The following is a 115,343-nucleotide window of genomic DNA, read 5'->3' on the forward strand; positions in this document are numbered from 1 at the left end:
GCAAAGAAGTTAAGTGGGGACCCTGCTGCCCGTAAAAGCTCGATTGGTGAGGGCTGATAATCAGTGGGGGGATGCCCCCTGATTAAAGTTTCACTTTATTGATTCAGTAGAATACAACTTAGATTGTGATGGGAATAAAGTAAACACACACAAGACGATAGTAATAAATAACATGATCAATGAACCTACAATAACTACAAGTTGTATAGAAATGAACTGAGTCGCAACACCAGATAATATTGTAACAAAGATTGTTACTATCGCAATAACAAGTCCATATATACTCCCGATCCGTCCCATCATATGAACAGGGATATTATTTTGGTAAAATGTATAAAATCCTGTATTTGCATATGCCATTGAAAAAGATAAAATAAAGAATCCAATAACAGCTATTAAAAATACATTTGAAAAAGCATAAATTAAATAACCAATTGCAATAAATAATGATCCTATTCCAATTAGAAGTGAAGGTGCTAATTTCTTTGACAAAATTGTATTTGTTATGGCACCTAAAATAAATCCTGCACCAGCTATACTAACTAGAAAACCATATTCACTATCTGTTAGTAGTAATACCTCTTTCGCAAACGATAGTTCAAGTGAATCAGTAGCGGTTGCTAATACGAACATACTTTGAAATAAGAAGTACACGCATACGACATACACATGTTTTCTACTAAAATTTATAACAGTGTTCCAATCTTTTTTTAATACTGTAAGAGATAATGTATTACTTGTTGTATCCGAAGCTTCTTTCTTATCAAGATTAGGTAAAAGTAATGTAATGAATCCTGATAAGAGAAATGCTATAGCATTTATATATATAGCAATCTCTGGTGTACTCGCAATTAATAAAACCCCTGCTATCGCTGGACCAATTAAAAATGCACCAGATCCTATTAAACTACGTAATGAGTTGAAACGTTGTCTTTGTTCTACTGGAATTAATTTCGTCATATACGTCATAGCAGTTGGCTCATAAATTGCACTGGCCATACTTATAAAGAATACAAATACATAAACAATCCAAATTGACGGAAGTAAAGGTAAAATAGCGATAAATAACGCACGATATATATCGAGGTGAATCATTAACTTCCGTTTATTTAAACGATCAATCATACTCCCAGACCAAGCGTTTGTAAATAAAGTGGCTAATGGTTTTATTACATATAAAGCAGCAACAGCTAAGGCTGATCCACCCATATTATAGACAAGTACATTCAGTGCTATTAAGTAAATCCATGCCCCTAAATTCGCAATACCAACACCGGACAGTAGTAATAAAGGATATTTCCAATCTTTAAGAAAGTTTTTCATTTTTGGCCTCCGCTTTCCAAATTGTTTTAAAACAATAAAAAAATCCCACCCCCAAGACTTTTAATCTTAGGGACGAGATTTATCATCGCGGTGCCACCCTAGTTTGTTAATATGTCACCATATTAACCTTATCAGGTACTGCATTCTAACTCATGCTTATACCATAGCTCTATAACGGGAGCTCCCGTCACACCATCCCCTAATAATAGGTTCCGATGCGCTGCTCAGAGGCTTGGTTCAATAAAGAATTTTTACTCCTTTTCAGCTAAATGGAGCTCTCTGTAAAAAATTCATTTTATTTACTCTTCTCTTCACTGCATTTGATTTTTTCCATATTATCACAATTATTTTTAACTGTAAATAAAAAATAATCAGATATTTAATAACGTGTCTCTATTAATTCATTTATTTATTTATTGTTTTTTCTGAAAATTACGGTGCGTGAAATTACTTACAGCTCTAAAGAAAGAGCCATTTGCATCTAGCTCCTTCCAAATACCTGAATTAATTCGTATTCGCCTCTGTTAACGGTTGTAACGGCGGTTCTAATTCTAGTTCTAGTGTATCTCCTTCATGTAAATCTTGTCCTTTTTCAATACTTTGGCTCGTTACATAACCTGTACCAGAAGTTTTCAAATCTAATTTCAAAAGCTTAGAGAAATACATAACATCACGCATGGACCAACCTTTTACATTTGGCATTTGTACGTTATTCCCTAATAAAAATATACGATCACCTTCACTCATTACCTCGCCAGACTGTGGATATTGTTTTATTATTTTTCCTTCTCCTAAAATTACCGGCTGTAGCTTCTCTTTTTCTACACTTTTCTCTGCTGTACCCATCGACTGATTTACATAATTTTGTACTTTTAATTGAGATTGTTTCGCTGCATCAGCTATTTGTTTTTCGGTATACGGTTTCACCTTTAAATATTCAAGGCTGTTTTTTATAACAGGTTTAAATATTTCAGCAAGAGGCTGAGCTCCATACTCATCTCCTTTTAACTTTGGCTGCTTAATAGCTAAGTATACGATTAACTCCGGATCATCAATTGGAGCCATTCCTAAAAAGGAGAAAATGTAATTCTCTTTCCCTTCCATATATCGGCCGTTTTCAGGATTCGGGATTTGTGCTGTTCCTGTCTTACCTCCAATTGGATAACCATCCACTTTATACATTGTACCAGTTCCTTTTGAAGATGTTATAACACGCTCCATTAAGCTTCTAACCTTGTCCGCTGTTACTTTTTTTATCGGATTCCCAATTTCTTTCGGTTGATTTTCCATAATAACTTCTTTGTTTGTTGGATTTACAACTTTATCAACAATATATGGCTGCATCATTTTCCCGTCATTTGCGATAGCAGTAGCCGCTTGGATTAATTGAATCGGAGTTACTGTAGAACCTTGACCGAAAGAAGTTGTAACCTGTTGAATTTGCGTATTTAATAATAAAGTATTTTTACTTTCTCCAGGTAAATCTATTCCTGTTTTTTGATTGAATCCAAATTTATTCATATATTGCTTAAATTTATTTGGTTTCAGTAACTGATCTTCTAAAATAGAAAAAGCTACGTTTGATGATCTTTCAAAACCTTCATCAAATGTAATTGATCCCCATCCAAATCCACCATTATGATCTTTTATATCAGAGGAACCAACGGAATATTTTCCAGATTGAAAATATTCTTTTCCGTTATATACACCTTCATTAATGGCAGCTGCTAACGTAAAAACTTTCATAGTTGAACCTGGTTCATATGCATTTGCAATCGGATCATTTAAAAAGTATTCGATATCACCTACATTAGGATTGTAACTAGGTTTACTCGCCATCGCTAAAACCTTTCCTGTTTTTGGATCAGCAATAATGCCAATTAACATCGAAGGATCATAATGCTCTTGTGCTTTGTTCATCGCTTCTTCTAAAAAGCTATTAATTTGTTTATCAAGCGTTAAATACACATTATTCCCATTTTTAGCAGGTTCTACTTTACCTATATCATTTGTAAGCGGAATCCCCCTTCGTGTACCCACATATTCTATATTCCCGTTTGTCGAGCGCAAATATTTATCCAAACTCTTTTCAAGCCCAAACTTCCCTTCCGTATTCCCTTTATCATCTGGTCTAGCAAAACCCAGTATATAGGATGCAAAGTCTTCATTCGGATACACTCTTGCTTTTTCCGACATAAAAGATACACCTGGTATTTTTAAATCATTAATTTTTTCCTTCTTTTCCCTAGATAAGTTCCGACCAATTTTCCCAATTTCAACTTGCGTACGCCCTTCATGAAAGTTTTTTAATACTTCTTCTTTATCAATTTCAAGCGCATCGGCTAATTGTTGTGCGGTTTCATCTTTATTTTTCACTTTATCTTTTCCTTTTAAATTAACAACAACTCGATATGTTGTAGAATCTTGTACTAACACCTTTCCGGTTTGGTCATAGATAGTACCACGATTCGCTTCTAAAATACCTTTTTTATTATGTTGTTCATCCGCTAGATCCTTTACATTTACATTATGCACGACTCCTACTGCCTGAATATAGACTATACGCAAAATCATAATAAGAAACAAAACAATAAAAGCAATCATCATATATCGAGCGCCTTTATTCGTTTGAAGTTTTTGCATACTTATCTCCTCTCTTTTGGAATGGATTCGTACGAAGATGCGTTTTATAATTTGTAGTTTTTGTTTACGATACTATATGTTTCGAAGTTTTCTTTTTAATTCCTTTAAAACAATACGAAACTAACTATTGTTATTTTTTGTTTTTGTTTTATTTCATTAAAATACGGTGCGTGAAATTTCTGAATATTAACTTCACCAAAACTTGATTGCATAGCACTCTAAACTCTTTTCTTATTTACTATAAAAAGTTCCCATCTGGATTTCCAAATGGGAACTTTTTATAAGAAAATTATGCGATATGGTTATATTTTGCTAAGAAAGGAATTCGTCTCGCTACTAATGCATACATTTTGAATACAAATTTCGCTATTGGTTCAAACATACGTGTACTTTGCATTACTAAACCGCTCGTAACAAGTGTTAAGAATGCTGCACCAAGTATATCTAAAGGATAATGAACACCTACGTACATACGTGATATACCGACTAACACAGCCCATAATAGCGCGATATATTTCAGTTTTTCTCCTCTAAGAATAAATACGAAAGCAATTGAAAATACAAGTACAGAATGATCACTAACGAATGATGAATCCGCTGCGTGTGGTACTAATTGGTGTACATCATGTGATACAAACGGACGCGGATGGTAATATACTGCGTGTATAAGAACATTTACTAAGAATGCAATAATAACCGAAAGCGTCGTATATAAAACTGTATATTGTTTTCTAATTGCGTTCTCTTTCTTTCCATTATTAAACCATAAGATAAGCATAAATAAAATGGCTACGTATGCAGCGCTATTTGTAATAGCAACCATTATCGTATCTAATAGTTTGGATGAATCAGCAAAATTATTAAACCACTGAAATACTGTGTAATTCATAATACTCTCTCCCTACTTACAAGTGTTCTTGATTTACACAGTATACAATACCATTATGAAAATGGGCTTAAACTTTTCTCATCTAATTCTCATTTTACTATTACTCATGTGACAATTATAAAACAAATTTTATACGCTATTTATGTATAAAGTTCGTAAACCTTTATAATAAGGCGATTCGTTTTTTTTTCATGTTTGGAATACATAACATATTCATTTAAATATACTAATTGCAAAATCATATTTTTTAATTCATTTGAAGTACAATATTTCCAAATTGTTCTCCATGTTCCATACGGCTTAGTGCTCGAATTGCTTCTTCTAACGAGTAAACTTTGTCAATAATTGGTTTAATTTGATATTTTTCTATAAACTTTATCATCTCATTAAATTCCTCACGGCTACCCATGGATGTTCCCATAATATCAATTTGATTGTAAAATAGCGCGCGTAATGGTAATTCAATTTTATCTCCTGAGCTTGCACCAAAATTCACGATTCTTCCGTTTGGTTTTAATACATCAAAATATTTCAAAAAAGTTGCTGGACCTATACTATCTATTATTAAATCTACTTTTTCACCTTGTAAGCCCTCTTCCCAATTTCCAGCACTATGAAAAGAAATATCTGCACCATATTTTGCAGCAAGTTCCCTTTTATTCTCTACCCTTGAAGTAACACTCACTTTTGCGCCAATTGCTTTCGCGAATAACATGGCAAATGTAGCAACACCACCGCCTATTCCCGGAATTAAAACGTGTTCGCCGCACTTCAATCTCCCTTTTGTAAAAAGCGCTCTATATGCAGTTAATGCGGATAAAGATAAAACACCTGATTCTTCCCAAGTAAGATATGACGGCCTTTCTACTACATTTTCAGCTGGTACAATTACATATTCAGCAAACGTTCCATCTTTCGGTCCACCTAGCACTTCCGGTAACTCCGGTACTTCAGTAGCATGTTCCCATCCAATACTAGGATTAATAATAACTTCTGTATGTAATATGTTATCAGAAACACCGTTTCCAATTTCCGTAACAATACCTGCACCATCTGATCCTAAGATTAAAGGTAATTGCATTTCTTTTCTATTATTCATAATAAATAAATCCCGATGATTTAAGCCTGCTGATTTTAATTTCACTTTAACTTCCCCATCATTAAGTGCTCTCTCAGGTGATATTTTATATTCTACACCGTCAAACCCAGTTTTATATTGATGTACGATAGCTTTCATTATTATTCCCCCTTAATAATTTTAATGTACTAGAAATTTCGAAATAAACAAAATGATTTGATCGTAAAAAAAGAAGGAATGCAAGAAGCACCCCTTCTTTGAAGGCTTATTTTATTATACATGGTAATGTAATCGTAACGATTGTTCCTTCATTTTCTTTACTCTCTATTTTAATAGCTCCGTTATATTTTTCTACAAGTCGTTTTGCAATAGACAAACCTAGTCCGTTTCCACCTTGTTTTCGACTTCTCGCTTTGTCAACTCGGTAAAACCGATTAAGAACAAATGGTAAATCGGATTCAGGTATTCCCGCTCCATGATCTATTACACGAATTGTAACTTTCCCTGATTGTAAACTGGATTTTATGCAAATATATTTATTAACCTCTTTTGTATGCTTAACTGCATTATCCATTATGATAATAATAATTTGTTCTAAGTAAGATGATGGCATTGACACATAAGCCTCGTCATCCCCGAATTTCATATCAAATTGAAAATCACTTTGGAGTACTACAAAGTTTTGTGTAACATGTTTTAATACGCTATTTACATGAACTGGCTCAGCTGCTATTGGATGCAATTGTTCAGATTCAGCTCTTGATAGTTCTAGCAATTCTGAAACTAATTTATTTAAACGATCTACTTCCTTTAAACTAGATTGAAGAGATTTATCTAATACTGCTGGATCATTTTTCCCCCATCGGTTTAACATCGCTAAGTGACCATGAATAATTGTTAACGGTGTTCTTAGTTCATGAGATGCGTCTTCGACAAACTGTTTCTGTTGTGTAAAAGAAGTTTCTACTTCATCCATCATCTCGTTAAAGAGAAATGATAATTTTGCAAGCTCATCATTATTTTCTCGTACTGGAACCCGTTCATTTAGTCCATTCTTTTTAATACGTTTCATCGTATCTGTTATATTTTGAACACTTGATAATAGTTTCTTCGTTATAAGAATCCCACCTAAAAAACTAAATATCAATCCAAATATTCCAGCAATAAGCATTACCACTAAAATAACTTTTAATAAATAATCAAATGTCTCTAGGTTTTTCGTAAGTTCAATAGTTCCAGTAAACTCTTTCGTTTTAATTGGTATGCGCTTAACTAATATTCGATCTTCTAAATGCCTTTTTATAAATGACTCATCTTTTATAACCTGTTTCGGCTTTATCCACGTTTCATTAAAATCTCGTGAAACAGTAATAATCGGCTCCCCATCCATGTCAATAATACGAATCATTTGATGCTTATCAATCATATTGTTTAGAAAATCTTTACTGTTTTTAAATGTTTTACTCGAAAGGGTATCATTTTTATCTTGGAAATATGCCGCTATTTCCGTAACTTGCCTATTTATTTGTTTCTGTTCATAATCTATAGTCCACTTATTAATTACAATAAACTGCAAAGCACTATATAAGATGAATAAAATAAATACTAGTGTAGTGGACCAAAGTGTTAGTTTCCACTTTATAGGTAGATTTCGAATTCGAAACATAATATTTTTTATCATTTCATTATATATCCCGCACCACGCACTGTTTGGATATACTCCTCCTTATCTACACTATGTAACTTGTTTCGCAAATAACGAACATATACATCAACAATATTTGTCTCAACAATTGCATCATATCCCCATACTTGATCCAGTAAAACATCACGAGTAAGTACGCGATTAATATTTTTCATAAACATAAGCAATAACTCGAATTCTTTATTTGTAAGTTCAATTTCTTCATTTCCTTTAGTTATAGTTCGAGATTCAATCTGAAGCTGCAAATCTTTGAATGTAAGAAATGAAACCTGCTTGTTTTCAATATGTTCTTCTCTTCTAAATATCACTCTCATACGTGCTAACAGTTCTTCAATTGCAAATGGTTTCGGAAGATAATCATCCGCTCCACTATCTAAACCTGTCACACGGTCCATAATACTATCACGAGCAGTCAGCATAATAATAGGTGTATTTTTAGTCGCTCTTAGTCGACGACATACCTCTAGTCCATTTAATCCAGGCAGCATTAAATCAAGCAAAATGAGATCGTAATTCTTTTCAAGTGCTGCGCTTAACCCTTTTCTTCCATCTAGTTGTATATCTACTTTATACCCTTCATATTTTAGTTCTAATTCTAGAAAATCTGCTAAACTTTCCTCATCCTCAATAATTAAAATGTGTTGCAACGATAGTTCCTCCTAGACAATTAAATGAATAAATAATCCTATTCCAAATATAATTACAATGATTTGATGCACTTTTCTATACATCATAAATTTTTCTTTTTTATTTACTTGCTGTAAAGAAAACCCAAAAACCCCTAGTACAATTAAGGCTAATAGAGAAAATATACCACTGTATATGAGTAAAATATGACGACTCCCTTTTATAAAAAAGTAAACACCATGAGTAATTGCAACAGCTATTATAGCGTATCCAATTAATACATGAAACTTTTTTGCAAATAGATACACTTCTTTAACTTTTTTAAACCCTTGTATATTTTTCTTCTTTAAAAACACCCATATATGGCGTAAAAACCATAATGAAGCAGCGATAATAGCCCCATATTCACCAAAAGAGCCTAATTTTTTATTTAACCATTTTACATTCAGAACATTGCCGTACATAACATTAATAAATAGCATCTCTACACTACAAATAATAATAGTAATACCTATAATTTTAACACACACATGGAAATATTTATTTCTTAATATCTTCTCCATTTTATTTAATCTCCTTACTAATAAAGGCTTTGTAACAAGCAGTCTATCAAATAAAAAAGAAAATAAAATGAGAGAAAGATTAAAATAAAATGAGAATTTCAATATCACTGACAACTATTATTGATTTTTTTCAGCTAACTTTATTATGTTTTGAATAAACGGCGCTTTTGCCTTTGTATATGAAACACGATCAAAAGCATATGTAATAGCAAGCCTCTCTTTTAATTCTCTATATTCTTTACGTGCCCATTTATGGCTTATTAGAAAGTTGCGAAATAAAATATTGTTTCTCCACTCGTCACTATTATAAATATAAACATGCAAATGATGAGTACCTGCTCTCCATTTTCCCTTTCTAAAAAAACGCCAATTGGTTGCATCTTTTGGAACATACTCATATCCAATTTCCGATAGAACTTCAATCCAGTTTTCAGTAATTTGTAAGTCTGTTACGCCAATCATCATATCAATAAGAGGTTTAGCTCCTAATCCTTCTACTGCTGTGCTCCCTATATGTTCAACAGCGATTATTCCTTGTCCTAACAAGGAACAGAATTTCTCTTCTTCTTTTATATACTCTTCAACCCAGTCTTTTTGATACGGTTTAATAACAATTTGTTGGTCCATTGTACTCACCTCTCTATAAGTATTTATCAGTATATTTATAAAATTTTATGTTGTTAGCATAGGACTTCCATAAAATATGTCGAATAGTGGAATGTACAACTTAATTATATTAAATGTGAGGTAATCTATGAAAGATAATTCCGTCGAAGTTCAGTTAAATAGTGTAATATTCCAATTAAAAGAACATTATAATTTTGATTGGCTTATTAAATTAGGTACCGTATTTGCAGTTTTTGACCAGCAAGATTCAGGTAATATAAGTTTTGGTGTAGAAAAAGATGGGCATAAGAAATTTATCAAATACGCAGGAGCACAAACAATTGCATATGAAGGAACAACGGGTGATGCTATTGAAAGGCTAAAAAATTCAGTTACTATTTATGAAGATTTAAAGCATGAATCGCTCATAAAATTAATTGATCATTTTCCAGTTCAATCTGGATATGTATTAATTTTCGATTGGTTTGATGGTGAATGTCTTCATTCGCATTGGCGCTTCCCACCTCCTGAGAAATATAAAAATCCAAACTCTCCATTTTATAAATTTAGACATTTATCTGCTATAGAACGAGTTCATTCCTTACATTCCATTTTTTCTTTCCATACTTATGTAGAAAAGAAAAATTATGTAGCGATAGATTTTTATGACGGTAGTATTTTATATAATTTTAATACAAACGAAACAAAAATTTGTGATATAGATTTCTACAGTAAGAAACCTTACATAAATAAAATGGGCCGGCTATGGGGTTCCTCCCGTTTTATGTCACCAGAGGAATTTGAACTAAACGCAATAATTGATGAAAGAACAAATGTATTTAATATGGGAGCAATGGCTTTCTCACTCTTAGGCGGTGAAAAAGATCGTTCTTTTATAAAATGGGAAGCAAGTAAGGAATTATATGAGGTAGCGTATCGTGCTGTAAATGACAATCGGGCAGAACGGTATGCATCAGTTACAGAATTCTACGAAGCGTGGTTAAAAGCGGCTGATGCAGAAAAGATATAACCCTAAATTATTAAAAGAAATATAGAGTTTATACTATTATCATGTATAGCAAGAATGATTTTATGAGCATTTCATATTATTGTGTTCTAATTTTAAAACGAAATAAAAAGGACACCTATTCCTAAAACAGCTTTAATTGCTACTTTAATGAATTGTTGTCCTCTAGTTTTCTAGCCGGACTATATTCGAATGTTATTTTAAACATCCCAATAGTCACTATTAACATCATTAGTATATTTGCTGATTTCCTTCTCTTTCCCACACTTTTCACATTTATAATAACTAACTATCCCCATCTTACCAGTTCTAAAATCTTCATTGTCATAACTTTTATTAAGTTTATATCTATGTATACATTTAGGTTCTTTTAATTTATCAAACTAATTTCCTAACATAAATTAAATCCCTTTCCTCTCGAAAATATTCTTTTTATTCCCATCCCCTTAACCACACCTTAGAAAAGATTCACAATCAATGAAACGAGGTAGCTTGTTTTTCTATAAACAAAAGGATTATTTTATTAAGTTTTTCACAAGCTATATCTTTGAATTTTCAAACTTAAATGAACCTCTAGACACATACACCATATACTAATATAAATACTCCCTAAGAAAGAAGGTGAAAGCTATGCCATCTATTGTCGGAAATATGGTTGTACAAAATAGTAACGGTTCTTTCAACTTAGGTGATTTTTATAACGTTTCTCCAAAAGAAAATACAAAAGCTTATAATGGTTCGGGTTCATCTAATGTCGCTTTTGTTCTTAATACATTTAACGGTGTTAGTGCAACAAACACATTTGATTCTGATGTTGCCGACCAAAGCCAAGTTGGAACAGCCTAAATTTATTTATTTCCCTCTACACCTGAATAAAACCCAATATACCGTTAATAATGTATATACAGTTTCTGATTTCCCTTCATACCCGAAGGCTTAGCAGCTAGCTTTTGCTAGCTGCTTTTAGTTTTGCACCGAAGATAACTTATCAAAAGCACTAGGCACCTCTTATTCCCTGTCTTTAATTCATTTTATTAACTTATATTTCAATTTTTTGGTTAACAATTAAATATGCCCACGGGAAACATATTGAAACCTTTTCAATTTTTATTGTCTTTTGCAAAAAGATTGCTATAGACCCACTGTATATTGAACTGATAACATAAAAAATAATTAATAAAAGGTAGGGGGGATATGTAACAATGAATTCATCAAAAGTAGCTTTTTCGTCAGTATTAAGTAACACTTTTATCGTCATTTTAAAAGTTGTTATTGGTATTTTTACTGGTTCAGTAGCTATTCTTTCCGAAGCAATTCATTCCTCTTTAGATTTATTAGCTTCAATCATCGCTTTCTTTTCTGTCCGAATTTCAAATAAACCAGCGGATAAATTACATCCCTATGGACATGGAAAAGTAGAAAATATTTCTGGAACAATCGAAACATTATTAATTTTTATAGCTGGTTTTTGGATTATTTATGAATGTACCCTTAAATTGATACACCCCGAACCCATTCATCTCCCATTTTTAGGAATAGTTGTTATGTTGATTGGAGCACTCATCAATTTTGTAGTATCACGAATTGTTAACAGAACTGCTGAAAAAACAAATTCTATTGCAATGAAATCTAATGCACTACATTTACTCACTGATGTATACACTTCTTTAGGTGTTGCAATCAGCTTACTTTTAGTTAGTATAACAGAATGGTATTTCCTAGACCCAATCATTGGAATTATTTTAGCTGTTTATATCATGACTGAAGCCTTCGAATTAATGAAGGAGTCCTTTCCCCCATTAATTGATGCACGTTTATTACCAGTAGAGGAACAAAAAATCATAAAAATTATAGAATCTTATAGAGATGAATATATTGAGTTTCATGATTTTCGTTCAAGACGTTCTGGTCCAACTGAATACATAGATTTTCATCTTGTCGTTTCATCTCACTATAACATTGAAACTGCCCATGAATTATGTGATCGGATAGAGAAAAATATTAAGAAACAATTTAATCGTGCTCACATACTAATCCATTTAGAACCAGAACATGAAATTTTATTAAAATAACTAGAAACGCCATTAAAGGAATTAGGGATATTGTAGGTCGTGAAGGTACTACTCTCACGACCTACAAATATCTCTATAAAAGTAAGACTCATATCACCATCTCGCAGTCTAATAAAATAGCGTTTTTGTTGAATTTTTATTGAGTTTACATTGGCCTTTTGTTGATTTTTTCTTCACATTTAAAAGAAACAAACATATGGATATTGTATGTAGTCTCTCCGCTCATAGAGATCTACCTTTCTTATCAAAGAGCATGCTTATATGTGTGCTCCTTTTCGCTTATTATGAAATATCGTTTGGGTTAAAACTCCAACTCGCATCGTTTCTTTAATGACAGGCTCCATAAATTCACATAAGGAATACAATATTAAAAATTTACTCATGAAAATCTGATTACAACTTTTTGGATTTTTCTGTTTCATGAGACATTCATCTACCTTATTGAGAGCACATATACAAGTGTGCTCTTTTTATTAATAAAACTAATTCAAATAACTATTTTGTTAGGTTCTGCCCCATCCATTTTTTATACGTCTTTCCGCTAATCACATTTTTTTAGAAAATCCTATATTATTGAACAGAGTTATCGACTTTCAACTTGAAAATTTTCACTTTTGATGATGTAACCACCTATAATGGAAATATACTTTTTTTCAAAGGAGGTATCTAATGTATATATCAAATAAAATTGGCTTATTTAGCTGGATTGCAACTTGTCTATACTTTTTAATTGAACCTTTCTTTATTTTCACTTCTACAGCACCTTATAACTATTTGCATCATGCAATGAGTGATCTAGGTGTAACAACCTGCGGAGAATTCACCTACGAAATAGCTCCGTATGAAATATGCTCCCCTAATCATTTTGGGATGAATATACTCTTTATTGTTAATGGAATAACATTTTGTATTGGAGTACTATATATTTCACAACATCTAGAAAAAACAAGAATTAATAGAATAGCAACATTTTTTATACTTATAATAGGAATCTCTACTATAGTTTCAGGATTAATTCCTGCAGATGTAAACCTAATTGGACATTCCATTCTAGTTTGGATAGGCATGCTTACGGTATTTCCAGGACTATTTATTTTTGCTAAGAATCTTAAAAAAACTAGAAAATGGACATATTTCTGTTTACTAAGCTTAATAGTAATAACTATCCTTATCTCACTTGTTTTTCTTTTCCCCTTACCTGCAGGTCTACTACAAAGACTTTTTTACTTGGTTCTTTTCGTTTGGGGAACTGTATCAACCTATAAATTGATAAAATAAAGATTTTATTCAGACTTGCACATACACTGAAAACATACATAAAATTTAATTGCCGATACTTTTTAATATATCTTGGTCAAAGAGCGCTTTCCCATGCGGTCTTTTTTTCTGTTCAAATAAGGATTTTGTTTTAAACTTGCACATACACTCAAAACTTAAATAATATATATCGCTGTCACATTTTCGCTTTTTCGATATGAGTCTTGATCAAGGAACGCTTTCCTGGGCGTTCTTTTTCTATTCTTTTAACTCGCTTTCTATTCAAGTGATTATTTTATTGAGTTTTCAATCAAACTTCATTTCAAAATTCTCCGTTTCAAATGAACCTCTAGACACATACACCATATACTAATTTAAATACTCCCTAAGAAAGTAGGTGAAAGCTATGCCAGCTATTCTTGGAAACCTTGTCTTACAAACCAGTAACGGTTCTTTCAACTTAGGTGATTTTTATAACGTTTCTCCAAAAGCAAATACAAAATCTTATAATGGCTCGGGCGGTTCCAATGCCGCTTTTATCGTTAATAATTTTAATGGTGTTAGTGCAACGAATACATTTGATTCTGATGTTGCAGATCAAGATCAAGTAGTAGCAAATTAGGCTACTACTGAATAAAACACAACATTCCGTTAATAATGTATATACAGTTTCTGATTCCCCTTCATACCCGAAAGCTTAGCAGCTAGCTTTTACTAGCTGCTCTTTTTATGCTTTACACGAATAAATCTCTAAATTTCACCGATACTATATACGACTTTAAAAAGTCAGCTTTAAATTCTTCCCACTCTAGCTCTCTTGGTCGAGAGTCGAGCAGTTAGCTCTTGCTAGCTGCTCTTTTATTGAATAAATTTCTAAAAAGTGTTAACAATATAAGTACACCAAGGTTGAATACGAATGACCATTGTGTTCTTCTTATTCACCAGGGCAGTTAGCTTTTGCTAGCTGCTTTTTTGTTCTTATTTTCCTATTTGTTACATACATTTTTAACGTGTTCATTTTGTTCACTGAGTTATCTCCTATCTGTAGAGCAACCTGAGTGGTTGCTCTTTATAATTTTTTTCTGAATAGACCTTCAAATTATGTCCATACTATAAATACACTTGAGTTCTGAACTTCCTTCTTAATGTTTTTCTGAAGAGCGGTTAGCTTTTGCTAGCTGCTCTTTTGTATTAAATCTAAAATGAAATTTTGTTCTCATTTCCTTTTCACATCATATATTTCTAACCTGAACGTTCCGCTTAAAGAGTTACCTCCTTTCTTAAAGAGCACTTATGCATAGTACTTTTTTATTTTCCTTATTTCTACAAAATGAGGTTTTTATCAAAATAACTTTCGTATAACATTTCAAATCTGGCTTACACTATAACTGTAACTTTAAGTTACACATCCTAACTTGCAGGGCCTAATTTTCTTTTGTGTAACAGGTGGTTAGCTAATAAAGTTGACCACTTTGTTGCGCCAAATATTTTTTATTTCTCAATACTTAGCACCTGAAATGAATTCTCGTTTATTGATACTATATTGGTGACATTGATTTTCCTCATAGGCATTTTTGTAACGGACCTGTTCTCCCACAGCAGGTCCTTTTTTATTTATTTACTACTATAGCGTTTTTGTTGATTTTCCGTTGATATTATAAAAAAACTTCACCTTCTAATTAGACAAGCATATTGTATAGGGCAATCCAGTCCATACGTTCAATCCTGTTAATCTAAATGCACACTTATATGTGTACCCTTTTTTATTTAAATCCACTTTATTATTTTTATTACTATAAAAAATATATAGTTTCATACGAAATCAATAAAAAGAATATTCTATTCTGGATAATCTACATTGGGTAATACGATTGTGTTGGGTAATAAGGTTGTAAAGAATAATATGATTGTGCTGGGGTATAAGGTTGTAAAGAATAATATGATTGTGCTGGGGTATAAGGTTGTAAAGAATAATATGATTGTGCTGGGGTATAACTTTGTTGCGTGTGCTGTGATTGCAGCGCTTGTTGTTGTGCTTGTATAGCCTGATGAACTGCTTGAATAGTACTTTGTGCAGGCCCCGATCCTCCTAAAGGGCGCATTTGCGTTTTATTATAAAAAAAATCAAAAAACATCCTATATTCACCTCATCCTTTAAATATTTTGTCTTCCATCTTTCATACTATGAATATTTAATTACAATGGATAATACATGACGCTTTTCACCTTATAATTCTTGAATCTCTTTCTATTCAAATAACTAACTATTTTGTTTCAAGTTTTAACAACATATTTATGAAAATCATTCATATACTTTTATAGGTGTTGTCATTAGCGACATGGAGTGCTTTGGTCACGCACTCCTGTTTTTTTATGCAAAATAACTATTTTGTTAAGCTTTATCAATTCCTACATTCTCTTAATAAGTCCCGTATAATAATCTTTTCCAAATCATTGTGTTTCTCTCTGCAATACTACTTTTCTAAAGAATCCAACAAAATTTGACAAACATAGTCAACTATATTTGTTATGATGTTCTAGGTATTTCGCTTCTAAGACTTCGTACAGTTTAAATTTTGTTTAACCTATATCAAATATTGATAACTGGCCTTCGATTTCCACTACTTCCATCACAGGTTCCCCCTTTTGATTTGACTGAAATGCTATTCTTTATCCTTATACTCCATCTCCAAAAATTCAGCTAAATTAATCTCTTTCATTATCAATTCTTCTAGAAAGTAAAACGCTTCTTGTTCCCCTTCATTTTCTCTTACATTTTGAAACTGTAATTTTTGTTCTTCATCTAATTCAAATTTCACCTTTGCTTCTACAACCATCATTCATCCTCCTCACCTACTAAAATGAAGTTTTTATTTTCATTAACTTCGCTTAAAGTGAAATATTCATTTTTTCATTCACCGAAGTTCATAACATATTCTTTTCCTCTGGTATAATAATGATTAGGTGCCCCATGCGCATTTTATCTACTGGAAATAATACCTTTTACGCACTTAACTAATAGAAACTTCATTTCTACTACTTCTACAATAACAATTTTGTTCACTTGTTTGATACATTTATGAAACATTCACATGTTATCTTCAATATGTTCTATTCTTTTTGAAAAACCATGTGAGAATACCAAAACAAGAAGCCCTAGAGCCCTAACTCTAGGGCTTCTTGTTTTCAAATAAGGATTTTGTTAAATATTCAATTGAACCTTCTTACACTCTCCGTATTACTAGCCCATAAGATATTCAGAAACCGTATGAAATTGTAATACTAATGTAAGGTTTCTCAATATGAGCCAATGTATTTATGTAGTAAACTATTTATCGGCAATACATATAAAAGGAGAAACATTTATGACTTTTGAAGACGATCGTAAATTAGGCATTCAACAAGGGTGTATAGTAATAACAGATCAATCGCAATATCTTGTCGTTAAAAAGAATGAAAATTATTCTTTATTAAGCATCGCATCTGCGGAATGTATAAACTTTGAAGTTTCACTTGAACATCTTGAAGAAATGGTCCAAGTAGATTTAAAAGAAAAAATTCAAGATATCATTCCACCAGAGAATATTAAAATCGTAGCTCAAAACAGAATATAAAATGTATTGATGGTGCTCTTTTTTCATGAACAGTTTCAAATAACGATTTTATTATGTTTCCAAACTTACAGTAATGTCCTTAAAAAACATTCATATATATTTATCAGATGCACTTTTAAATCCCAGAGTATCAAATGCTTTTAAAAGTTAACTGACCAACAATATTCAACTTCTCTTTAAAAATAACTTAGATACAAAAAAGCTACGTTTTATATAGGATAAAAAATTATCTTACGCAAAGGAGCTTGATTATTTGTGAATTACCAAAATGATAATAACCCTAACATTCACAAACCTTGCACTTGTCCATCCCCCACGGCTAACAGTTTAAATGTTGTTCAAACTACCCCATCAATAGTTTCTGTAAATTCTGCGATTCCACTAGATACCGTGGTAAATTCTAATGGTACGGCAATCTCATTCACACCACCAACAACTGTTTTACTTGAAGGTGGAAGAACCTATTTGGCAATCTATGAAGTGCAAGTTATCATTCAACCAGGAGGTAATTCGGCAGGTATCACTATGTATCTTAATAATAATCCAATCATTGGCTCTGGTACTTCTCTGGGATATACTGCAGGATTCACTTCTGTATCAGCACCCGCTATTTTCACTACACCTTTAGGTATAACAAGTACTCTTACTGTTAATGTAGGACCATATTCTAATACATTAAATACATTGGGCTTAACTCTTGCTGTTGTAGCATTAACATAATAAAATGTAAAACTCTCTAAAATGATTTTATTTATCCCTTAACTGTCTATTGGGCTAGCCTCTAAGAACTCCACATAACTACATATAGAAAAAGAACATTATTTGGTTCCATAGTACTAGGTGACTCGGCTAGCACAATTGCTGAGTCACCTATTTATCTATAATAAAATAAAGCTTTTGTTTAATTTATTACTTGTTCTTTTTTATGCATTATTCTATTACAATCCATTTTCATGTTATAATTACCAACAGTACATATTTTAATAGGCACAACAAATTCCTATTATTTCTAAATGGATTAACAAATAAAAATACGTGTAAAAGAATTCAGTGTTTTACTGAATTCTTTTTATGGATCTTTCAAAATCTTTTACATCTTCCTTCATTCCTTCTTTTTAATAAACTTCAAATTTTATTACAATAACGCTTTTTTAAAATACAATCGCTTGCCTATAAACTTTGTAACCTTCATTTTCTTTCCTATGATTACAACATCCTCCTAACAACCAAGTATTGGTTATATATCCCATATGAACACCTCTATTTTATTGGCATATACTTTGAAGGAAAAAACATTTCACATTAAACATATACCTACAAAGTCAGTTGCTAATAATTTACCAAAAATTACTTAATATTCAATTTTTAAAAGGAGGTATTTATGAGATATAATCGAAAATCAAATTCCAAAAATCCGTGTGATAAATTTCAGCAACCCTGCTTTATTTCTATATCCCCTTGTGATCAAAGTAATTGCTGTACACCTGTTTTTTTCTCGAATTCTCAACAACAAGAATTATTACAAATAATAAATCAATTAAATCAAGCCATCCTTTCTTTTTTCACAACACCAAATCCAACAACTATACAAATACTCCAATCAGCATTACAGGCATTAAATGATTTATTAATAACAGTACAACCAAATACACCAAATAGAAATTTAGTTATAAGAACTATAAATCAATTAATTAATTCCTTACCTACTGCATCCCTCACTCAAATCTCAGCATTATTCCAATTTCTATTCCAAAGCTTGTCTTCACTTATAAGTTGTTCAAATATATCGGACCCCTTATTACAGCAAACATTCAACTTAATTTTACAAGGAATCTTAAATAGTTCGCTATTAAGTAACATCGGAATACCGGGGCCGACTGGAGCCACTGGACCTAGAGGATTTCCTGGACCTAGAGGCGCTCAGGGTTCTCAAGGTGTGCAAGGAATTCAGGGGCCGGAAGGACCAGAAGGACCGGAAGGACCTCAAGGTGTGCAAGGGATTCAGGGACCGGAAGGGCCGGAAGGACCGGAAGGACCTCAAGGCGTGCCAGGGATTCAGGGGCCGGAAGGACCACCGGGACCTCAAGGACTTCAAGGCGTACAAGGGATTCAAGGGCCTCCGGGACCACCGGGACCTACTGGTTCAGGGACCGGAATGGGAATTCCCGGACCACCGGGACCCACTGGACCTCAAGGTGTACAAGGAATTCAAGGACCTGAAGGGCCGGAAGGATCCACTGGACCTCAGGGTGTGCCAGGTATTCAAGGGCCGGAAGGACCACCGGGAACCACTGGACCTCAAGGTGTGTCAGGTATTCAAGGGCCGGAAGGACCACCGGGACCTACTGGACCTCAAGGTGTGCAAGGGATTCAAGGACCTGAAGGACCACCAGGACCTACTGGAGATTGTGATTGTCCACCGGGACCGACTGGACCTACCGGACCTGCATGTAATTTCCTAGTATATGCTACAAATGCAGGACTCATAGATGACCCTACAAATGATACAGTATCTGTAATTAACACCGGAACAAATATAGTAGTTGATACAATTACTGTAGGTAATGCACCACTTGAAGTAACCGTTTCACCAAATGGAGCTCGTGCCTATGTTACTAATATTTTTTCTAATACCGTTTCCGTTATTGATACTGCTACTAATGCCGTTATCGCTACCATTCCTGTTGGAACTAACCCAATAGGTGTAGCTGTTTCTCCAAATAACACAACTGTTTATGTTGGAAATCATGGCAATAATACTGTTTCTGTCATTAATGCGGCAACAAACACAGTTATTAATACCATTCCTGTTGGCATCGCTCCACAAGGAATTACTGTTTCCCCAAATGGTGCCCTTGCATATGTTGCAAACGAATTAAGCAACACAATTTCTGTCATTAATACTGCTACCAACACAGTTATTGCTACCATCCCTGTTGGCATTCGTCCTAGAATAATCGTGTTTACACTAGATGGTACTCGTGCGTATGTCACGAATCAAAACAGCAATACGGTTTCTGTTATTAACACCGCTACCAATGCAGTTATTAATACAATTAACGTAGGTACCGAACCTGTTGGCATAGATATTACACCGGGTGGAAACCTTATTTACGTTGTAAATAAAGTTAGCAATAATGTATCGGTAATAAATGTGGCGACAAATACTGTGATTGATACAATTTCTGTTGGTTTATCCCCTGATCAAGTAACCATCATACCTGATGGCACTCGAGCATATGTTACAAATCAAGCTAGTAATACTGTTTCCGTTATTGATATTGCTACGAATACTGTTATCACTAATGTCCCAGTAGGTGTCGCTCCAACCGGAATAGCTACTGGAACTATTTGTGAATAAAATAAAGAAGTGAAAGCCACAGATAGTTTTTATTAAAATTGATAGTATGTGATATTCTTTCTTTAACTACGTTCAAACAACCAGAATAAACCTCTATATTCTGTTAATATTCTTTTCTGTTTTGTCTTACAGAACCTGCAGATCAGCTAGCTGTTGTTAGCTGATCTCTTTCTATAAAACTCAAATCACATACCAATTAATTTACTAACATTGAATTTTTTAGAATTTAATAATAATATTTACCTATAAAACCATTACCCTTATTCAAAGAGCTATGAGCCTTTCCACTCATGACTCTTTTTTTTTACGATTTTCACTTCACATCTACGCGATTTTGACTAGCTTCTCGACTAAATCCGTCTGGGTATCTTTCTAAAAATAATCATTTTATCTTTTCAGTAAACTTAGTATCTACACGATCAACCTTACCGTTTATCTAAACCGCGACTTGCTCACCAAATCCGCTCATTGGTGGATTGACTACTGTCACATTCCCGTCCTGCACTATTAAAAGTTTGTTGCTACTAACATCAATTTCTACTTTTTTCATATGTCCATCTACCTTTTACTACCACATGTACTCAACAACATCAGTTTTAAAAGCCACCTCCCAAATAAACTCTTACTGGAATTACTACACGACCTAGCTCGTCCACTTTTCTTGAAACACCTGTTTTTTCATACCTTACTTTCCTTTAGTATTTTTATATTTATTTAGAATCTCATGCAAACGTTTCTTATTACCAATCAGTTCTGCTTATCAAGATTTAGATTTAATTAATTGTAATAAATCAGGTGGGGGGTTATGCAGAAATGCTTTCAGGGAAAAGTTTTATAAGGAAATAAAAAATGCAGCAGTGAAAAAAATTAAAATTCGTAATTTAAGACATCCACACGCAACTATACTATTGAAACAAGGAGTTAATCCTAAAATTATCAGTGAGAGATTAGGTCATACAGACATTTCATTAACTCTTAGGATTTATTCTCATGTTTTACCGAACATGCAGGAAGAAGGAGTAAAAAATTTTAGTAAAAGTATCTTTGGATAGCTAACGTTTGAAAAATGTTTGCATTTTATAACAAAAAGCCAAACAAATCTTGTATTAACAAGGTTTATTCACCTTAACATATGTTATTATGTATAATACATATGTTAAGTAAATTCAGAATAACGAGGCAAATATTATGGACTTTGTTTATATTAATCAAAACGTATTAAATAATCTTCTATACATTTTATGTAGTATATTTGTTTTTTATTTCATATATGATAGCGGGCGCTATTTAAAGAAATATAAAATACTACTGATTACCCTTTGTTCTAGTATCCCGCTTATTTTATGTATGCGATACCCTATCTATATGGATGAAAGTTGTATTCATGATTTAAGACAAATTCCGGTCATAATAGGTACGCTTTATGGTGGATTCCCTGTCGGTATCATATTGTTTACAATTTTATTAATTACAAGATTTTTATTTTATGGCTTTAACATGCTGACCGTTGTTGTTTACGGAATAATGTTCATCGTTACAGCACTCGCATCTTCAAAATTTAATACATATAATAGAAAACTTAAAGTAGCTTTTTCCATGTTTTTAACCTTTTTCCTAGCCATATTTACAACTTTAATTGTATTAACTTTATCAGATTTTGAAGTGAATAATTTGTATATTATTTATTTCATGGTATTACCGACTACTTTGATGTTATTTATTGTTTATATAAATGAAGTTATAAAAGATGCTGTATTAATGCGCTCAAAATTAATTAAAATGGAAAAAATGGAGATTGTTAGCCAACTCGCTGCAAGTATATCGCACGAAGTAAGGAATCCCTTAACGGTTGTAAAAGGATTTACACAGCTTTTAAAAACACCAAATTTAACTCCTGAGTCAAGAGACGAATATATTAAACATATACTTGAAGAGTTAAATCGTGCCCAAGAAATTATCGATGATTATTTAACGTTTGCCAAACCTGCTCCAGAAAAATTAGATCAAATTTCAATAAAACAAGAGTTAAATCGGGTTATTAATATGATATTGCCATTGTGTAATATGAATACGATACATATTACACAGGATTTTTCTGAGGCAACCATTGTTGGTAATAAACAGCACTTTCAACAATGTTTTTTAAACTTAATAAAGAACAGTATTGAAGCAATGCCTAATGGTGGTACCTTAAATATTTCCTCATCTATCAATAATAGTAAAGTTGAAATACGAATTGAAGATAGCGGAGTTGGAATGTCACAGGAGCAAATACATCGATTCGGTGAACCGTATTTTAGTACAAAAACAAAAGGAACCGGTTTAGGTACGATGGTTGCTGTTAAGATTATTGAGACGATGCATGGAAGTTTAAAAATTCGAAGTATCGTTAGTAAAGGAACGACTTTAACGATTACGTTCCCGAAATATAATAAGAATACGCATTAAAACAAATAAAAAAGGAGCATAGTCGCTCCTTTTTTATTTGTTTCGATACATAAGTATCTTCAATGTTTTTTTAGTTTACATTTGTGAAGACTAATTAAAAATTAGTATCCTCCGCCCCAGCAGCTGCATCCTACAATTATTAATAGAATGAATAACACAACTAGTAAAGCAAAACCTCCACCAAAACCACAAGAACCACCGTAACTCATATTTTCTCCTCCTTTTGGTTTGAAAACTAATAGGTAGTTGATCATTTTAACTGGTTCGTATTATACATTATGTATATATCCCTTTTTTGAGCATGTCTACATAAAAATAAGTAAAAGCACTCGTTTAAAGAGTGCTTTAAAATGGATACCAAAAGTTTTGAAATACGTTTAATTTTAAATATACCGCAACAATAAATATGAAAATACCGGCAAATAAAGCGATGAAATCTTCACGTTTCGCCTTACTTGTATAAAACCAGGTACGTTTATCCTTCTTTCCAAATCCTCTTAAATCCATTGCATTTGAAACCGTATCTATTCTTTCTAGAGAATGAATGATTAGTGGCCAGAAAATTAAAACACGGTTCTTCATACGAACCCATAAACTTGCTTCTCCTTTTTCAAAAGCCACTCCTCTCGCTTCTTGCGCGTGTTTAATAATTTTATACTCAGACTGGATGTCAGGAATATAACGTAGTGCAATATTTATTGCATAAGTAATCTTATAATGAATACCAAGTTTACTTAAGCTACTTACAAATTCGCTTGGATCTGTCGTGTAAATAAAAAGAAGTGTAAATGGTAATAACGTAAAATACTTTAATGAAAGTGTAGCTGCATAAAATAATGTTTCATATGTAATCGTTGCATATCCAACATGTAAAAACGCGGTATATGATTCAGTTAATTCAGATCCATGAGTTGGTGTAATCAATAAAATCATGACAGAGTTTAATAAACTAAATGTAAATATGACACTAAAAACAATTAAAATTTTACGAAATGGAATTTTAGCAATGCTGAGCCCGATACACCCAATAATAAATAATATTAGCAACACCCGAAAATCAAAAAACAAAAAAGTAAGCGTCATACAAAAAATAAATAAAAACAATTTCACTATCCCATCCATACGATGAAAATATGTACTATGCACCTTCCTCCCTCCTATTACTGTCTAAATAAAGCTCCATAAATTTTTCTGGACATGCAATCCCACTAAATTTAACAAGCTTGTTTAAAGAACTCTCTCTTAAGTTGGCTCTTTGTAACGTTTCTTGATCGCCTAATACATCAAACACTGTATTATCCGCAATAATTTTCCCTTCATGTAGAACTACTGCACGGTCTGTATATTCTAGCGCGAGATTCATATCGTGAGTGATAAAAACAAATGAAATTCCCTTTTTAGCTAGGTTTTTAATAAAAGACATAAATTGTTTATAGTGATAATAATCTTGTCCCGCTGTCGGTTCATCTAATATGATAAGTTTAGGATTTGTTGTTAATACAGATGCGATTGTTAATCTCTTTTTTTGCCCATAGCTTAGTGCTTGAATTGGCCAATTACGAAATGGATATAAACCACAAATTTTTAAAGTTCCTTCTACTCTATTCTTAATTTCTTCCTTAGAAAAATTATGTAATGTTAATGTAAATGAAACTTCTTCAAAAACAGTAGGCTGTGTAATCATATGATTTGGATTTTGCATCACGTAAGATATGATTTCCCCACGTTTACGAATAGACCAAGAACTAATATCTTCACCTTTTAACAAGATTTTCCCATTTTTCATTTTGTTTATGCCTATAAGACTATGAGCTAATGTTGATTTCCCTGCTCCATTATGTCCTAACAGTGCCACAATTTCTCCTTCATATATTGAAAGGTTTACATTTTCTAATACTTTTTGTTTATTAGAGTATGAAAATGATAAATTCTCCACTTTAAGTAATTCCTTGTTTTTAGTATTCCCTTTTAATATGACTTGTTTCTCCATCCACTCTTTTATAACGTTGCTTACCTTTTCTTTTTGAAGGTTTTCCATTGGATATATTACGTCATTATTACTATCAAAATGTAATCTCTTTAATGCTTCGATGTAAATAGGCTCTCTTAAGCCGATACGTGGTAATATATTTGACGCTAAGATTTCTTTTGGTGTTCCTATCGCAATGACTTTACCTTCATCAATTAATATAACTTTGTCTAAATCCAGGTTTAAAATTTCTTCTATTCTATGTTCGATAATAACAATCGTTTTATTATATTGTTCATGTATATCTTTCATAAGTTTTATCGTATGTAAGGCGCTTAGTGGATCTAAATTAGCTAACGGTTCATCGAACAATAATATATCCGCATTTGTTGTTAATAAACCCGCTAGAGAAACTGTTTGCTTTTGACCTCCTGATAATTCATGTGGACTTTGTTTATGAAACGTATGCATCTTCACCTTTCTTAATGAGTCCGAAACAATCTTTTTCATGTCATCTTGCTTTACACATTCATTTTCTAAATAAAAAGCTACATCTTCCTCTACTGTCAGACCAATAAATTGAGCATCTTGATCTTGCAAAATTGTTCCTACCTGTTTACTTTGTTCAAAAATACTTCCTTCCCTCGGATCTTTACCGGCAATTAAAACGTTACCTGTACTATTCCCTTCGTAAGAAAATGGGATTAGCCCATTTATACAATGAGCTAATGTCGACTTTCCTGAGCCACTTCGTCCAGCAATTAGCACTTTTTCCCCAGGGTATATATGAAAGGTAATATCACTTAAAGTAGGCTGCACAGCATGCCCATATTGAAAGGTGAATTGTTCAAACGAAATAATTGGTTGCATGTTAACATCCCTACTTTTCAATTTTTAAATGTGTATGTTTCTTATTGGATTTCGCCAAACCAATTGTAAGTGGCAATCCAAGTACTAAGAAAACGATGACATCGGAAATTGTTGCTCCTAATACTTGTATAACAATTTTGTCAAATGGTTCTCCCATCACAATAATATCGAATGCCCCAGCAAATATAATAGCAATGACAATACCAACTAGCCCAGTAATTGCTAAATAAGAAATATCCCCCTTGTTAAATGACCCGTTTTTCACACTAAAACCAACTCTTTTTTGAATAAGCCCCATTGAAAAACCAATAATACCTGAACTAATAACCCAGCCCCACCAAATACCCCAGCCAGCAATCGTATCTGTTACGGTATGACCGATAAGTCCGATTAACAGTCCTGCCACTGGACCAAATAATGCTCCAAAAACAGTTAATATAGCTAATGCTGGTTTAATAAATGTATTCGGTGCAATAGAAAATCCCCAAAGTCCTAATATCCCGTATAATGCTGCTCCAATACCGATTGCTACTACTAACTTTGTTGATAATTTGTTCATGACAATTCCCCTCTCATATTAGTCAACTTTTATTACTCTATATTTAATTTAAAAATGAATTATGCATCGACACTCCCTTTCTATACAACAAAAAAATGACCTCTTACATAAGAGGTCATTTTCTTTCACATTCAAGAATCCTCTTATCTTTCAAAAAACACATCGTGTCCTCTGCGGAATTAGCACCTTCCTATAAAATTGCATAGGGGTTGCTGAGGTTTCTTAGGGCCGTTCCCTCCACCTCTCTGGATAAGTATTAATTTGTAATTCGTATTATGGCACTAAAGAATGTAAATTTCAACACTTTTCTTACTATTTTTATTTTTTGTTAAATAGATCATTTAAATCATTGTATTCTTATCGGAATTATGAAATAATAAATTCAAAATCGTTTCGGGAGGAATGCATTATGAAAGTTATTGGTTTGATTGGAGGATTAAGTTGGGAATCTACATCATTATACTATAAACATATTAATACACTTACACTCTCTCAATACGATCAAAATGCAAAGTTAGTTTTATATAGTATGGACTTTGGTGAAGTAACTACTTTATTACAAAACCATCAATATGAAGAAGTGAAAAATGAACTAGTTACAGTTGCAAAGAAAGTTGAAAAATCTGGGGCTGAATGTTTATTAATGTGTTCAAATACCGTACATCTATTTGCCGAGGAAGTAGAACAAGCAATATCTATCCCGCTTCTTCACATTGGTGATGTAAGTGCTAAAGAAATGGTAGAACAGAGTATAAAACGTATCGGACTATTAGGAACAAAACAAACGATGGAGCAAGATTTCTATAAATCACGATTAGCGAAATATAACATTGAGACAATTATCCCAAATGAAGAGGAAAGAACCTTTATCCACCATGTCATATTAGATGAATTAAGTAGAGGGATCATTTCAGAAACATCTAAAGAAAAGTTATTACAAATTACAAAATCATTAATTCAAAACGGCGCTGAAGGTATATTATTAGGCTGTACTGAAATACCTTTACTTATCTCCCAAAATGATCTTACTGTTCCCGTTTTTGATACTGCTTTTTTACACGCAAATACTGCTGTGCAATTTGCTGGATAAGAATATACAAGCATAAAGGTGAGAACCTCTATGCTTGTATACAGTTACGACTATTTATCCCGCTATTTATGGGTAGTAAAATCCCTACCGATTAAAGTTTTACTTTATTTAAAAGAGATTCAATAACTGCAATTGCTTCTTTTGAACCACCACATTCTAAAAAGCTATCATTAAGTTTTCTTATACCATGTTTATACTTTTCATTTGAAAGAACATCTGTTACGGCCTCTTTTAAAGTGTGCACATTAACATGTTCTTTCAATAGTCTATGTGCCGCTTCAAGCTCAGTTAATCTTTGCGCTATCATTGGCTGGTCTTTATCATGCGGTATTATTACAAATGGGACATTATAATGAATGGCATCGTGTACGCTATTCATACCGCCATGTGTAATAAAAACATCTGCTTCATTTAATATTTCTGATTGAGGTACGTATGGAGCAATTATAAAATTATCTGGTGCTTTCTTAATTTTAGAAATATCATTTCTATCACCAATTGCCATTACAACTATCCCATCAAAATCTGAAAAAGTATCAATACAAGTATTAAAGAATGGTTCGAGTCCTTCAAGCAGTGTTCCCATTGAAATATAAATAACTTTCTTTTCTTTAAGTGATTCCAGTGGAAACTTTATATTTGTTTTACGCTTTGAAATACTCGGTCCAATAAAAATGTTATTTTCTCCGAACGATTCGTTATTAGGTTGGAAATAGCGACTTGTGTATACGAGACAAACATCACCCTTATTATTCATAAATTGAAGATTATTCTTTGGTTTTACTCCAAATTTATGTTCCATCTGATTTAGTAATTTTTCAGAGATTTCCTCTGGTTGGAATGGCATATCTGCATTTGGATGAAAAGGTAATGTCTTCAAAAATTCTGGCGGAATTAAAAATATAGGTGAGGACACTACACCTGGAACTTGTAAATACTCCTTTACTAACTCTCCTGCGCCAAATATATCATAAATTACGAAATCAAAATTTATACTTTCACATAATTGTTTCGTAATTTCTAATATATATAAAGAAGTTTGAACATGCACATGAAAGAAAGCATTTAACCCAGATGAGGTTTCAGCATCAATAGAAATCTCTTTTAATAGATCCGGATGAATATGTACAGTAGCTCCTAAATCTTCAATTCTATCCTTAAAGTTTGCCGTTGTAATATAATGTACGTTATCCCCTCGTTTAGTAAAAGCTTTTACTAAATTTAATGTAGGGTTTACATGTCCCTCTGCTGGAAAATTAACCACTAAAATATTTAGCACTTATTCCTCACTCCTTACATTTCATTGTTTTAATTAAGCATACTGTTATTTGTACAAGTAATCTTCCCCTAATAGTCCTAATATGCTTGCTACATTATATTGATAAATAATTTTCAGTCATCAACATAAAAAAAGCATCTACCTATGTAGATGCCTAACCGTGATAAGGAGTGTTCTGTGAGGTTAGAACAAGCTTTTCTGCTTGTCCTATGCTATTAATATATGATTGATTTTATAAAACGTGAATAGTTAATAGAATTATTTTATCCATTTTATATGATCAAATGGATAAAATACCATTTCTACTTTACCTATTATATTTGACTCATCAATAAGTCCAAGTGTATTCCTACTATCTTTACTATGATTACGATTATCACCTAACACAAATAATTTATGCGTAGGAACTTTTATTTCTCTAAAATTTGAAAAACGATTGGATACTTGTGACATATCTAAATGTATATACGACTCATCACGCTTTTTACCGTTAATAAATACCTTATCCTTTTTTAGTTGTATTTTATCCCCCGATAATCCAATAATTCGTTTCACATAGTAAGTAGGCTCGTCTTCTTTTTTTATAATGACAACATCTCCATGATGAAAAGACGATAAACAGACATTTACCTTATTAACAAGTATATAATCTTTTTCATTCAAAGTAGGTTGCATCGAAATTCCTTCTACCATACAAAATAAAAAGGACTTATTAATAAAAATAACCCCTATTATAATTAATATGTAGCTACATATGTTCCTCCAATATTTTAGAATAAACAGCTTCATATATACCTCATTTCTAATCTATCCCCAGATAAAAACGCCTCTAGTTTACAGGAATGCTAGAGACGTTTCGTACATTTTAATTCTCTTTAGAGGCATCTGTTTTTGGCGCTTCACCAGTTAACCGCTTATTTTTCAAATCAAAATAAGCATCTAAAACTTCTTTTCCAATATCGGAGTTAATGCCCGATTTATCATTTTCAACCCACGGTACTACAACAGAAAATGCTACTTCTGGATCATCATATGGCGCATATCCAGCTAATGTTAAGTTATAACATTCTCTACGATCGCCTTTCGCATTTCGCCCAATTGCATTTTCTCCACCATATACAGTTTGTGCGGTCCCTGTTTTACCAGCTGGTTTATATGGTGCTTTTTGGAACGCTCTTACTCCTGTTCCATCTCCTTCTTGAAATACTTTTCTAAATCCTTCTTTTACTTGATTAATATATTCTTGTTTCATATCGATTCTATTTAAAACAACGGGTTCTATTGATTGTACTACTTTACCAACCTCATCTTTTTGAACGGTTTGTTCTCTAATCTCTTGAACAATTTGTGGTTTCATTCGATATCCTCCATTTGCGATAGTCGAAATATATTGTGCAAGCTGAAGTGGTGTATACGTATCATATTGCCCAATAGAATAATCTAATAAGAAACCAGGCTGATTATCTTTTTTTCCAATTTGCCCTGCAGTTTCATTTGGTAAATCAATACCAGTTTGTACACCTAGTCCAAATTGCCTGAAATAATACCTCATTTTATCAAAATATTCTTGTTTAATATCTAGTGAACTATTTTTTACATAATCCACGCCAGCAATTTTTAATGCTATATTAAACATATAAACGTTTGAAGAAACTTGTAACGCTCTTAGATCGTCTATATCACCAAAATTTTTCCAAGACTTCTTTTCCTTAGTTCCTTTAAACTTCATAGGTGCATCATAAAAATGTGTTCCAGGAGTTATTGCATTTGTTTCAAACCCTGTTAACACTGTCGCACCTTTAACCGTTGATCCAAGCTCATATGAACTTGTCAGCGTGCCTAAAGCATAATCTTCTACTTCCATTTTCCCGTCTTTTTCTACAAGCCTTTTCCCAGCCATTGATAATACTTGGCCATTTTTAGGATTCATCATCACTACGAAAGCACGGTCTAACATTGATTCTGATCCTTTATATTGTTTTAATATTTTTTCTATGCTCTCCTCTACTTTTTTTTGCAATTCCATATCTATTGTTAAAGTTAAATTTTTACCGCTTTTTCCTTCCGAAACCGTTTCCGTTCTAATAGTATTTCCTTGTTTATCAGCAATGCTTCTTACTTCTTTTTTTGTACCATGAAGTACATCTTCGTATTGCTGTTCGATATAACTTTTGCCGACCCTATCATTTCGGCTATAATCACGCACTAAATAATAATCTAATCGTTCACGTGGCAATCCTTCATCAGCATTTGAAACGTTACCAAGGACAGAACGGAATAATCCATCATTTACATAGATTCTCTCCCAATCAACTGATGCGTCTACTCCTGGAAGGTTCGCTAAATTTTCACTAATCACCGCATATTCCTGTTCACTAACGTCCTTTTTAATAATTTGAGGTGCCATTTGAAAACCTGAGGTCATTTTACTTTTAATAGCTAACACTTCTATATCTTTAGCCGTTAGTTCTTGAAGATTTTTATCTGTAACGCGTTTCCTTTTTAAATCTTCTATTTTTTTGTCTAGCTCTTTTCCGGTAATATCCTTATCTCGGAACTTATCTATTTCTTTTTTTGATACTAAGTCTTGAGCCAGTTCTGGATTCAATTGCATCCAAAAGTCTTTCTTATCAGTCTCAGTTAACTTATCTATATCTTCTTGTGGCATTTCAATAATATCTACAAGTTGTCTTGCTGATTTTAATATTTCTTCTTGTTTTACACCTTTCACCTTTGTATATGTAATCGTACGTAAAGACTTATTATCAACTACTGGATTTCCTTCACGATCAAATATTTTCCCACGTGGTACAGAAAGGCCCACGGTTGCATTTTCTCTCTTCTCTAATTCATTTTTATATGTTTCTCCATCAAAAATTTGCACTTTCCCTAACTGAATAATAATGCCAGAGAATAATAAAAATACACAAAGGAATAAAATATTTAACCGGAGAGGTACTACTCTACCACTTTTCTTCTCTTGCTTTTTCACCTTGTCATAATCTCCTCCTTACAATATTTCAAATAATAATCACATTTCTATATTAAAAGTAATGTACAATTTCTATACATTGCTTTGTACAAATATTAATATAATGTTTAAAACTTAATAGAAATTAAAACAAAGGTAAAGAAAAGGTAAAGTTTACTAAATTAAATATAAAAAATACCCAATAACAAAAAGCTTAGTTTTCACTAATCGCTTTGTTATTGGGTATTAATTGATTTAAGAATTACTACTAGTGCGTATTGCTATACATTTGTCGTCACAATTAGAAAGAGATTGTTTACTTAGTACTTTCGGTAAGTAAATAGTTACTGTTGTCCCGACACCAACCTCGCTCATGATACTAATTGTCCCTTGATGACTTTCAATAATTTTATAACTTAACATTAATCCAATACCAGTCCCTTTTTCTTTCGTACTATAAAAAGGTTCACCTAATCTCTTAATTCTTTCTTCAGGTATTCCTATTCCTTCATCTATTACATGAATGATGACACCATCATCATTTATTTCTTTTATGTGAATTGAAATTTCCCCACCATTTGGCATAGCTTCGATTGAATTTTGCAAAATATTAATAAATACTTGTTTCAATTGATTTTCTGAGCATTCAATAATTATATCTTTGTCATCCGTAAATAGTTCAACTTGAATATTTGTCATAATTGCTTTTGTATTCATTAACGATACGACATTTTTAAAAATTTGATAAATATTTTTCTTTTCTGTATTTATCTCATCTGTTTTAGCAATTGCCAGAAATTCTTGCAGGATCGCTTCTATCCTTTCAATTTCAGAGAGCATAAGATCAAAATATTTTTCTTGATCTTCTTTATTAATTTGAAATAACTGTATAAAACCTTTAATTACAGTTAAAGGATTTCTTACTTCATGAGCCACGCCAGCTGCTAATTGACCAATTGCTGCAAGCGTATCTGATTTATTTAGCAATTCTTCTGTCTTTTTTCGCTCTGTAATGTCGCGTACAATAATCATAATTTTATCATGTAATAATGGTAAGCACCTAGCCTCAAAGAAATCAATACTTCCATTAAGTGTGAGTGGATATTCTACAATTACATTCGTTCCTTTTTCCTTCACTTGATTAATGGCTTCCTGAAACTGCTGTGCTACTGAAGATGGTAATACTTCGTAAAACTTTTTTCCCATAAAAGCTTCTGCGGGTACGTAAAACTTTGTAGGAGATCCTGCCTTGTAATCTATAATTGTGCCATCATCTTCTGTTAAGAAACATAAATCTGGTAAAGCTTTAAAAATTAATTCCAGTTCAGATGTTTGTTGTTTTAACTGCTCTTCTATCGCTTTTAAATGTGTAATATCTACACCAACAGCCCAATAACTATATCCTGTTACAGGAAACTGTTCTGATATATTCGACCACATTATTGTTTTGATTTCACCATTTTTACATGTTAAGTGCATTTCCCAATCTCTGAAATTTTTTCCACAAGTTAAAAATTTCTTTTGTATTTGATGGCGATAATTATAATCAGGATACAATAATTGCAGTGCATTTGGATTTCCAATTATTTCTTCAGCGGTATAACCTGTTACAATTTCACATTCTCGATTCCACAAAACAAAATCTCCATTATAATCAAGCGCATCGACCATAACAGGCATGTTTTGTAAAATCGTATGTAGTTCCTCCTCTTTCCGAGAAAGCAACGTTGTACTTTTACTTTGAAATACTTTTATTGCGCCATCTAAAATTAAACTTGAGAGCATTTCAAAGTATTTTTGACAACTGAAAATTTCACTTTTTTTGGACCATACAACAAAAGATCCTAAATGTTGATTGTATAAGAAAATGGGGATTTCAATCTTTGGAAGTTTACTCTTTTTTATCTCATTCATTCCGAATGAAAAAACACATTCTTTTTCAGCATCAAGAAGTTGATGTGATATATTAGTTAATTTATAAAATTGTTCTGCCATGGTTTCTATTGTACTCACATCAATAAGTTCCATTAGCCGCGAATTCATTCCTTTTTCACCTCAATATGTAAAATTAATACAAATCTAAAATTCATACTTCTCCATTATACGAAGAAAGCTAGTGTAGGTATATAGCTGTAGAATAATTATTCGAACAAATTTTATTTTTCAATTAAAATAAGAAAAGAATATATATACTGAATATACCTTTAATTAGTATATATTTCGTTGATTCCTCACTTATTGTCTAGTAACTTGAATTCCTCCTTACATTCACTGAATTTTCACTTGAGAGTCATACACGTTACTAATAGCGGTATAAACATGCAATAAGTATAAAGTTCATAAAATATTCACAATTTTTATGAAAAATATAAACATTTATTCCAATATATTCTATATAATAAAATGTAATAAGGCTTCTATGAATCTCATAGAATACCTTACCCCTAATAAAAAAGAAAAAAGAATCCATTTGGATTCTTTTTTCTTTTTTAATTACATTACATATTTATATAAAGCATGTGCCACACCATGTTCTTCATTTGATAACGTTTCGTATTTACACATTGCTTTTATTTCTTCTACTGCATTCCCCATTGCAATTGATATGTTCGCTTTTTCCATCATAGAAACATCGTTTAGCCCATCACCTATCGCTACAGTGTTTTCAACCGGAATATTAAGATGTTCTGCTAAAGTATATAATCCATTCCCTTTTTGAGCATCTCGATGATTAATCTCTAAATTGTGCCAATATGAAGATGTAATTGCTAAATCTGTATTATGAAGAAATGTTTCTTTGAGTTTTTTTAATTTCTCAATTTCATAAGAAAATGGTAATAGTTTATGCACATGTATATCTGTTTCTACAATTGGTTTACAACTTTCCGCACTATGAAACGCTGTATGCTCAAGATATAATGCTGCGATTGTTTCTAACTCTTTCAAGTCGAAATTTTCTTTTGAATTCTTCACATGCTCAATTTCATTACGTACACTCTCTACTCCATAATCCGGTACATACACACCTTTATCAGTATAGAGCTGATAATATAAACCATTCTCTTCAAGATATTCTACAATTTCAAGTGCCTGCATATTTTGAATTGGATATCTCTTCATCATTTTTTTATCTTTATATATAAGAGCACCATTTTCCGCAATGATTGGACACTCTAAATCAACTTCTAACAATAATCGCTCAATGTCAACAATTGAACGTCCTGTACAAATTGCTACAACATGGCCAGCTTCTTGACATGTTCGAATTGCTTCTGCATTTTCTTTACTTATCATTTTATTCCCCGAAAGAAGAGTTCCATCTAAATCAATTGCGATTAATTTCATTATTTCTTCACCACTTTCTATAAATACACGAGTTCTAATTAATTATTAGGTATCGTTTTCATACAATCCTCGTGAGGTACTTCTTATTTATAATTTATGAAAAGCGTTTCAGGTCAAGAAATAATTAAAAATAAAATCCAAAGCTTTTCTTTTTAAAAAAGCTTTGGATTTTAAACTATGAATTATAACTAATGTATTTTGTCTCACACATGTACACATTTTTTTCTTCAGTTGGGATATATACTTTAAACTTTTCTAACCGTTTTCCATAGACATGAATCGTAATAACGCTTTCATTTTTGCTAATTTCAAGAATATGACAATCCGCTGGTGGAATTACTTTATCTGTTTCTCCTTCTCCCAAATAAAGATTTCCTGTATGTGTTAAATAAACAAGTGAATTTCCAAGTTGTTTCGTTTGTATAAAGTTCTGCACCATAATCCTTCCTGAAAAAACGCCTTCTACTCCCCATGTGCCGTCATGATCATGTAAAGGTGTAGATTGTCCATCTTTCCATACGAGAGCTAGTACTTCAAAACGTTTGAGCGGATCTTCATACAATAAATGTCGTGCATATTGAGTCAAATTGGCCTTCTGTTTATCTAACGGAAGCCATGTTTTCTTTTCTAAAAGTTCTTCTAGTAACTTTTCAATGCCACACACTATTTCTTCTTCAAATAAACCGTTTTCCATAAGATCTGTAACACCTTTAATAAACTTTTGAAATGATTTACTTCCATTACAAGTCAACATAAGAATCCTCCTCTACGTTTTATACAATTCCATATTAAGGTGATTACCGAAAACTCACAATTGAGAAACAAAAAACAAGATGCAAATGTATGCACCTTGTTAAGATTTTTATTTAGCTTTCAATCGAATAGGTAAGTATTTTAATGTTTGTTCATTTTCTAATATACATTTTTCTAAACAGAAAGATGGAGATAGCTCTATTTTTTCAAAAGCATTTATAAAGGTAGTTAATGCAATCTCAGCCTCTAAACGTGCAAGTGGTGCTCCTAAGCAAAAGTGAGGACCTTTCCCAAAGGTTAAATGCTTTTCATTTCCTGTTCGATGTACATTAAATTGAGAGGCTTGTGAAAATTTTTTCTCGTCTAAATTCGCTGCACTAACCCACGCAACAATCATCTGATCCTTTTTCATTAAAGAACCAAATATATTTGTATCCTCTGTAATCCTCCGGGCTAATGTAACAGGAAAGCGATAGCGTAATACTTCCTCAATCGCTTTTGAAATTAAGTTAGGTTCTTTTCTTAACTCTTCATAAATTCCAGGTGAATCTACTAAAAAGCAATAAAAGCTATTAATAATTAAATTTGTAGTGGTTTCATTCCCAGCTGCTAGTAAACCTAATGAAAAGGTTACAATTTCTTCATCGGTTAATCTTTCGCCTTCATATTCAGCTCGAATTAAATCAGAAATGATATCATCGGTTAAATGATATCTCTTTTCCTGAACAATCGGTAGAAGGTATGCTTTGAATTCATTTAATGCTATCCCTTTCTCAGCATCCAGATCATTAAACTTTTCTTTACTATACGGCATAAATAAAATATCAGACCATTCTTTAATTTTTTTACGATCTGTTGTTGGGACTCCTAATAAATCAGAAATAACGGTAACAGGTAAAGGTGCAGCAAACTGTTCAACGATATTAACTTCACTACATTTTTCGATATGTTGTACAAGTTCATCTGCGATAGCCTGTATTCGAGGTTTCCACTGTTCTAAACTTCTTGGAGTAAATGCCTTAGAAACAATGGAACGTACATTGCGATGTTCTGGTGGATCTGTAGAGTTTATATTTATTCTAGTTTCTAAAGGAGGGATTGAGAATTGTCTGCGCTCCCTTCTACTTGAAAATAAGCGATAATCTGATAAAACACGATTTACATCATCATATAAAAAAACATTCCATACATCCTGCTCTTCATCATAATGAACTGGGTGATTATCCCTCATCAAACGATACCATTCATATGGATTCCATAATTCTTCTTTTGTTTTCAGCTTTGAAATTTCATGAACTAAAATAACATTTTCAGGTGAAGCCATAGTTCTTTCCTCCCTTTTCTTTTACAATAAAAGTGATAGGTCGGCAGTTCAAAGTTGTATAAACTATCATATGTTATTTTAACATATACTAAAGGGGATTTTTCATTAGAGAACTTGAGAAATATATAAGGGGGATTTTTATGTACGTTGATATTTTACTACTAGCAGAATTAACGACCGGACCAAAACATGGATATGAAATCAAAAAAAATGTTCAAAATCGTTTAGGTGAGAATTTTGAATTAAATCACAACATGCTTTACCCTGCCCTTCGGCGCTTTGAAAATATGGGTGCTATAACGAAAAAAATACATAAACAAGTTGGAAAACCAAACCGAAATATGTACGATATAACAGAAACAGGAGAAGAAATTTTTTCTGAAATGTTACGAGAGTTTCCCGAAAAACTTGCGACAAATAATGCAGAATTTCTTGTTCGTATCGCGTTATTTGAAAAACTTGAATATGAAGCTAGAAAAGAGATTTTGACTGTACGTCAAAACGTACTACATAGTCAACTTACCGCTATTCAGTCTCTAGAGGTTACCTCAGCCTTTATTACTGAAGTCATTGAATTTAGTAAATCACGAATTGAACATGAATTGAGTTGGATTACATCACTTATGAAGAAAATATGAAAAAATAACAAAAAAAGCTAAAATTAATGAATGAAAATGATATTTATTATCAATACTATCATTAATAAAAGGGCAACCACGATTTGGCTACCCTTAAAGAATTTACACTTCTGGATCAAATGTTTTGCAATCTGTTTCTTCCGTTGTAGATGCATGTTTACCTTTATGACTTACTACGTAAATTGCCTCTGCACTACATTTATTACCGTTCGCCCAAAATTTACAGTTGTTTACTTCACATAAAACGTCTTGTGCCATAGTATCACACCTCCTTGTTCTATTATCATTAACAAAATTCGGAGGTATGATACTATTTGTCATCCATTTTTCATTCCCTTTTTAGCTTTCTTAATGGTTCAATATCTCCGCGTACAATAGCATCAATATTTCCAGTTATTTTTTCAATATCAAAATGCCACCATTGAATTTGCAATAATTCTTGAATTATTTCATTTGAAAATCTCTCTTTTATTTTATTTGCAGGGTTTCCACCAACAATTGTATATGGTGCGACGTCTCTAGTCACAACAGATTTAGCTGCAATGATTGCACCATCCCCTATTTTTATTCCGGGCATAATTGTTGTATCCATACCAATCCAAACGTCATTTCCTATAACTGTATCACCTTTATAAGGTAAATCAGACAAACTAGGTGTATACTTCTCCCACCCATTTCCAAATATATTAAATGGATATGCCGAAAATCCATCCATCCGATGATTGGCTCCGTTCATAATAAAGTTAACTCCAGATGCAATACAACAAAACTTTCCAATAGTAAGGCGATCTCCAAGAAATTCATAATGATGTAATACTCGATCTTCAAATGTTTCTCCATCTTTCGCATCATAATAAGAATAGTCACCAACAAGTATATTAGGTTTTGTTATTATATTTTTTATAAATTGAACGTTTTGATTGCCTTCAATAGGGTATTTAACATTTGGATTAGGATTCATTTTGTATAGCACTTCCTTTACCACTTATTTCACTTTCTACCGCTATTACTGGCTTTAAATTGTATATAGGTAAAATAAACAATAATCCAATTATAAAAAGTAAAGCCGTCCCTTCATACATCATACTTAATGAAAACATCTCTTTTAATGAGCCAGCTATACTCATCGTTACTACCATTGAACCGGTAAAAAGCGGACTTAAAATACCATTTACACGACCTATAAAATCGGTATCGCTATTTTGAATAATAAGCGTATTAATACCAATTTGGATACAAGGAAGAGCTAAACCACTAAAAAGCTGCGCTGTAAGTGTCACCCATAAATTTGTAGAATATCCTATAATGCCAATACCAATTGCTTGACCAAGCATACCGATAATTAACATCTTTTGCGGAGCAACGTTTTTCGCAAATACCATTGCTAATGCTCCGCCAACAATCATTCCCGCACCATTTACTGTTAGTAGCCACTGTAAACTCTCTTTTGATAATCCTAACTGCTCAGTCACAATAAATATACCTAATGGCTGAATTAATCCTATACCTAGTCCTGCAGCCATAAAACAAAGCCCTAGCAAAGTTAATGCTTTTTTCTTTTTGACATACTTAATACCATCCTTCATCTCCTGCAACAGAGTGATATCCTTCTTTTCTACGTCGTTTTCAAGATCTTTCGGAAGGAATAACAATACAACTGCCGCAAGTAAAAACGAAATACCTGTTATGATGATTGAAATATAAATTCCAAAACTATGAAAGATAAATGTCCCTAGTATTGGTCCTAATACCATAAATATTGCAAATATCGTTTGATATATAGACATTGCTAATTGAATTTGTTCCGTTGATAAATGTTGTTTAAACAACTTCATTCCAGATGGTTGTGAAAACTGTGAAAGGATTGCAGAGATGAGTGTCACAAAAAACACAATTTTCCACGTTCCAAACATAAGCGTAATTAATACAGCGAATACTGAAATGGAACTTAACGTTTCACACCATATCATTGTCTTCCTTGGCTTCCACCTATCAGCAAAAGTACCGCCAATAAATGAAAAAATAAAAATTGGAGCGAATTCAGCAACTGAAATCATCGAAATAGCAAAAGCATCACCTTTTGTCATTTCCATTACATATAGTAATACCGCAAAGTTTCGAACCCATATTCCTATTTGTAAAAATAATGCTGATGCTAAAATCCCTTGAACAAACCGATTTTTTAATACTTGTGATACCCCATTGTTTTGTTTCGTTACTACATTTGTCGACATAAAAAAGCCTCCTATTTCATGTTCTGAACAGGAGGCAGCACAAATCATATAAAAAGACTATATATTCGCAGAGCGAAATACATCCCTTTTCTATAAATGTACAGACTAACCCTATTCAGAAGAATATTTCGTTTTTTAACGAAGATCTCTTACAAATAGAATTAGTTGATCATTGGGATGTTTTCACCCTTCCGTTTCGAATTTAAATAACACATACATACTCTATGTAAATCATTTTCGATGTATGCATGTCTCCTTTTAACTATTCTAGAAAGTTAAAGGCAATTCCTCTAAAGAACGCATTAAATAGTTACCTTGCCATTTAATTTCTTCACGATTCCCTTTTATTTGTAGTTCAGGCATTCGATTAAACAAAGTAGTAATAGCAATCTTTGCTTCTAACCTCGCAAGTGGAGCGCCTAAACAGAAATGGCTACCATGACCAAAGGCAATATGACGATTATTTTCCCGAGTAATATCGAATACTTCTGGGTTTTCAAATACAGTTTCATCACGATTTGCAGAAGCTAAGGCAATGACAACCATATCTCCTTTTTCGATTGTTCGGTCGTGAATTTGAAAAGGTTCCGCTGCCCATCTTGCAGTTGTAACCTCAACTGGAGAATAATAACGCAATCCTTCCTCAATAGCCGAATCAATTAGTTTTGGATTATCTTTTAATAACTGTAATTGATTTGGATTTTCAAGAAGTGCTAATACCGTATTTGTAATTAAATTCACTGTCGTCTCGTGTCCTGCTACAATTAATAGCATTATCATTGAATATAGTTCCCGAGCGCTAAGTTTATGCCCTTCACTCTCTGCAAGTATTAAAGCACTCACTAAGTCTTCTTTTGGCTCTTTTCGTTTAATATCAACTAAATATTGAAGATATGTAATAAACTCAGATAGTTGTTTTTCGGTCTCTTTTATTTCTTCAGGTGTTTCTGGTGATGCAATAACAGCATGAGACCAAATTCTAAATTTCGCTTGATCTTCTTTTGGAATACCGAGCATCTCACTTATTACAATAATCGGTAATGGAAATGAATAATCATCCACAAGATTTAATGTACCTTTTCGCTCTATATCACTTATCAAATCATCTGCTATTTTCTCAATTCTTTTGTCTAATTGTGCAATCATCTTCGGTGTAAAAGCTTTTTGAACTAAAGATCGTAAACGACTGTGGTTAGGTGGATCTGAATTTAGCATATGTGTTGTTAAGTGGTCACTATTATCAACGGAAAGATACATGTTCTTTATATCTTGAGAAAACACATTTGTCCAATCTTTTTTTAAACGATTATCTTTTAAAAGTGGCAGAGCATCTTCATATCTAGTAATGAGCCATTCTTTACCGATTTCAACTTGGTTTACAAATAATATAGGTTGTTTTTTTCGCGATTCTTTATAAATTTCATACGCATCTTCTTTAAACTGAGCTGAAGCTAAATTAATGCCATCCTCTATGCTTAACCCAACTTTGTTTTTCATTGACATTGTATTCCCTCACTCTCATTTGTTTTTGAAAATCAACCCAACATATGCATTATACTCTAATAAAAACGTGAAAATTGTAAATTTTTAATCAAAATCTTACTTCGTATATTGAAAAATAAAAAAGTGAGAGAGTAAAATCGTTTCACTCTCCCACTTCTCTTTATGCGAAGCACATAAAATTACTAATTTGTTGATAGCGATAACTTACTTTACGACGACGACCACCTTGCCACGTGTAACCTGACACTCCATTTCTTCTCACTTCAGTCGGGAAGAACCATAAATCTCTTCCGAAAGGACCAGGACGATGTAAGCGTAAATAGCCCCATCTTCCTAGACAGTTACACATCCATGATTTCATATTACCTGGTTGTGCTGGAGAAGCAAATGTAGACGGTAACGACGGCGCTTGTGACGGAGGTGGTGACGTTGGAGCATCTTCTGCATCATCTGGTCTGTAATCTTCTTGTTCAATATCTCTCACTTCATTTGTAGGTTCATACCCGTAGTCATGTGGATTATAATACATCGCTTGATCATATGGATAATTTTGTTGGTTATACATATTAACAAATCACCTTCTTTTCATTCATTACCTTTACCATTCATATGTGATATGCCCTCTCTGGGAAGCTTATGTATAGCCCAAATTCAACTTAAAAAGCTCGTATTATTAAAAATACGAGCCTTTCAAAAATAGAATGTGTTTATTATTTCCTTAACTTCACACTATAAAAACGCATTTCATCTAACGAACCTTCAAATTCAAATACTTCTTGTTTAATTAATTGTTTCAAGCGATATTCTAAGAAAGTATCTCCAACTAACTGTTCAACAAGACCAAGTGCTTCACCAATTACTCTAGGAGCTTTAAGGAACTCTCGATCAGCACCCACACTTTTCGCGCATTCAATTATAAATTGATCAAAATAATCTTCCTGTACAGAATGCACTTCATTTTCTTTCCAAACTCTTAAACATTCTATGCTTTCCGATAATCTATCCCACTCATTTTCAAACTTCATGCGCTTCTCTTCAGTTAAATAAGGTAGCTTTATAAAACTTTTTTGGAATAGAGCTAAACTTTCAGGTGGTAATTCTCCCGTTCCACGAATATCATACTCTTGTTTTAATATTTCTCTACTTGCTTCAGACGTATTAATAACTCGAATGTTTTTCTTATCCTTTAATTGTGCCATTACAAAACTTAGGCCTACATGTTCATGTGCATTATCAGCCTTCCAAATTGTAATAGGCGTTTCAACAGGAATAGTATGTAGTTCTTCTATAGTTGCTATAAATCTTGATAAATATTCTTCTTCAAAATAACTATCATAAGCAGTTAAGTTATTTATTAACCACTTCTGTCTTACTAGTTGCCCCTCATTCGTATGCAACCTATATATCGGTCCAATTGAAAAGAATTCCGAAAAAGCAACAACACTCTCTTCAAATAATTCTTCTTGACTTAACATATATTTTAAGCAACCAGCCGTTGAATCATCAAAAGCAATATGTACGTGCGTACTTTCTTTTACATTCCCTTTATAAGTAGGATTACTCGTTAATTGTTTCGGAATATCCATCAAATTTTTAATTGTATCTTCACTATAGTTTTCTTCTAATAAGTTTAACTGTATGAGAATACTTTGAAGTAAATCTTTAGCCTCATCTTCGTACATATCCTCTACAGCATTTTTAATTTTATCTATCACACAAATCCCTCTATTCATTTCAAAAATAACGTAGATTATAGTGTATCATTTTAGTATAGTTCTTTAAAGTCAAATCCAGATTGCTACAGCAATCTGGATTTTCAACAAAAGCTCTCCTTATATTTTTGAATTGCTAAATATTTTACTTTGAAAATCTCTGTATCTAAATGTATAATTATATAAAAACAAAGATATAGGAGCTATATTTATGGAGAAAGTACTTACTAATTATAAACATTACTTAAAAAATTGGAGATTTATATTTATTTGCATACTACCTGCTATTGCCTTATTCGTTACTTTCTATGTCATATTCGAACTACTGTTTCATCAAAATTTCTACTTATCTAACTTAATTTCTGCTATCATATTATTTTTAATATTTATTAACGTTAAAGATAAATTTAACATTAAAGGCTAAAGAACACTATTTCAAAATAGCCCTTTATTATTGCATCCTACTATAAAATAAGACTCGTAGTAGATTTTCATAAAAAATAAGAGCACCCTGCAATTGGATGCTCTTATGTGATTAGAGGTTTTTTCTGAGTATTAAGTAGGACACGAAGATCTTGTCCTACTATATAATATATGCTTGTACTTATTATTTCGTGCATGTATTAAGAACCATGTTCAGGTACTTAATATATGCATAGTCATTGCTATAAAATCTACTCAAATATTTACTGTACGATTATCATATTTATAAATTAAAAAACATCCCTAATGGATGTTTTTTATCTAACATTTTAAGCTTCCATAAACTTAGCCGGTACACCAATTTTTTCAACTACAGAAGATATATTAGTAGGATTAATCATTACATTTTCAATACATACTAATTTATTTTCTAATATCCCATTCTCTGTAGTAATAAGTTCTTTAAACCGATCTAAAGTCATTGAGAATTTATGTTCACTTCCACCATTCATACTAACTTTTACATACTTCATAGTGTCACCGCCTTTCATAGTAATTTACATTTCGACAAGAAGGCGCTTACATCCTTTTTATTTACTCTTAGATTTCTCACGTTTACATATATATTGAGAAAAGAAACTACTATTATTTACTCACAAAATTATCGCTAATAGGAAAGATAAAGATAAAAATGCACAAAGTGGAATATATAAACCGGTATCCATTCTTGCAAAGTGCGTATCTTTTTGTCGTTTAAAGATACCAAAATAGTTAAACTCACCAATCACTCTAATAGAAAAGACAATCATACAAATCCAGGAACCGACTTGAATAATAACATTAGGAACTGCAAAATGAACAATATTTGCTTGTTGCAACAAAATTATTGCTGCCATACTTAATAATAATGCAATGAACAATGTCATTCGGGCGCGAGGTGTAAACGCCTTTTCCCCTGATTTAGTTGGAATAACACTATTTGTCCCCCAATTACCTCCGAAAGCCCAATATACATGTAAAAAGCTAACTAAGAATAATATGCAAGCAGATATATATGTAATGATAAGCATTTTATCCTCCCCTTATTTTAGTTCCTATCTATAAAATATGCTATTCCCCTCCGCAATAGCAACCTTCATTTCATTACATAAAAAAACCGTAATGATTTATCAATATTAAGATAAGTCATTACGGGGTTATTAAACTTCATTATGCATTATACCTATTTCTTCGGCGTTCCATCCTTGTTTGACCTTGAACTGCATTTTCTTTGTATGGATCTATTTTCTCTGTCATTTCATACGTTGCAACTGGTTCTTCGTACTTATATTCATGGATTTTTTCTGGCATTTTACTTTTAGATTCTTTCCCACCAAACTTAAATAGTTTCATCTTTAATTTCGGTAATCTTGGAAGACGAATCTTAAATGATAATCTTTTGCGTTTCTTTTTTGGTCCAAGTAGATTTATATTTTCTTTATTATTATCTTTCTCTTTGCGGTGAATGAACATCGCAAGTAATCCTCCTATTACAAGTCCTCCAATTAATAGTAATATATATACATAATGGCTTGTCATTAAACTCGTTATGCGTTCAAGTATGACTAACGACTGTACTTCTTTTATATCCCATAGTAAAGCGGCCCATAATGAGAATAAGCCCAAAGTAAGTCCATATGTACGAAAACGGAATAAACATGGAATTAACGCGACACATGCAGCAATTTTCGCATTTGCTATGATTGAGCTTGTTGAAATATCTTGATGCCAAATAACTAACAGTAATGTTATAAATGGCGCATACGCTATCCAACTGCATATACGTGAATACATCTTTTTAGCAAAATAACTACCGAAACTAGTAAAAAATAAAAGCCCTCCAATATATATAGATTGTTCTAGAGGGATTTGCTTTGTAAGTCCTGCAATTGGAAAGAGGCCGCTCAGTAGCATTAAGAGCACATCTAATTTCTTCACAATTCCCCATTCCTTTCAAATTTTTTCAATTAATAAAAATCGTTTTTCCATATGAAATAGTTTTTGTATTTCTAAAAAACATATTAATCCTGTCTGCACATAAAGTAAATATGTAAACGAAAAGATACTTGACAAAGGATATCCTTATTTACATGAAAAAATGACAAATCCTGATCGATATAACGAGCAGGATTTGTTTACTAGTATTTAAAGTAGAATAATTGAATCTTTCTTTTCTACTTTTACTACATCTACATCCAATTCATCATCAAATTCTTTAAACTCTCTTGCATCTATGTCAGTAATATAACTCTTTATTACCTTTTCCATATGCATGGAATATGTCATGTGTACATTCTTTTTCGAAAGCATACTAGAATTACAGCACATGTAATGTATCATTTTAGCGATATAATCCCTTTCTACAGGTTTTACACCTAATGGTAGAATTTCAAGTATATATCGCTGAAAAATCCCACTACAATTAAGTGAATATTCACCAGTGCTATAATACATCCCTTTTTGATCTGCATATAAGCCAATGCTATCTAGAGCATCATCACATTCTATTACACCGTAACTTGGTACATCAAAACCTGTATTTATTCTAATAATATTTAAATTTGGAACCTTTAACACCTCTGGAACAATATCAGGTAAAATATCTGTATTAATTTCTTTATTTTGTAACTTTTTTATCCAATACCTTCTCAAATTTGCATCTACAATGAAGTAAACTTGTTCATTTTGTTCTGTTGCATATTTTACAATTTCCATTAATGTTTCGGAAACATATTGTTTAAAAAGAGCTCCCATATCATTTCTCTTTGATGGTTGTGGTAAAAATGCATTATGTTTATTTATATTTAATAATACGTAATCAATCGTTTGCCATTCTGTATTCCCATATAATTTATATAAAATTTCTTTTCCTTTTATTTTTGAAAGAATAGGTAAGAAATCAAATTTCGATATTCGTTCAATTGATAAATTAACATATATACAAGGTAAATTTATCTTATTCCAACTACGCTTCAAAAATCCTTTTTGCTCTAATAAACTAAAAACACTATTTACAATTGTTTTACGCGATACACTTTGGCCTATAAATAAATTAATAAATGTTGAAATACGGTTTGCTCGTGCAAATCCCTCTCTAATGATTTGTTTTGGATCAATTTTTTCTCGTCCATCACAATTTTTCAATGCGATTAATGCTAATGTCGCATCACTGCGCTCGCCCGCGGTAGCATAGACAGCTTTCGTAACATCATCTACAAGATTTGTTTTATATTTTTGGCAATATTGCATTTTATATGGATTTTGTAACACCTTTTCAATATTGTATCTCACAACCTTTAATAACACTGGAAAATCTGTATTCAATACATAAGTATTTTCACCAACTTTAGTCAAAATAATTTCACTATCAAGTAATGCTTGTTCTATTTCCAGCACTATATTTTCAGACCAAACCTCTAATGTTAATGTCTCTAATCCTTTTGGTGCAAATAAAGGAAATAATTCATTTTTGTTATTTGTTGCTACCTTTTTACATTCTGGAAGTATTGTGAAATAAGAGAATTTACGCTGAAATTCTTTAAATAAATACTCTCTTTCCTTTACTTTTATACCCGGTTCTATTTTAGTACCTTGAACTTTATAAATTCTCTCATTGTATGGAAATAACACCCTTTTATTTTCCCCTACAATATAATCTTTCGGATATTGGAGAATATGGTCTAAATCCACCTCTCCCCCTATTTGAAAATCATCTTTTAAATTTCTAAATATTTTAATCCATTTCATACCGGTTGTAGCTTGTTGTATTTTTAGTTTTACAAACCGTATTTTTTTATTATTTGACGCAAACTCTGAGGTAGAAATCAATATCATGCCTCGTTTCCGTCTTAAAAGTAAAGGAATATCTGGATGATTATATTCTTGATATTAAGAATGATTTTATGAGCATTTCGTATAAGTATGATGTAACTGATTAAAACTATTTTCAAAGACGACATATTGGCGATAATTTATGTCTATTTCTTATAGGTGTTAGCAAGTTCGTTTGCAAACTTGTTAGCACTTTTTTATATTTCTTCTATGAAATAAATGCCCCTTAATATAATCGTAATTTTATATATTTACATTTTTTCTTTTCATCTCATAATTTTAATTGGGAAGGTGAAGAAAAGAATGGTTCAAATCAAGGTAACACCTGAAATGCTAGAAGAAGTCGCTTTAAAACAGCAATATAAAATGCTTGATAAATTAAAAGTAAATTATGAAGGGATTGATTATTAATGAATATTCTAGAAAATTTATATGAGGCCTTCACATTAGAAGCTCAGGAATCACCAGCGAGTAAGAGGCCATAGAATTAGAAAAGTTCTCATCAATAGATGTACCATTAGATTATTTAGAAGTAATCTAATGGTACAAATGCAGAGATTAATGTACAAAATGAACTTTACATACGTATTTGGAGCCCTGCTGATTGCATAGAGATGAATGCAGCACATGATATTCAAAAATATATACCAAATTCACTGGCAATTGGTGATGATGAAGGCGGAAAAGCATTATTATATGTAGATAGAAAAAAGGATTAGGATTATATACAGTGGATTTTAGAGATTTAGATGTTGAAGAAACAATTAAAATAGCTCCTTCATTAAAAGCTTTGTTAATAGATGGTGTCGGAGTAGAGGAATTGTTGTCTTAGTTAAAGTAATAACAGCCGACTCATTTATATCGAGTCGGCTGTTATTCTCAATTCACATGTACATATACATTGCTAGCTGTTACATAGTATGTTTTACTTTTGTTATTGATATCTTAAGATAATCACCAACTTTCAAAATTCTAAACCGTTTTGAAACTAAAGACTACATAATTATCCTTTTGTTCATAATCAGTAATATATAAGATTTCTACTTTAACATTACGCCCTGTATATTGCTGCTTTTCATCATCCCATTCATTTAAAATAACTTCATCACCTATATGAAAGTCTCGATCATTTTTTCGAATTTCAAAAGTTTTAATTTGTTCTAGAACAGGTGTAAAAAAAACTTTATTTATTTTCAAATTATGTAACATAGTTTCAATCACCTCTAATGATACTGCTTTAACTTCTAACAAAATTTATTAACTCTTGGAAAGGTTCAGTTTCATCGTAAATAAATAACTCAATATGCTTTTCTTCAGAATACTTAATCGCTTGTCGAATTTCAGAATTCTGAAATTCCTCTAAAAGATCAATTGAGTATTCATTATTATCTCGTTTTAGTAATCTTTCTCTAATTACTTGAGGCTTATTCTTTATAAGAATAATTTTAATCATATTAGTGTCTTCAAAAGTCGAGAAAGGTAACATGGTAACATTACTATCAGAATCTAACAAGCAAAAATGTCCATCTAACAACAAGATAAAACCATCCTGTTCTATCTTGTTTAATTCAGTTTTCCACAATTCTTGATTTCGTGAAATTCCATTTGTATTCTTGTCAGATGTATTTATATTATTACCAGCTTTTCTAATCAAATCACTAACAGAAAAAGATTTAATCTCTATTTCTTTTTGCAGCTTTGTTACCAAAGTAGATTTTCCCACTCCATGTATACCTGACAAAAAGATATATTCCATTCCTAGATGCCTCCATTCGTATAGCAAAATGATTGGGGTGCTGCTTTTAAATTGCTATCGAAATCAATTAAATCTAGGGGTTCTTCATATTTTTTAAACTCTTTGATTTGGATAGCAACTCCCTTTTGTCTTCCCGCAAAGTAATGATTAAAATAGCTTTTTGTTATACCCGAGTGATTTTTCGTTTTTTTCCATATATTATCAGGATTATCTATTATTATATCTTCTATTTCAAACTCTCCTACTACTTTTCCGCATGGTTTAGTTGCGTACACAACTACAGAAGAAATACCCTTCCGCTTAAAAATATTTTTTCTATACTCAAATTTCTTGTTTCCTAAAATAATTTCCTCTACGAACTCTGGTTTAATTGATAATAAAACTTTCATTTACCTCACCTAATTCTAAAATCTTCTCAAATTGTAAGTTTGTTAATGGCATAAAGCCTGCATATCCATCATTAATTAAACCTTTTTCAAGCAAATCATGCCTAATAATACGTTTAGGGAATGCTATATTGTAAAGCATTTTAATAATATGAGGATAATTTCCACGTCTCCAAAAACTCTCCAACTCTTCTCTACTAAATATTGTTCCTTTTCCACAGTATTTAATAAAATCTTCTACCGTACTAAAATCTCTAACATGCTTTCTCTCTATCACTGTACAGACTGATGTAACAACCGAACTCCATCTAGCCCATTTCCCACGTTCGGCGGTTCTATAAATAATAAGCATATCTCCTGACTTAATATTTTCAACCCCAAACATCTTTGTTAAATAAACCTTTTCAACTGTGTTTGTGAAAGACAAATCTTCTATTTTATGGTTTATCTCAGTTTCAAGCTTAGATAAAGGAAATAATTTTGTATGATATGTTGGAAGAATGCCAAGCAAAAATTTATTATTATTTTCTATTTTAATGCGTGGAAAATCTAGATGAAAATGATCTTTCACCTCTAGTGATTTTACATATACTAATTCACCGTTATTTTTCGTTCCCCAAAAACGGAATCCAAATTTCTCAAATAGCTTAATCAAGGATTTTTGTTTTTCAAAAACTGTTACATAACATTCTAAATAATTTTCTTCAATCATCCTCTTTAAAATTAAACCAATGAATCGTTCTCCTAAAACCGTCCCATGTGCATCTATTTTAAAAGTACCTATTTTAAGACGTCTCTTCTCTTCAAATTTTGGAGTAATAGTATCATCAGCCTCAATTTCTTCCTTTAGATATAAAAAACCCTGCAATTCGTTTTCTTTTAGAATATATGCATTCTCACCTTGAATAGTTTTCTTTTCAAACCACTTTTCAAATCCACTATAATCCTCTATTAAACTTAAAAAAAAAGGATCTTCTACATCTAATTTTGAAAATTCAACATATTCAATTACATCATTTTTCATCAATTACTTCCTCCTATTTTATCATTCTTAAAACTAAAAAACAAACGAATGTTCGCAAATCACTATTTTCCTTTCCATTCGATTATAACAAAAAAGGAATTTTTTACATATAAATATACATCATAAAACCGATTATGTATTCAGAACCCTATTTTCTCTTAACAGAATCCTTTTAAACAATGTTTACTAAGTTATACTTCTTTTTCGTCTCTCTTCGACTGAGCACATAGCTTTTCTCCTTACACTTACTCCACATACACATAGGCTTAATTTACTGTTAAATAGTAAATTCCCCCCTTTACTATTATTTTTCATTTTGAATGAAGACTAACTTTAAATTTAATGAATTAGTCAATACAAATTAAAAGAAGCCACCCAACAGGATGGCTTTCAATGTTTATTTTTTAATATACTCGTACCACCAGTTTCTTCTATCCATCCAAGCTGTAATCTTATCAAGCTCGCCATTAGGTAGTACTTCAGTTTGTAAGTAAGCTAAACCAGTTAATGGATCAGAGACAACCTTCCCTTTTGTTCCACGCTCATTCATAGCATTTACGACTTCCTGAACCAGTGAAATGCCAAACCCACCAGATTTAACATATTGATAGCCACCATTAGCAACAGATTGTTCTGTTTGTTCCTCTCCTGTAAACCAAAATAATGGTTTACTGCCAGTCAATTGGTTCAAATCACACTTACCGATACCAGGTACATTACCTGTCTCTGTGTATTGCCAAATATCGCATGGATAAGCTGGCTTGTTACCGCCATAACGAGGGATCCAAACAAAGTCAGATTTTACATTTGCCATACCAAACGGAGCATACATATGATGACCAACGTATAAACCAACTTTCTGAGCACCTAATCGGCGTAATTCATCAATAAATGCTTGTGTGCCCGCTCTCATATCATTCATTGTTTTTACTTCAACATCTGCAACCCAGACTGTCGCGCTCTTGTCTCCACGGTTCCAGAAGTCACGAGCTTCTATTCTTGCATCATTTTCAGAAACGAAACGACAAAATGCATAGTTACCAAAAGGAATACCATGTTGCTTCATTTCTTGTACATATCCTTTATACAATGGATCTACATAATTTGAACCATCTTGTACACGAGCGATGATAAAATCTACGTATTGCTTTGCTATAGGCCATTTAATGTCACCATTCCATTTTGAAATATCAATAATATGTCCCATTACTTACCATCTCCTTTTCTATCTTCTTGTTTTTGTTTGCCACCTAAAATCGCAACTGCATTTGTTAAGGCTTGTGGAAGTGGAATACCCATTCGTCCAGCATTTTCTAAAAGTGAAAGTAATTCGTTACCCATGAAGAAGAAAATTGTCGCTTCACGAATAGCACTATTACTTCCTAGCGCTGCATCTAATTGGGCTGCCGCCCCAACTAAAAGAAAAAGCACCACCTTTTTGGCGATGCCTTTAAAACCAACTTTACTTTTTAATTCTCCGTTATATCCTGCTGCAATCATGCCAGTTAAATAATCAATAACTGCCATCATTACTAAGATTTTCAATGTTGCATCCCATCCTCCCAAAAAATACCCACAAAAGCCTCCAAATGTAGCTATAAATGCTTTCATTAATATATCAATACGATCCATCTTTCCATCTCCTTATTTAGAATAAAAAAGAGAGACGCTTGTCCCTCTCTCAATAAGTACTTTTATTTTAGGATATTAAATCATCCCTTTTAGTATTAAACCCAAGACTGACATAGTAATTGCACTAATAATAATTCGTAAAATCCAAGTTGTATTCATGCTAATCTTTTCTAATTGCTTATTAATTGTAGCAATGTCTTTCTCATTAATTGTTGTGCGAGTTTCTAAACTACGAATATCTCGCATAATTTCTTTTTGTTCTGCTTTTAAACTGTCGATTTTTACATATACATCTTCCACTGTATTCACATCCTTTTTAAAATCTTAATAAAGCAATCTTTATATAATATGAGACAACCTTACTTATGGTGAATGCATCGCAGAAATTCCAAAACAAAAGCCGTATTTTGTGCAAAATAAAAAACAGCTTATGGCTGCTCCTGCTCTGTTTGTGTGTTATTTTCATTAGTTGATGTTGGCGGTTCTTGTGGAGGATATTCACCTGTAAGTTTAAAATAATCATTTGCACAAATGCGCCTTTTAGCAACTCCTAAGTTCAATTCATATAATTTGGCTCCACAACCACATAACTCACATTTCGTTAAAACTCTAAAACCAATAGTCCCGTCAGCCATGTCCCTCCATACCTCAACTTTACTTGTATCGTTGGCAATCCCTGCATTATCTAACATGTCAGCAGGTACTTGTATAAAAACTCCTGTTTCTGTTCGTTTTACATCTACTATTCTTCCCATATAAGGAAGCATTTCGCCTTCCTGAAAAGGCATCATATAGTTAATATCCATGTCCAATCCTTCCTCTCTATCCAAGTGCGTTAAATTTCCAACCACTTAGAGTACTCACATAAAAACCTGCTCCAGCATTACCGTCTGTAAAACGAATATGCCCCCATTGTTGGAATCCACCGCCACCTAAGTTAATTCCCTGCATTGCTCGTATATTCCTAAAGATTTTCACTTCTTTTTCAGTACTTATATCAAACGTTTGTCCGTCTGCTGCTGGAGCTATATTATTATTCACACCACCTAGAGCAAGTGCGTTAAACGGCTGAATGCCATCTGCTCTTTCTGCTGCAGCACGATCCCAATTATACATAGATGCATATTTGCCACTGTATAACGTTACACCACTTACACAAATCGCTGTCCCTTGTCTCATGTCAGCATTTCCAGAACAAACTTTAATAATCAATGCGTGTTCTTGTGGAATATAGTTTGTCGGGACTTTGAAAGTAAAAGAATACCTTCTGATTTCTCCGTAAAATGTAGACGGCTCAGGGAAGTCCATCTTTTGTTCACTCAATATGTCGTAACTAACGTTGTCTTGGAATTTAACGCAACACACGTGTATTCTCGGTTTTCCTGTCTTTCGCACGCCATTTATCATGGCAGTTCTAAAGTGTGCGGATGCTGTATATTCGTTACCAGGATATATACCGTTATTCACGATTGCTTCTGGATAGTTATACATGTCTACCCTTGTAGCATTCACCATTTGCTCGTAGTCAAATATATGTGTATTCTTTTCTATTACGACATTTCCCCATGACTTCCAAGTAAGACCATATCCACCTTCAAATCCATAATAATCGTTATGTCCGATATTTTTCTTTGTAACACTAGAAAAATCTGGATCTGCTATTAGGTTTCGTCTTGATACCGCAGTTGTTTTTGTGCCCCATTCGTCTTGGAATAGGAAGTCTAGCATTTTAACAGTTACACCATCTTTATCAATGGTGATCTTATCACCATCAATTCTAATAAGATTTGTATCTATGCCTTTTGCTGTTAACCATTTGACCATTGTGTCAGCATTAATATCCAGCTTTGCAGCATTAATTGTAATTTTGCCAGGGGACATATTGATGGCAGTGACAATGCCGTCCTTTAAAATCTGCGCTATAATTCCTTCGTCTAACACTTCTAACCTTGATTCCGTTTTCTTTACATAGGCATTATAAGTCTCATTTATAAATGTTTCTTGTTTTTCAGAGATGATTGAAACGCCTTTTTCATTAGCATTAATACCTCTTTCTAATTCTGTAACTTTTTTAGTGTAATCTTCAGTTGCTATCTTATCGGCCACTTCTTCCATGATTTTATCTTTATCTACAATATCAACGGGGTTCTCCATAAATGAAGAAGGTTTATCACCGATCTGCAACATAGGTTGCGCTGTCCACAGTCTTCCATTTCTACGCAGCCAGTATTGTACTTGTACTTTTTTCGTTCCTTCTACAAGTAGACCAAACACATGATATCTTACCCACATTCCTTGTGTTAACGTAATCTCTTGTCCGTATTGCTTTAATACATTTCCATTTGCATCTAAGCATTTCAGCTCCATTTTCGCACGATTATCAATGCTAGACTTATTATCTGTATAAAAGTATGCAGATAATACGTAATTCCAACCAGGTCCGGCATTTATAACTTCATGTGAAGCACCCCTGTATACGTCTGCTGTATTTCCAGTGGAGATTGTACGAAGTGTATTACAACCCTTATATAAAATCGTTGTATCTCTTGTTGTGCCTGATTGAAGTATCCAATATTTTGTATCATTCTTCCAAAGAACATTCCGTAATACAGTTTGATTACCGATTCCACCAACATACTCTTCAACATCTTTTATTTCAACTTTTCCTTCCAAAGCTTTTGCAGTAGTTTCCCAACCTGCTTTAGCCTCCTGTAACTGCGTACCTTGTTTAGTTTGTATCTCTTGTAAACTAGTAACTTTTTCTTTAATACCGTCCGCTGTTTTCTCTACAGTAGTCACACGCTCGCTAAAATCGACTTGTGTTTTTTCTACCGTTTTAATATTTTCTTTAATACCATTCACACTTTTTTCAATCTCGGTTGTTTTTTTAGTGAATTCATCATTCGTTACTTGATTTTCTGGAGCTGGTGTCCAATCCTGTGGCTTATTACCTTTATATAAAGCGACCCATTCTACAACGGCTTTTGTAGTGTTACTTGGAAAGTTATACAGACTCAACTTTCTTTCATTTTCACCCGTTGTTACTACAGCTTTAAAAGTTACATACGTTATTCCATTAGCATAAACACTTGTTGCATATCCAACATTATTTGAACCACCATTCTGCCAAATTCCAAATTGTTGGCCTTGTGGGACACTTCCTTTAATTACAAAAGTATATTCCTCACCTGCAACAAAATTTTCAGTTAGAGAATATGGATTGATTAGATAATCTGTTTTTTCGTATTTAGTATTTGAATCTAATAACAGATTACGACCTCCAGCTTTATCGTTATTAACTTTCTTTTCTACGCTCTCCAACTTCTCACTAATCTGGCCAGCTTTTTCTGTAATTTCAGTTGTGGTTTTCTTTAGATTATTAGTTGTTTGCTGCACCTCAGAGATTGTCTTTTTCGTACCTTCAGCAGTCTCTACCACTGTATTTAATTTTTCAGTGATTTCACCGTCTTTTTTTGTTAAAGTTTCAATAGATTTGGTAAAACCTTCGTTGGTCTGTTTCATTTCAGAGACAGTTTTGTCAATTTTACCTTGAGAGTTTTCTACATTTTTAATAGTTAGAGAAACTTCCTGAAGATTTTCTGTTACTTCCTTGAATTGTCCATTTGTCTCTTTTTGGGCTTCTTCTACTTTTTTATCTAATTCTTCTTTTGTGGACTGAATATCCTTATTAACCTGCTCCAGTGTATCTTTCCTAACTGACTCCACATCAGGAATAAGAAGCTCCCAATCTTTCCCGTTCCATACTTTTAAAATACCAGGTTTACCGTTACTAATATCTCGCCATAACGTCTTACCTACTATAAGGTTATCGATCGGTGGATTTTTAGCTTCAATAATATTTACCGTATTATTTTTTAAATTTTCCTGGACTTTTTCAGCTAACTCTTTAACTGCTTTAGACTCTTCTCGTATAGTTTCGATTGTTTTTTCATTCTCTTCCACCAATTTTTCTAGTTGTTCTAACAGTTCCTTATTAGCCTTATTTCCTAAAGAACCAAGAATTTTATTGTATAACTTCCTTAATTCTTCATTCGAATCAACAATTTCACGATAATCACCAAATACGTATTTATCCTGTTTAGGATCAGTAAAGGATTCATCACCGGCGATAGTCCGTGCTTCAAGATATAGCTTAGGTGTGAAATCTGTATCTTTAATTCGGATTGTGTCGCCCTCATTAATCAATTCATGCGCCAATCCAAATACACGCCCTATAGATGCAGCTTCTACTTCATAAGAAACAGATGTATTTACACGCTTTTTAAACTCTGTTTTCATCAAAGTCATAAGTCGCTCAGGAGACATATTCTGGTCTTCTGTTTCCGGTGTGTAGAATCCGAATTTATGTTTCCCACTTTCATTCCAACGCTGGAATGCATCACTATCTGTAATATAAGGAAGGCCGTTATTAATTTTCTCTATCGTAATAATGTTATCGCCTTCTCCTTTAACGAAACCTACTAGAGCTGTACAAACGTCTCGTGAATGTTCGATTCGCCTTACACCAACTAAGTCCTTTCCTAAAACTACTTCCTTACCGGTTTCCCTACCACGTTCCTTTATCATATCAACGTACCAACCAGTAATTTGTGACCCCACGACTTCCACACGATATTGAATTTCTAAATCAAATAACGAAGCGATTTTCTTCAAGAATGTAAGAGGATCTATAATTTCGTCAATTGTCATCGTGTGGAATCCAGCGTACTCTGTTATTCCACGCTTCCATTTCATCCCTACGAGAGCCATTTCGATAAACTCATTAACGGTTTTACCTTCTATACGTTGCGGCATAATATAACCGTCTTTCGCTATTTGTACCCACGCACCAGATGCATGAACTGTAATCGACCGATCGTTAGAGTCTTTTTCCACTTCATTGTTGATCACGTATGGAACCATTAGGCCATCACGAACCTCTTTTACAATTAAATTCTGTTGTTGCAAAGCAATGGCGTGAGGCGTTTCGTCAAATACTTTAAATTCTAATGTGTCTATATTATTTTTAAGTTCCCAGTGACGAATATCATCCCAATAGTCTTTCGGTTGAATAGCTGATATGATTTGATCTGTTTTAAAATCCACGACATGCAAAATTCCGCTTGGTGTTCTCATCTGAATCGCTCCCTGTATTTGACCCTTGCTGTTCCGATATCAGAAGGCATAATCTCAAGTTTATTAGTGCCTCTATTGATAACAGGGAAATTACTGAAAATGTCCTTAATGTTAATCGCATTCTTTCCTTCAATTGTTACATGACTATTTTCTGTGTCGATCACGACTTTATCACCAACATCTACTATATAAGGCGGTGTATTTTTCGTATTTAAATTCACTTTCCAAAACTTCAAATCACTAACTGACATCGCTTCTACTGGTGGAACGTCTTGAAACTGCATGATGCTAATCTGAATTTGTGCTGCTTTTTCCATATGATAGTTTTTTTCATCCGTCCAACGTGCAAATCGTTCTGAATCATCTTTTTCTGTACCTGGAAGGAACTTTGAAATATACGCTTCCCATACATTTCCGGTCCTAGCTATCCACAATCGTCCAAAATACTGATTCCATGTATTCGGGTAATCGCCACTCTCATAGATCAAACCTGTTTTCCCTGGCTTATTGTCATATCCAATTACCATTGTACCGAAATTTTGTTCAGCTTGCCAAAACAGATCGTTCATAGCAATTTTTGAAAGTACCTTGCTATTTTCATCCAGTATCGCTATCTCAACTCGTCCCATTTCATTGATTTTTTTACTCTTACATGTAACGTAGGCTTGCATAATAAAGTCTTGTACTGGACCGCCAGGGATACTCTTTTTAACGGCTGCGCCGTGCCAACCTTTACCCGCAGTACCAAAATCAGAACAATAGAATTGGTATTTATCTGATTTCATTTCACCCACCGGTTCACCATCTTCCATCGAGCTGACCTTACTCCATCCTACAGTGGTAGCCATTTCATCCCATATAAGCCTTTGATTTCTTTCTACAGGTGTTTCCACAGTTTTTAACGGCATTCCGATACGAAAATAATCCCGATCATTTAAAGATGTCTCGCCGAACCATACGTCTAGAAAAGTATTTGGTTTCGTAATATCAATCTCAATGATAGGGTTAGAATGAACAGTTCCTTTATTTTGGACATTAGCAACTAACCCACTAACATCTTTTTTAAAGTCAACCGTTTGCTCTTTTCCTAACTTATATGGCATTGGACAAATGAAAGTTAAAGTACCTTCACCTAGATCAACTAACTGGTCTAAATCTAAAGTTTCATCTACGACAGCTAAAAACGTACGATCTTTTTCATCATCAAAAATAAGCTCGCACGGTTGATCCGTAACGAGCCAATCTGCTATTTCTTCTTTTAGTTTTTCAGCTTCTTCAGCTGAATCATATAATAGTGCAATAGGAACTAAAATCTTTCTCATTTTAGTTTGTGTGCGTAGTAACCTACCTCCTGGATAATGCGAGACTTCAAGAAACATACGATCCAAAGGAGCCCATGCAGGGCGCTTTTTACCCTGCAGTGGAATTACATTTGGATTCCTTTTCCCGTTAAAACTAAAGAAACTAATTCCAGCCATATCATCACCTACCTAAAAAACTTTCAATCTTTCTTTCTCGTTTTCTTGAAACTTGCTAACATCTGAGTAGATTTCCTTCGCTACTTCTCTGCCGTTTAAATTAACTTGCAAAATAGTTGGGCCTTGTGATGCATATTGTTGTGCTCCAGCTTGTTGAGTAAATGGTAGCGACCCTATTATTCCGTTAGCAATTGCATCGAAGGTTCGTTTGCGAAGAGGTAAAACTGTTTCATCGTATCCTCTCGCGTCACCACATTTGTTATGTTAAGGCTCTTTATCCTTAACTCTCCAGTTTTCACTGGAGTATCGGACTATATCATCACCCATTCTTCGGGTGTCGTGCGCTCTTGGGTATTTCACCATATTCTCACTTAGGTTACTCTACCTAGTCTCTACACCTTCCTGTCGTTTCCGCACAGGCTCGGCTCGGGATTGCCATATTTTACTAACAAAAAAAGACACTTATAATAGAGTGCCTACCATACATTGATAAAACTTAGGTTTCCCCGAATTCACACGATATTTTATGCTGCTGATTTCTCAACAGCCGGGCTAGTTTTAACCCCAATTAATGTAGGATTCCCAGGTTTAATTAACGCGCCATTTGCAGCCCATTTAACATCGAAAGATGGTAGGCCTTCGCTCGCCCAATTAACAGGGTTTAACGAACCGTTCACACTGATTTTCGGAACAGGTATATGCACACCGCTAAACATATTCGAAACGCCTTTTCTAATTTTATCAATCCACTCCATAACACCTTCCCAAGCATTTTTAAATGGGGTTGCGATTGCATCTTTCACTTTTCCGAATACTTCTTTTATCACTGTAAGGGTGTCTCCTGAGCTTTTAAAAATACCCTCGAACATATCAGAAAATATTTTCTTTACACCTTCCCAAGCTTCTCCAAACAGTCCCTTCATTTTGCTGCCTATTTTGCCAATGATGCCAAGTACCTTTCCAACTCCCCATATTTGAATGAAATTCCAAATGAATTCCCATGCTCCTGATAAAATCTGTTTAATGGCATCCCATACGCCGGTCCAATCACCAGTCAGCAAGGAAGAAAAGAGTTTAATTGTCCCTAAGATGATATCTAAGGCCCCATTTATAACGCCTTTTATGTTTCCCCATACATCTTCAATGATGAATAGAACAACAGGCATTACAAATTCAATAATGCCCTTTATAAGATCAAATGCATTTTTTACAGCTTGGACAATCTGATCCCCGTTTTCTTTCCAAAATGCTGCAATCTTTTCTATAATCCCGTTCACAAATGACATCACATCTGTTAATAAAGGCATTAAGTAAGGAGCTATTGTATTGAATACACCTTTAATAAAATCCCAAGTAGCCCCGATTATTCCCATAATTACAGGAGCAGCAGCTGAGATTAGAGATTGTACATTTTCTATAAAACTACTTAATTGGGCATGTACATCCTGAACGAACATGATAATATCCGCTTTTTGTTCTGGAGAAAACCCTAACTTATCCAAGAAATTACTAGCGGCTCCCCAATCACCAGATACGAGGGCTTTCATAGTTTCTACACCATATTGCACTGCGGCTGTAGTTTCTTGTATAAACTGAATTGCATTAGCCGAAAAACCTAGTTTAGTAAGGATGTCATACCCTTCAACTAGCGCATTCCTATCTCCAGTTGCAGCAATCCAGAATTGCTCGATAGCAGCGCCAACTTGTTGGATAATTCCAATTGCATCACGAAGTGGTTCGAATACTTTATTCATTGCTTCTTGACGTTGACGAGTTTGCTCAATACCCTGTTGGAGTTTCTGGTATTCAACTTCAGATTGGTCGAGGATTTTATTGGCTTCTTCTTGAGTCATGGTCCCTTCCTCGACCTTCATTTTTAACTCTTCTTTTTTCTGAGCTAACATACCATCGGCATTCATCATATCTTCAGCGTGCTTCTTAGATAAAGCAAGTTTTTCATTATACTCTTCTTGCGTTATCTTCCCTTTTTTGAGATTCATATCAAGAATGGCTTTAGATTGAGCTAACTGCTGATCAGTTTGTTGCATTAGCTTAGCTGCTTCAACAGCTCTACCAGATGGATCAAGCCAGTCAGTAAGAGATTTAACAGCACTATTTGTTCCGTTTGTCATTGCAACAAGTGCTGGTTCAACATGCGAGAAAACAACAAGTCCTAAATTTTCTAATTGTGATTTAACGCCATCAACTGCACCTGATAAGTTATTTGCCATTGTTTCAGCCATAACCTTTGCAGAGCCTTCAGCAGTTTCGAGGGTATTTACCATATCATCAAAGGCAGGTTTACCACCTTTAATAACTTGGATCCATCCTGCATACGCTTCTTCACCGAAGATTGCTTTTGCAGCAGCGATTTGTTGAGCGTCGGTTAACTTCCCAAACCCATCGTGTAATTGACCAATAATCTCATTCATTGGTTTTAAATTACCTTGTGAATCCTTTACAGTTACATTTAATGCTGATAACGATTTAGCAGCTTCTTTCGGCGGGGCAGCTAAACGAGATAATCCGGCACGTAATGCAGTACCAGCCATAGAAGCTTTGATACCGTTATTTGCAAATATCTGAGCAATTGCAGCTGTTTGTTCGATGTTTAAACCGAATGTAGCAGCTACAGGAGCTGCGTATTTCATGGTCTCGCCGAGTTGTTCAACATTTAAGTTGGCAGTCGCTTGGGCTAACGCGAATACATCGGCCGCTCTTCCTGCTTCAGAAGCCTTCATTCCGAATGGTGTCATTGTATCTGTTACGATATCAGAAGCCCTTGCAAGGTCTAATGCACCAGCAGTTGCTAAATCAAGTAGTGGTTTACTAGCTGCAATCATTTGGTTAGAATCCCAACCTGCGAGAGCCATATATTCATAGGCCTCGGCTACGTTAGTAGCAGACCATCTTGTATCAGCACCAAGTTTACGAGCGTTAGCTCCAAGCTCAGCCATTTGTAGTCCGTTCGAACGTGAAAGAGCTTCTACCTTCGACATTTGTTTCGTGTACTCAGAACCAACATGAACTACACCAGCAACTGCGGCACCAACACCGACAGCGATGCCGACTAATCCGCCCATAGCTATAGCAGCTCCACCAACAGAAGAACCTAAACCAGCTGCCGCAGCACCAACTTGACCAAATCCACGACCTAAGATACCTGTGGTCCTTTGCCCGCTTCTTTCTGCATTAGCCAATCCTCTTTGTAACTGATCGTCTTTTAAGAAGATTGAACCGAACATCTTAAATAATTCCATCTATTCACCCGCCTTTCCGCGGATTTTTGCAACTCGAGCAAACACTTCTTCTTTTGTAAGTTTCTGCTTCGGTGTTTGTTCGATTGAATCGTTGTATTGTGTTACCTGTTCTTGCGTTGGATTTTCACGCTTATGTTTAAATTGAGGAAATGTTTCATTGCAGTACGGTTGTAGGGCACACCATTCCTCCCATAACATGCGGTCCATCTCTTTCTTCTTTGCGGTGAGATACAAGTTAATAACTATCTCTGCATCCAAACTCCTTATATACTCCATATTTGGATAGCGAGAAGCTAACGTATCGATGAAGTCTATTTCATCAAGTTCACCGCATTGGAAAAAAGTTTAACCAGCCCAACTTCTGAATCTTTGATTGCAATAAATAATCGAACCAACTCTTCTAGATTTAAAGTTCGAATCGTTTTCCAACCTGGTGATGTTTTTTTGCCACCTTCCTCTTCATGAACTAAAAGTCCGGCTACAAACTCGAAAAATTCTTGTTCTGCTTCTTCTAATCCGAAGATAAACTTCATGATGATGTCGTAACCAAAAGTCTCTTGTGCAGCTAATACATCATCTTGTGTTGCTCCTTCTTTATTTCGTAAGCCCATCATTAAATCTTTAAGTAAATTAATATCAACCTTGAATTTCGATTTCTTCAAAATACGAACTACAGAAAATAAATCTCCGCCATGAATTTGTCTCACTTTGTATTCTTTTTCTTGAATTGCAATAGTCACATTTATTCCTCCTTAAAATAAAAAGAGCAGGGGTTGCCCCTACTCTTTAACCTGCTGGTATTAATTTAGCTGCTTCTGTCGCTGTTAAAATACGTTTTTTCCATGGTACTTTTCGAATGTTTTCTGGATCACGATGTCCTGTGAATGTTACTTCTGGAACAACTTCACTTTCGTTTTCAAATCCTAGCTCTAATGAACCGTCAGATAATGCGTTATATACGATAATTTCAACGATATCGCCACCTAAAGTTTCGCCAACCCATGCTACATTTTTAAGATAGCTTTCTTTTGTAAGACGTTCCGTTGCTTCAATTACATCGTATTTGATAGTTTTTCCGTCTTTCGTAACGGTTTCTTCGAAAACTTTTAATCCAGCAATAAAGTTTTTAATTTTATCTTTATCAAGGAATTCAAGTGTTTTAAAGCTGATTTGAGTTTTTGATTTCGTAATACGTTTCATCCCCATAGTGTCACCTGGAGAACCATCATATTCAATTTCTTTAAACTCTGGTTCATACTTAAACGAACCACCACCTTGTGTAGCACCTACTGGTAGTTCATCTTTTTCCCCGTAATTAAAGAAGAATGCCCCCCAGTCTCCGAAGAGAACATTTTCTGGTTTTGGTTGTGGAGCTGCCATATAATCAACCCTTTCTATTGTTTAAAATAAGTTCTTAAAATGAACCGCACTTCTTTGCGTATGATATTTGGGTCTGAATCAGGTACTTTCTGACTCGAAAGATAAGAAATAGCAGCATCAAATTCAGCGCTGCTTAATCTTTTTCTATGAAGATTGCTTTCTAGTTTCGTAATCAGTTCATCTATTTGAGCAAGATGAGCAGAAGTACCGTAAATATCAATTGTAAGCATGATATTTTTTCTTCCCCATGGTTCTTTATCATCATTAACCGTGTACACCAAATAAGGCATTACAGCGGTTGTTTTAGCGATTTCATAATACGTTTCTTTATGAATCTGTTTTAATTCACTGTGTAATATATTTATAAAGTCATTCATGCTATCTACCTCATTAATGACGAATAGGTTCGCGTGCCAACTTGTGTAATTTGCGGTTTATTGCTCTCTGCTGCAGGTCTAAGGAATGGTTGAGCATGTTGTCCCTGAGTTCTAACCATCTTCCCTGTTTTGGGATCGCGATACATCCAAGGACTTTTACGGCCATCCCCATCAACTGCATAGATTCCTGTACCTTTCTCAACGTAAATGCCGTAATCAGAAGATGTACCAATAACAACCTTTTCTTGCTCTGCTTTGGAACTAATGCTTCTTCTTAGATTTCCAGTATCTACAGCAGCTAGTAATTTAGCTTTAGAACTAACAAATTGACCGACAGCGGTATGCGCTGCTTTCTTTGCGGCTAAGTGCCTTGCCATTACTGCAGCTCTATTTGACTGGAATTTCATGCTCATATGGCAACATCTCCAATTCTATTTGAAAGAATCTACCCGCATTCATTGGATCGCCTGGATAAGTAACACTGTATACCTTCTTATCAATAACTAATCTATCTTGAATAGTTACATCGAATGGTAAGCAATAAAAGAAATGCGTGCTTTTCTCCTCTACTTTCTTATTACGGGCGTCCTTTGTTCCTTGAATGGCATCTAGTACACCTTTAACAGTGTTAATTTCTTTCCATTCTTCATTTGGATAAGGTCCATCATCGTCAGAACCGTCATTACGAAGTACTGAAGCATCTTTACCAAACTTACGAATCAATGATTGAATCATAAGACACGTAACCTCACTTTCAGCCCTTTCTTAATACTAGTAGGGTAATCTCCAATATCATCATAAGTAACAGAGTAGTTACCTAATGATTCACTTTTTTTCCCTTCTCTCTCCTGTTCCTTATACTGATAAATCACCATTTTGGAAATAATACCAGGATAAGCAGGAGGGAACTCAGGAATTTTTCTATTTGTGTACTCAGCAACCATCAATATTGTATCTTCAATGTCTACTAATAAATTCTCAGGGCTTATATTAGGTAGTTTAGTTTGTACACGTTTTATAATTTCTGCTTTCATGTCCATCTAATCACCTGCTTGTGTAAATGAAAAAGGTAAAGAAGGCTTATTAAGCCCCTTCACCTGGTTTTTCCGGAGTAGTTGGTGTGATTGTAGCTGTAAGCACCGCTAAGGACTCTTGACGAAGAATATCTCCACCATAAACCATAAGGCCACGGATACCATCAGCAAATGCACCTTGTAGACGCATAGCTTCTGTTTCATCTAATTGTTTGCCATACCCAATAGCGGATTTATGAAGTCCAAGAATTTTATATTTACCACCAGATCCATGAACTTCTTCAGACACAACGATTTGTGAACCGTTGATAATTTGACCTTCAACAATACCATTTTCTAACACGACAGGTTGCTTAGTAAAACGGTCATCCTTAGATAACAATCCAAGAACTTGAGAGTTAATAATTGTGAAACGTTCAGTTTTAGGTACTTTTTTAATATTTAAAATTGTATTTAAATCAACGATATAGTCGTAAGCGTTCTTCGGTGTTAATTCAATTGGAGATTTATCGCTACCGATTAAGTGTTCCTTAAGAGCTTCTGCATACTTACCTAAAATAAAGGTATCAACTGTTTCCTGAAGTACCGCGCCAGCTTCTTGTGTATGCGGATCGATTAAATTACCTGCTGCTTGTACTGCATCTACATCATCTACTTTGAACGCAAAGTACTTCTTCTGATCCATATTGATTTCTACTTTAGAAGGATTTGTATCATCCCATTCAACAGAACCTGAATAGTCTTTTACATTCACTGCACCGACACGGTTAAAAATAATTTTGTTACCTTCAATTTTAGCTGGTTTTGTTGTGATTAAATCCGCGATTGAACGCTTGTGGAAATTCGCCATTAAACGAGCTTCCCAAATTGTTGGAATAAAAGTTGCTACTGACATATATTAATTCCTCCTTAATGTTTTCCCATAACAAAAGAGACCACTAAAATAGCAATCTCGTTTGTTCGTTTTTTAATTTTTTTAACTATACTACTTAACTTTTCTATTATTACTTACCCCAACTGCGCATATCTTTCTGAATTTGTGCCCAGTTCGCATTAATTTCATCCTGACTCATTGAATTTACTTGTTCTCTTGTAAATCCAGTCCCAGTTCCGCCACTAACATGAATTTCTCGGCCCGCAGCTTTAAATCTTTCGACTACTTTTGCTTCTAACGCCGAAGAGAACAAATCATTAAACTTTGATACTCTAGATTTTGTATCCTCTACATCTGAACCAATAACAAAATCTACAAACTTAAGATCTAATCCAATCGTTGATAATCCATCTGCTGCCGCACTTTGCATTTCTTTCTGATGAAGTATTCTTTCCCGCTCTTCAAGCTGTTCCTGAAGTTGCTTCATCTCATACTCAGCTTTTTCTTGAGCGGTCATAGAAGCGGTTTTGTAGTTCTCTAGTTCTTTCTTGGTTGCATTAAGTTCTTTCGAATATTTTGAACGAACTCTATCTTCTGCTGATTGCACCATTTTCTCAATAAATGTTTTTGTTGCATCATCTAATTTCGGCTCTTTCTGTCCATCAATTGGCGCCTCCTCTTTATCGTCTGCAGGTGGCATTTGTTCGGTCGGTGGTGTATCTTCTGCTGGTGGTGTATTAGGATCAGAGAAGAACTGCATACCTTTCAAGCGTAATGGCGCTTTTATTGTTTCTTTAACAAACTTTACTGGCAAATCTTTAACTAAATATTGTTTCATCATTTTTCCTCCTTTGAGTTCCTATGAATACGCCCTGCTTAGTTCGTAATCTATAAGCCCTCAAGTGTTTTATTTTTATTTAACAGAGTCTTTCCACTCTTCATAACTAACTGCTGTAATGACTTCATTCCTGCCTGTTGTCGGGTTTCTGGCCCTCCTCTCAATAAATGGGCTAACTTCCGCTACTTCGGTAATAAAAGTACAGCGGCAGCGTACAACCTCTTTAGCAGGTAAATTGCTGTCGTGTGGATATTCACAACTATAACCACCTACTTTAAATAACCCTTTAAACGGTACTTTCTGATGATCCGCTGCTTGATGCGTTGGCCTTGTACGTTTATCTAATGTAGAAATCCAAATTTTCTCCATTGATACACCTTCGTCAAAAGCATGAGATGCACTGTCATAAGTACCTAAGTTTTGCACCCTAGCACTTTCTGTCCAAGCAACCATTTGTGCTTTCTTCGCATCACCATCAAGAATAGGCTTAATACGATTAGCCATTACCGCATACCCTTCACCTTTTCTAAGGCCAATGGATAGTTCTTTACGTATTCGGCTAATTATCTGTGCCCGATGTATACTTAACCTTTGATTGAGCGTCATTTTATCAATTGGCATTTGTACCGCACGTTTAATGACGTTTGGGTCAATCAGCCCATATGAAAGAAATACACCAACCTCTTTCTCAATAAGATAACTCGTGTAATAAAAAGACTCTCCATACTGAGTGGAGAGTTTTTCATTGAGAGTTTTCTTTTTTTCATATGTTATTTCATTAATAACTTTCTGCAGTTCGCTTTGCATGTTTTTATATCGATTGAATCGACGCATTCCCTGCATACTTAACTGCTCATTCACCGCATATTTTGCATAATAAAAAGCCAGTATTCCTCTGACTTCTTCTAAAGCATCTTTATACAGGTAGAGAATCGCCTTTTCCAGTTCGTCCTCTATTTTTTGGAGGTGTTTCTGCTTCTTGTCCCATTCCATCGTTTTCACCGCCTTTATGTACAGTGTCTAAATCGATAGAATCAACTTCTTCTTCCTTCATCTTTTGTAATTCTGCCTTTGGATCAGGAACAACAGATAACATAGATAATCGTGTTTCTTCGCTTATTAAACCTTGTAGTTTAGACTGAACGTCAGCTTCATCAGATAAGTTAGCTGGAAGATTACGAGTGAATTGGAATGTCATGCAAAGATAATCAAGCTCAGCTTTGTTTGAACGTAAATTCCAAGCGTCGAATAGTAACTTGAATTGTTGTCGCAATGACTTGGTAAACTTCATTTCTAACGTTCCTGATTTCGTTTCTAATGCTAATAGCTTATAACGAATAGCAACCCCAGTGAGGTTACCACCGAATGATTCATCAGAAAGATTAACATGCTTTGTAAAACGGCATATATTCTTTTCTAATCTATCTAGATGGTGTTCCAAGATGTTGTCATTAAGATCCTTAGTTAAAAATGAAGCCTCGCCATTCTCACCTACATCAAGAGCTCCAGTTTGTTTTAACTTCTCGATAGTATCATCATCTATATCAACACCTTTAAAAATCATATAAGCCAAGCGGAACTGCTCAATTTCACTGTTCACATCAGAAAGTGCTCTGTCGTACCCTTCAATAAGCGCAATAGCTTTATCAACATCCCCCTGCAATTCTTCATTGTTAGGAAATCCGATAAGTGGTACACCTTTGTATAAATTAGTGATTCGATTTGTTTCTTTCAGCTTATCTAAATCTTCACCAGTGTACTCAATGATTTGCGTACCATTGTAAAATTCCAATTTATATCCATCTTTAAAGTCATCACCGTCAATTACTTTGACTGGATAGCAGCGGATAGCGTATTTAGGCTCTGCAATGCTTGTATTCGTAAGGAAGATAGCTTCATAAGGTTTTATATTCATAACCTTTTCTTCACCATCTTTATCGTGATACAAAAGTCTTGCCCCATAACCACAAATAGAAGCAAACTTTCCTGTTTCCGCATCAGCATCTTCGGTATGATTCCCTTTTAAAAAGTCTTGGATACGCTTCAATACTTCCTCGTCTTCATGATCTAGGCTGTATGAAATAGGTAATCCAAACATATACCCTATTTTTGTATCAATAATTTCAGAGAAGAAGTCATTGTTCAGCTTGTTGTTAACCTTATCCTTATTTCCATCACCTTTAAACTCACGTGTGAAGATAGGTACACCCTTTTCGCTTGCTTTATAGCGTTCATACCTATTAATCATGCGTTTTTTTAATGGTTCAAACTCATCAATAATCTTCTTGAGCAGCTTCGGTGTAGGCTCACCATTTTGTTCATCCAGTATCGGAATGTAATGTTCAAACATCGTCTCACCTCCTTAATAAATTGACTTAACTGCTCTAGCTTTGTTATTAGACATAATTACGGTATTTACAAAATAGCGATCAGCATCCATTTGATGGTCATTCTGCTTAATTGGTTTGTCTTCCCCGCGTTCCATTGCCTTCTCATCCCATACATAAGAAGAAAACTCACGCAGCGTTTCTTTACAACAATCGCAGAATTTAATTAATTCCGTTGTTAATGCAGTTGCTACATTTCGTATTCCATCTAATACATCGTTCTTTGCTTTTTTTACTTTCCAACCTTTTTGTTTCAGTAAAATAATAAATGAGCTTGCCGATGGGTCTACGATAATACGCTTGGTTAGACCGTTTGCAAACTCAACTAAATCATCATAATATTGTTCATCTGACTTTTGTAAATTCTTCTTACGAGCGTCATGATGGTATTCTTTCACCTTATACCAAATGCCACCACATAAGCCCCATAAACCAAAAGCCATAGGGTTTTGTGTACCGTAATCGCAGGAGATATAGTACTGTTCGTATTTTCTTGGATGCGACGGTACAACATGTTCCTCTTCATTAAACATACTATATATTAAACCTTCCGCCATTACCCATAAACCTAATATATAGCGTTGATAGAACACACCACTAAACATACGTTTAAAGCGGTCTTTTACTTTCTCAGAAAGAGATAAATTATCATCCATTGTAAATTTCAAATGACAAACTAACTTCTCTTTTTTCTTATCGATAAGCTCTGTTTTTACAAAGTGATATGGCGAACCAGGATTACAGTTCATAAATATCTTTGCGCCATCAACAGAACAACGCCCAATCATTTGATCTATAAATGATTTAGGAAATAGAGCAGCTTCATCCGCTAATGAACCAGCAGCAGTTAAACCTTGTAATGTATCTTGTGAATTCTCCTTATTAGCTCCAAACAAGTAGTACGTATTCCACCCAATTTGCAGATAGTTTTCAGAACGGTTGTAATCATATCGCCAACCCCATGCGGTAAGTATTTGTATCATAGGGTTGATTACGTTACGTTTTAATGAGCCAATTGATTTACCAGCAATGATAAATGACTCACCTTTAAACTTTTCTTGTGACCATTGCAAGAAACTACAGATCATCGAAATTGTTTTACCAGAACGAATTGCTCCATCTGCAATAACGATGTCATGATTCTCATATGGCGAACCATCTCGCCACCACCACAATAATTGTAATTGTTTATTTGAAAACGGCTGGAACTTAAACGATTTGGTTTTCCGCTTTTTAATCCTCGCCATCTGCATCACCAAATACTTCTTTCATCTTTTCTGGATCAGGAGCAGTTGCTTGTAAGAAATCTTGAATTGCTTCTGCATTATCATCATCTTCATCACCAGTTAAATTTGCAATTTCAGCATTAGCTTTCTTTATGTTCGCTTTCTGTACTTCCATATGCATCTTGTGACGTTCTTCTTCAATTTTTCGCTTGAAGTTATCAGGCACTAAATCGAAGTACATCGCCAATTTATCAAGTGCTCTCATCTTGTCAGCAAGCTTGATAAACACGCCTTCTTTTCCTTTTTTCACTTCCGCAATGATAGAGCCATCAACCATATCCGATTCATTAAAATCAACATAGCTAATGGTTCTCATGACTGGTTTTCCGTCTTCATCTTTTACAGGTCCAAACGGGCCCATCACTTCTACATCTTTCTGGCCAAAATTTACGTAATTCTTAATATCTGCAAAAGCAATTTTGATGTACTCATTCAATACATCCATCGCTTCCACAAAGATATTCTCAACCATTTCACCTTTAATCTCTCGAATGTACGATGCTACACGTTCTCTTCTCAGTAACCGGCTACTCGTAACATGCGCGCTACTCTTTGCATAGCCAGCTTTCAGTGCAGCTTGTGTACCATTAAAATACTTTACGTAATACAAACAAAAGAGCCGTTCTTGTTCTGTCAGCTCTTCATCATCTAGCATCTTTTTTAACTTGGCTTTTGTCTTGGGGTTTTTAACATTGGTAACGCTCCTTTTCGCAATAGTAACGTTACCTTTTAATTGTTCGGCCCATTTATCTTGTGATTTCCACTTTCTGATTTGTGAAGGTTTGAGGTTTAACTCAGCTGCAATATCAATTAATGGCTTCTCTCCTTTACTTGCTTTATATATTTCAAATGCTTTGTCACGATCTGGGCTACGTTGCCTAGCCATATTCACCACCTCGCGGTAATCCTTGAATTATTTCACAGAAAATTCAAAATATAAATTCACAAATATGTCCAAGTTGCTATAATAAAATTAACATTGCCATCTGGAGAAGTAATTCGCCCCCCAAGCGAGTTGCTTTTCCTTTTTTATGCCTATTGTTTTAAGAATTCATCTACCGTTTTACCAAGCAAACTAATCATTGCTTCTCTCTTTTGCTTTGGTGTTGTCTTATCTTCCAACTCATTAAAGATTGGAATTGCACTTTCTAATTTCTGTTTATTAATACGCTCATTTACAAGATCCGTTCCTAACATTGAAATGAATGTGCCAATTACAACCGCTTGTTCTTGTTTAGTTAGTTTCATTTGTCCAACTCCCCCTTATGGTAATCTCTAATTTAGTCTTGAAATTCTCTAAAACCCGATGTATTATATTTTTGTGTTTTTCTCAGTTCCCAAGCCGAGAATACATCATCACTTCTGAAAGGACCCGAACTCCAGCGGGTTCTTTCTTTTATTCCTCTTCTTGTAAATCTATTTATTTAAATGTAAAATTATAAATAAGTTCTAAAAATTTGAATCGAGGTGAAAATCATGAGAAGTTTTGGCTCATTAATGATTTCTACTGTCTGCTCAGTACTTCTTGTAATTTGGAATGCCTATGAATTCTATAACGGATTCACAACAGGGCGCACATACTACTGGATTAATGGCATCGGAGCTGTTATCTTCCTTCTATTCTTTATCCTCAACATGCGAGATTTCAAAAAGAAAAACTACAGAACCTCATAACAATAGGAGTTGATACATATGTGGAAAAAAATTAAGAATTATAGATTGAGCTTAAAAGATTTGAAATTCATGTTATGGTTATTTGGTATTACATGTTTTATATACGGCTACAATTTCATTACAGTATTAGCTTTTGACCACAAATTCCAAGTCTATTATTTAGGTGGTGCTATAGCTACATTCGCCGCATTTATGGATACTAAAAATAGGATTAAAAATAAAAATTATAAGACAGCGTAATATAAAAGGGAGCCTTTGTGGTTTCCTTTTTTATATGCAAAATAAAAAGCAGCCGATTCACTGCCTGGCATATTCCCCTAACTCACGGTAATTTCTTTATATATCATTTTAAATCTATAAATTTCGCTGTATAATTTTTGTAAGAATCTCATTCTTCAGAAATGGAGTGAAAAATATGAAAAGTTTTGGTACGTTAGTAATCTCTACCGTCATTTCAGCAGGCTTATTATATTATAATGTCAATTCCTTTTATAATAAATTTACATCAGGGAATACATATTACTGGGTAAACGGTATCCTAGCTGCTGGATTTCTTATATCCTTAATTATCAACATAAAAGATATCATCAAGAAAAACTACACAACTTCTGAATCGAATTAAGGAGCCTATTACGGTTCCTTTTTCTATGTAAAATAAAAAAGCAGCGTATTCGCTACTTACACAAATCGCTAAATGAATCTTACTTAAAAATATTTCTCATTTATTTGTTACAAACTCCCTTCTGAATTGTATATACCCATGTAAAAACTAAATATAAAGGAGTAGAAACATGAAACTAAAAATCAAGAGACCAAACGCATCTAAATCAGATTTTTACATTTCTCCAGAGTTTATTAGCGCTATTGGAATGTTAGTCACATCTCTTCACCTAGCAGGAATCATTTGATTCTTGCTTTTTCTATTCATTGTGTTCGTTTGTTTTGTAAAATGTTAAATCCAATTGAAACTGCGTCCTTCGAGTTAATAAGTACTAATTAAAAACATAACAAAAAAGAGTGCGTTTCTTCATCACACTCTTTCAAAAGACTTTACCAATCTCGACGATCATCGTAATCATGATCACGGTCATGATCATGATTACGTCTACGACGACACTCATCACAATCGCAGTCACGTCTACAATGACAGTCGTTAAAATCGTTTCTTCTGCGTCTACGACCGCATCCGCAAAATACTAAATCATCCCAAAATCTATTACAATCTCGAGAATGTCCAAAATTATTATTCCATCCCATAGATATGATTCCCTCCTCTAAAAATAGAATTCATCATATTCTATGATTAAAAGGTAGAAATAGTTTGTTTACTAGTCTATGTTTCAGACTAATAATATTTCAATTTGCAAGTCTATCTCACCCCTTATCTTTCCTTAACAACAAACAAGACGCCACCCAGATCATGTAGCGCCTACGATAATTACTATACACATGTTTGTTCTATCTACATAGTAAAATAAAACACCCATAATGAACACATCATAAGATTAGTAACCCTATTTTCTGTCCGTTGATTATTATGTTTATAGACCTAGATTATGCACATCTATATTCAGTAAGTGCATACCCTATTACATGAATACTACTTTAGGAGTGATTATATTATGAATCCTTTCCCGATGAGGATTGTTGTAGCTCCAACTTCGACTTGGCAACATTTACTTCACCATCCTTCATATGGTATGCAACCTGGGCATATCCCCTTTACTCCTACAATTGCGCCTTCTCCTGTAATATACCAATATCATTATATTTTTCCAGCATTGTATTTCCAAGAGTTTCACGGTACATTTAACATCTAATCTAAATAGAAAAATATCCGTTATCTGTACCATTGATGATCAATTCATGTTATACCTAAAACAGTATTTAAATACGTTTAATGTGTAATTTCTATATAAAAAAGAAAAAACGTCTATTTTGATACTTCTACTTTATTTTCATTAAAAAGTTTGCTACATTTTCCATAATTTATTCTTTCCGCCATGTTAATGCAAAAACCCTCTTTCTTTACTCTTGACACAAATCATTATATTACATTTATGTATGGAGATATAAAAAACATAACCTTTGAAGACCAATTCCTAAAAGGGGATTATTTATACCTCTTATTAAAACTAACATCAAAATACTAAACTCAATAAAAAACACAAAAGCCACGACACTCACGCATCGCGGCTGAATATATACATGTAATTGATCTTTTCGTCCTATTTGCGGATTCTTACCGCCCTTGCCCGTTCTCCGGTAACGTTTTGATAAAGGGGCTATGATCATTGGTTATGAGCGCATAAATACGTTATCCCCACACTATTCTTTTTTCAAAGAACTGTATAGGTATAGCGTAATATTGATTCTGCTTTGAGAAATCCCCAAAAACGTCCTCGAGTTTGTCCCCTTTTTTGTCGATATTTAAAGGATATATAATTATTCGATTCCGGAGATTTTCATCTTTTCATATTCTTCGTTGACTCTTCTTAAAATGGCATTATATAAATCTAGAAAACCTTTATTATCATCCTCGTCTACATCTTCATACCATTCGCATCTCCTTATCTCTTCATCAATTCTTAATACTTTCTCTTGAATATCCGAATCTAACACATGGAATTTTTTGAATAAAATTGGTCTAATGCATGTTAGATAATTTCCTACTTGGAATTGATAAATATCCATTGGTTTATTTCTATCAAGCTCAATTACTTGACTTACTCCATTTTTCTCAAGGAGTTCATTATACACTTCAAATTTCAAGTTTTTATTATTTTGTAATTCATTCCACTCCAACTTATTTCGCTCTAACTCGATTTGACGTTTAAAACTTTTATTCTGAGTAATAATAGCACCAACTATACCAATAATAGCGCCCGCTAATGTGCCTAATAATGTAATCACACTTGGTATCCAACTCATAAATATACCTCCATTAAATTAAATTTAAAACACTAATCCTCTATATACAAAATAACACATATCTATATAATCCCCAAAGCTGTAGCTATCAACTGAATAGCGCTTTTTTTCTTCTGATAAAACGGATCTCGCTTTATCATTAATTCGTTGTACACAAACGAATCCTTAACCTTCCGATTCCCAAGGTACTTCATCTCAATTATCCTGCGTTCATCTTCATCAAGTGCATGTTTTAACGTCCGTTCAATTTGTTTAAAACGTATCTCGTGATTCTTATCGTCACCTTTCATTTTAGGAAAAAGAACAACACACCCAGCTTGAGCCCGTTCTTCTTGATTCTTCATCCGGACGCACAATGCTTTGTAGTTTTTCAGCTCCTTCACCACAAGTCTTCGCATCTCCTTTTCATCGATGTCTTCAAAAAATGACAATTGATTCATACGATACGGTTCCCCTCCGTTCGATGTGATTACTCTTTAAAACATTACTTCATTTCTTTCTGGCATTCTTTTAAATAATCGATAGCCTCTCGAATCTGTTCTTTTGTTGAAAGTAATTCCATCACATCGCCTTCTGTGTTATAAACACGAATCGTTCTATTCTTAAACTCCATACCCAACATCCCGTCATCACCTAAAAGTTTTATGTTATTCTCCATTCTCCTAACCTCACTTTCTATTCAAAGGATTATTTTGTTGAGTTTTTATAATGCTCTCTTTTCTCTTAGTAATTGACTGTTATTGATTATGACCGTATGAGCATTGCATTTTTCTTTTAATAGATCCATTAAATCTAGGACATCTTTTCTACTATTGAGTTTCGAACGACTATTGAATAAATACGTACAATCCGTATTACCGTTATTATGGTAATACTTATAAGAAATCAAATACTCAAATCTACGTGGTCTCATTTCTCTTCCTCCCCTGAATAAAACTCAATGTTTCGTTAATAATAGATACATGGTTATCTTTCCTCTGGTTTTCTTGGATGAGCAGTTAGCTTTTGCTAGCTGCTCTTTTAATTACACATTTTTGTCTTAACACTCATATATTATTGAGAATTAAAAAATCATTTCATGTATAAAGGGAAAGTATTCTTTTTCAATACTCCACTCCCTCTTTAAATACCACTGTTTGAATAAGGTTTTTAAAGAGGGAATACATTTAAAAATCTTGGTTACACTGTAAACAGGCTCGTGAATAGCCAATTTTACTAATACCCACTCTATGTCTATTACCTTGGGCCGAGCAATTAGCAAAAGCTAATTGCTCTTTTATATTGAGTTAATAATAAAATTTAGGTCTTATTCCTTTTCTACATCATATATTTTTAACCTCACCATCCAGCTCAAAGTGTTACCTCCTATCTTAAAAAGCACTGATGCATGGTGCTCTTTTTAGTTTCCTTATTTCTACAGAATGAAACTTTTGTTTAGTTTTCTTACCTGCATAATATTTTGATATTTGTTTATACTATAGTTGTAACTTTTTGTTACAACATATATCCGTATCGATTGTAACTTCTAAAATTGTACAACGAAGCAGTTAGCTATTTCGGCTAGCTGCTTTGTTGTTTAAAATGAAGTTTTTGTTTAGTTTTCTACTCAATTACCTCAAATTCGGATGTTTGACAAAACTTTTCATGATAGCATCCAATTTGAACATCATATTCCCCATACTCATCTCGAATTATTGAATGAATTGTTTCAACTTCATCTTGATACATAACCTGATCTCCAACTTTTAAGTCCCCTATTTTTCGTATCGTAGGTTCATCATAAATATCCTTAGTTAACTTCACCATTCCGATGCCTTCTTTCGGCTCAACCGAGTAACCCTTTTCTTGCAAAACTTTAGCGACCTCCTGCATATCTTTCCATGCTGCTGTACCTGGTCCAAAGTTAATAGTCACTGTATTCATTTTCATTCTCCCTTTCGATTCAAATAGCGTTTTTGTTCAAATACTTCACGTCCATAAAAAAATTACATTTGGTATCACATTCTCTTTTTCATTAAGAGTTTTAGTCAGAAGAGCACTTATATATGGTGCTCTTTTTGGTATGGAATTTAAAACAGAGGCTTGCTCTTAAAACCTATTATGTAATTTTCATAGGTTTTTTCCTTACACCCCTGTGTCTGTTTACTCATAAGTTGTTAAAGTATAAATATAAATTGATAGTTAATTTATAAGGGAGGTGTAAAAATGAGTAAATTTAAAAAGCATTGTTGTCACATACCCTTTCCTTTACCTCAAATAGGGCCTACTGGATTAACCGGTGCTACTGGACCTTCGGGACCTACTGGAGCTACCGGACCTTCAGGTGGACCTCGGGGACCTACCGGACCTACTGGACCTCAAGGTAACCTGGGACCTACTGGACCTCAAGGTATTTCTGGACCTCAAGGGATTCCTGGGATTTCTGGATCTATTGGTCCAACTGGACCTTCTGGAATTCAAGGTATCCAAGGCATCCAAGGCGTTCCTGGCATTCAAGGCCCTATTGGACCCACTGGAATAACGGGGGTCACTGGAATTCAAGGGATTCCTGGTATTCAAGGGATTCCTGGCATTCAAGGCATTCAAGGGATTCCTGGCCCGACCGGACCTCAAGGGATTCCTGGCATTCCTGGTTCTGTAGGTCCAACTGGACCTTCTGGAGCTGTTGGACCTACCGGCCCTTCCGGGGGACCGCCAGGACCAACGGGCCCGACTGGACCTTCCGGGGGACCACCAGGACCAACCGGAGTGACTGGCCCCACTGGACCAACTGGGTCACCAGGACCAACCGGACTTCAAGGTATCCAAGGTATCCAAGGCATTCCTGGCCCCACTGGACCTCAAGGAAGTCAAGGGATTCAGGGGATTCAAGGTGATCCAGGACCTATTGGTCCTATTGGACCCACTGGAATAACTGGGGCAACTGGAATTCAGGGTATCCAAGGTATTCAAGGTAATCCAGGACTTATTGGCCCTATCGGCCCGACTGGCCCAACTGGGCTTCAAGGTATCCAAGGCATCCAAGGCATTCCTGGGCCTACTGGATTACCAGGAACCGCTGGAGCTACCGGACCTACTGGGCCTGCCGGTCTTACAGTATCTGGCTTATCCCAGTATGCTTATGTTTTCAATACAGCAGCTCAAGTTGTTGCCTTAGAAGCACCTATTCTTTTTAATTCACACGGTAGAATCACATCCGGTTTTACTCATACGCTCGGAACTTCTCAAATGACAGTTATTAATGCTGGAGATTATAAAATTTCTTTTTCTGTATCAGGAGTTGAACCTAATCAATTTGCCCTCTTTTTAAATGGGGCTCCCGTTACCAACTCCATTTATGGATCAGGTGCAGGTACTCAACAAAACAATGGGCAAACAATTCTCACTTTAGCAGCAGGTGATATTATTACCCTTAATAATCATACTTCCGCTGCTGCGGTTACTTTGCAGACTTTGGCGGGTGGAACACAAACAAATATAAATGCTTCGATTGTAATTGAAAAATTAAATTAATTTAATCATTTATTTCTTGAAACTCTGCCAGTAAATAACCTGGGATGGATTCTTTTTTCAACAAGCAGTTAGCTTTTGCTAGCTGCTCTTCTATTTTGTTCCTACTCCTATTTCCTAAAAAATCTTTACTTTATTCCTCCTTGAATAAAATCAATAATTCAGCATATAATATCTATGCATCTAGATTATTACCTTTGTATCGAGCAGTTAGACTGGGCTAACTGCTCTTTTATTTGTGACAAAATGAAATTTTTATTAAGTTTTCTATTAATAATGTGTATTGATTTCTTTTCTAAATTAATTTAGAGATAAATAGTTCATTGGTGAACTATTCTATGTTAAACTAAATTAAAAAAGAAAAGGGACGATTATTATGAGTTTAAAAAATCAAAGTTTCAAACAAGCAGGAGAAGTTGTCCAATCATTTGTAACAATAAACAAAGAAATTATAAAGTTCACACATCAAAACGCCTCCAGTTTAGGATTAACAGTACAACAAATGGGTATCTTAAATACAATTTATGCACTCCCTAATGTTACTCTTAAAGAGATTTCAGAACGTCTTTCAGTTCCTAAAAGTACAGTGAGTGTGAATGTAGATGAATTAGTTAATCTACAGCTCATCGAGCGAAAACAATCAGATGAAGATCGTAGAGAAATAAAATTAAAGGTAACAAACCAAGGACAAGAAGCATCGAAAAAATCCATTGAAAACTCTACTTCCTACAAGGCAATGGAATTAGCACTACAACAACTTCAAGAAGATGATGTTCAAACATTATTGCGTATTCATAAAGATTTATTAATCTCTCTACAGCAATTTCGTTAATTGATGTAAACCATTTTAAACACAAATTCTAATTCTTATTTTTCAAAGAACTGAGCAGTTAGATTTCACTAGCTGTTCTTTTATTTAAAATAGCGTTTTTATTAAGAAATTAGTCATTCCAACTAAAACGGATGTAATGTTCGTAATAAGATCCACCTAAAATGTTTTTCTTTTCTTCTACCTTAAATTCAACTTTCACACCATCCATTAATTCTTGTAACTTTTCCGTGAATGGTTTTGAGTGCAGAATATGCTTGTCTGGATTTTCCTTATGAATTTGATATCTATAACCTGAATATCCAATTGCAGCACTTTCGATTATTACGTATTCCATTTCCTCTGCAAATTCCAATACCTTTTCATCAATGACTTTTTTTTGGAGTTCTTTCAAATTCCCCACTAAGGACATTTCCATTCTCCTTTCTCTCAAATAACGATTTTGTTTTAAATCCTCACATTCCTAAAAAAAATACATACAGTATCATGAGGTATTCTTTTTTATTTTTCTTAAGGAACGCTTTAAAAAGCGCACTTTAGTTTTTAAATAAAGATTTTGTTTTACTTTTGCTAGCTACCCTTCCCTTGTATAAATGCACCTTTTTTTACATACGCTATTAAAATCCAAATAACCCTCTTTTAGGACGGCACTAATATGAACAAGACATTAAAATACATTTTAATCTTCTTTTGTGCGGTATTTTATATTGTAATTATGGGCTCGATTGTCTATCTAAACTTTGTTTCAGAGCATTTTATTCCTCCAAGCAAGAAATCTAAGATTGAACAAAAACATTCATAATTAGCTATAAGGAGCGCTCCACAAGACATTCTTTAGCTTTAAAATAAGACTTTGTTTAGTTTACATTAACCATTTTGATTCATTTGCATACAGTATTACCACAAGGAATTCCACAGGCTACTCTGGTCAAGTTACCTTGAATTTCTTGCACACCTTAAGGGAAGAATCCGTTTATAACAAACGGGTTCTTTTATTTTGGGTTATAAAATAACTATTTTATTATGTTTCCGAACTTAAGGTAATGTCCTTAAAAAAACATTCATATATATATTTATCAGATGCACTTTGAAATCCCAGAGTATCAAATATTTTTAAGAGTTGACTGACCACCAATATTCGACTTATCTTTAAAAACTTATTAAAAAATAACTTAGATACAAAAAAGCTACGTTTTATATAGGATAAAAAATTATTTTACGCAAAGGAGCTTGATTATTTGTGAATTACCAAAATGATAATAACCCTAACATTCACAAACCTTGCACTTGTCCATCCCCCACGGCTAACAGTTTAAATGTTGTTCAAACTACTCCATCAATAGTCTCTGTAAATTCTGCGATTCCACTAGATACCGTGGTAAATTCTAATGGTACGGCAATCTCATTCACACCACCAACAACTGTTTTACTTGAAGGTGGAAGAACCTATTTGGCAATCTATGAAGTGCAAGTTATCATTCAACCAGGAGGTAATTCGGCAGGTATCACTATGTATTTGAATAATAATCCAATCATTGGCTCTGGTACTTCTCTGGGATATACTGCAGGATTCACTTCTGTATCAGCACCCGCTATTTTCACTACACCTTTAGGTATAACAAGTACTCTTACTGTTAATGTAGGACCATATTCTAATACATTAAATACATTGGGTTTAACTCTTGCTGTTGTAGCATTAACATAATAAAATGTAAAACTCTCTAAAATGATTTTCTTTGTCCTTTAACTGTTTTTTGGGGGCTAGCCTCTAGGAACTCAACATAACTACATATAGATAAAGAACATGATTTGGTTCGATAGTACTAGGTGACTCGGCTAGCACAATTGCTGAGTCACCAATTTATCTATAATAAAATAACGCTTTTGTTAAGATCCATGAATCCAATTCTTAGGTGAAAAACTTTTATCGAAGCACCTTTTTTGGACAAATTTACCGGATGAATTAACTGAAATTTCATGTTATTCTTAACGTGTTGAATATCCCAATACATTCAACAATGCTCTTGATTGCATACTTAGTATGCAGCCATCCATCCAGATACCTTAGCTAATACGTCCCCCTAATCGTCGTTATTGCTAAGGTATCTTTTAGATGCCCTGTGTGCAGGGCTTTTTTATTTCAGTGATGATGCTCTCTTTTCCCATCTAGTTATCAACGCGTTTAGTCCACTTTCTTAATAAAATTCAAATTTGATATTTATCAAAATCTTCAACACATGTAAAATTTTCGTAAAGATTGCTATGACTCAGCCTATCCACCCCAGAAACGTTATATAATGAATTTGCAAACACCTGGTTTGCACACAAGTACCTTTCTGTACGACATAACTCTTTTGCTAGGCGAAATCCTAGCCTTTTTTTATTTCTCTCATATTAGTAAGTCCGTCCATTTCCCTTCTCTTTCCCACTTCTTCTTGAGTTTCCCAACATAAGTAAAACTACGATCATACATAATTCTGATTTCCTTATCCGGAGTTCCTTGTTGATACGGTTCCCCTCCGTTCGATGTGATTACTCTTTAAAACATTACTTCATTTCTTTCTGGCATCCTTTTAAATAATCGATAGCCTCTCGAATCTGTTCTTTTGTTGAAAGTAATTCCATCACATCGCCTTCTGTGTTATAAACACGAATCGTTCTATTCTTAAACTCCATACCCAACATCCCGTCATCACCTAAAAGTTTTATGTTATTCTCCATTCTCCTAACCTCACTTTCTATTCAAGGGATTATTTTGTTGAGTTTTTATAATGCTCTCTTTTCTCTTAGTAATTGACTGTTATTGATTATGACCGTATGAGCATTGCATTTTTCTTTTAATAGATCCATTAAATCTAGGACGTCTTTTCTACTATTGAGTTTCGAACGACTATTGAATAAATACGTACAATCCGTATTACCGTTATTATGGTAATACTTATAAGAAATCAAATACTCAAATCTACGTGGTCTCATTTCTCTTCCTCCCCTGAATAAAACTCATTGTTTCGTTAATAATAGATACAGGCTCCATTCATCACGAATCAACCTTACACCTAACATCTCTTTTTAAGATAGGAGCCGAGCAGTTAGCTTTTGCTAGCTGCTCTTTTTACGTTTTAAGTGAATATAATTCTAAACATTGTCTAACACTATAGACAAGACTTTAAAAAGTCGATTTCTCCCACTCTAGCTTTCTTGGTCGAGAGCCGAGCGGTTAGCAAAAGCTAACTGCTCTTTTTTTAATTGAAGGTTTTCTATAACATAATTTATCTGTTTTATGATTAAACTTTCATGATTCTATCTATACTAAACTTGGGCTTTATAGCTCAAATAATCTTTCATTCACTTGGCGGACAGTTTATTTAATAAATTGTCTGCCTAAGCCATTTAATAATTCTGCTTTATATTAAAATGAAAGTTTTATTAAGATCATTATTATTTCCACATAATACTTTTAATTCTGCTTATACTATAGCTGTAACTTAAAGTTACATATCATTTACTTGTAGGGCCTAGTTTCTTTTGTACAACAGGTAGTTAGCTCATTAAGCTAGCTACTTTGTTGTGCAAAAGAAAGTTTTTATTTAGTTTACTTTCCTGCATAACATTTTCAAATCTGTTTATACTATAAACGTAACTTGTGGTTACAATTTGCGTATCCATGTGGAATAGTATTTACAGCAGGCAGTTAGCTACTTTAGCTAGCTGCCTTTTTGTGCCAAATAGCGTTTTTATTCAATATCAATGTATCTAATTTAATAATTGTACTTAAATCCTAATACATAAGCCGTTTCTAGTATTTAAGTACGTCATAGAATACAATATAGGACAAGTTTTCTCCTAATCTAGTCCTAATAAAATTGAGAAGGAGGTGAATACCAAATGGCTATCGTACCTCCATTTATAGCTTCTAGAAGATTTACATCCACACTAGGCGCAGGAACAGGGACAGGTGCTGCGTTTGCGGTTGCTGCTACAGCTTGTCTAAATGATGCTGGTGTAGCTGCTACAGCATTCCCTATTTTTACGTATTATAATCTCTATGTAAACGGCGTATTGCAGCCGGGTTCGAATTCTAGTGTTACTACTGGTCCAACTGGTGCTATCACAATCCCAGGCGGGGACACATTAGATCCTGGAATTCCAATCACTGTTGAGTTTATCGTAACTTAATCAACACTTTTTTGTTTTGGGACAGATTTCTTTATTAGGAAATCTGTCCTTTTTTTAACTAATAGTAATGAATTGCAGAATAATTGAAGCCCCCTGTACTGGAGCTTCAGGAGCTAACAAAGTTAGCTGCCCTGTTACAACCTGATATGAAGATAGTGGCTGAAGAATTCCATTTATAAATAAATTAATATAGGAAACATCACTTGGTGACAATATCTGTGTTGTTCCATATTGTGGTAAGCCATCAGCATTTGTATATACGAGTTTTTGCCCGTCTGAAAAAGTAAAATACAATACATTTGTCGTTTGTATTGCTCCAATTGGGCCTGTTATTCCCGTTGGGCCTGTCATTCCGGTTGGACCTGTTATTCCCGTTGGGCCTGTTACTCCAGTTGGGCCTGTTATTCCCGTTGGACCTGTTATTCCCGTTGGACCTGTTATTCCCGTTGGGCCTGTTATTCCCGTTGGGCCTGTTATTCCCGTTGGACCTGTTATTCCCGTTGGGCCTGTTACTCCAGTTGGGCCTGTTATTCCCGTTGGGCCTGTTATTCCCGTTGGGCCTGTTATTCCCGTTGGGCCTGTCATTCCGGTTGGACCTGTTACTCCAGTTGGGCCTGTCATTCCCGTTGGGCCTGTTATTCCCGTTGGACCTGTTATTCCCGTTGGGCCTGTTATTCCCGTTGGGCCTGTTACTCCAGTTGGGCCTGTTATTCCCGTTGGGCCTGTTATTCCCGTTGGGCCTGTTATTCCCGTTGGGCCTGTTATTCCCGTTGGACCTGTTATTCCCGTTGGGCCTGTTATTCCCGTTGGGCCTGTTGGAATAGTAATGGGTGGCAGTGGAGGGAATGTCGGTCCTATAGTAGCAGGATCTATAAACCTTTGAGTATTAGATATTCTTCTAAATCGGTCCACATCAACACCTCCTTCCCTCTAATTTTTATTAGATGCTAAATTGTATAAAATGTTAAAAATCAGTTCCAATCACCGTTTTCATTATTATTTCCCCTATTCAAATAACGATTTTGTATTAAATCCTCACATCCCTAAAAAGCATACATACAATATCTTGGGTGTTCTTTTTCACTATTAGTTTTGGTCAGAGAGCGCCCTGAAAAGCGCTCTTTTTATTTAAATAAGGATTTTATTTAAATTTCATAAAACCTCTCTTTATCCAAATAGGTTCAAAATTATCTATTTAGTATATATAATACTTTTAAACAATTTAAATTCTATACTTAAGTAATGGAGGCTTTAAAATGGGGAGTGTCCCAAATTTACCACCACAACAATCAATCGAATTTGATCAAGAACAATCACTTTATCTGGTAATTCTCCCCTTTCCCTCTACCCCCCTGAATAAAACTCAATATTCCGTAAATACTATAGACACATGGTTATCTTTCCTCTGTTTTTCTTGGGTGAGCAGTTAGTTTTTGCTAGCTGTTCTTTTATTTGTAACCTCATTAGAAAAGTTTTCATATAATATAGTCATTCCTTTCTTATAAATTAAGCTCGTCACTTGAATTATAAAAATGGGATTATATCCTATAACCTTTTCAAGAATCATTCATATTTTATTTCTGAAAAAGTTGCTCTGTTTTATAAAAAGGTGGTTACGGAAACAACCGCCTTTTTATTTATGACAAAATGAAAGATTTATACCAATCCTCACCAAGTGTTATATCAATTATGTCGCCTCTTGTCTTCTTCTTTTAGCCAATTCATTTTAATATAGCTATATCCTATAACTTACCTTCTAATAAATTTATTTTTGAAAATTAAAAACACATGTTTATTGCCCATTCCTCAAACAACCCATACCCGCATAAATTATTAAGTATCTAAAATCCATAATTGATAATTATATTAATCGAAAGTGAGGAGTGTTAATATGGACATCAACAATCAACAATCTTATACCCCTATTGATTATTATCGAGAGCCTCAGCAAGCCTTATATCCACAATCACATAGCCTTCAACAACAAACTCTTACTATAATAAATCCAGCTGTTAGTCATGGGTTACGAGAAGCCCAGCATCTTGGCTATCGACATGCATTAACAGAAGCTGTTGCCATAGGATACTTGATGGGAAGAGGTTACAATTATAATGCCGCTTGGAAAACCGTTGAGTCTTGGTGGCGACCGCCAGGGACTCAGCTTCCTATGCCGTACTAAAGTTATTAATAAAAGTCTTTAATTTGAAGAGCATTACTATATAGTGCTCTTTTGAGTACGGAGAATTTCTACAAAATGAAGTATTTATTAAGTTCACTTCCGTATAACTTTTCCAATCTTGTTTACACTACAACCGTAACTTAAGGTTACACATCATCACTTGTAGGGCCTAATTTCCTTTGTACAACAAGTAGTTAGTTTATTGAGCTAGCTGCTTTGTTGTGCCAAACGGGGCAGTTAGCTTTTGCTAACTGCTCTTTTATTTGAAATTAAAATAGCATATACATTAAAAACTTGTCACATTTAAACCTGACAAGTATATGTTGTTTTATGGAAAAATTCCATTCATAGCATTCTACCTTTCTTATTTGAGAGCACGCTTATATGTGCTCTTTTTTATTTAAGATAAACTACGGATTTTATTAGTACTAAATAAAATTCAAGATTCTAGTAATACTAATTCACAATACAATTTGCTTCTTACCCAGATTGTATTTACTTGCTACTTGAGCATTTAGTTTCGCTAGCTGCTCTTTTGTATTGAGATGATAATAAAACATTGTTCTTTTTTCTTTTTTACAACATATAATTCTAATCCAGACGTTTCGTTCACTGAGTTACCTCCTTTTCTTAAAGAGCACTTGTGCATGGTGCTCTTTTCTAATTTCTTTGTTCTACAAAATAAAATTTCCATTAGGCTTTCCCCGCATAACATTTTCAATTTTGTTCATACTATAACCGTAACTTCTAAGTTACAAAACATTGTGGTGATGTTCTTGTTGGACGACAAAGCAGTTAGCTTTTGCTAGCTGCTTTTCTATGTACATACATCTTTTATTAATTAGCACATATATTTAATTTGAGATCCTATTTATTCATAAACCGTTAAAAAATTTCAAAATTTATTCATTAAAGCTCACTAAACTCTATAGGTTGTTCACTCCTCTAGGTTACACATCCTAACTTGCAGGGCCTAATTTTCTTTTGTACAATAAGTGGTTAGCTAATTTAGCTGGCTGCTTTGTTGTTTAAAATGAAGTTTTAATTAACTTGTCACCATTGGATTAGCCGAGCATATACATATTATTGACGTAGTATTTCTTCGCTAATAGGGCCCTCTTATAAAGAGCACTCGTATACAGTGCTCTTTTTTAGTACATAAAATTCTTTTTCAACATTTAACATATAGAATTAACGAGTTTAATTTTGTATTATATAAATAACCTCAACGTAATTTTACTATTGGCTTTGTCTAAAAAGAGCCTACCCTCACACAACAGGTTCTTTTTATTTTGTTTACTAATCAAATAGCGTTTTTGTTTAAAATAACTACTCTAAATAAATTAGATACATTTACCAGTATGTTTACCACAACATTCATGTTAAAATCCCTTGTGAGTACGACATAACTCGACCTTATGAAGCCCTGCAGCCATTATCGCGGGGCTCTTTTTTTAATTAAATTAACGATTTTATTAAGAAATCTTTTCTAATTCATATTCAGCAAACCAAGTTCCAGGGTGTTCAACAATGTTATATTGTGCACAAGATGAATGTAACCCTTCGCTTGGGTTCGACTTGTAAAACCACCAATGATCAACTGTAACTACTTCACCAGTTTCTTTAATTCGTACCGTTTCTCCATCTTCAAAAAGATGTAGTCTATTTCCCATTTTCACAAACTCCTTTCATTATAAAATCCATATAAACAGTTTAAACTTCGAACAACTTCGTGTTATAATGTATGAAGGAATTTAATATAATTTCTTCATACAATCTCATGAGAGTTCGTTAATCACAGCCTCTTGACGCGCACCGTTAGGGGCTGAACTCTTCCAGATAAAGATTTTATTCAAAGTGAACATGCCGTTTCATTACTTCAATTATTTCGTTTATATATGGTTCATCTGTATTAATCACGATATAACTGTTGTACGGCTTCTTATCGTCACATAATCGACCATCCTCAATTTCGCCTAACGCCTCGTTTAAAATTTGACGAAATTCCTCACGTTTTTCTTTATTTACATATTTCTCTAAGTCCTTTTCATTTAACACAGTGTATCTCCTCTTACGACCTTCTAAAACCGTTCCTTTAAATGCGATTTCTGACACTATTGATCACCCTTTTCTTTGTATTCCATCTCCACAAAATCAGCCAATTCAATTTTTTTTGTACTTCTTCTTCCAGATAATGAAATACGGCTTCTTCTCCACCTTGCTCCCTTACGTATGAAACCCATTTTTTCTGCAAATCATCTAATTCAAGTTTTAATGTCGCTTTAAGAATCATTGGAAGTTCACCCCAATCTATAAAATAAAGATTTTTTCAAACTAATGTTCCATCAATTAACAACGGAAGATTTTCGCATTGATCGAACATTTTAATCCATTCTGCAATGTCATCCTTACCCATTACATCTAAATACTTTGATAGTGCCTGTTCACGCGTTATCTCTACTGGTAAACCTTCTTCTTCTACTTCCTCGATGCTTTCTCCAGCTACAATTTCAACATATAGCCCAATTGCTTTTTCTTCCCCACCATCTTTAACTGCCATCAAAGCGTAATAATCATGTTTATTAAACTCAAAATATCTCATTATCGTTTTCCCCTCTCTTTTAAAATAAGAATTTTGTTAAATATTCAATTGACCCTTTTACACTCTCTGTATTACTAGCCCACAAAATATTGCGAAACCTTACAAGGTTGTAATACTAATGTAAGGTTTCTCAATATGAACTAATGCATTTATGTAGTAAACTATCTATCTGCAATACATATAAAAGGAGAAACATTTATGACTTTTGAAGATAATCGTAAATTAGGCTTTCAACAAGGGTGTATAGTAATAACAGATCAATCGCAATATCTTGTTGTTAAAAAGAATGAAAATTATTCTTTATTAAACATCACAACTGCGGAATGTATAAACTTTGAAGTTTCACTTGAACATCTTGAAGAAATGGTCCAAGTAGATTTAAAAGAAAAGGTTCAAGATATCATTCCACCAGAGAATATTAAAATCGTAGCTCAAAACAGGATATAAAATGTATTTGCTAAGAGCACTTTCAATAGTGCTCTTTTTTTACAAAAAACTTTACAACTTTAAATCAGACCGGCATATATTATTGTGTAGGTCACTCCATTTCATACGTTCAAACCTTTTAGTCTAGGAGCACACCTATATGCGTGCTCTTTTTTATTTATTTTGAAATAACAATTTTATTACAACCTGCACATAAATCCCGAACATACATAAAGTATAATGCGGTATTCTTTTTCAATATAAATCTCGGTCATGGAGCGCTTTTGAAAGCGCTCTTTTTATTTAAATCCACTTTATTATTTTTATTACTATATAAGATATATAGTTTCATACGAAATCAATAAAAAGAATATTCTATACTGTATAATCTACATTGAGTAATACGATTGTGTTGGGTAATACGATTGTGCAGAGTAATATGATTGTGCTGGGTAATAAGGTTGTAAAGAATAATATGATTGTGCTGGGGTATAACTTTGTTGCGTATGCTGTGATTGCAGCGCTTGTTGTTGTGCTTGTATAGCCTGATGAACCGCTTGAATAGTACTTTGTGCAGGCCCTGATCCTCCTAAAGGGCGCATTTGCGTTTTATTATAAAAAAAATCAAAAAACATCCTATATTCACCTCATCCTGTCAATATTTTGTCTTCCATCTTTTATACTATGAATATTTAATTACAATGGATAATACATGACACTTTTCACCTTATAACTCTTGGATCTCTTTCTATTCAAATAAAGATTTTGTATTACTTAATGAGTCACATCACTAATCTCAGCTGTTATCCAATCCGTATCAACATCTTCAATTGGTGGCATTTCTCCCAAGCGCTCAAATGCTATCTTTTTCTTTTTTGCAAGTGATTCATCTAAATTGCTTTGTCTCTCAAGGATTCGCCTTAAACCTTCACCAGCTTTTGCTAAAACCCTCATTGTATCTTCCTTAGTACTTGTTGCCATCAAAATCCTCGAATCAATCGGAATGCTTATAGCATGGATACCTGATGTTACTTCCGAAATATTGATAGAATCACTTAATGGAATAGCACAAAAACGATATTTCCCCACTTTAATTTCATGACCAACTGCAGGTAACCATTCATCAAACGCTAGATAAAAACGTTGAGCTTGCTCATTTACCTTGATTTCCATTTCTTTTCCCTCCAAAATAAAAATTTTGTTTAGTTTTATAACATCTCATTTGTTTAATATTTCAATTTATTAACAACAAAACATTTAATAATGTTAAAATATAGAAGTAGTTCATTTTATTACTAGGAGGGATCTCCATGTCCATGGGAACCTGGGTCGCAATTTTTATTGCTATATTTTGCGGAGTTATTTCTTCTAATAGCAAGTTGAAAAACTCCCGTAATAAAAATGGATAAACACCCCGCTGAAATGCTAGATATTTAGCATTTCAGCTACTAATCTATCCCAAATAACTATTTTGTTAAAAACTTCTCACCTTTTATTTGGACAAGCATATGATATACTATCACTCTCATAGAGTTCTCCTTTTTTCAAGAGTACATATTTGATATGTACTCTTTTTTCATTCGCCTTTACGAATAATCTTTTTTTACATTACACATACTATCTATGAGTCAGCTTCCCATGGCTACACTCCAGACTGTTTAGGCACACGGCAGGTAACTTAGTCAATTACCTGCCATTTTCTATTCAAATAACTATTTTGTTATATTCCTTGCACCTTTAAATAAGGAAAGCATTCTACTTTCCATACGGCTTATGCTTGAGTGCTAGAAGAAATCCTAGCCTTTTTTTATTTCTCTCATATTAGTTGGACCTTTCCATTTCCCTTCACGTTCCCACTTCTTCTTGAGCTTTCCAACGTAAGTAAAACTGCGTTCATACATAATGCTGATTTCCGTATCTGGAATACCTTGTATATTCAAACCTCTTACAATTTCAGGGGTTAATCCAATTGGCGCTCTCTTTCTCGGTCCACCGTTCTTTTTCGGCTGTGTATCCAAGTATCTACCCAACTGGCGTAATTCTTCACCAGTCGGGCATGCTTTACATTCATTCACACTAAAACTTTCATTGGATGTACGGTTGTAATAACAACATCTGCATTTCTGTTCAATAATGTCACCAATTTGGTATGTGAGCTCTTTTCGTTCTTCCTTTGTCAGTTTCATACCATCCACCTATAAGACTGCCTTGAGCGCTATACCGAGCGCTTGTGATCTACCTTGTAACTCAAGACGGTGTTCACGTTCTTTCGCAACTGTTTCTTCGGCAGCACGTATGTTGATATGTATTTTTCGAAGGTCATGCTCTAATTCATGATTCTTTTCTGTAACTGCGTTGAATTCGTTTAGTAATGAATTGTAATCTTCCTCGCGAGCTTGCGATTGTTGCTTCATGCTTTCAAATGCATCTTCCGCTTCAAAACGTGCTTTTGTTTCTTCAATGAGACCTTGCTCTAGTTTTTCTTTTATATCATTTAATTCTCCGTACAGTTTCGATACTTCACTTAGCTCTTTTCGAAGGGTATCTTTTTCATCAAGAACGTCATTTAATCGCTCTTTCCAAAATGCATCTAACTCTTCTACTCTCTCGATATGCTCAGCAACTACAGGTTTTAATTTTGGCAGTTCAGATTTCGTTTTCTCGTCATTTTGAGGTTGTGTTGATGGTTTTGTATACTGAGGATTCTTAGGTGCGCCTACACGCTTATCAGGCGTTGCATTTGTTTCACGTCTTTTTGCAACGTAATAATATAAATCCCCTTCGGTCACGCCAAATTCTGCCGCGATATTTCCCCAAGTCCATTTCTTTTCATCAGCAGCACGTAATTTTTCAGCAGTCGCACAAATTTGATCCCAGTTTTTTTGTTCAGCCATATGTTCCGTTCTCCCCTCAAGTAGGTTCTCACCTAAGCTTTTTAGATTTTTACCGATTTCACAGTTCTCTGAACACCAACGCGCTATCGCATAATTGTTTCCAATCGATTTAGCAACCGTTTTACACGCTTTGCAGTGATTATCTTGTAAATTTAGAATCCTAAGTCGGACCTGCCGTTTCTCCTTTTTGTTCAATCCATCACCCCATATGAGATTGAAAGGGAGATAGTACAACGAAATTGTCATACTACCAACCTGTATTTATTAGTCTTCTAATGTTTCATCAAAAGGCTTGTCCTCATCAGAGACTTCAAATCCATCAGAAGATTCCGATTTTTCCACTTGTACTTGCTCTTCTTCCGTGACAACCGTTTCTTCTGTCTCTGTTTCTTCCTTCGGTTTCTCTTCTGCTTTTGGCTGCTCTGCTACATGTGGATGTTTCTCTTTCCATTCGTGCCATTTAATTGCCATTGGTGCGATACGAGCGCGGTAATCATCTATCATTTCAATCAGCTTCACGTTAGAAATTTTCAGCTCATTTGCTAACTTTAGATATGACTCTCCTTCGAGTTTTCGTTTTACAATGTAAGCAAAATCATGCGGTAAATCATCTAAACCTGGAGCGAGCCCGCTGATGATAAACGCATCTACAATTTCACGATCCGCTTGCTCTTTCTCTTCACGAGTTGGAATTTTCTCTTCTGGAATATCGAAATCAGCTTCTAACTGTTCAAATGATGCCTTTACTTCTTTCACAAACCCTTTGTCATCAACCTCATACTGCGTTACTGGTTCGTTCGTTTTTGCGTTAACAGTAACGTTGAAATTAACCTGCATGGATTCCAGCGAGATAAATACTTTTGTATCGATCATTTCGGAAAGTACATCCAACTTACCGCGCAATGATGAATCCGTTACTTCCAAAACGATTTCTTTCTTCCCATCAGGTTTAAGATTTACTTTCTTTAAAGTTGGTTTGAATTCGATATATGACATATGATCCGCTCCCTTTATTTAGCCTTTTTTAGTTTTTTCTCTTCACGTTTTAATTTGTTGTACTCATCTAGTGTGATGAATCCGCCATATTTGATAACATGCTTTAAAAGAATGAGTTGTAAGTGTGGATATTTATATTCGAACATCTTCTTTTTCACCGCGAATGTTTCCGTCACCATACCCTTTATGTCCACGACTTCTACATCACCATTTGGCAAATAAACCATGAAGTCTGCGATATATGTAATTGCCTTAAAACTTTTACCGTTCTTTGTAAACGCTGGTTGCAAGGTGAACCTTGGTTGTAATTCGAAGCTTTTAATTTCACCTGCAGCTTGGCGAACCTTTAAACCAGAATAATAATCCGATTCAGCCTTACTATCGAATACATGGCCGTCTAGCTCAGCTTTTTTATTGTTATATTTACTCATAACTTTTCTCTTTCGCTTCACTAATTAACTGAGTGATTTCATATACAGCATTTTGTGCACATTCCATGTTTCTTCACCCCTTGAATATTTTTCAAAAATCAATACATACTATTTTCAAGCCGCTTAATCCACGGCTGGTACTTCCTTCTTTTACAGTAAGAGGCAGATTGGTTCATCACTTTTCTAATTCTTACTGTATATTTTTAAAAATATCGAAAATAATATCAACAAGCTGTTCGAACTAGCAGCTTCACTCTTCTCGCAATGGGAATGCAATTTATCACAATTAGCTAACTCATTCGACTAACTGGCAGACAACCGAAAATGTTGTCTGCTTTTTGTATGGAATTTTTCATTTTACATATACTACTTTTGAGCCTGTTGCCAATGCAAGCCATTTGGTGTTTTGAATTCCGACTAAGCTTTTTGTTGCATAGATTATTACATCTTTGACAACACTGTTTTAAAGCGCGTTTTCTGGTTATTCGTAGTTCTAATCCAGAATAATTTTTCTCCTATAAAGGACGGCAGGTACGACTGCTCGTCCTTTTTTACTTATACCGCATACTCTCCCTTCTGATAATTTCGAACCACATTGCCCTCATCATCGTAGTAAGCAATTTCCCAATAAGGATGGCAGTTGTGCTTTTCAATTTCTCCATCGAACAAAACAAACAGATTAGTTTTCCAGTTCCCAACGATCGTACCCCACATGCCAGCTACGTTTACTCGCATACCCATGTAAGCAAAATGTAGGTTTCTAAAGTTTTGCATTTTCTTAAACGCTTGTTCTGTGCTGTACATCCGCTTGATATCAAAAACCCCTTCGTTCTCACACTTTACAAACTTCATGAATTCAGCCATTGGCATCGTTAGAAGCTTTGTTCTGAACTTTTTCCAGTACAGAAATCTTGCCTTTCCTTCAGTTTCCGCTACCACATATTCTTCATTCGGCCATTGTTCGAAAATGGTAGTGAGTTTGAATTTGTAAAGAACCACCATCCTTTCATCTCCCCCTTAATTTGCAATCAACTGGTGGAACAGTTCTTTATTTCTTGTGTCTAGTGCATGATTAATGAGTTGGTATTTTATTAACTTTTCAATTTCATCATGATCTTCTCCGTCGATATGCGTTTCAAGCGAGCACTCATCATCTTCAAGTACTTCCATGTACAAAGGTTCCTTGTATTTACCTTTAAAATTGATTTGAATATATATCGGTGCATCATTCACATTGAAATGATGATATGCTGACATTCCATCTGTAATAGTTAAATTTGGTTTATAAAACGCGAACAGTTGACCTTCTGAAAACTCTGCAGAAATTTCAATTCCATACGGATACTTCTTTGCATTTTCAACAAAGTGGATTCTAGTTACAAACCTTAAATGTTTATGAAATGTGTAGATAAATGGAAAGCCCTCGTGTCTTCTGGGCAAGATATGGTTTAAAACAAATTGCATAAACTCACGCTTTTTCTCAACCGACACGTTGCTCATGCAGTAACCCCCTTTTCCATCCTTCAAATTTTTGTATCCAAGCATCCCATTGTTCTTGGTATGAAGCTTCCTGCTGCTTTGCTACCTCACAATTACAACCCTCAATCGTTATCATCCCAGGATAAATTTCTTTATGAACTACGCCAGTGTTACTGCATGTCATGCACATTTTCTTCACTCCTTTTCACGATAATCTTCGCCTTCAATTTCGACGATGTAATGCTTGCTCATGCCTTGTAATCGACTATTTGCTGCAAAACCAATTTTTTCTCCTAATGTTTCATTATCTTCATTAGAACTGTATAAAATAGGCATATTATGTCGATACCGATAATCAATAATTTGATAGTAGAGATTCTCTTTTGCTTCTGACCATTTTGATTTCCCTAAATCATCCCAAATGAGAACCTCTACTTTTTTTGCATGATCCATCAGGCGATTAAATTCTTTTTTATCATCATTCATCATCTTGGCTGCAATGAGATCATCCATAAAAGTTCCGTCTGATATTAGCAGCACGCTATATCCTTGATTCATAAGATACTTCGCTGCAGCTACTTGAAGATGCGTTTTACCAAGTCCAAAACTGTTATGTTCTCTCTTTGCTTGCGCTTGCTTTGCTAGCTCTAATTGCTTAATTCGTAACTCACCAAATGTTGCAACAAAACCTAAACTATTTTGTTTTGTCCCTTTGATTTGTTTAAAGTAATGCAGATACTCCACCATCATTTTGTAAAGAAGCTTTTGTTGCTCTGTTTCCCGCTTGTAAGAATCAAAACGGGCATTTGTAAATTCTTCGGGAATCATTGCGTTTTTTAACCTACGCTCTAATACTCGTTGCGCTTTGCATTCACAATCTTTTTGCATAGACACTCTCATACCGAATTGATTAACTTCTTCGTAAAAAATCACTTCTGAATCCTGACATTTTAAACATCTATACTCGTTTGATGTAGTTGGGTCTATTGCGTTCTCTGCTTGCAATTTCTTCCTCATAGCTTCTGCCCGTACTAAAACCTTTGCCAGCGCGTCCCCTACGTGTTGCATTCTCTACACCACCTCTTTGATTTTTATAATCCTCATCAAGCTTGATTACATCTGCCAATGTTTTCACGTTGCTTTTTTGCCAGTTGAATAAAATACCGCTAATGTATTTCCATCGTTTCGCGTTCTGATCAACCGCCCTATCAACAGCTTCCATAATGATTTGGCTACCTAATACATCACTAAACTCTCCCAAATCCTGCATTGCCGTTTCACTTAATGGAATGTTGTTCTGTAAAAGGTAGTTATAACTTTTTTGAAATTCTTCATCTATCAAAGGATGCTTATCTACATCATCATTAGTTAGTTTAGTACTTGGTATATCAGTACTTAGTAAATCATTAGTATTTAGTAGTTGGCCTTTTTCCACTGAGTGGTTTTCCATACGTGTGGTTTTCCAGTCAATGGTTTTACCACTAGGTGGTTTTTCCATAGGATGGTTTTCCTTATCTATGGTCGGTACTTCATAAACAGCAGTTTCCCAATGTGATATTTTTCCTGTCTCTGAATCTTGAACTGGATAACGTTTCAAATATCCTGCAGCCTTTAATTCTTTGAGAGTACTTGTTGTTATTTTTTCGCTATCTTTGGCATGTTGACTTAGCTCTGTTGCATGAAAAGTCCAATCATCAGGTAAAGAAAGCATGTATGCTAATAATCCTTTTGCTCGCCAACTCAGATTTTCATCACGTAAAGGCGTGTTGTGTATCACCGAGTAATTTGTATCCTTCTTAACTCGAAAGATGCCCATCTTATGACCCCCTTGTGCAAATCGCGATGTAAGACTCATTTTCCTTAATGACTTTCTCTATTCGATAACCTGGATAACCAGTTTGTATATAACATGCAATCGACTGTTTTAATTCATCTTTTGATTGTGCTCTCTCCCACAATTTGCGAGAGAGTAGCACCTTTGATTTGTTACTCACCTTCAATCACGAATTCTGCCTGTCCATTCCCTTCAGCTGATTGATCCACTTCAATTGGATCTGCTTCTATGAATTCTGGTTCTTCCGTGATATCTTTTCGAACCACTTCGTCATGCTGGGCTTGTGACTGAACTTCAATGCTAATTGGCAAGTATTTAAACATGTAACGAACCACTGTTTTCTTCGCCATTTCCTCATAATCTGTTTTCCACGGGCTATAGTTCGAATTTGCTGAAGCTGAACGCCCTCTTCTTTTTTCAATTTCACTCTTTGGCATAAATTCCATTTGATGCCCACCATCTTTGAAATGTGCGACTGCATACGCTCCAATAAACTCACCACGATCACCAAATGACGGTTTGTGCTTCAGTTGAGGGTGTAAACCTAACTCGTATTCAAACTCATCATTTTCATAAACTGCATGTGCATAGATGCTTTGAATGTGACCAGAACGTCTTGCTAAATCAATCATGCCTTTATATCCGATAATGAAAGTCGCTTCACTCTTATATGGTAAGATGTAGCAATGCCCTAACAATCCTGGCTCCAACCCTAATTGTACGGCTTGCATAACAGCTCCCATAAGCGATGGTACTTTGCATTCAAGTAGCTTTGGATTTGTACGAATCGTTGTTAATGCAATTCGGCTCATCCGATCCATACTCATGTGTTTCGGTAACACTTCCGCAAAACGTGGAGCCATTTTCTTCATATACGCTTCTACTGTTTGTTCAGGTGTTACTGGTGTGCTTACCTTACGATTTGCTAATTGATTTTTTACATCTTTGTTAGTTGCCATTGTTTATTTCCTCCCTTATTTAACTGTGAATTTTCTTGATTTAGATTCTTTAACATACTGCTCAAATAAATCTGGGTGTTCCGCTTTGAATCGCTTGCTATCAAACCGATTAGTTGTATATGACTTCCAATAAATCTTGTAGTTCTCAGTTCCACCAACTTCATTGGTACCGAGTTTTGCTTTGATTTTGTTTTCGTACTCTACCTTTTGTTCTTGCAGGACTTTAATTTCTCGGTCCACTTGATCACGCGCTTCAATGAGAAGTTCTTCTTGCTTACCTAAACTTACAAAGCTATCTGTAATGGATTCTGGATATAAATGTTTAAGTAATTCTGTTGATGAATCCGAACCGTCAAACATCGGTGGCTCGTTCTTCTTAACGTTGTTGAGCCAGAAGTCTTTTTCAATATCGATAAGGTACTGGATCAATTCCTCATCGCGTTCGATTTTTTTATGAACAAATTTGTTGCCACCGATGAGTACCGCAATCCACCATGCTTCATAGCCAGTTACGGCCATATAATGTTGACACTGTAAGAGATAAGCAGCTGGAACTTCCTCATCTTCCCACTCTTTTTTTAAATATTCCGACGACGTTTTGCATTCAAGTCCAACTTTTTCACCAACAATTAATCGATCCACATTCGCTAACATCCACGGATATTCAGGGTGTTGAAGAATGGCATTTCTGCGTTGAACCTTTAAATCTGTGCGTTTTGCAAATTCTTTTGCCACTACTTCTTCTAAAACGTTGCCGAAGTATGCAGCTTCACTTTGTATATCTTCCTTTTCAATCGCTTGTGTTTTTTCAAGGAATACTTGCACTGCTGATTTCCATTTATTTAAACCTGCTATTGCAGAAACATCTGAGCCGCCAATACCTTGTGTACGTGCTTGCAACCACTGATCGTGGTCCATATTGAGTGTATTTACCAATACTTTTGCTTGCATGTTCTATTCACTCGCTTTCTGTGATATACTAGCCCTAACTTATCTTTTTAAAGGGACCTCCTGCTGCTACAGGTGGTCTTTTTCATGCATATCTCCAAATAAAGCCTTTGGATGTTCTTCTCTTTCCTTTACATACATTCGCTATGTGAACAGGGCTGATACCGATAAATCTCGCTGCAGCCTTTGTTGATTTAAATTTCCTAAGTACTTGAAGCGTATGTTGATCTATTTGCTCGACAGGTTTGGATGTCTTTGACTTTAGATCTTTCGCATAATCTTTCGGCAATAAATACTTATAAGCATGCTTCATGTTCTCTGAATTTGTAACCCATTCCAAATTGGAAATTGTGTTATTACTTCTATTTCCGTCCTTATGATTCACGTGGCTTTTTCCATCTGGATTTTCAATAAAAGCTTCTGTAACCAATCTGTGAACATAGAATTTTTGAGCTTTCCCATTAAGATGCAATTGCACCTTTTTATAGCCTTGACTACAAAATTGCTTGCGGTACTTCTCTTTTTTGAACTTGATTGACTTTACATTTCCTGTGCTTGAAATTTCGTAATGCCCCTCGTAACCTGTTACAGACTTCCAGGTTTCTTTCATGTCATAACCACCTCTTATTCCCTTGCGGTTTTCTTCTCAAATCCAAGCTGCGTAATCATGTAATCCATGATGTTATCCTTTAGGACCACTTCGCCATCTGGTGCGATTAAAAACTCATCACCTGGCAGAATTTCATTACCTAATGCATCTTCAACTGGATAGTCTATCATCTGTTCTTGCGGATCTGCTTTACCGTAGCCGTTGTGCATCGCCATCGGGTTATCTAGCATCGTGCTCACCTCCTTTAATGTAGGATTTTCCTCCTTTCTGTCGAATTAGTTAGACGAAAGGAGGTGTTTGTATGAAACCAAATACTATAAATATTCGCGTTGATTTAGATGATATTTTCAAACTATCTCATCATGAAATTGTTGACCGTGTTTTAAAATACGTCCATGAACAATCGCGCCAGTATAATGATTTAACTCCAGAGAGCAGTCTAGAAATGGTTATAAAAGAAGCGACAAAAGCTTACGAAGATAACTTAAGAAAACATATGCATGAACGATATAGTGCTACTATTTCTGGTCAAGTTGAAGTACAACGTTAGATTCACAAATTTGCTTATTATTTAATAGAATTTTCACTTCTACAACAGTCTCTGTTACCGCAGGTGCTGGAATTACTTTGGTTTTGTTGTTCATTTCCATTTAAATCACCTCCTCGCAAAGAGTAATGCAATGTGCTCTTTCTACCACACTTGCATCAACGCCCTGACTTCTTAACCGTCGGATAATTCCTAAGATGTTTTTACGATCCTTTTCACGTTCCACATCGTGCTTTTCTTTCGCTCGATACAGTGCTGCAAGTTCTCGTCTAGCTGACCTTGCTTCCTTAATCCATGTACAAAGTGCAATTGGATCCTGTTGCTTTAATGCTTCGATTTGCATTTGATTACAATATTTTAAGAACTCATCTAACACCTGTTTCTTTTGCATGTCCTTTTGTAAAACTGGTGCTGTTATGCTCATACTGTTTTCTCCTTTCGTAACTGTTCATTTTCTTGCTTTAGCTGTTCGTTCTCGTTGATAAGCTTTTCAAATGTATCGAATAGCGCTACGCCACCCACGAATGAAACGATAACCACCGCTGTAACCAAAAGGCTGAATGTACTTTCAACCAACGTTTGGTTCCTCCTTTTGGGCTTCTAGCCATGCTTCCAAATCTTTTTGTAAGAAGAGTAATTTGCGCCCTTCTCGTATAACCGGAAACTTCGGATGACTTGCCAACTCATACATTCTACAAACCGCGATGTTAAGGTAAGCTGCCGCTTCTTTTACTCGCATTACTTTGTTTGGTTGTGATTGTTGATGTAAATCAGCTAATGCTGATCTGATTTCTTCACGAACAACTTCACGGATTGACTCTTTAATGATTTGATCTAACCCCATTTTGTTTTGCTCCCTTCTATTTAACTTAACCAACCTTAACTTAACTATAAGTTAAGTCAAGGGCAAAAAATTTTAATTGCTTCTAGTTTCACTTTTAAGAAATCAGCAATTTTTACAATTAAGTCATAATAAGGACGGCGTTTGCCGTTTTCTATGTACCAATAGTACACTTCCGTAATACCAACGGCCTCAGCTACTTCCTTACATGTATATCCCTGTTCTACACGTAGCTGTTTTAGAGTTTTCATATGCAACTCCTCTCTTCCGTTTTTGTTGTTAATTACATATTAACTTAACCTTAAGTTAAGTTCAAGTGTTTTATAAAACTTTTTTCAAAAACTTTACCTTTCCACTTAACTGATAGTTAATATATAATGACAGTGTAGCAAAGTGCCGTGTGTCACACTATAACAGTGGTAAAGAAGAAATAACTTCATATAAAATAGATAAAATAAACTTGGGGTGTTTTAATTATGTTTAGTCATGAAAGGTTAAAGTTGTTAATTGAAAAAAGAGGGATTACTCAACAACAATTAGCTGATGCAATTGGTGTTAGTCATGTTTCTGTTTATAACTACGTTGAAGGAAAAAAATCACCAGGTACACGTACACTTCAAAAAATAGCTAATCATTTAAATGTTACTACTGATTATCTACTTGGGTTATCTGATTCGCCAGATTTAACAGCAGACCAAGATCTACAACTTACAAAAGAAGCTCAAGAAATTCTTCAAATCATAAATGATCTACCTGAAGAACAACGAAAAAAAGCATTAGAACAACTAGAAATGTTTGTGAGTTACGAAAAAGCTAAAGGGAATATTTAATGAAAAAAGACTATCCGAAAAAATTAGATAGTCTTTTTTAAATTACTTTGTCTCTTTCATGTCCACTTAAACAGATAGATAATAATATTTCTTTTGGGTTATCTTCTTCTTGCAGAAGTAAAAGCGCTTTTTTTATCAGATTAACTTCCCCATCTTTACTTTTCATCTTCTCTTATCCCCTTATCATTTTTGTTATTTTTTTACATAAATTTCTTTTTTGTTCATAAACCTAAAAAGGAAATCTTACTTAAAACTACAAATGACACCGTCAATTAAGACGATGTCATTTTAAATTTATATATGTAAACCTATATTTTGTATCTTACCAACCGCCACCAGGATCAACCATCATTTGCTGAACTACTGGTTTTGAGTCATTTGTACTAGGCTTTTCTTTCGCAGAATCAGTGTTAACAACTAGTGTAATTGCTAATAATAGTACAGGAATAATTGTAATTAATTTTTTCATCTAATCACCTCTTTCCGATGCTAATTATAACAAATATTCAAATTAAACCCAAGTGAATTTTCGGTAAATTCGAATAAAATATATTTCCTGATTTTTGACACATTAGAAGAGATTGTTTCATTAACTCTTCTCTTTTAGCTCCCTCATATGTTAAAGCTAAATAAGCGGTCTGTATGTCTGTTAATTCACCTGTAGAACTTTTTATTTGATTTAATATTTCCCTCGCTCCTATTGTATTACCTTGTTTAATCATTAAATATGCCAGCTCACTTGGATGTACAACATCTGTATCACTAATTTCTTTGTCATGGTGAATCTTTAAAAATGATAATGTATGTTGCACCATTTCTTTCTTCTTCTCTACAGCTTCAACTTTTCTATCACCAATCACTTGTAATGTTTTCTCTAGGTAATATTTTGAGTTCTCATATTCACCTACTGAGAAAACATACGATTCACCTAGCTTTAAGTACGCATTTACTTTTGGAAAAGAAAAATAGTTATCCCACTCAAGATCATCTATTAATTTAATACAAACGTTTCTTGCTTCATCTACTTCTCCTCCTTGCAATGAAGTAACAGCAATCGCTTCTCTGTAACGTAATTTGAAGCACTCACGAAGATATTTATTACTAATTTTATCAATTTTAGTTTCTATTGATTTCAGACGCTCATTTAAAGTCGTATAATTTCCTGTTTGATATTGCGCTTGACATAATAAAATTTCAGTTAACAATTCCATCTCAATTGTTTTCACTGATTTACTTGCTATATGCAACGCTTTATAATATAGTTTGGCATTCAACTCACCGATATATCGTTTATAAATAATCAGATACACACTAGCAAATTCTTTATTTTCAGACACCTTAGACTGTAATTCACTATTTATTACTTCAATCAAAAGATTGAACTTACCTCTTAAAGCTAAGTCCTCCATCGCTTCACGTAAATTCTCTGATTTCGGATTTGTGACATCAATATAATCCTTTAATATATTCCCTTGTACCTGTATGCCTTTATTTAATAGAATAATTGTTTTAGAAAGAAAACCAAAACTAATATCTGTGTTACCTTTAAATACTTTTGTAACAGTACTTGGCTTAACACCCCAATGATCTGCTAGTTTATTTTTTCTTATACCAGCTACGCATAATTCTTTTTCAATTTGACCTAGAGCTTTCCACATGCTTTGTCCCCCTTATTGGAACAAGACACACTTCCCTATCATGAACACGCACCTTAATGCTGAATTACATCAAAAAGCTGTGTTATAACTAGCCGTATACGTTACGAAAACTCGTAAACGAAAGGCTCATGGCAAATGTTTTCCCTACTTCAATTAGGGCTAAACGGTGTAAACGTGTTCCCAGCATATTTACACACACTATGGGTCTTTTTTGTTCCGTTTGATTTCTTAAAATCAGTTTATCACAAGATTAAGAATCTTCATTCCACTTAAAGTCAATTCATGTTGAGAAAGTTTTTTCTAATAGTCAATGTCTCAACACTATTAGCAAGTATATAAATTATGAACTATACTCTGTCAGTAAACGTCAAACATTTGCCGTTTACAATTTGTAAAAAAATCTTTGAGCATAGATCTTAACATTATATATAAGGACGCTGTCTTAGGAGTTATAACTGTAGGAATTGATTTGAAAGACAACGTTCAAGATTGGTTACTTAAAAAAATGAAAAATAAATTTCTGTAAATCAAAAGCACAGTAGCATTAAGCACTGTGCTTTTTTATCTCTTTATATCCCCGTTCCTGACTCTAAGATTGTTTTCCAGCCACCAGGATCAGTGATTTTATGTCCACCCGGGTCTTTTGTGAATTCTCCCATGTTCTTCCCTCTCTCCAAGGATAAAATAAAGCATAAAATTATTCAGCTAAAAAAACACCACTATATGGAGTTCTCATAACATTGATCCATTTTCTTAATGTTTCTCTATTAGCTTGAGTAATCGGATAACCTCTACCTGTACAAACTTTTTCTGCACCTGGTGAAAGCGAACTGGTTGTTACAATCAAACCAGATTCAGCACCATACTCTTGCATATCTGCCCATAGAGATTTCACTACCATTTTTTCAATTTTTGTTTTGTGTCTCTTACATTGAATTAGAATCGTTGCTGGTCCTGGTTTATCACTTTCTTTTAGCCAAACTCGTGCATCTATTCCATCATCATCTCTTCCTTCACCTATTTCAACATAATATCCATGTTTTTCAAAAAATTCACATGTTAGAGCTTCGAATTTCCTCCAGTTTATCTCACCCATTGAATCAAAGTTATGACTTAAATAGTCAATATATCGTTGATCAAAGAATTTCCCATAATTAGTTTCTAAAGATTCACTTTCAAATAACCCTCTTAATTCTGCCACATCCTTCCAATTAACTTGTCTAGTCCATCCCCATGGACTTTTATGTAACCTCAAATTAATAGCTTTTATTATCTCTATCCCCATATATGCTCCTGCAATGCCATATTTCTTTTTTGCAGTTTCTAAAAAAATTGTAGGATCGATTACCGCCTTGTTTACTACTTTTGCTGTATTCATTGTTTTCTTTTGAAATTCTATAAATAATCGAATTAAATCCGAATACATTTTGGAGGTTTCAGGATTATTTGAATACTTCCTAGACAGTAAAATTGTAGGAGATACATTACTAGGATTTTCAGTATTTCCTACCTTATATAATAAATAACTAATTAGCTCTTCATATATTTCTGATCTAATTCTAATTACTTGTTGGTCTTCTCCAAACCAAAAATCATGAAATTTTTCAGGTATAATCTCTCCAAATTCCTCACGATTTAAAGCTAACCCTGATTTGTATCCCACTATTTCACTGGTTCTCCCAATTAGCTGACTTCTGTTGGTCCATATTGCTCCCATAAAAGCTCCCCCTTACTTAACCAATTACTCATCTCACAATATTAAAATAAATACTTCTTTATCTTTTTATTATAATTATATAAATATTGTAGCTCATCTATCCTATATTTGTAAATTTCCTTTACATAAATTAAGCTGAAATGCTATCATTTCTTATACCACTTATCATAATTTTGTCTAGAAAACAATTATTTCTAGATGAAAAATACTGCAATAATCTTTTCATCCTAATTCCCCTTTAAAATCCTTTACATTTCCGTTAATCATATCGCTAATTTTTTTGTCTATTGTAAACATTAAACCGACAGCATCTGACAATCATATCCTATAACTGAATTTGTTCATATATGGTAAAATGTATCCATCGCTGATATGTCCACCTTTGTAATTTTTATAACAGCAAAATTACAACTAGACTTATACAACATGATTCAAAACAAAATGAAGGAGTGTTTTAAGTGAAAGGACATATTCGAAAAAGAGGAAATAAATATTGCATCGTTATTGATATCGGCCCTGATCCAGAGACAGGAAAAAGAAGACAGAAGTGGTTTTCTGGATATAAGACAAAAAAAGAAGCACAGGCTGATGTTGCGAAGAAGATTACAGAATTAAATGAAGGAACTTTTATAGAGCCGTCAAAAGTTACATTAAAGGAGTATCTAAAACATTGGCTAGAAATTAAAAGTATGAGTATAGAAAGAAGTACTTTTGTTGGTTATAGGGCATTTATCAACCAACATGTTATACCTAGTATGGGAATGGTCACACTCCATAAATTAAATGTTATGCACATTCAAAAATGCTATAAAACTGCGATAGATAAAGGTATTGCAAACAATTCTATTCTGCTTATGCATAGAATATTAAAGAGCGCTTTAAATCTAGCTGTAAAACAAAATATTATTTCTCGAAATCCAGCTGCTTTTGCTGAGATACCGAAAAAAGAAAAAACCTCTATCCAGACTTGGACAGAAGACGAAGTAAAAAAGTTTCTTTTGCATTCACAAGAATCACGATATCACATTGGGTATCTACTTGCAATAACTACAGGTATGCGTCTGGGAGAAGTTCTAGGGTTACGATGGCAGGACATTGATTTTGAAAAACATACAGTTACAATAAATCAAACATCTGGTCATGACAATAAAATCAAAAAAACTGCAAAAACAAATTCATCAAAACGCACAATTCCTGTACCTAATGAAACAATAGTAGCCTTAAAAAAACATAAGATTTTAATTAATAAAGAGAAATTAAGGTTTGGTTCTGCTTATCTAGATCAAGATTTAATAAATTGTAATGAGTTTGGAAGAATCATAAAAAGAGCACATTTCAGAAAAAGTTTCATTAGGGCGACACACAAAGTAGGTATAAAAGAAATTAAATTCCATGATTTAAGACATACACACGCAACTATACTATTGAAACAAGGAGTTAACCCTAAAATCATTAGTGAGAGATTAGGTCATACAGATATTTCAATGACATTAAGTGTCTATTCTCATGTTTTACCGAATATGCAGGAAGAAGCCGTTAAAAACTTCGGTAAAAGTATCTTTGGATAACCTATGTTTGCAAAATGTTTGCATTTTATCAAAAAAAGTCAAACAAACGTTGTCATATCAAGGTTTGTTTGACCTATAATCTTATATTCTTGATAAAATCTCCGAATCCCTATTGAAATATTTAATAATGGAGCGTTCTCACCACCGCGGGTTATGCATTGAAATCGATATACATAGGAGAAAAAATCTTGTGTTTTTTCATCTTTTATCGGCTCTGACATCGCCTCACAAATATTTTGTGATCTAAGAGGAGAAAAATAGAATTCTTCTTCATTTGTATTTTCTAAATATATAGGACGCTCACAAAAAATATGTGAGATTAAAGCGGGTATCCACTTAGAATACGTTTCATTATCATGTAGTACTGGCAAATTAGAAATCAAATCGGATTGCCATTCATATTTTGGTGGTTCTACTAATCTATTTGGCTTCCAATCATGAATAATCTCATACCAACTTTGAAAAATATAATCGAGCTGCTCTTGTTTAATAGGTTCTTTTGATACAATCCATGGTGTATTTTCATTTAATACGTACGGATTATGCTGAATAAACAATATATCTGAAAACATATCATACAATCTTTCATTCAAACGTTTCAACTTACTCGTTAATAAAAATGTCTTATAATGTATCTCTACGATGTCCAGCCATTCAATAGGAAAGTATATAAATGATACCTTTTCATTTAAAAGGGGTTCTACTATATTTTCAAATGTTAGCAGCCTTAATTTTTTCATAAAATGATTCCTTCCTTTCTTCAGTTGTCTTGATTATCAAAAAGCTAGAACAATAGTTACTTAATCTAATCCATTTAAATCAAGTATTTAAAAGAAAAGTAAAAACTATTTATCTGAATAAAACATTATCAAATCGACTCTTTTAACAATTAAAAGTAATTATCATATACAGCACCTCATTATATTTATATTTTAATACATTTAAATTATACAATTTATATAATGTATTGTACTTATCATTTACAAAAAATTTACAAAAAACTAAAAAAGAACACCTTAAATCGGCGCTCTCTTTACAAATATTAAGCGTTATGTAATTGAACATATAGATAACAGTAATCCTCCAAATGAAATTGTTCCTAGTAAACCTACTACAAATCCTGTTAAACAAATACAATCAGCAAGACAAATAGAAGACTGCGATAATGGAACGAATGACCTACTTGTACCCGAACCATATTGTTTTATCTTCTCATAATTCATATCTAACATTAAATGTAGACATGTTACACCATCCTCAATAGTATGTACAGATTCTTTTTCTAATCGCTCCAATAATTTACTATCAAAAGCAACTACTAGAGGGTACTGCTTATCCGATTTCATATTTTGATAAATTAGTTGCAAACGAGATAATATATTATTTTTCTTCTTTTCAGATGTTACTGTACATTTCATATTATTAAATTCATTTAATAACAGTGATAATTCATCTCTTTTTCCGTATAAATCTTTAGCTATTTTTCTCTTTAGTTTATACGAATGGAAAATAGATTTTAGTTCAACCATATTCATACACTTCCTAATTACATAGTATTTACCCTATTATTTTGTAGATAAACAGTACTTTTTAATCTTATTTAAAATACACTTAAGCAACTTATTTTACTATCGATTAACATTACATTAACCTTACACGGTTGTAATAAAATCATTAGCTATAAGGAAGCAATGCCCAAACTAGACAGATATTTAATGATAAAACCATAAGAAAAAAACAATGATTAGATTTTAAATCTAGTCATTGCTTTATCCATCACATCTTGATTACATCTATATATCTTATTGTTACTCTTTCACTTGAATGATTGAATATATCCATTAATAATGGCTATATTCTTTGTCGGCACGTACATATAACTAATTTTTTTTAATTGATAAAGTGAAACTTTAATCAGCTCTCACCAATCGGGCTTTTATGGGCAGTCCGCCACCTAACTTCTCTTTGCTCTCGCTGAATTTTTTTGGGGATGTTACTGCCCGCAACTAGCAAGATAGATGTTATCAATATTCATACGTTACAATAGTACCGGTAGTATCAGTAAAACCATCAAAACAGTTAGAGCAACCACCACAGCCTCCACAACCGCCACAGCCTCCGCAACCAAAACAACCGAAGCAACCAATACAACGGAAGCCACCACAACGGAAGCCGCCACAACGACCTCCACCACAACCGCCACAACGACCACAACCGCCACAGCGACGAGCAGCATCTTCAATATAGTAATATGGATATTGGTTTTGCTGGTCCCAATAGACAATATTTCCAGACCGGTAATCATTAAGGCTTAACGCTTGTAGTTCTTGTTGAAACTGATTCATTTTCATAACCTCCGTTTATAAAATACAACCTCATCGATACTTCCCTATATTCCTGTTCGTTACATCTAAGTAGAAATAGCGCTATAAACTAAGTTCAATACGTACACCAACAAAGTATGACTTATCACTAGATGATGCACCTTGTTCATATACCTATTTTTACTATGGGCTCATTTTTATAAAGTGAAACTTTAATCAGTGGGGTTTTGTTCATCCCCTACCTAACTTCTTTGCTTCCGCTGAATTTTGAGGTGGGGGGCTTACTGCCCGGCAAATAGCGGGATAAATAAAAATTAAAAAATATGAATTCTAGCGTCATATCTTCATACTTACTAAGTTCAATTAATTTCTCAACAATTATGATGCCATATCCTATATATTTCTGTCTGCTGCTTAGATTTTTCTGTACTGTAAATGGCTTTCGCTATAACACCTCCAAGTGACCGGTTTCTATGACGGTTAAGAAATTCCAACAAAAAAAAGCCCTAATTAGGGCTTTTCATTCTATTTTTCCAGCAAATCTCTATATGAAATTGCTAATTGAAAAAAGACACATTTAGATTGATGCGTCTTTTTTTGATGCCTCTTTTGTGAAATCATATAAAGCAATTGCGCCTAAAAGAACAAGTATCCCTTGAGGAACATCTAGCAAAATAGTTTTCCAAATTTCTGGAATTACCCATTTAATATCTGCTGCTGTTTCAAGATATGTTTGGAAATAGCTGATTGTAAAATTAATTATCCCTAAAAATACAAACAACGATAAACCAAATCGAATTAATTTCTTATTTGTAAACATATAACACCTCTCAAAATTCATTGGATATTCCTGCTTTTGCTTTTTTATATTTACATATCTCTATATCTAATTTTAACACATAAAGAACTCAAAAAAATACGATATGCATATTTGCATATCGTATTAACAACACTCCATGATAATTTAGAAATTCCTGCAAAGAAAAAACAACTCCGTTACAGCTAACAGCTCGGGTTTCTTTTCTTATTTAACTTCATACCACCAACATTTACGTTCTTTGATTGTAAAATAAATGTGACAGAAGTTTATCCAGTTAATGCGTAGACAAGTAAATGAGCTAAATTATCGATATTCTATTTCGCCATTTCCGTAGCACTAATGACTTTACGCAAATTTGACAAGAAAAAATATATAGCTAGGTATGATCCATACCTAGCTATAACATTACTTCTATTCTTTACCCAATTACGTCTTTTACGTCTGTATCCACTGGCCACTTTTCTAATGTATAAGCCATTTCCCAAAATGAATATTCATATTGACTGCTAATAATAAAATGCTGTTTCATACGCTTGCGGTCTGTCTCTGTTACTTTTTCAGCGATAGTATCTAAACGTGTAATTTGTTCTTCAACTAGCGTACGGAACCAATCAGATCCATAAGCAGAAATCCATTCGTTATAAATTGGCTCTTCCGGCTGGCACTCTTTTAAGCGTTCGCCAATTTCATAATACAACCAATAGCAAGGTAAAATTGCTGCAATGATATCTCCTAAATGCCCTTCATACCCAGCACGATACATATGTGAAGTATACGCATATGCAGTTGGCGCAGGAATAAAATTATCTTTTTCTTCTTTTGTTATCCCTAATTTCTTCGCAAAATTCTCATGTAAAGATAACTCTGCCTCATATGTATTTTGAGCATGATGTGCCATACGAGCTGTCGTCTCTAATTCAAGAGCTTTCGCAGCTCCTAAAGTTTGTACTCTAGCAAAATGGCTCAAATAATATGAATCTTGAAGCACATAATAACGAAAACTAGCTAAATCTAACGTTCCTTCACCAAGTTTTTTTACAAAAGGATGGTTAAAACTCGCTTCCCAAATTGAATCTACTTCTTTACGTAACGATTGTGAAAAAGTCATTTAAATCCCTCCAATAATGTATAAAATATAAGTATTTATCCACAATTATTAAAGCTGTAAAATAAAAAAACTTTCTTTACAGGCGTAAAGAAAGTGAAATCGACAGTATTTATTTACTCATTAAATAGCAACGTCTTTCCCACTTCCCTACGCTGGCATTAACCAGATCAGGTACTAAGAGTCTCAAAATCACATTTGATCTCAGCCTATAAAAGGCCCCCCTAGTGGATAAATATTTTGTTTTTATAATGTATTCATCATAGCATACTTCGTGAAACTGTCAAAAAATTAGTTATATAATTCCCTTAAAACCCTTCTTCTTTTCTAACTTTTAATGATGTTTCAATAATCATATCTAATAGTTCGCTATAACTAATTCCCGCCGCTTCTGCACTTTTTGGCAATAAACTTGATTGTGTCATCCCTGGTAATGTATTAATTTCCATTACATATGGAATTCCGTCCTTCACCATCATATCAACTCTTGCATAAACACTACATTTTAATGCTTTATAACAAGCAAGTGACGCTTTATTTACACGTTCATTAATTTCTGCTGGAAGTTCGATAACTTCCTCAACTGTACTAGTATCATCATATTTTGCATTGTAGTCAAAGAACTCGGCTGCATGTCGAATTGAAACTATAGGTAACTGTTTTCCATCCAGAATTGAACATGTAATTTCATCACCTTTTATATACTTCTCAATTACTACTTCAGAATCCCATTCGAATACAGTTTCTAGCATTGAGATCAATTCATTTTTATTATAAACGATTTTCACTCCGACACTCGATCCGCCAGAGTTTGGTTTTACTACTAATGGAAATCCTAACTTATCTAACTCATCAAGATTTAGATCCTCCATTTTTGTAAGTTCAATCCAATCTGGTGTTTCTACACCTTCATAACGTAAAATCTTTTTCGAAATATTTTTATCCATACATATACTGCTAGATAACATATTACTTCCGCTATAAGGAATCCCTAAACTCTCCAGTGTTCCTTGAACTGTCCCATCTTCTCCGTATTTTCCGTGTAACGCGAGCAACGCAAAGTCAATGTCTTTCGCTTTTTCAATTAAATCCACTTTTTCATTTAATGTAATTGGAACTATTTCATACTTATTTTTATCTAAATGAGCAATCATTTCATTCCCCGTCATAATTGAAACTTGTTTTTCAGACGATACCCCGCCCATAATAACACCGATTTTCATTTTCTCAACTCCAAATTTCATTTTTTAATGTATCACCAATTATTTTAATTCCCCGAACTATTTCTTCTTCTTTCAAGCGCGAAAACCCTAATCGGAAAGTGTTCGCTCCTTCTCCATCAGAGTAAAAAACATCTCCAGGTGAAAACGTAACGCCTTTCTCATAACACTTTTGTAAAAGTGTGCGGGCATTCATATGCTCTTCTAGTTCTATAAATAAATGAAGTCCACCATCTCCAGTCATTCTTTTGAAATGAATGTACTGGTTACATGCCCCGACAGCTAACTCATATTTTTTCTTATAAACAGATCTTGCCTTTTTTAAATATTTCTCAAAATATCCCTCATGTAAATATTGAAACAGAACAGCTTGATCTAGCGTAGATGTGTGAATCGTTCTTGCTCTTTTTACGCTTTCTAAATAATGAATCAGCTCTTTATCTGCAATAATCCAGCCTACACGTAAACCAGGGAAAAGTACCTTTGAAAAGCTACTAATATAAATCACATTATTGCCAGCTCCCGCAAAAGTTAATAATGGAGCTAAATGTGAACCTGAATAACGTAATTCTTCATTAAATCCGTCCTCTATAATAGGAACGTTATATTTTGAGAATAACCTCATCAATTCCGTTCTTTTCTCTGAACTCGTAACAATACCGGTTGGATTATGATAAGAAGGAATTAAATAAGCAAAATCAAAATCTTTTTCACGCAAGCTTTTTTCAACTTTATTCGTATCAATACCATCCTCATTCATATCAATCCCATGAACTTCAAGTCCATGTAAACGGAACAGCTTTAGTGCAGCGTGGTGAGTTGGATTCTCACAAATGACACGACCAGATTTTTTTGATAAAGAAGAGAGTACAATATCCAATCCTTCTGTAAATCCATTTGTAATTAGAATATCTTTATTCGAAATGTCTACGCCTTTCATTTCCATGTAATGAAGTAAATAATTCATTAACGGTCTATATCCCTTTGCATATCCGTAGTTCAATACGATGTCTCCTTCAATGGACATACGAGTAAGAAAAGCTCTTTTGAAATTTTCAACATCAAATAGCTTCTCATCCGGGGCTATACTATTAAAGACAATCATTCCCTTTTCCCAACGAACACCATGTTTCATTAAATCTAATTCATCCGCTAATGCGGTCACTGTATTAAGTTTATTTTTCCAATCTATTTCAACAGACGAAGTGTTAGATATATCCACCTTCGCAACAAAGTTCCCTTTTCCTTTAACTGCATAAATGAGTCCTTCTTGTTCTAAATCTGCATAAGCAGCGAGTACAGTGTTTCTACTCACACTTAGTAATTCACTTAGTTCCCTTGTTGATGGGATTTTTTGATCCCCGAGCAAATGCCCTTTCATAATCATCTTCTTCAAATAATCTTTCAATTGAATATAAACAGGACGATCTTTAACAACTTTAAAATCCTTAAACAATTCCTTACCCCCTGCAATCATTTTTTCATATTTATTTCATTCTCAAAAGGTCCACGACATATGTATTTTTTATAAAGGGCGGTACGGTCTTACAAATCTTTTCGATATAAGTTAATCACATCTTTTAAAGCTGCAGCTGCAGCGCCTCGTGGATTAGAAGCCCCACCAATTGTAGTAACTTGTCCCATCGTATCTGTAAAGAACGTAATTCCTTTTTCGGTCCCATTTACTTTTGCTAACGGATGATCTTTTTCTATTTCGCACGGTTCAACATTTAAATTCACATTGCCACCCTCATCCTTATATGTTGATGCTATTAATTTAATAATTTTATGTTGTTCCTTAGCATTTCTAATTTGCTGTTTTGTAACGTGCTCGATTCCTTTTATATGTATATCAGTAAGTGTTTTCTCTGTTTCCATTAAGCTGTTTGTCAAAAGTAACAATTTACACGCACTATCTGAACCACTTATATCTAATATAGGGTTTGTCTCAGCAATTCCTTTATCTTGTGCTTCTTTCAATGCTTCTTCAAATGTCATATCTTCCTCATACATTTTCGTAAGAATATAATTAGTTGTTCCATTTAATATTCCTTCTATTTTTTCAATACTGCAACCGGCTAAACTAAATTGTCCGATATCTAGGGTCGGTAATGCAGCGGCTGTTGCACCGCTATATCGAATTCGTACATTTGCGCCTCTTGCTGCTTCATTTATTTCTCTCCAGTTTGTAACGAGCGCCCCTTTAGAAATTGCTACTATATCCATCTGTTTCTCAATCGCTTGTTTCATATATTGTTTCCCTGGATTTCCATCTTTAAGATTTGTAACTGTTGATTCTACCAATACAGTACCACTTATGCTAGTTGTTGCACGTTCCTTCGGATGATACTCTAAATATTTTTCAATTGCAGCGGTACCGCCACCATACATCAATAAATGATGAAGTGATAAGCCGTCTTCATTATGTATTGCAATATTTCTCCCTAATACGCCACTTACAACTAATTGAATCCCATATGTTTCATATATATATGAATATTTTTCATTTAATAATTTTATAAACTCTCTGCCTACTGTTCCGTATCCTGATAATACAACTTGAATTTTCATAATATCCCCCCATATTTTTCTACCAAATCCCTCTTTCAATATAATATAAAGCGCTCTCGAATTCCATCGAGAGCGCTTTATTATTACCTATTTCGGTAAACGTGATAGCTTTTCAGCAATTGTTCTATAAAACTCTTGAATGCTAGAAAAACCTAATGAGTCTGAAACACTTAATCCTACCATATCGAGATGATCCCAATTCGCTTTCGTTTCGATATGATTCCATTTTCCAATCTGTAATGACCCATTATTATTTACAGCAACATTAGAAGATGGTGCAATCATAGAATTCGTATTTACTACACCATCATTTTGCCACCAAGAAGTATCAACTAACGGACGGTTTTCTTCATATCTCGCATAAGAACCTAAGAAAAATGCATTCCCCATCAACACTTTATTCATCGTAATATGCGGTAAATGTAAACCTGTTATAGGTGCTGCTTGTGATGCATGTCCACTATAGGATAAATAATACACATCTGGTTGCGTCTTTACCCAATTATTTAACTCCTTTGCACCATCTGTACTTAAATCCCATTGACTTATATCTTTTGTATTTTTCCAAAGTGAACTATTTAGAATACGATTACTATATTGGAAAAAGGACTCTCCAGCATTTTTCTTTATACCCCATTGATCCAATTTAAAATCATATAATGATAAATTATTGTTTCCTCCAAAGCTTGCAGCTGTAATGAGTAAATCTTTAACGAACGGCAGTAGAAGACTACCATCCGCAAGTGTTGTACCGTTGTGAGGGGTTGCTAATGTTGTAACACTATGAACATATGATTTTCCGCCTTCAAATAGTGGTGATATTTTGATGTCTGGGTGATTTTTCACATAATTCTTTTCTTCAAAACTACCTTCTTTTAATAGCTGTACTAATGTTCTAATCGTTTGTCCACCCATGCTATGTCCAACTAAATGAACTTTATTTGTTTCACTCCAATTCGGCGCAAAACCACTATAAGTTCTGCCAAAACGATTATGTCCATGTTTCTCAGCATGTACGGCACCATAGTCTACTGTCCCACCGCTAATTTGTGCATACAATTCA

At 34.0% G+C, this 115,343-nt stretch carries 129 protein-coding genes, 5 pseudogenes, 2 riboswitches and 1 other annotated feature (1 of these 137 only partly in view); of the genes and pseudogenes, 27 read left to right on the top strand and 107 right to left on the bottom strand.

The window, feature by feature from the left end:
- Window positions 1–90: 90 nt before the first annotated feature.
- The 8 genes from B9A45_RS16315 to B9A45_RS16350 form a co-directional block, all read right to left on the bottom strand.
- A complete protein-coding gene (locus tag B9A45_RS16315; protein WP_084064254.1) occupies window positions 91–1,323 on the bottom strand; it encodes an MFS transporter in 1,233 nt (410 codons plus the stop codon).
- A gap of 65 nt (window positions 1,324–1,388) precedes the next feature.
- Window positions 1,389–1,647: a binding site (T-box leader), on the bottom strand.
- Window positions 1,648–1,827: 180 nt separating this feature from the next.
- Window positions 1,828–3,966: a penicillin-binding protein gene (locus B9A45_RS16320; protein WP_084064255.1), complete on the bottom strand. Its 2,139-nt coding sequence runs from the start codon at window positions 3,964–3,966 to the stop codon at window positions 1,828–1,830.
- 289 nt (window positions 3,967–4,255) lie between these two features.
- Complete coding sequence (locus B9A45_RS16325) at window positions 4,256–4,855, bottom strand: undecaprenyl-diphosphatase (protein ID WP_016110078.1); 600 nt, start codon at window positions 4,853–4,855, stop codon at window positions 4,256–4,258.
- Window positions 4,856–5,102: 247 nt separating this feature from the next.
- Window positions 5,103–6,092, bottom strand: coding sequence for a zinc-binding dehydrogenase (locus tag B9A45_RS16330; protein ID WP_000644549.1), 990 nt, complete (start codon window positions 6,090–6,092; stop codon window positions 5,103–5,105).
- Between the two features lie 106 nt (window positions 6,093–6,198).
- Complete coding sequence (locus B9A45_RS16335; RefSeq protein ID WP_084064256.1) at window positions 6,199–7,614, bottom strand: HAMP domain-containing sensor histidine kinase; 1,416 nt, start codon at window positions 7,612–7,614, stop codon at window positions 6,199–6,201.
- A complete protein-coding gene (locus tag B9A45_RS16340; RefSeq protein ID WP_001163828.1) occupies window positions 7,611–8,285 on the bottom strand; it encodes a response regulator transcription factor in 675 nt (224 codons plus the stop codon). Before B9A45_RS16340 ends, B9A45_RS16335 begins: the two co-directional genes overlap by 4 nt.
- A gap of 12 nt (window positions 8,286–8,297) precedes the next feature.
- Window positions 8,298–8,828 (bottom strand): hypothetical protein, encoded by a 531-nt coding sequence (locus B9A45_RS16345; protein WP_053513024.1) that lies wholly within the window; start codon window positions 8,826–8,828, stop codon window positions 8,298–8,300.
- A 117-nt stretch (window positions 8,829–8,945) separates the two neighbouring features.
- The gene (locus tag B9A45_RS16350) at window positions 8,946–9,455 is read right to left on the bottom strand and encodes a GrpB family protein (RefSeq protein ID WP_084064257.1); all 510 of its coding nucleotides are present in this window, start codon (window positions 9,453–9,455) and stop codon (window positions 8,946–8,948) included.
- Between the two features lie 127 nt (window positions 9,456–9,582).
- Between B9A45_RS16350 and B9A45_RS16355 the strand changes: the two genes are divergently transcribed.
- From B9A45_RS16355 to B9A45_RS16380, 5 genes are all read left to right on the top strand, one after another.
- Window positions 9,583–10,464 carry a protein kinase domain-containing protein gene (locus tag B9A45_RS16355; protein WP_084064258.1) on the top strand — a complete coding sequence of 294 codons (882 nt, stop codon included), beginning with the start codon at window positions 9,583–9,585 and terminating at the stop codon, window positions 10,462–10,464.
- Between the two features lie 627 nt (window positions 10,465–11,091).
- Window positions 11,092–11,307 (top strand): spore germination protein, encoded by a 216-nt coding sequence (locus tag B9A45_RS16365; RefSeq protein WP_001139346.1) that lies wholly within the window; start codon window positions 11,092–11,094, stop codon window positions 11,305–11,307.
- A gap of 356 nt (window positions 11,308–11,663) precedes the next feature.
- Window positions 11,664–12,533, top strand: a complete 870-nt coding sequence (locus B9A45_RS16370) for a cation diffusion facilitator family transporter (protein WP_016110071.1) — start codon at window positions 11,664–11,666, stop codon at window positions 12,531–12,533.
- A 669-nt stretch (window positions 12,534–13,202) separates the two neighbouring features.
- On the top strand, window positions 13,203–13,811 hold the full coding sequence (locus B9A45_RS16375; RefSeq protein ID WP_000275956.1) for a DUF998 domain-containing protein: 609 nt from the start codon (window positions 13,203–13,205) through the stop codon (window positions 13,809–13,811).
- 385 nt (window positions 13,812–14,196) lie between these two features.
- Entirely contained in the window at window positions 14,197–14,412 is a 216-nt protein-coding gene (locus tag B9A45_RS16380) for a spore germination protein (RefSeq protein ID WP_001110933.1), read from the top strand.
- Window positions 14,413–15,643: 1,231 nt separating this feature from the next.
- On the opposite strand, the gene B9A45_RS16385 is transcribed toward B9A45_RS16380, so the two are convergent.
- Complete coding sequence (locus B9A45_RS16385; RefSeq protein ID WP_084064259.1) at window positions 15,644–15,925, bottom strand: DUF3947 family protein; 282 nt, start codon at window positions 15,923–15,925, stop codon at window positions 15,644–15,646.
- 528 nt (window positions 15,926–16,453) lie between these two features.
- Window positions 16,454–16,627, bottom strand: coding sequence for a hypothetical protein (locus tag B9A45_RS32205; RefSeq protein WP_016110069.1), 174 nt, complete (start codon window positions 16,625–16,627; stop codon window positions 16,454–16,456).
- A gap of 528 nt (window positions 16,628–17,155) precedes the next feature.
- Between B9A45_RS32205 and B9A45_RS16390 the strand changes: the two genes are divergently transcribed.
- From B9A45_RS16390 to B9A45_RS16400, 3 genes are all read left to right on the top strand, one after another.
- Window positions 17,156–17,404: a hypothetical protein gene (locus B9A45_RS16390; protein WP_000141879.1), complete on the top strand. Its 249-nt coding sequence runs from the start codon at window positions 17,156–17,158 to the stop codon at window positions 17,402–17,404.
- Between the two features lie 255 nt (window positions 17,405–17,659).
- Complete coding sequence (locus B9A45_RS16395; protein ID WP_001109240.1) at window positions 17,660–18,124, top strand: hypothetical protein; 465 nt, start codon at window positions 17,660–17,662, stop codon at window positions 18,122–18,124.
- 661 nt (window positions 18,125–18,785) lie between these two features.
- The gene (locus tag B9A45_RS16400) at window positions 18,786–20,765 is read left to right on the top strand and encodes a YVTN family beta-propeller repeat protein (protein ID WP_084064260.1); all 1,980 of its coding nucleotides are present in this window, start codon (window positions 18,786–18,788) and stop codon (window positions 20,763–20,765) included.
- Window positions 20,766–21,201: 436 nt separating this feature from the next.
- On the opposite strand, the gene B9A45_RS16410 is transcribed toward B9A45_RS16400, so the two are convergent.
- Window positions 21,202–21,315: a DUF3954 domain-containing protein gene (locus tag B9A45_RS16410; protein WP_000754943.1), complete on the bottom strand. Its 114-nt coding sequence runs from the start codon at window positions 21,313–21,315 to the stop codon at window positions 21,202–21,204.
- Window positions 21,316–21,517: 202 nt separating this feature from the next.
- Between B9A45_RS16410 and B9A45_RS16415 the strand changes: the two are divergent.
- Window positions 21,518–21,817, top strand: a pseudogene (locus B9A45_RS16415) (tyrosine-type recombinase/integrase); the annotation flags it as partial.
- Window positions 21,818–21,953: 136 nt separating this feature from the next.
- Window positions 21,954–23,213 (top strand): sensor histidine kinase, encoded by a 1,260-nt coding sequence (locus tag B9A45_RS16420; RefSeq protein WP_000348327.1) that lies wholly within the window; start codon window positions 21,954–21,956, stop codon window positions 23,211–23,213.
- 101 nt (window positions 23,214–23,314) lie between these two features.
- Here the strand turns inward: B9A45_RS16420 and B9A45_RS16425 are convergent, their stop codons facing one another.
- The 4 genes from B9A45_RS16425 to B9A45_RS16440 all read right to left on the bottom strand — a co-directional run bounded on the left by B9A45_RS16425 (window position 23,315) and on the right by B9A45_RS16440 (window position 26,611).
- Entirely contained in the window at window positions 23,315–23,422 is a 108-nt protein-coding gene (locus B9A45_RS16425) for a YjcZ family sporulation protein (RefSeq protein ID WP_000120182.1), read from the bottom strand.
- 136 nt (window positions 23,423–23,558) lie between these two features.
- Entirely contained in the window at window positions 23,559–24,359 is an 801-nt protein-coding gene (locus tag B9A45_RS16430; protein WP_000556363.1) for an energy-coupling factor transporter transmembrane component T family protein, read from the bottom strand.
- Entirely contained in the window at window positions 24,352–26,052 is a 1,701-nt protein-coding gene (locus B9A45_RS16435; RefSeq protein ID WP_084064261.1) for an ABC transporter ATP-binding protein, read from the bottom strand. Before B9A45_RS16435 ends, B9A45_RS16430 begins: the two co-directional genes overlap by 8 nt.
- 10 nt (window positions 26,053–26,062) lie before the next feature.
- Window positions 26,063–26,611, bottom strand: coding sequence for an ECF-type riboflavin transporter substrate-binding protein (locus B9A45_RS16440; protein ID WP_001038210.1), 549 nt, complete (start codon window positions 26,609–26,611; stop codon window positions 26,063–26,065).
- 140 nt (window positions 26,612–26,751) lie between these two features.
- A riboswitch (SAM riboswitch) is annotated at window positions 26,752–26,867 on the bottom strand.
- Window positions 26,868–27,020: 153 nt separating this feature from the next.
- On the opposite strand from B9A45_RS16440, the gene B9A45_RS16445 reads away from it, so the two are divergent.
- A complete protein-coding gene (locus tag B9A45_RS16445) occupies window positions 27,021–27,701 on the top strand; it encodes an aspartate/glutamate racemase family protein (protein ID WP_000864399.1) in 681 nt (226 codons plus the stop codon).
- A gap of 91 nt (window positions 27,702–27,792) precedes the next feature.
- Here B9A45_RS16445 and B9A45_RS16450 read toward each other — a convergent pair whose 3' ends face one another.
- From B9A45_RS16450 to B9A45_RS16480, 7 genes are all read right to left on the bottom strand, one after another.
- Window positions 27,793–28,980, bottom strand: coding sequence for a macrolide family glycosyltransferase (locus B9A45_RS16450; protein ID WP_000932165.1), 1,188 nt, complete (start codon window positions 28,978–28,980; stop codon window positions 27,793–27,795).
- Window positions 28,981–29,238: 258 nt separating this feature from the next.
- Window positions 29,239–29,769 (bottom strand): signal peptidase I, encoded by a 531-nt coding sequence (gene lepB / locus B9A45_RS16455; protein WP_084064262.1) that lies wholly within the window; start codon window positions 29,767–29,769, stop codon window positions 29,239–29,241.
- A 76-nt stretch (window positions 29,770–29,845) separates the two neighbouring features.
- On the bottom strand, window positions 29,846–31,972 hold the full coding sequence (locus tag B9A45_RS16460; protein ID WP_084064263.1) for a peptidoglycan D,D-transpeptidase FtsI family protein: 2,127 nt from the start codon (window positions 31,970–31,972) through the stop codon (window positions 29,846–29,848).
- Between the two features lie 234 nt (window positions 31,973–32,206).
- Entirely contained in the window at window positions 32,207–33,994 is a 1,788-nt protein-coding gene (locus tag B9A45_RS16465) for a PAS domain-containing sensor histidine kinase (protein ID WP_016110062.1), read from the bottom strand.
- Window positions 33,995–34,444: 450 nt separating this feature from the next.
- The gene (locus B9A45_RS16470) at window positions 34,445–35,296 is read right to left on the bottom strand and encodes a Cof-type HAD-IIB family hydrolase (RefSeq protein WP_000766385.1); all 852 of its coding nucleotides are present in this window, start codon (window positions 35,294–35,296) and stop codon (window positions 34,445–34,447) included.
- 175 nt (window positions 35,297–35,471) lie between these two features.
- A complete protein-coding gene (locus B9A45_RS16475) occupies window positions 35,472–36,050 on the bottom strand; it encodes a cysteine dioxygenase family protein (protein ID WP_000954437.1) in 579 nt (192 codons plus the stop codon).
- A 108-nt stretch (window positions 36,051–36,158) separates the two neighbouring features.
- Window positions 36,159–37,373 carry a cytochrome P450 gene (locus B9A45_RS16480; protein WP_000168014.1) on the bottom strand — a complete coding sequence of 405 codons (1,215 nt, stop codon included), beginning with the start codon at window positions 37,371–37,373 and terminating at the stop codon, window positions 36,159–36,161.
- A 140-nt stretch (window positions 37,374–37,513) separates the two neighbouring features.
- On the opposite strand from B9A45_RS16480, the gene B9A45_RS16485 reads away from it, so the two are divergent.
- Window positions 37,514–38,011 carry a PadR family transcriptional regulator gene (locus B9A45_RS16485; protein ID WP_000289122.1) on the top strand — a complete coding sequence of 166 codons (498 nt, stop codon included), beginning with the start codon at window positions 37,514–37,516 and terminating at the stop codon, window positions 38,009–38,011.
- Window positions 38,012–38,113: 102 nt separating this feature from the next.
- On the opposite strand, the gene B9A45_RS16490 is transcribed toward B9A45_RS16485, so the two are convergent.
- The 6 genes from B9A45_RS16490 to B9A45_RS16520 all read right to left on the bottom strand — a co-directional run bounded on the left by B9A45_RS16490 (window position 38,114) and on the right by B9A45_RS16520 (window position 43,463).
- Entirely contained in the window at window positions 38,114–38,269 is a 156-nt protein-coding gene (locus tag B9A45_RS16490) for a DUF1540 domain-containing protein (protein WP_000046095.1), read from the bottom strand.
- A gap of 70 nt (window positions 38,270–38,339) precedes the next feature.
- Window positions 38,340–38,972, bottom strand: coding sequence for a Vat family streptogramin A O-acetyltransferase (locus B9A45_RS16495; protein ID WP_001069249.1), 633 nt, complete (start codon window positions 38,970–38,972; stop codon window positions 38,340–38,342).
- Window positions 38,962–40,245, bottom strand: a complete 1,284-nt coding sequence (locus B9A45_RS16500) for an MFS transporter (protein ID WP_016110061.1) — start codon at window positions 40,243–40,245, stop codon at window positions 38,962–38,964. Before B9A45_RS16500 ends, B9A45_RS16495 begins: the two co-directional genes overlap by 11 nt.
- 267 nt (window positions 40,246–40,512) lie before the next feature.
- Window positions 40,513–41,748 carry a cytochrome P450 family protein gene (locus B9A45_RS16510; protein WP_000062125.1) on the bottom strand — a complete coding sequence of 412 codons (1,236 nt, stop codon included), beginning with the start codon at window positions 41,746–41,748 and terminating at the stop codon, window positions 40,513–40,515.
- 160 nt (window positions 41,749–41,908) lie between these two features.
- Window positions 41,909–42,313 (bottom strand): hypothetical protein, encoded by a 405-nt coding sequence (locus tag B9A45_RS16515; protein WP_000282680.1) that lies wholly within the window; start codon window positions 42,311–42,313, stop codon window positions 41,909–41,911.
- 145 nt (window positions 42,314–42,458) lie between these two features.
- Window positions 42,459–43,463, bottom strand: a complete 1,005-nt coding sequence (locus B9A45_RS16520) for a DUF1835 domain-containing protein (RefSeq protein ID WP_000565679.1) — start codon at window positions 43,461–43,463, stop codon at window positions 42,459–42,461.
- Window positions 43,464–43,671: 208 nt separating this feature from the next.
- Between B9A45_RS16520 and B9A45_RS16525 the strand changes: the two genes are divergently transcribed.
- Window positions 43,672–43,884, top strand: a complete 213-nt coding sequence (locus B9A45_RS16525) for a hypothetical protein (protein WP_000416828.1) — start codon at window positions 43,672–43,674, stop codon at window positions 43,882–43,884.
- 328 nt (window positions 43,885–44,212) lie between these two features.
- Here the strand turns inward: B9A45_RS16525 and B9A45_RS16530 are convergent, their stop codons facing one another.
- The 4 genes from B9A45_RS16530 to B9A45_RS16545 all read right to left on the bottom strand — a co-directional run bounded on the left by B9A45_RS16530 (window position 44,213) and on the right by B9A45_RS16545 (window position 47,750).
- The gene (locus tag B9A45_RS16530) at window positions 44,213–44,416 is read right to left on the bottom strand and encodes a hypothetical protein (RefSeq protein ID WP_000878372.1); all 204 of its coding nucleotides are present in this window, start codon (window positions 44,414–44,416) and stop codon (window positions 44,213–44,215) included.
- A 120-nt stretch (window positions 44,417–44,536) separates the two neighbouring features.
- On the bottom strand, window positions 44,537–44,953 hold the full coding sequence (locus B9A45_RS16535; protein WP_000905575.1) for a DUF3995 domain-containing protein: 417 nt from the start codon (window positions 44,951–44,953) through the stop codon (window positions 44,537–44,539).
- Between the two features lie 139 nt (window positions 44,954–45,092).
- Window positions 45,093–45,860 carry a DUF3959 family protein gene (locus tag B9A45_RS16540; RefSeq protein WP_000732183.1) on the bottom strand — a complete coding sequence of 256 codons (768 nt, stop codon included), beginning with the start codon at window positions 45,858–45,860 and terminating at the stop codon, window positions 45,093–45,095.
- Window positions 45,861–46,067: 207 nt separating this feature from the next.
- A complete protein-coding gene (locus B9A45_RS16545) occupies window positions 46,068–47,750 on the bottom strand; it encodes an RNaseH domain-containing protein (protein WP_061139231.1) in 1,683 nt (560 codons plus the stop codon).
- A gap of 413 nt (window positions 47,751–48,163) precedes the next feature.
- On the opposite strand from B9A45_RS16545, the pseudogene B9A45_RS32745 reads away from it, so the two are divergent.
- Window positions 48,164–48,585, top strand: a pseudogene (locus B9A45_RS32745) (SMI1/KNR4 family protein).
- A 140-nt stretch (window positions 48,586–48,725) separates the two neighbouring features.
- Here the strand turns inward: B9A45_RS32745 and B9A45_RS16560 are convergent.
- The 26 genes and pseudogenes from B9A45_RS16560 to B9A45_RS16680 form a co-directional block, all read right to left on the bottom strand.
- Window positions 48,726–48,962 carry a DUF3850 domain-containing protein gene (locus B9A45_RS16560; protein ID WP_084065599.1) on the bottom strand — a complete coding sequence of 79 codons (237 nt, stop codon included), beginning with the start codon at window positions 48,960–48,962 and terminating at the stop codon, window positions 48,726–48,728.
- 28 nt (window positions 48,963–48,990) lie between these two features.
- Window positions 48,991–49,509 (bottom strand): ATP-binding protein, encoded by a 519-nt coding sequence (locus tag B9A45_RS16565; protein WP_084064265.1) that lies wholly within the window; start codon window positions 49,507–49,509, stop codon window positions 48,991–48,993.
- Between the two features lie 2 nt (window positions 49,510–49,511).
- Complete coding sequence (locus B9A45_RS16570) at window positions 49,512–49,898, bottom strand: ASCH domain-containing protein (RefSeq protein ID WP_084064266.1); 387 nt, start codon at window positions 49,896–49,898, stop codon at window positions 49,512–49,514.
- Window positions 49,876–50,919, bottom strand: a complete 1,044-nt coding sequence (locus B9A45_RS16575) for a hypothetical protein (RefSeq protein WP_084064267.1) — start codon at window positions 50,917–50,919, stop codon at window positions 49,876–49,878. The genes B9A45_RS16570 and B9A45_RS16575 overlap by 23 nt, the downstream gene beginning before the upstream one ends.
- Window positions 50,920–51,316: 397 nt before the next feature.
- On the bottom strand, window positions 51,317–52,126 hold the full coding sequence (locus tag B9A45_RS16580) for a GH25 family lysozyme (RefSeq protein ID WP_084064268.1): 810 nt from the start codon (window positions 52,124–52,126) through the stop codon (window positions 51,317–51,319).
- Window positions 52,126–52,551: a phage holin family protein gene (locus B9A45_RS16585; protein WP_084064269.1), complete on the bottom strand. Its 426-nt coding sequence runs from the start codon at window positions 52,549–52,551 to the stop codon at window positions 52,126–52,128. Before B9A45_RS16585 ends, B9A45_RS16580 begins: the two co-directional genes overlap by 1 nt.
- A 75-nt stretch (window positions 52,552–52,626) precedes the next feature.
- Window positions 52,627–52,851, bottom strand: coding sequence for a hemolysin XhlA family protein (locus B9A45_RS16590; RefSeq protein ID WP_000390484.1), 225 nt, complete (start codon window positions 52,849–52,851; stop codon window positions 52,627–52,629).
- 128 nt (window positions 52,852–52,979) lie between these two features.
- Window positions 52,980–53,357, bottom strand: a complete 378-nt coding sequence (locus B9A45_RS16595; protein ID WP_000354139.1) for a hypothetical protein — start codon at window positions 53,355–53,357, stop codon at window positions 52,980–52,982.
- Between the two features lie 16 nt (window positions 53,358–53,373).
- Window positions 53,374–57,687, bottom strand: coding sequence for a phage tail spike protein (locus tag B9A45_RS16600; RefSeq protein ID WP_084064270.1), 4,314 nt, complete (start codon window positions 57,685–57,687; stop codon window positions 53,374–53,376).
- On the bottom strand, window positions 57,684–59,165 hold the full coding sequence (locus B9A45_RS16605) for a distal tail protein Dit (protein WP_084064271.1): 1,482 nt from the start codon (window positions 59,163–59,165) through the stop codon (window positions 57,684–57,686). The genes B9A45_RS16600 and B9A45_RS16605 overlap by 4 nt, the downstream gene beginning before the upstream one ends.
- A 12-nt stretch (window positions 59,166–59,177) precedes the next feature.
- A pseudogene (locus B9A45_RS32750) lies at window positions 59,178–59,417 on the bottom strand (hypothetical protein); the annotation flags it as partial.
- A gap of 272 nt (window positions 59,418–59,689) precedes the next feature.
- Window positions 59,690–62,425, bottom strand: a complete 2,736-nt coding sequence (locus tag B9A45_RS16610; RefSeq protein ID WP_255260600.1) for a phage tail tape measure protein — start codon at window positions 62,423–62,425, stop codon at window positions 59,690–59,692.
- Complete coding sequence (locus tag B9A45_RS16615) at window positions 62,426–62,683, bottom strand: hypothetical protein (RefSeq protein ID WP_255258875.1); 258 nt, start codon at window positions 62,681–62,683, stop codon at window positions 62,426–62,428.
- 53 nt (window positions 62,684–62,736) lie between these two features.
- On the bottom strand, window positions 62,737–63,165 hold the full coding sequence (locus B9A45_RS16620; RefSeq protein WP_084064273.1) for a hypothetical protein: 429 nt from the start codon (window positions 63,163–63,165) through the stop codon (window positions 62,737–62,739).
- A gap of 46 nt (window positions 63,166–63,211) precedes the next feature.
- Entirely contained in the window at window positions 63,212–63,805 is a 594-nt protein-coding gene (locus B9A45_RS16625; RefSeq protein WP_000729984.1) for a hypothetical protein, read from the bottom strand.
- Between the two features lie 14 nt (window positions 63,806–63,819).
- A complete protein-coding gene (locus B9A45_RS16630) occupies window positions 63,820–64,182 on the bottom strand; it encodes a hypothetical protein (protein ID WP_084064274.1) in 363 nt (120 codons plus the stop codon).
- 5 nt (window positions 64,183–64,187) lie between these two features.
- Window positions 64,188–64,595, bottom strand: a complete 408-nt coding sequence (locus tag B9A45_RS16635; RefSeq protein ID WP_084064275.1) for an HK97-gp10 family putative phage morphogenesis protein — start codon at window positions 64,593–64,595, stop codon at window positions 64,188–64,190.
- The gene (locus B9A45_RS16640; RefSeq protein WP_000616197.1) at window positions 64,570–64,917 is read right to left on the bottom strand and encodes a head-tail adaptor protein; all 348 of its coding nucleotides are present in this window, start codon (window positions 64,915–64,917) and stop codon (window positions 64,570–64,572) included. The genes B9A45_RS16635 and B9A45_RS16640 overlap by 26 nt, the downstream gene beginning before the upstream one ends.
- Window positions 64,914–65,222, bottom strand: a complete 309-nt coding sequence (locus B9A45_RS16645; RefSeq protein ID WP_084064276.1) for a head-tail connector protein — start codon at window positions 65,220–65,222, stop codon at window positions 64,914–64,916. The genes B9A45_RS16640 and B9A45_RS16645 overlap by 4 nt, the downstream gene beginning before the upstream one ends.
- Before the next feature lie 43 nt (window positions 65,223–65,265).
- Complete coding sequence (locus tag B9A45_RS16650) at window positions 65,266–66,111, bottom strand: hypothetical protein (protein WP_071730467.1); 846 nt, start codon at window positions 66,109–66,111, stop codon at window positions 65,266–65,268.
- Window positions 66,112–66,220: 109 nt separating this feature from the next.
- Complete coding sequence (locus B9A45_RS16655; protein WP_000816326.1) at window positions 66,221–66,928, bottom strand: DUF4355 domain-containing protein; 708 nt, start codon at window positions 66,926–66,928, stop codon at window positions 66,221–66,223.
- Window positions 66,929–67,003: 75 nt separating this feature from the next.
- Window positions 67,004–67,771: a phage minor head protein gene (locus tag B9A45_RS16660; protein WP_084065600.1), complete on the bottom strand. Its 768-nt coding sequence runs from the start codon at window positions 67,769–67,771 to the stop codon at window positions 67,004–67,006.
- 73 nt (window positions 67,772–67,844) lie between these two features.
- Window positions 67,845–69,278 carry a phage portal protein gene (locus tag B9A45_RS16665; protein ID WP_084064277.1) on the bottom strand — a complete coding sequence of 478 codons (1,434 nt, stop codon included), beginning with the start codon at window positions 69,276–69,278 and terminating at the stop codon, window positions 67,845–67,847.
- Window positions 69,279–69,290: 12 nt separating this feature from the next.
- A complete protein-coding gene (locus tag B9A45_RS16670) occupies window positions 69,291–70,562 on the bottom strand; it encodes a PBSX family phage terminase large subunit (protein WP_084064278.1) in 1,272 nt (423 codons plus the stop codon).
- Window positions 70,549–71,487: a terminase small subunit gene (locus B9A45_RS16675; RefSeq protein WP_084064279.1), complete on the bottom strand. Its 939-nt coding sequence runs from the start codon at window positions 71,485–71,487 to the stop codon at window positions 70,549–70,551. Before B9A45_RS16675 ends, B9A45_RS16670 begins: the two co-directional genes overlap by 14 nt.
- Window positions 71,488–71,636: 149 nt before the next feature.
- Window positions 71,637–71,849 (bottom strand): hypothetical protein, encoded by a 213-nt coding sequence (locus B9A45_RS16680; protein ID WP_084064280.1) that lies wholly within the window; start codon window positions 71,847–71,849, stop codon window positions 71,637–71,639.
- Window positions 71,850–72,077: 228 nt separating this feature from the next.
- Here B9A45_RS16680 and B9A45_RS32755 point away from each other — a divergent pair, with 228 nt between their 5' ends.
- The 3 genes from B9A45_RS32755 to B9A45_RS16695 all read left to right on the top strand — a co-directional run bounded on the left by B9A45_RS32755 (window position 72,078) and on the right by B9A45_RS16695 (window position 72,897).
- Window positions 72,078–72,275, top strand: coding sequence for a hypothetical protein (locus B9A45_RS32755; RefSeq protein WP_025967175.1), 198 nt, complete (start codon window positions 72,078–72,080; stop codon window positions 72,273–72,275).
- Window positions 72,276–72,293: 18 nt separating this feature from the next.
- Entirely contained in the window at window positions 72,294–72,515 is a 222-nt protein-coding gene (locus B9A45_RS16690) for a hypothetical protein (protein ID WP_084064281.1), read from the top strand.
- Window positions 72,516–72,690: 175 nt separating this feature from the next.
- Complete coding sequence (locus B9A45_RS16695; protein ID WP_033667316.1) at window positions 72,691–72,897, top strand: hypothetical protein; 207 nt, start codon at window positions 72,691–72,693, stop codon at window positions 72,895–72,897.
- 428 nt (window positions 72,898–73,325) lie between these two features.
- Here B9A45_RS16695 and B9A45_RS16700 read toward each other — a convergent pair whose 3' ends face one another.
- Window positions 73,326–73,532 (bottom strand): hypothetical protein, encoded by a 207-nt coding sequence (locus tag B9A45_RS16700; RefSeq protein WP_084064282.1) that lies wholly within the window; start codon window positions 73,530–73,532, stop codon window positions 73,326–73,328.
- A gap of 365 nt (window positions 73,533–73,897) precedes the next feature.
- Between B9A45_RS16700 and B9A45_RS16705 the strand changes: the two genes are divergently transcribed.
- The gene (locus B9A45_RS16705; protein ID WP_001067905.1) at window positions 73,898–74,095 is read left to right on the top strand and encodes a hypothetical protein; all 198 of its coding nucleotides are present in this window, start codon (window positions 73,898–73,900) and stop codon (window positions 74,093–74,095) included.
- A 625-nt stretch (window positions 74,096–74,720) separates the two neighbouring features.
- Here the strand turns inward: B9A45_RS16705 and B9A45_RS16710 are convergent.
- The 5 genes from B9A45_RS16710 to B9A45_RS16725 all read right to left on the bottom strand — a co-directional run bounded on the left by B9A45_RS16710 (window position 74,721) and on the right by B9A45_RS16725 (window position 77,129).
- A complete protein-coding gene (locus B9A45_RS16710) occupies window positions 74,721–75,206 on the bottom strand; it encodes a hypothetical protein (RefSeq protein WP_084064283.1) in 486 nt (161 codons plus the stop codon).
- Between the two features lie 62 nt (window positions 75,207–75,268).
- Window positions 75,269–75,646, bottom strand: coding sequence for an ArpU family phage packaging/lysis transcriptional regulator (locus B9A45_RS16715; protein ID WP_084064284.1), 378 nt, complete (start codon window positions 75,644–75,646; stop codon window positions 75,269–75,271).
- Between the two features lie 44 nt (window positions 75,647–75,690).
- Window positions 75,691–75,819: a hypothetical protein gene (locus B9A45_RS32760; protein ID WP_002063172.1), complete on the bottom strand. Its 129-nt coding sequence runs from the start codon at window positions 75,817–75,819 to the stop codon at window positions 75,691–75,693.
- 90 nt (window positions 75,820–75,909) lie between these two features.
- Entirely contained in the window at window positions 75,910–76,119 is a 210-nt protein-coding gene (locus B9A45_RS16720) for a hypothetical protein (protein ID WP_001247800.1), read from the bottom strand.
- A gap of 689 nt (window positions 76,120–76,808) precedes the next feature.
- Window positions 76,809–77,129 (bottom strand): hypothetical protein, encoded by a 321-nt coding sequence (locus B9A45_RS16725; protein WP_001099203.1) that lies wholly within the window; start codon window positions 77,127–77,129, stop codon window positions 76,809–76,811.
- Between the two features lie 282 nt (window positions 77,130–77,411).
- Between B9A45_RS16725 and B9A45_RS16730 the strand changes: the two genes are divergently transcribed.
- Together B9A45_RS16730 and B9A45_RS16735 are read left to right on the top strand one after the other, a co-directional pair.
- Window positions 77,412–78,719, top strand: a complete 1,308-nt coding sequence (locus tag B9A45_RS16730) for a BclA C-terminal domain-containing protein (protein WP_084064285.1) — start codon at window positions 77,412–77,414, stop codon at window positions 78,717–78,719.
- A 373-nt stretch (window positions 78,720–79,092) separates the two neighbouring features.
- Window positions 79,093–79,548: a MarR family winged helix-turn-helix transcriptional regulator gene (locus B9A45_RS16735; RefSeq protein WP_000053894.1), complete on the top strand. Its 456-nt coding sequence runs from the start codon at window positions 79,093–79,095 to the stop codon at window positions 79,546–79,548.
- A 109-nt stretch (window positions 79,549–79,657) separates the two neighbouring features.
- On the opposite strand, the gene B9A45_RS16740 is transcribed toward B9A45_RS16735, so the two are convergent.
- Entirely contained in the window at window positions 79,658–79,957 is a 300-nt protein-coding gene (locus B9A45_RS16740; RefSeq protein WP_084064286.1) for a hypothetical protein, read from the bottom strand.
- Window positions 79,958–80,785: 828 nt separating this feature from the next.
- Here B9A45_RS16740 and B9A45_RS16745 point away from each other — a divergent pair.
- Window positions 80,786–81,250, top strand: a complete 465-nt coding sequence (locus B9A45_RS16745) for a hypothetical protein (RefSeq protein WP_001109240.1) — start codon at window positions 80,786–80,788, stop codon at window positions 81,248–81,250.
- An 842-nt stretch (window positions 81,251–82,092) separates the two neighbouring features.
- Here the strand turns inward: B9A45_RS16745 and B9A45_RS32210 are convergent.
- Window positions 82,093–82,266: a hypothetical protein gene (locus B9A45_RS32210; protein WP_179135401.1), complete on the bottom strand. Its 174-nt coding sequence runs from the start codon at window positions 82,264–82,266 to the stop codon at window positions 82,093–82,095.
- Window positions 82,267–82,311: 45 nt separating this feature from the next.
- Window positions 82,312–82,521 (bottom strand): hypothetical protein, encoded by a 210-nt coding sequence (locus B9A45_RS16750; protein ID WP_001247800.1) that lies wholly within the window; start codon window positions 82,519–82,521, stop codon window positions 82,312–82,314.
- 909 nt (window positions 82,522–83,430) lie between these two features.
- Here B9A45_RS16750 and B9A45_RS16755 point away from each other — a divergent pair.
- Window positions 83,431–83,721 carry a DUF4183 domain-containing protein gene (locus B9A45_RS16755; RefSeq protein WP_084064287.1) on the top strand — a complete coding sequence of 97 codons (291 nt, stop codon included), beginning with the start codon at window positions 83,431–83,433 and terminating at the stop codon, window positions 83,719–83,721.
- A 54-nt stretch (window positions 83,722–83,775) separates the two neighbouring features.
- On the opposite strand, the gene B9A45_RS16760 is transcribed toward B9A45_RS16755, so the two are convergent.
- Window positions 83,776–84,633, bottom strand: coding sequence for a DUF4183 domain-containing protein (locus B9A45_RS16760; protein WP_179135402.1), 858 nt, complete (start codon window positions 84,631–84,633; stop codon window positions 83,776–83,778).
- A 979-nt stretch (window positions 84,634–85,612) separates the two neighbouring features.
- Between B9A45_RS16760 and B9A45_RS16765 the strand changes: the two genes are divergently transcribed.
- Complete coding sequence (locus tag B9A45_RS16765; RefSeq protein WP_084064288.1) at window positions 85,613–85,900, top strand: hypothetical protein; 288 nt, start codon at window positions 85,613–85,615, stop codon at window positions 85,898–85,900.
- Window positions 85,901–87,375: 1,475 nt separating this feature from the next.
- Here the strand turns inward: B9A45_RS16765 and B9A45_RS16770 are convergent.
- The 4 genes from B9A45_RS16770 to B9A45_RS16780 form a co-directional block, all read right to left on the bottom strand.
- Window positions 87,376–87,573 (bottom strand): hypothetical protein, encoded by a 198-nt coding sequence (locus B9A45_RS16770; protein WP_084064289.1) that lies wholly within the window; start codon window positions 87,571–87,573, stop codon window positions 87,376–87,378.
- Window positions 87,574–87,748: 175 nt separating this feature from the next.
- Window positions 87,749–88,015: a hypothetical protein gene (locus B9A45_RS16775; RefSeq protein WP_084064290.1), complete on the bottom strand. Its 267-nt coding sequence runs from the start codon at window positions 88,013–88,015 to the stop codon at window positions 87,749–87,751.
- A complete protein-coding gene (locus tag B9A45_RS32215; protein ID WP_179135399.1) occupies window positions 87,996–88,193 on the bottom strand; it encodes a hypothetical protein in 198 nt (65 codons plus the stop codon). The genes B9A45_RS16775 and B9A45_RS32215 overlap by 20 nt, the downstream gene beginning before the upstream one ends.
- Before the next feature lie 36 nt (window positions 88,194–88,229).
- Window positions 88,230–88,502 carry a hypothetical protein gene (locus tag B9A45_RS16780; RefSeq protein WP_084064291.1) on the bottom strand — a complete coding sequence of 91 codons (273 nt, stop codon included), beginning with the start codon at window positions 88,500–88,502 and terminating at the stop codon, window positions 88,230–88,232.
- A gap of 198 nt (window positions 88,503–88,700) precedes the next feature.
- Between B9A45_RS16780 and B9A45_RS16785 the strand changes: the two genes are divergently transcribed.
- A complete protein-coding gene (locus B9A45_RS16785) occupies window positions 88,701–88,949 on the top strand; it encodes a hypothetical protein (RefSeq protein WP_084064292.1) in 249 nt (82 codons plus the stop codon).
- A 368-nt stretch (window positions 88,950–89,317) separates the two neighbouring features.
- On the opposite strand, the gene B9A45_RS16790 is transcribed toward B9A45_RS16785, so the two are convergent.
- The 16 genes and pseudogenes from B9A45_RS16790 to B9A45_RS16860 all read right to left on the bottom strand — a co-directional run bounded on the left by B9A45_RS16790 (window position 89,318) and on the right by B9A45_RS16860 (window position 99,309).
- On the bottom strand, window positions 89,318–89,563 hold the full coding sequence (locus tag B9A45_RS16790; RefSeq protein WP_084064293.1) for a DUF3947 family protein: 246 nt from the start codon (window positions 89,561–89,563) through the stop codon (window positions 89,318–89,320).
- A gap of 139 nt (window positions 89,564–89,702) precedes the next feature.
- Window positions 89,703–90,101, bottom strand: coding sequence for a hypothetical protein (locus B9A45_RS16795; RefSeq protein WP_084064294.1), 399 nt, complete (start codon window positions 90,099–90,101; stop codon window positions 89,703–89,705).
- A 623-nt stretch (window positions 90,102–90,724) separates the two neighbouring features.
- Complete coding sequence (locus B9A45_RS16800; RefSeq protein WP_084064295.1) at window positions 90,725–91,114, bottom strand: hypothetical protein; 390 nt, start codon at window positions 91,112–91,114, stop codon at window positions 90,725–90,727.
- Between the two features lie 9 nt (window positions 91,115–91,123).
- Entirely contained in the window at window positions 91,124–91,822 is a 699-nt protein-coding gene (locus B9A45_RS16805) for a hypothetical protein (protein ID WP_256891724.1), read from the bottom strand.
- A 33-nt stretch (window positions 91,823–91,855) separates the two neighbouring features.
- Window positions 91,856–92,068: pseudogene (locus B9A45_RS32765) on the bottom strand (zinc-finger domain-containing protein); the annotation flags it as partial.
- Between the two features lie 18 nt (window positions 92,069–92,086).
- Window positions 92,087–92,818 carry a 2-methylcitrate dehydratase gene (locus tag B9A45_RS16810; protein ID WP_084064297.1) on the bottom strand — a complete coding sequence of 244 codons (732 nt, stop codon included), beginning with the start codon at window positions 92,816–92,818 and terminating at the stop codon, window positions 92,087–92,089.
- A gap of 14 nt (window positions 92,819–92,832) precedes the next feature.
- On the bottom strand, window positions 92,833–93,249 hold the full coding sequence (locus B9A45_RS16815; RefSeq protein WP_000049835.1) for a DUF1064 domain-containing protein: 417 nt from the start codon (window positions 93,247–93,249) through the stop codon (window positions 92,833–92,835).
- A gap of 555 nt (window positions 93,250–93,804) precedes the next feature.
- The gene (locus B9A45_RS16820) at window positions 93,805–94,251 is read right to left on the bottom strand and encodes an MFS transporter (protein WP_255289033.1); all 447 of its coding nucleotides are present in this window, start codon (window positions 94,249–94,251) and stop codon (window positions 93,805–93,807) included.
- Between the two features lie 15 nt (window positions 94,252–94,266).
- The gene (locus B9A45_RS16825; protein ID WP_084064298.1) at window positions 94,267–94,749 is read right to left on the bottom strand and encodes a YpiB family protein; all 483 of its coding nucleotides are present in this window, start codon (window positions 94,747–94,749) and stop codon (window positions 94,267–94,269) included.
- A complete protein-coding gene (locus B9A45_RS16830; protein WP_084064299.1) occupies window positions 94,730–94,918 on the bottom strand; it encodes a hypothetical protein in 189 nt (62 codons plus the stop codon). Before B9A45_RS16830 ends, B9A45_RS16825 begins: the two co-directional genes overlap by 20 nt.
- A gap of 5 nt (window positions 94,919–94,923) precedes the next feature.
- Entirely contained in the window at window positions 94,924–95,733 is an 810-nt protein-coding gene (locus tag B9A45_RS16835) for an ATP-binding protein (protein WP_255289036.1), read from the bottom strand.
- Window positions 95,687–96,544 carry a DnaD domain-containing protein gene (locus tag B9A45_RS16840; protein WP_084064300.1) on the bottom strand — a complete coding sequence of 286 codons (858 nt, stop codon included), beginning with the start codon at window positions 96,542–96,544 and terminating at the stop codon, window positions 95,687–95,689. Before B9A45_RS16840 ends, B9A45_RS16835 begins: the two co-directional genes overlap by 47 nt.
- A gap of 170 nt (window positions 96,545–96,714) precedes the next feature.
- Window positions 96,715–97,521 carry a recombination protein RecT gene (gene recT, locus B9A45_RS16845; protein ID WP_084064301.1) on the bottom strand — a complete coding sequence of 269 codons (807 nt, stop codon included), beginning with the start codon at window positions 97,519–97,521 and terminating at the stop codon, window positions 96,715–96,717.
- 15 nt (window positions 97,522–97,536) lie between these two features.
- The gene (locus B9A45_RS16850) at window positions 97,537–98,472 is read right to left on the bottom strand and encodes a YqaJ viral recombinase family nuclease (protein ID WP_084064302.1); all 936 of its coding nucleotides are present in this window, start codon (window positions 98,470–98,472) and stop codon (window positions 97,537–97,539) included.
- An 82-nt stretch (window positions 98,473–98,554) separates the two neighbouring features.
- Complete coding sequence (locus tag B9A45_RS16855; RefSeq protein WP_084064303.1) at window positions 98,555–99,079, bottom strand: HNH endonuclease; 525 nt, start codon at window positions 99,077–99,079, stop codon at window positions 98,555–98,557.
- A gap of 14 nt (window positions 99,080–99,093) precedes the next feature.
- Window positions 99,094–99,309 (bottom strand): YqaI family protein, encoded by a 216-nt coding sequence (locus tag B9A45_RS16860; RefSeq protein ID WP_000886553.1) that lies wholly within the window; start codon window positions 99,307–99,309, stop codon window positions 99,094–99,096.
- A gap of 71 nt (window positions 99,310–99,380) precedes the next feature.
- Here B9A45_RS16860 and B9A45_RS16865 point away from each other — a divergent pair, with 71 nt between their 5' ends.
- A complete protein-coding gene (locus B9A45_RS16865; protein ID WP_000804095.1) occupies window positions 99,381–99,629 on the top strand; it encodes a hypothetical protein in 249 nt (82 codons plus the stop codon).
- Here B9A45_RS16865 and B9A45_RS32770 read toward each other — a convergent pair.
- The 5 genes from B9A45_RS32770 to B9A45_RS16880 are packed head-to-tail and all read right to left on the bottom strand — an operon-like array spanning window position 99,598 to window position 100,718.
- Window positions 99,598–99,729: a hypothetical protein gene (locus tag B9A45_RS32770; RefSeq protein ID WP_000425727.1), complete on the bottom strand. Its 132-nt coding sequence runs from the start codon at window positions 99,727–99,729 to the stop codon at window positions 99,598–99,600. The genes B9A45_RS16865 and B9A45_RS32770 overlap by 32 nt on opposite strands.
- Window positions 99,730–100,050, bottom strand: coding sequence for a hypothetical protein (locus B9A45_RS16870; RefSeq protein WP_084064304.1), 321 nt, complete (start codon window positions 100,048–100,050; stop codon window positions 99,730–99,732). It lies immediately after the preceding gene.
- Window positions 100,047–100,202 (bottom strand): hypothetical protein, encoded by a 156-nt coding sequence (locus tag B9A45_RS32220; RefSeq protein ID WP_179135403.1) that lies wholly within the window; start codon window positions 100,200–100,202, stop codon window positions 100,047–100,049. Before B9A45_RS32220 ends, B9A45_RS16870 begins: the two co-directional genes overlap by 4 nt.
- Complete coding sequence (locus B9A45_RS16875; protein WP_000522035.1) at window positions 100,195–100,470, bottom strand: helix-turn-helix domain-containing protein; 276 nt, start codon at window positions 100,468–100,470, stop codon at window positions 100,195–100,197. Before B9A45_RS16875 ends, B9A45_RS32220 begins: the two co-directional genes overlap by 8 nt.
- Before the next feature lie 56 nt (window positions 100,471–100,526).
- Window positions 100,527–100,718: a helix-turn-helix domain-containing protein gene (locus B9A45_RS16880; protein ID WP_000854267.1), complete on the bottom strand. Its 192-nt coding sequence runs from the start codon at window positions 100,716–100,718 to the stop codon at window positions 100,527–100,529.
- A 225-nt stretch (window positions 100,719–100,943) separates the two neighbouring features.
- Between B9A45_RS16880 and B9A45_RS16885 the strand changes: the two genes are divergently transcribed.
- Entirely contained in the window at window positions 100,944–101,297 is a 354-nt protein-coding gene (locus tag B9A45_RS16885) for a helix-turn-helix domain-containing protein (protein ID WP_084064305.1), read from the top strand.
- A 37-nt stretch (window positions 101,298–101,334) separates the two neighbouring features.
- On the opposite strand, the gene B9A45_RS32775 is transcribed toward B9A45_RS16885, so the two are convergent.
- The 4 genes from B9A45_RS32775 to B9A45_RS16900 form a co-directional block, all read right to left on the bottom strand.
- Window positions 101,335–101,463, bottom strand: a complete 129-nt coding sequence (locus B9A45_RS32775; protein WP_000836758.1) for a hypothetical protein — start codon at window positions 101,461–101,463, stop codon at window positions 101,335–101,337.
- A gap of 156 nt (window positions 101,464–101,619) precedes the next feature.
- Window positions 101,620–101,766, bottom strand: a complete 147-nt coding sequence (locus B9A45_RS16890; protein ID WP_000733986.1) for a hypothetical protein — start codon at window positions 101,764–101,766, stop codon at window positions 101,620–101,622.
- A 37-nt stretch (window positions 101,767–101,803) separates the two neighbouring features.
- Window positions 101,804–102,955, bottom strand: coding sequence for an AimR family lysis-lysogeny pheromone receptor (locus B9A45_RS16895; RefSeq protein WP_000265304.1), 1,152 nt, complete (start codon window positions 102,953–102,955; stop codon window positions 101,804–101,806).
- Between the two features lie 697 nt (window positions 102,956–103,652).
- Window positions 103,653–104,672: a restriction endonuclease gene (locus tag B9A45_RS16900; protein WP_084064306.1), complete on the bottom strand. Its 1,020-nt coding sequence runs from the start codon at window positions 104,670–104,672 to the stop codon at window positions 103,653–103,655.
- A gap of 458 nt (window positions 104,673–105,130) precedes the next feature.
- Here B9A45_RS16900 and B9A45_RS16905 point away from each other — a divergent pair, with 458 nt between their 5' ends.
- Window positions 105,131–106,240: a site-specific integrase gene (locus B9A45_RS16905; protein WP_084064307.1), complete on the top strand. Its 1,110-nt coding sequence runs from the start codon at window positions 105,131–105,133 to the stop codon at window positions 106,238–106,240.
- 38 nt (window positions 106,241–106,278) lie between these two features.
- Here B9A45_RS16905 and B9A45_RS16910 read toward each other — a convergent pair whose 3' ends face one another.
- The 10 genes and pseudogenes from B9A45_RS16910 to B9A45_RS16955 form a co-directional block, all read right to left on the bottom strand.
- Window positions 106,279–106,980, bottom strand: a complete 702-nt coding sequence (locus B9A45_RS16910) for a pPIWI_RE module domain-containing protein (protein WP_084064310.1) — start codon at window positions 106,978–106,980, stop codon at window positions 106,279–106,281.
- A 309-nt stretch (window positions 106,981–107,289) separates the two neighbouring features.
- Window positions 107,290–107,775, bottom strand: coding sequence for a homoserine dehydrogenase (locus B9A45_RS16915; RefSeq protein WP_084064313.1), 486 nt, complete (start codon window positions 107,773–107,775; stop codon window positions 107,290–107,292).
- A gap of 209 nt (window positions 107,776–107,984) precedes the next feature.
- Window positions 107,985–108,119: pseudogene (locus B9A45_RS31705) on the bottom strand (site-specific integrase); the annotation flags it as partial.
- A 145-nt stretch (window positions 108,120–108,264) separates the two neighbouring features.
- A complete protein-coding gene (locus tag B9A45_RS16920) occupies window positions 108,265–108,585 on the bottom strand; it encodes a heterocycloanthracin/sonorensin family bacteriocin (RefSeq protein ID WP_001071364.1) in 321 nt (106 codons plus the stop codon).
- 556 nt (window positions 108,586–109,141) lie between these two features.
- Window positions 109,142–109,405 carry a DUF3937 family protein gene (locus B9A45_RS16925; protein WP_002101034.1) on the bottom strand — a complete coding sequence of 88 codons (264 nt, stop codon included), beginning with the start codon at window positions 109,403–109,405 and terminating at the stop codon, window positions 109,142–109,144.
- A gap of 397 nt (window positions 109,406–109,802) precedes the next feature.
- On the bottom strand, window positions 109,803–110,492 hold the full coding sequence (tenA, locus tag B9A45_RS16935) for a thiaminase II (RefSeq protein ID WP_084064316.1): 690 nt from the start codon (window positions 110,490–110,492) through the stop codon (window positions 109,803–109,805).
- Window positions 110,493–110,619: 127 nt separating this feature from the next.
- Window positions 110,620–110,725, bottom strand: a riboswitch (TPP riboswitch).
- Window positions 110,726–110,797: 72 nt separating this feature from the next.
- The gene (locus tag B9A45_RS16940; RefSeq protein ID WP_002063153.1) at window positions 110,798–111,712 is read right to left on the bottom strand and encodes a D-alanine--D-alanine ligase; all 915 of its coding nucleotides are present in this window, start codon (window positions 111,710–111,712) and stop codon (window positions 110,798–110,800) included.
- A 4-nt stretch (window positions 111,713–111,716) separates the two neighbouring features.
- A complete protein-coding gene (locus B9A45_RS16945) occupies window positions 111,717–113,165 on the bottom strand; it encodes a MocR-like pyridoxine biosynthesis transcription factor PdxR (protein WP_000471614.1) in 1,449 nt (482 codons plus the stop codon).
- 89 nt (window positions 113,166–113,254) lie between these two features.
- Entirely contained in the window at window positions 113,255–114,280 is a 1,026-nt protein-coding gene (locus B9A45_RS16950; RefSeq protein WP_000701762.1) for a homoserine dehydrogenase, read from the bottom strand.
- A gap of 87 nt (window positions 114,281–114,367) precedes the next feature.
- Window positions 114,368–115,343, bottom strand: the 3' portion of a protein-coding gene (locus B9A45_RS16955) for an esterase/lipase family protein (protein ID WP_000517066.1). The gene runs 266 nt beyond the window's last position; 976 of the gene's 1,242 nt are visible here — the last part of the coding sequence; its start codon lies beyond the right edge, outside the window — the gene reads right to left on this strand; the stop codon is at window positions 114,368–114,370.

This window comes from Bacillus sp. JKS001846 (genome assembly GCF_900176455.1).
Lineage (GTDB): Bacteria > Bacillota > Bacilli > Bacillales > Bacillaceae_G > Bacillus_A > Bacillus_A cereus.

Excerpts from the sequence above, each read along its gene's own strand:
- lepB (WP_084064262.1), bottom strand. The coding sequence starts at position 29,769 with ATGAAGCTGTTTATTCTAAAATATTGGAGGAACATATGTAGCTACATA.
- B9A45_RS16780 (WP_084064291.1), bottom strand. The coding sequence starts at position 88,502 with ATGAGATATTTTGAGTTTAATAAACATGATTATTACGCTTTGATGGCA.
- B9A45_RS16560 (WP_084065599.1), bottom strand. The coding sequence starts at position 48,962 with ATGTTACATAATTTGAAAATAAATAAAGTTTTTTTTACACCTGTTCTA.
- B9A45_RS16325 (WP_016110078.1), bottom strand. The coding sequence starts at position 4,855 with ATGAATTACACAGTATTTCAGTGGTTTAATAATTTTGCTGATTCATCC.
- B9A45_RS16825 (WP_084064298.1), bottom strand. The coding sequence starts at position 94,749 with ATGAGCAACGTGTCGGTTGAGAAAAAGCGTGAGTTTATGCAATTTGTT.
- B9A45_RS16500 (WP_016110061.1), bottom strand. The coding sequence starts at position 40,245 with ATGTCGACAAATGTAGTAACGAAACAAAACAATGGGGTATCACAAGTA.
- B9A45_RS32755 (WP_025967175.1), top strand. The coding sequence starts at position 72,078 with ATGAGAAGTTTTGGCTCATTAATGATTTCTACTGTCTGCTCAGTACTT.
- B9A45_RS16705 (WP_001067905.1), top strand. The coding sequence starts at position 73,898 with ATGAATCCTTTCCCGATGAGGATTGTTGTAGCTCCAACTTCGACTTGG.
- B9A45_RS16855 (WP_084064303.1), bottom strand. The coding sequence starts at position 99,079 with ATGAAAGAAACCTGGAAGTCTGTAACAGGTTACGAGGGGCATTACGAA.
- B9A45_RS16675 (WP_084064279.1), bottom strand. The coding sequence starts at position 71,487 with ATGGCTAGGCAACGTAGCCCAGATCGTGACAAAGCATTTGAAATATAT.
- B9A45_RS16485 (WP_000289122.1), top strand. The coding sequence starts at position 37,514 with ATGTACGTTGATATTTTACTACTAGCAGAATTAACGACCGGACCAAAA.
- B9A45_RS16345 (WP_053513024.1), bottom strand. The coding sequence starts at position 8,828 with ATGGAGAAGATATTAAGAAATAAATATTTCCATGTGTGTGTTAAAATT.
- B9A45_RS16800 (WP_084064295.1), bottom strand. The coding sequence starts at position 91,114 with ATGAAACTGACAAAGGAAGAACGAAAAGAGCTCACATACCAAATTGGT.
- B9A45_RS32205 (WP_016110069.1), bottom strand. The coding sequence starts at position 16,627 with ATGGTTGTAGAAGCAAAGGTGAAATTTGAATTAGATGAAGAACAAAAA.
- B9A45_RS16495 (WP_001069249.1), bottom strand. The coding sequence starts at position 38,972 with ATGAATCCTAATCCAAATGTTAAATACCCTATTGAAGGCAATCAAAAC.
- B9A45_RS16805 (WP_256891724.1), bottom strand. The coding sequence starts at position 91,822 with ATGGCTGAACAAAAAAACTGGGATCAAATTTGTGCGACTGCTGAAAAA.
- B9A45_RS16830 (WP_084064299.1), bottom strand. The coding sequence starts at position 94,918 with ATGTGCATGACATGCAGTAACACTGGCGTAGTTCATAAAGAAATTTAT.
- B9A45_RS16610 (WP_255260600.1), bottom strand. The coding sequence starts at position 62,425 with ATGGAATTATTTAAGATGTTCGGTTCAATCTTCTTAAAAGACGATCAG.
- B9A45_RS16925 (WP_002101034.1), bottom strand. The coding sequence starts at position 109,405 with ATGAATTTTGAGAGGTGTTATATGTTTACAAATAAGAAATTAATTCGA.
- recT (WP_084064301.1), bottom strand. The coding sequence starts at position 97,521 with ATGGCAACTAACAAAGATGTAAAAAATCAATTAGCAAATCGTAAGGTA.
- B9A45_RS16870 (WP_084064304.1), bottom strand. The coding sequence starts at position 100,050 with ATGAGCATAACAGCACCAGTTTTACAAAAGGACATGCAAAAGAAACAG.
- B9A45_RS16630 (WP_084064274.1), bottom strand. The coding sequence starts at position 64,182 with ATGAATGACTTTATAAATATATTACACAGTGAATTAAAACAGATTCAT.
- B9A45_RS16355 (WP_084064258.1), top strand. The coding sequence starts at position 9,583 with ATGAAAGATAATTCCGTCGAAGTTCAGTTAAATAGTGTAATATTCCAA.
- B9A45_RS16895 (WP_000265304.1), bottom strand. The coding sequence starts at position 102,955 with ATGTGGAAAGCTCTAGGTCAAATTGAAAAAGAATTATGCGTAGCTGGT.
- B9A45_RS16570 (WP_084064266.1), bottom strand. The coding sequence starts at position 49,898 with ATGAAAGTTTTATTATCAATTAAACCAGAGTTCGTAGAGGAAATTATT.
- B9A45_RS16730 (WP_084064285.1), top strand. The coding sequence starts at position 77,412 with ATGAGTAAATTTAAAAAGCATTGTTGTCACATACCCTTTCCTTTACCT.
- B9A45_RS16640 (WP_000616197.1), bottom strand. The coding sequence starts at position 64,917 with ATGATTCAATCATTGATTCGTAAGTTTGGTAAAGATGCTTCAGTACTT.
- tenA (WP_084064316.1), bottom strand. The coding sequence starts at position 110,492 with ATGACTTTTTCACAATCGTTACGTAAAGAAGTAGATTCAATTTGGGAA.
- B9A45_RS16720 (WP_001247800.1), bottom strand. The coding sequence starts at position 76,119 with ATGAGACCACGTAGATTTGAGTATTTGATTTCTTATAAGTATTACCAT.
- B9A45_RS16490 (WP_000046095.1), bottom strand. The coding sequence starts at position 38,269 with ATGGCACAAGACGTTTTATGTGAAGTAAACAACTGTAAATTTTGGGCG.
- B9A45_RS16695 (WP_033667316.1), top strand. The coding sequence starts at position 72,691 with ATGAAAAGTTTTGGTACGTTAGTAATCTCTACCGTCATTTCAGCAGGC.
- B9A45_RS16770 (WP_084064289.1), bottom strand. The coding sequence starts at position 87,573 with ATGGGAAATAGACTACATCTTTTTGAAGATGGAGAAACGGTACGAATT.
- B9A45_RS16750 (WP_001247800.1), bottom strand. The coding sequence starts at position 82,521 with ATGAGACCACGTAGATTTGAGTATTTGATTTCTTATAAGTATTACCAT.
- B9A45_RS16880 (WP_000854267.1), bottom strand. The coding sequence starts at position 100,718 with ATGAAAACTCTAAAACAGCTACGTGTAGAACAGGGATATACATGTAAG.
- B9A45_RS16650 (WP_071730467.1), bottom strand. The coding sequence starts at position 66,111 with ATGTCAGTAGCAACTTTTATTCCAACAATTTGGGAAGCTCGTTTAATG.
- B9A45_RS16715 (WP_084064284.1), bottom strand. The coding sequence starts at position 75,646 with ATGAATCAATTGTCATTTTTTGAAGACATCGATGAAAAGGAGATGCGA.
- B9A45_RS16440 (WP_001038210.1), bottom strand. The coding sequence starts at position 26,611 with ATGAACAAATTATCAACAAAGTTAGTAGTAGCAATCGGTATTGGAGCA.
- B9A45_RS16915 (WP_084064313.1), bottom strand. The coding sequence starts at position 107,775 with ATGAATATGGTTGAACTAAAATCTATTTTCCATTCGTATAAACTAAAG.
- B9A45_RS16860 (WP_000886553.1), bottom strand. The coding sequence starts at position 99,309 with ATGCTAGATAACCCGATGGCGATGCACAACGGCTACGGTAAAGCAGAT.
- B9A45_RS16420 (WP_000348327.1), top strand. The coding sequence starts at position 21,954 with ATGGACTTTGTTTATATTAATCAAAACGTATTAAATAATCTTCTATAC.
- B9A45_RS16510 (WP_000062125.1), bottom strand. The coding sequence starts at position 41,748 with ATGTCAATGAAAAACAAAGTTGGGTTAAGCATAGAGGATGGCATTAAT.
- B9A45_RS16820 (WP_255289033.1), bottom strand. The coding sequence starts at position 94,251 with ATGGTGGTTCTTTACAAATTCAAACTCACTACCATTTTCGAACAATGG.
- B9A45_RS32775 (WP_000836758.1), bottom strand. The coding sequence starts at position 101,463 with ATGAAAAGTAAAGATGGGGAAGTTAATCTGATAAAAAAAGCGCTTTTA.
- B9A45_RS16765 (WP_084064288.1), top strand. The coding sequence starts at position 85,613 with ATGGACATCAACAATCAACAATCTTATACCCCTATTGATTATTATCGA.
- B9A45_RS16660 (WP_084065600.1), bottom strand. The coding sequence starts at position 67,771 with ATGCAGGGAATGCGTCGATTCAATCGATATAAAAACATGCAAAGCGAA.
- B9A45_RS16625 (WP_000729984.1), bottom strand. The coding sequence starts at position 63,805 with ATGGCAGCTCCACAACCAAAACCAGAAAATGTTCTCTTCGGAGACTGG.
- B9A45_RS16700 (WP_084064282.1), bottom strand. The coding sequence starts at position 73,532 with ATGGGATGGAATAATAATTTTGGACATTCTCGAGATTGTAATAGATTT.
- B9A45_RS16515 (WP_000282680.1), bottom strand. The coding sequence starts at position 42,313 with ATGTATAACCAACAAAATTATCCATATGATCAAGCGATGTATTATAAT.
- B9A45_RS16900 (WP_084064306.1), bottom strand. The coding sequence starts at position 104,672 with ATGGGAGCAATATGGACCAACAGAAGTCAGCTAATTGGGAGAACCAGT.
- B9A45_RS16330 (WP_000644549.1), bottom strand. The coding sequence starts at position 6,092 with ATGAAAGCTATCGTACATCAATATAAAACTGGGTTTGACGGTGTAGAA.
- B9A45_RS16810 (WP_084064297.1), bottom strand. The coding sequence starts at position 92,818 with ATGTCATATATCGAATTCAAACCAACTTTAAAGAAAGTAAATCTTAAA.
- B9A45_RS16525 (WP_000416828.1), top strand. The coding sequence starts at position 43,672 with ATGGAGAAAGTACTTACTAATTATAAACATTACTTAAAAAATTGGAGA.
- B9A45_RS16375 (WP_000275956.1), top strand. The coding sequence starts at position 13,203 with ATGTATATATCAAATAAAATTGGCTTATTTAGCTGGATTGCAACTTGT.
- B9A45_RS16865 (WP_000804095.1), top strand. The coding sequence starts at position 99,381 with ATGAAACCAAATACTATAAATATTCGCGTTGATTTAGATGATATTTTC.
- B9A45_RS16410 (WP_000754943.1), bottom strand. The coding sequence starts at position 21,315 with ATGAAAAAAGTAGAAATTGATGTTAGTAGCAACAAACTTTTAATAGTG.
- B9A45_RS32760 (WP_002063172.1), bottom strand. The coding sequence starts at position 75,819 with ATGGAGTTTAAGAATAGAACGATTCGTGTTTATAACACAGAAGGCGAT.
- B9A45_RS16670 (WP_084064278.1), bottom strand. The coding sequence starts at position 70,562 with ATGGCGAGGATTAAAAAGCGGAAAACCAAATCGTTTAAGTTCCAGCCG.
- B9A45_RS16795 (WP_084064294.1), bottom strand. The coding sequence starts at position 90,101 with ATGGAAATCAAGGTAAATGAGCAAGCTCAACGTTTTTATCTAGCGTTT.
- B9A45_RS16665 (WP_084064277.1), bottom strand. The coding sequence starts at position 69,278 with ATGTTTGAACATTACATTCCGATACTGGATGAACAAAATGGTGAGCCT.
- B9A45_RS16785 (WP_084064292.1), top strand. The coding sequence starts at position 88,701 with ATGACTTTTGAAGATAATCGTAAATTAGGCTTTCAACAAGGGTGTATA.
- B9A45_RS16370 (WP_016110071.1), top strand. The coding sequence starts at position 11,664 with ATGAATTCATCAAAAGTAGCTTTTTCGTCAGTATTAAGTAACACTTTT.
- B9A45_RS32210 (WP_179135401.1), bottom strand. The coding sequence starts at position 82,266 with ATGGAGAATAACATAAAACTTTTAGGTGATGACGGGATGTTGGGTATG.
- B9A45_RS16580 (WP_084064268.1), bottom strand. The coding sequence starts at position 52,126 with ATGGGACATATTATTGATATTTCAAAATGGAATGGTGACATTAAATGG.
- B9A45_RS16740 (WP_084064286.1), bottom strand. The coding sequence starts at position 79,957 with ATGTCCTTAGTGGGGAATTTGAAAGAACTCCAAAAAAAAGTCATTGAT.
- B9A45_RS16725 (WP_001099203.1), bottom strand. The coding sequence starts at position 77,129 with ATGAATACAGTGACTATTAACTTTGGACCAGGTACAGCAGCATGGAAA.
- B9A45_RS16315 (WP_084064254.1), bottom strand. The coding sequence starts at position 1,323 with ATGAAAAACTTTCTTAAAGATTGGAAATATCCTTTATTACTACTGTCC.
- B9A45_RS16480 (WP_000168014.1), bottom strand. The coding sequence starts at position 37,373 with ATGGCTTCACCTGAAAATGTTATTTTAGTTCATGAAATTTCAAAGCTG.
- B9A45_RS16530 (WP_000878372.1), bottom strand. The coding sequence starts at position 44,416 with ATGAAGTATGTAAAAGTTAGTATGAATGGTGGAAGTGAACATAAATTC.
- B9A45_RS16710 (WP_084064283.1), bottom strand. The coding sequence starts at position 75,206 with ATGAGTTGGATACCAAGTGTGATTACATTATTAGGCACATTAGCGGGC.
- B9A45_RS16635 (WP_084064275.1), bottom strand. The coding sequence starts at position 64,595 with ATGAGCATGAAATTCCAGTCAAATAGAGCTGCAGTAATGGCAAGGCAC.
- B9A45_RS16655 (WP_000816326.1), bottom strand. The coding sequence starts at position 66,928 with ATGAAACAATATTTAGTTAAAGATTTGCCAGTAAAGTTTGTTAAAGAA.
- B9A45_RS16575 (WP_084064267.1), bottom strand. The coding sequence starts at position 50,919 with ATGAAAAATGATGTAATTGAATATGTTGAATTTTCAAAATTAGATGTA.
- B9A45_RS16320 (WP_084064255.1), bottom strand. The coding sequence starts at position 3,966 with ATGCAAAAACTTCAAACGAATAAAGGCGCTCGATATATGATGATTGCT.
- B9A45_RS16595 (WP_000354139.1), bottom strand. The coding sequence starts at position 53,357 with ATGGATATTAACTATATGATGCCTTTTCAGGAAGGCGAAATGCTTCCT.
- B9A45_RS16950 (WP_000701762.1), bottom strand. The coding sequence starts at position 114,280 with ATGAAAATTCAAGTTGTATTATCAGGATACGGAACAGTAGGCAGAGAG.
- B9A45_RS16690 (WP_084064281.1), top strand. The coding sequence starts at position 72,294 with ATGTGGAAAAAAATTAAGAATTATAGATTGAGCTTAAAAGATTTGAAA.
- B9A45_RS16605 (WP_084064271.1), bottom strand. The coding sequence starts at position 59,165 with ATGGCTGGAATTAGTTTCTTTAGTTTTAACGGGAAAAGGAATCCAAAT.
- B9A45_RS16585 (WP_084064269.1), bottom strand. The coding sequence starts at position 52,551 with ATGGATCGTATTGATATATTAATGAAAGCATTTATAGCTACATTTGGA.
- B9A45_RS16850 (WP_084064302.1), bottom strand. The coding sequence starts at position 98,472 with ATGCAAGCAAAAGTATTGGTAAATACACTCAATATGGACCACGATCAG.
- B9A45_RS16535 (WP_000905575.1), bottom strand. The coding sequence starts at position 44,953 with ATGCTTATCATTACATATATATCTGCTTGCATATTATTCTTAGTTAGC.
- B9A45_RS16940 (WP_002063153.1), bottom strand. The coding sequence starts at position 111,712 with ATGAAAATCGGTGTTATTATGGGCGGGGTATCGTCTGAAAAACAAGTT.
- B9A45_RS16365 (WP_001139346.1), top strand. The coding sequence starts at position 11,092 with ATGCCATCTATTGTCGGAAATATGGTTGTACAAAATAGTAACGGTTCT.
- B9A45_RS16425 (WP_000120182.1), bottom strand. The coding sequence starts at position 23,422 with ATGAGTTACGGTGGTTCTTGTGGTTTTGGTGGAGGTTTTGCTTTACTA.
- B9A45_RS16385 (WP_084064259.1), bottom strand. The coding sequence starts at position 15,925 with ATGTTTTTTGATTTTTTTTATAATAAAACGCAAATGCGCCCTTTAGGA.
- B9A45_RS16380 (WP_001110933.1), top strand. The coding sequence starts at position 14,197 with ATGCCAGCTATTCTTGGAAACCTTGTCTTACAAACCAGTAACGGTTCT.
- B9A45_RS16470 (WP_000766385.1), bottom strand. The coding sequence starts at position 35,296 with ATGAAATTAATCGCAATTGATTTAGATGGAACTCTTCTTTCGGGGAAT.
- B9A45_RS16815 (WP_000049835.1), bottom strand. The coding sequence starts at position 93,249 with ATGAGTAAATATAACAATAAAAAAGCTGAGCTAGACGGCCATGTATTC.
- B9A45_RS16680 (WP_084064280.1), bottom strand. The coding sequence starts at position 71,849 with ATGAAACTAACTAAACAAGAACAAGCGGTTGTAATTGGCACATTCATT.
- B9A45_RS32215 (WP_179135399.1), bottom strand. The coding sequence starts at position 88,193 with ATGATTCTTAAAGCGACATTAAAACTTGAATTAGATGATTTGCAGAAA.
- B9A45_RS32770 (WP_000425727.1), bottom strand. The coding sequence starts at position 99,729 with ATGGAAATGAACAACAAAACCAAAGTAATTCCAGCACCTGCGGTAACA.
- B9A45_RS16335 (WP_084064256.1), bottom strand. The coding sequence starts at position 7,614 with ATGATAAAAAATATTATGTTTCGAATTCGAAATCTACCTATAAAGTGG.
- B9A45_RS16885 (WP_084064305.1), top strand. The coding sequence starts at position 100,944 with ATGTTTAGTCATGAAAGGTTAAAGTTGTTAATTGAAAAAAGAGGGATT.
- B9A45_RS16465 (WP_016110062.1), bottom strand. The coding sequence starts at position 33,994 with ATGAATTCGCGGCTAATGGAACTTATTGATGTGAGTACAATAGAAACC.
- B9A45_RS16600 (WP_084064270.1), bottom strand. The coding sequence starts at position 57,687 with ATGAGAACACCAAGCGGAATTTTGCATGTCGTGGATTTTAAAACAGAT.
- B9A45_RS16565 (WP_084064265.1), bottom strand. The coding sequence starts at position 49,509 with ATGGAATATATCTTTTTGTCAGGTATACATGGAGTGGGAAAATCTACT.
- B9A45_RS16400 (WP_084064260.1), top strand. The coding sequence starts at position 18,786 with ATGAGATATAATCGAAAATCAAATTCCAAAAATCCGTGTGATAAATTT.
- B9A45_RS16920 (WP_001071364.1), bottom strand. The coding sequence starts at position 108,585 with ATGAATCAGTTTCAACAAGAACTACAAGCGTTAAGCCTTAATGATTAC.
- B9A45_RS16435 (WP_084064261.1), bottom strand. The coding sequence starts at position 26,052 with ATGCAACCAATTATTTCGTTTGAACAATTCACCTTTCAATATGGGCAT.
- B9A45_RS16735 (WP_000053894.1), top strand. The coding sequence starts at position 79,093 with ATGAGTTTAAAAAATCAAAGTTTCAAACAAGCAGGAGAAGTTGTCCAA.
- B9A45_RS16645 (WP_084064276.1), bottom strand. The coding sequence starts at position 65,222 with ATGGACATGAAAGCAGAAATTATAAAACGTGTACAAACTAAACTACCT.
- B9A45_RS16910 (WP_084064310.1), bottom strand. The coding sequence starts at position 106,980 with ATGAAAAAATTAAGGCTGCTAACATTTGAAAATATAGTAGAACCCCTT.
- B9A45_RS16755 (WP_084064287.1), top strand. The coding sequence starts at position 83,431 with ATGGCTATCGTACCTCCATTTATAGCTTCTAGAAGATTTACATCCACA.
- B9A45_RS16875 (WP_000522035.1), bottom strand. The coding sequence starts at position 100,470 with ATGGGGTTAGATCAAATCATTAAAGAGTCAATCCGTGAAGTTGTTCGT.
- B9A45_RS16390 (WP_000141879.1), top strand. The coding sequence starts at position 17,156 with ATGACTTTTGAAGACGATCGTAAATTAGGCATTCAACAAGGGTGTATA.
- B9A45_RS16790 (WP_084064293.1), bottom strand. The coding sequence starts at position 89,563 with ATGTTTTTTGATTTTTTTTATAATAAAACGCAAATGCGCCCTTTAGGA.
- B9A45_RS16840 (WP_084064300.1), bottom strand. The coding sequence starts at position 96,544 with ATGGGCATCTTTCGAGTTAAGAAGGATACAAATTACTCGGTGATACAC.
- B9A45_RS16475 (WP_000954437.1), bottom strand. The coding sequence starts at position 36,050 with ATGTTGACTTGTAATGGAAGTAAATCATTTCAAAAGTTTATTAAAGGT.
- B9A45_RS16890 (WP_000733986.1), bottom strand. The coding sequence starts at position 101,766 with ATGAAAAAATTAATTACAATTATTCCTGTACTATTATTAGCAATTACA.
- B9A45_RS16350 (WP_084064257.1), bottom strand. The coding sequence starts at position 9,455 with ATGGACCAACAAATTGTTATTAAACCGTATCAAAAAGACTGGGTTGAA.
- B9A45_RS16445 (WP_000864399.1), top strand. The coding sequence starts at position 27,021 with ATGAAAGTTATTGGTTTGATTGGAGGATTAAGTTGGGAATCTACATCA.